Source organism: Streptomyces sp. NPDC026092, assembly GCF_040638605.1.
GTDB lineage: Bacteria > Actinomycetota > Actinomycetes > Streptomycetales > Streptomycetaceae > Streptomyces.
Window position 1 is genome coordinate 226,849 of sequence record NZ_JBEZYN010000004.1, and the last position, 109,559, is coordinate 336,407.

Annotated in this window: 106 protein-coding genes, 1 tRNA gene, 5 pseudogenes and 1 riboswitch (1 of these 113 running past the window's edge); of the genes and pseudogenes, 48 read left to right on the plus strand and 64 right to left on the minus strand. The window is 71.2% G+C overall.

Annotated elements, in window-relative coordinates:
- Window positions 1–63: 63 nt before the first annotated feature.
- Complete coding sequence (locus AB0F56_RS08325; RefSeq protein WP_362005575.1) at window positions 64–576, plus strand: SseB family protein; 513 nt, start codon at window positions 64–66, stop codon at window positions 574–576.
- A gap of 10 nt (window positions 577–586) precedes the next feature.
- Here AB0F56_RS08325 and AB0F56_RS08330 read toward each other — a convergent pair whose 3' ends face one another.
- Window positions 587–1,030, minus strand: a complete 444-nt coding sequence (locus tag AB0F56_RS08330) for a hypothetical protein (protein ID WP_362005576.1) — start codon at window positions 1,028–1,030, stop codon at window positions 587–589.
- 200 nt (window positions 1,031–1,230) lie between these two features.
- On the opposite strand from AB0F56_RS08330, the gene AB0F56_RS08335 reads away from it, so the two are divergent.
- The gene (locus tag AB0F56_RS08335) at window positions 1,231–2,193 is read left to right on the plus strand and encodes a pirin family protein (protein WP_362005579.1); all 963 of its coding nucleotides are present in this window, start codon (window positions 1,231–1,233) and stop codon (window positions 2,191–2,193) included.
- A gap of 226 nt (window positions 2,194–2,419) precedes the next feature.
- On the plus strand, window positions 2,420–3,409 hold the full coding sequence (locus AB0F56_RS08340) for an AI-2E family transporter (protein ID WP_362005582.1): 990 nt from the start codon (window positions 2,420–2,422) through the stop codon (window positions 3,407–3,409).
- Window positions 3,410–3,418: 9 nt separating this feature from the next.
- On the opposite strand, the gene AB0F56_RS08345 is transcribed toward AB0F56_RS08340, so the two are convergent.
- Both AB0F56_RS08345 and AB0F56_RS08350 read right to left on the minus strand, forming a co-directional pair.
- Window positions 3,419–4,237, minus strand: a complete 819-nt coding sequence (locus tag AB0F56_RS08345; protein WP_362005585.1) for an MBL fold metallo-hydrolase — start codon at window positions 4,235–4,237, stop codon at window positions 3,419–3,421.
- An 80-nt stretch (window positions 4,238–4,317) separates the two neighbouring features.
- Window positions 4,318–6,408, minus strand: a complete 2,091-nt coding sequence (locus tag AB0F56_RS08350; RefSeq protein ID WP_362005587.1) for a SpoIIE family protein phosphatase — start codon at window positions 6,406–6,408, stop codon at window positions 4,318–4,320.
- Window positions 6,409–6,581: 173 nt separating this feature from the next.
- Between AB0F56_RS08350 and aspS the strand changes: the two genes are divergently transcribed.
- The 3 genes and pseudogenes from aspS (at window position 6,582) to AB0F56_RS08365 (ending at window position 9,676) form a co-directional block, all read left to right on the plus strand.
- Window positions 6,582–8,411 (plus strand): aspartate--tRNA ligase, encoded by a 1,830-nt coding sequence (aspS, locus tag AB0F56_RS08355; protein ID WP_362005588.1) that lies wholly within the window; start codon window positions 6,582–6,584, stop codon window positions 8,409–8,411.
- 215 nt (window positions 8,412–8,626) lie between these two features.
- A pseudogene (locus tag AB0F56_RS08360) lies at window positions 8,627–9,470 on the plus strand (helix-turn-helix transcriptional regulator).
- Complete coding sequence (locus AB0F56_RS08365; protein ID WP_362005591.1) at window positions 9,467–9,676, plus strand: DUF397 domain-containing protein; 210 nt, start codon at window positions 9,467–9,469, stop codon at window positions 9,674–9,676. Before AB0F56_RS08360 ends, AB0F56_RS08365 begins: the two are co-directional and overlap by 4 nt.
- Before the next feature lie 38 nt (window positions 9,677–9,714).
- On the opposite strand, the gene AB0F56_RS08370 is transcribed toward AB0F56_RS08365, so the two are convergent.
- The 8 genes from AB0F56_RS08370 to metG all read right to left on the minus strand — a co-directional run bounded on the left by AB0F56_RS08370 (window position 9,715) and on the right by metG (window position 19,466).
- Window positions 9,715–10,269 carry a hypothetical protein gene (locus tag AB0F56_RS08370; protein WP_362005592.1) on the minus strand — a complete coding sequence of 185 codons (555 nt, stop codon included), beginning with the start codon at window positions 10,267–10,269 and terminating at the stop codon, window positions 9,715–9,717.
- Window positions 10,270–10,274: 5 nt separating this feature from the next.
- On the minus strand, window positions 10,275–10,685 hold the full coding sequence (locus AB0F56_RS08375; protein WP_362005595.1) for an Imm50 family immunity protein: 411 nt from the start codon (window positions 10,683–10,685) through the stop codon (window positions 10,275–10,277).
- On the minus strand, window positions 10,672–11,175 hold the full coding sequence (locus AB0F56_RS08380) for an Imm50 family immunity protein (RefSeq protein WP_362005598.1): 504 nt from the start codon (window positions 11,173–11,175) through the stop codon (window positions 10,672–10,674). The genes AB0F56_RS08375 and AB0F56_RS08380 overlap by 14 nt, the downstream gene beginning before the upstream one ends.
- A gap of 97 nt (window positions 11,176–11,272) precedes the next feature.
- Window positions 11,273–11,935 (minus strand): hypothetical protein, encoded by a 663-nt coding sequence (locus tag AB0F56_RS08385; protein ID WP_362005600.1) that lies wholly within the window; start codon window positions 11,933–11,935, stop codon window positions 11,273–11,275.
- Window positions 11,936–11,999: 64 nt separating this feature from the next.
- Window positions 12,000–16,634 carry a putative T7SS-secreted protein gene (locus AB0F56_RS08390; RefSeq protein ID WP_362005602.1) on the minus strand — a complete coding sequence of 1,545 codons (4,635 nt, stop codon included), beginning with the start codon at window positions 16,632–16,634 and terminating at the stop codon, window positions 12,000–12,002.
- A complete protein-coding gene (locus AB0F56_RS08395) occupies window positions 16,634–17,281 on the minus strand; it encodes a hypothetical protein (protein WP_362005605.1) in 648 nt (215 codons plus the stop codon). The genes AB0F56_RS08390 and AB0F56_RS08395 overlap by 1 nt, the downstream gene beginning before the upstream one ends.
- On the minus strand, window positions 17,262–17,759 hold the full coding sequence (locus tag AB0F56_RS08400; protein ID WP_362005607.1) for an SseB family protein: 498 nt from the start codon (window positions 17,757–17,759) through the stop codon (window positions 17,262–17,264). The genes AB0F56_RS08395 and AB0F56_RS08400 overlap by 20 nt, the downstream gene beginning before the upstream one ends.
- Window positions 17,760–17,858: 99 nt before the next feature.
- The gene (gene metG / locus AB0F56_RS08405; RefSeq protein ID WP_362005608.1) at window positions 17,859–19,466 is read right to left on the minus strand and encodes a methionine--tRNA ligase; all 1,608 of its coding nucleotides are present in this window, start codon (window positions 19,464–19,466) and stop codon (window positions 17,859–17,861) included.
- A 136-nt stretch (window positions 19,467–19,602) separates the two neighbouring features.
- On the opposite strand from metG, the gene AB0F56_RS08410 reads away from it, so the two are divergent.
- A complete protein-coding gene (locus tag AB0F56_RS08410) occupies window positions 19,603–20,256 on the plus strand; it encodes a response regulator transcription factor (protein ID WP_362005610.1) in 654 nt (217 codons plus the stop codon).
- Window positions 20,253–21,419: an ATP-binding protein gene (locus AB0F56_RS08415; RefSeq protein WP_362005613.1), complete on the plus strand. Its 1,167-nt coding sequence runs from the start codon at window positions 20,253–20,255 to the stop codon at window positions 21,417–21,419. Before AB0F56_RS08410 ends, AB0F56_RS08415 begins: the two co-directional genes overlap by 4 nt.
- On the opposite strand, the gene AB0F56_RS08420 is transcribed toward AB0F56_RS08415, so the two are convergent.
- The gene (locus AB0F56_RS08420) at window positions 21,386–23,719 is read right to left on the minus strand and encodes a VWA domain-containing protein (protein WP_362005615.1); all 2,334 of its coding nucleotides are present in this window, start codon (window positions 23,717–23,719) and stop codon (window positions 21,386–21,388) included. The genes AB0F56_RS08415 and AB0F56_RS08420 overlap by 34 nt on opposite strands.
- A gap of 320 nt (window positions 23,720–24,039) precedes the next feature.
- On the opposite strand from AB0F56_RS08420, the gene AB0F56_RS08425 reads away from it, so the two are divergent.
- Complete coding sequence (locus AB0F56_RS08425; RefSeq protein WP_362005617.1) at window positions 24,040–26,112, plus strand: PhoX family protein; 2,073 nt, start codon at window positions 24,040–24,042, stop codon at window positions 26,110–26,112.
- 97 nt (window positions 26,113–26,209) lie between these two features.
- Here the strand turns inward: AB0F56_RS08425 and AB0F56_RS08430 are convergent, their stop codons facing one another.
- From AB0F56_RS08430 to AB0F56_RS08465, 8 genes are all read right to left on the minus strand, one after another.
- The gene (locus AB0F56_RS08430) at window positions 26,210–27,205 is read right to left on the minus strand and encodes a hypothetical protein (protein ID WP_362005620.1); all 996 of its coding nucleotides are present in this window, start codon (window positions 27,203–27,205) and stop codon (window positions 26,210–26,212) included.
- 131 nt (window positions 27,206–27,336) lie between these two features.
- Complete coding sequence (locus AB0F56_RS08435; RefSeq protein ID WP_362005621.1) at window positions 27,337–28,809, minus strand: APC family permease; 1,473 nt, start codon at window positions 28,807–28,809, stop codon at window positions 27,337–27,339.
- 244 nt (window positions 28,810–29,053) lie between these two features.
- Complete coding sequence (locus AB0F56_RS08440; protein WP_362005624.1) at window positions 29,054–31,015, minus strand: FUSC family protein; 1,962 nt, start codon at window positions 31,013–31,015, stop codon at window positions 29,054–29,056.
- 57 nt (window positions 31,016–31,072) lie between these two features.
- A complete protein-coding gene (locus AB0F56_RS08445) occupies window positions 31,073–31,312 on the minus strand; it encodes a DUF2630 family protein (RefSeq protein ID WP_362006148.1) in 240 nt (79 codons plus the stop codon).
- Between the two features lie 27 nt (window positions 31,313–31,339).
- A complete protein-coding gene (locus AB0F56_RS08450) occupies window positions 31,340–32,359 on the minus strand; it encodes an endonuclease/exonuclease/phosphatase family protein (protein WP_362005626.1) in 1,020 nt (339 codons plus the stop codon).
- Window positions 32,360–32,363: 4 nt separating this feature from the next.
- Complete coding sequence (locus AB0F56_RS08455) at window positions 32,364–32,798, minus strand: hypothetical protein (protein ID WP_362005628.1); 435 nt, start codon at window positions 32,796–32,798, stop codon at window positions 32,364–32,366.
- Window positions 32,795–33,229 (minus strand): hypothetical protein, encoded by a 435-nt coding sequence (locus AB0F56_RS08460; RefSeq protein WP_362005631.1) that lies wholly within the window; start codon window positions 33,227–33,229, stop codon window positions 32,795–32,797. The genes AB0F56_RS08455 and AB0F56_RS08460 overlap by 4 nt, the downstream gene beginning before the upstream one ends.
- 38 nt (window positions 33,230–33,267) lie before the next feature.
- Complete coding sequence (locus AB0F56_RS08465; protein WP_362005634.1) at window positions 33,268–34,059, minus strand: alpha/beta fold hydrolase; 792 nt, start codon at window positions 34,057–34,059, stop codon at window positions 33,268–33,270.
- 87 nt (window positions 34,060–34,146) lie between these two features.
- Between AB0F56_RS08465 and AB0F56_RS08470 the strand changes: the two genes are divergently transcribed.
- The 5 genes from AB0F56_RS08470 to AB0F56_RS08490 all read left to right on the plus strand — a co-directional run bounded on the left by AB0F56_RS08470 (window position 34,147) and on the right by AB0F56_RS08490 (window position 38,261).
- On the plus strand, window positions 34,147–35,568 hold the full coding sequence (locus tag AB0F56_RS08470) for a PLP-dependent aminotransferase family protein (protein ID WP_362006150.1): 1,422 nt from the start codon (window positions 34,147–34,149) through the stop codon (window positions 35,566–35,568).
- Window positions 35,569–35,648: 80 nt separating this feature from the next.
- On the plus strand, window positions 35,649–36,122 hold the full coding sequence (locus AB0F56_RS08475) for an Rrf2 family transcriptional regulator (RefSeq protein ID WP_362006151.1): 474 nt from the start codon (window positions 35,649–35,651) through the stop codon (window positions 36,120–36,122).
- A 49-nt stretch (window positions 36,123–36,171) separates the two neighbouring features.
- Window positions 36,172–37,362 (plus strand): MFS transporter, encoded by a 1,191-nt coding sequence (locus AB0F56_RS08480; protein WP_362005637.1) that lies wholly within the window; start codon window positions 36,172–36,174, stop codon window positions 37,360–37,362.
- Window positions 37,359–37,805, plus strand: a complete 447-nt coding sequence (locus AB0F56_RS08485; protein ID WP_362005639.1) for a Rid family hydrolase — start codon at window positions 37,359–37,361, stop codon at window positions 37,803–37,805. The genes AB0F56_RS08480 and AB0F56_RS08485 overlap by 4 nt, the downstream gene beginning before the upstream one ends.
- A gap of 75 nt (window positions 37,806–37,880) precedes the next feature.
- Window positions 37,881–38,261: a hypothetical protein gene (locus AB0F56_RS08490; protein WP_362005642.1), complete on the plus strand. Its 381-nt coding sequence runs from the start codon at window positions 37,881–37,883 to the stop codon at window positions 38,259–38,261.
- Window positions 38,262–38,421: 160 nt separating this feature from the next.
- Here the strand turns inward: AB0F56_RS08490 and AB0F56_RS08495 are convergent, their stop codons facing one another.
- Together AB0F56_RS08495 and AB0F56_RS08500 are read right to left on the minus strand one after the other, a co-directional pair.
- Entirely contained in the window at window positions 38,422–38,982 is a 561-nt protein-coding gene (locus AB0F56_RS08495) for a hypothetical protein (protein WP_362005645.1), read from the minus strand.
- Window positions 38,979–39,524: a hypothetical protein gene (locus AB0F56_RS08500; RefSeq protein ID WP_362005646.1), complete on the minus strand. Its 546-nt coding sequence runs from the start codon at window positions 39,522–39,524 to the stop codon at window positions 38,979–38,981. Before AB0F56_RS08500 ends, AB0F56_RS08495 begins: the two co-directional genes overlap by 4 nt.
- Window positions 39,525–39,780: 256 nt before the next feature.
- Between AB0F56_RS08500 and AB0F56_RS08505 the strand changes: the two genes are divergently transcribed.
- Window positions 39,781–40,749 carry an ATP-binding cassette domain-containing protein gene (locus AB0F56_RS08505; protein WP_362005649.1) on the plus strand — a complete coding sequence of 323 codons (969 nt, stop codon included), beginning with the start codon at window positions 39,781–39,783 and terminating at the stop codon, window positions 40,747–40,749.
- Entirely contained in the window at window positions 40,746–41,612 is an 867-nt protein-coding gene (locus tag AB0F56_RS08510; protein WP_362005652.1) for an ABC transporter permease, read from the plus strand. The genes AB0F56_RS08505 and AB0F56_RS08510 overlap by 4 nt, the downstream gene beginning before the upstream one ends.
- 1 nt (window position 41,613) lies before the next feature.
- Here the strand turns inward: AB0F56_RS08510 and AB0F56_RS08515 are convergent, their stop codons facing one another.
- Genes AB0F56_RS08515 through AB0F56_RS08530 form a run of 4 tightly spaced genes read right to left on the minus strand, consistent with a single transcriptional unit; the run spans window position 41,614 to window position 44,234 of the window.
- Window positions 41,614–41,985 carry a VOC family protein gene (locus AB0F56_RS08515; RefSeq protein WP_362005655.1) on the minus strand — a complete coding sequence of 124 codons (372 nt, stop codon included), beginning with the start codon at window positions 41,983–41,985 and terminating at the stop codon, window positions 41,614–41,616.
- Between the two features lie 46 nt (window positions 41,986–42,031).
- Window positions 42,032–42,454: a universal stress protein gene (locus tag AB0F56_RS08520; RefSeq protein WP_362005658.1), complete on the minus strand. Its 423-nt coding sequence runs from the start codon at window positions 42,452–42,454 to the stop codon at window positions 42,032–42,034.
- A gap of 49 nt (window positions 42,455–42,503) precedes the next feature.
- Window positions 42,504–43,130 carry an FMN reductase gene (locus AB0F56_RS08525; protein WP_362005660.1) on the minus strand — a complete coding sequence of 209 codons (627 nt, stop codon included), beginning with the start codon at window positions 43,128–43,130 and terminating at the stop codon, window positions 42,504–42,506.
- Between the two features lie 3 nt (window positions 43,131–43,133).
- Window positions 43,134–44,234: an LLM class flavin-dependent oxidoreductase gene (locus AB0F56_RS08530; RefSeq protein ID WP_362005662.1), complete on the minus strand. Its 1,101-nt coding sequence runs from the start codon at window positions 44,232–44,234 to the stop codon at window positions 43,134–43,136.
- A 200-nt stretch (window positions 44,235–44,434) separates the two neighbouring features.
- On the opposite strand from AB0F56_RS08530, the gene cbiE reads away from it, so the two are divergent.
- The gene (cbiE, locus tag AB0F56_RS08535) at window positions 44,435–45,685 is read left to right on the plus strand and encodes a precorrin-6y C5,15-methyltransferase (decarboxylating) subunit CbiE (RefSeq protein ID WP_362005665.1); all 1,251 of its coding nucleotides are present in this window, start codon (window positions 44,435–44,437) and stop codon (window positions 45,683–45,685) included.
- On the plus strand, window positions 45,682–46,431 hold the full coding sequence (gene cobM / locus AB0F56_RS08540) for a precorrin-4 C(11)-methyltransferase (RefSeq protein ID WP_362005667.1): 750 nt from the start codon (window positions 45,682–45,684) through the stop codon (window positions 46,429–46,431). Before cbiE ends, cobM begins: the two co-directional genes overlap by 4 nt.
- A 208-nt stretch (window positions 46,432–46,639) precedes the next feature.
- Here cobM and AB0F56_RS08545 read toward each other — a convergent pair whose 3' ends face one another.
- On the minus strand, window positions 46,640–47,758 hold the full coding sequence (locus AB0F56_RS08545; protein ID WP_362005669.1) for a cobalt-precorrin-5B (C(1))-methyltransferase: 1,119 nt from the start codon (window positions 47,756–47,758) through the stop codon (window positions 46,640–46,642).
- Window positions 47,759–47,779: 21 nt separating this feature from the next.
- On the opposite strand from AB0F56_RS08545, the gene AB0F56_RS08550 reads away from it, so the two are divergent.
- The gene (locus AB0F56_RS08550) at window positions 47,780–48,565 is read left to right on the plus strand and encodes a cobalt-precorrin-6A reductase (RefSeq protein WP_362005670.1); all 786 of its coding nucleotides are present in this window, start codon (window positions 47,780–47,782) and stop codon (window positions 48,563–48,565) included.
- A 95-nt stretch (window positions 48,566–48,660) separates the two neighbouring features.
- On the opposite strand, the gene AB0F56_RS08555 is transcribed toward AB0F56_RS08550, so the two are convergent.
- From AB0F56_RS08555 to AB0F56_RS08565, 3 genes are read right to left on the minus strand one after another with little or no spacing between them, the layout of a single operon-like run.
- Window positions 48,661–50,163: a precorrin-2 C(20)-methyltransferase gene (locus AB0F56_RS08555; protein WP_362005672.1), complete on the minus strand. Its 1,503-nt coding sequence runs from the start codon at window positions 50,161–50,163 to the stop codon at window positions 48,661–48,663.
- Window positions 50,160–50,795: a precorrin-8X methylmutase gene (locus AB0F56_RS08560; protein WP_362006154.1), complete on the minus strand. Its 636-nt coding sequence runs from the start codon at window positions 50,793–50,795 to the stop codon at window positions 50,160–50,162. The genes AB0F56_RS08555 and AB0F56_RS08560 overlap by 4 nt, the downstream gene beginning before the upstream one ends.
- Window positions 50,796–50,809: 14 nt before the next feature.
- Window positions 50,810–52,060 (minus strand): cobalamin biosynthesis protein CobG, encoded by a 1,251-nt coding sequence (locus AB0F56_RS08565; RefSeq protein WP_362005674.1) that lies wholly within the window; start codon window positions 52,058–52,060, stop codon window positions 50,810–50,812.
- Window positions 52,061–52,115: 55 nt separating this feature from the next.
- Window positions 52,116–52,255, plus strand: a riboswitch (cobalamin riboswitch).
- 36 nt (window positions 52,256–52,291) lie between these two features.
- Between AB0F56_RS08565 and cobN the strand changes: the two genes are divergently transcribed.
- The gene (gene cobN / locus AB0F56_RS08570; protein ID WP_362005676.1) at window positions 52,292–55,906 is read left to right on the plus strand and encodes a cobaltochelatase subunit CobN; all 3,615 of its coding nucleotides are present in this window, start codon (window positions 52,292–52,294) and stop codon (window positions 55,904–55,906) included.
- Between the two features lie 170 nt (window positions 55,907–56,076).
- On the opposite strand, the gene abc-f is transcribed toward cobN, so the two are convergent.
- Window positions 56,077–57,654 (minus strand): ribosomal protection-like ABC-F family protein, encoded by a 1,578-nt coding sequence (abc-f, locus tag AB0F56_RS08575; RefSeq protein ID WP_362005678.1) that lies wholly within the window; start codon window positions 57,652–57,654, stop codon window positions 56,077–56,079.
- Between the two features lie 207 nt (window positions 57,655–57,861).
- On the opposite strand from abc-f, the gene AB0F56_RS08580 reads away from it, so the two are divergent.
- The gene (locus tag AB0F56_RS08580) at window positions 57,862–58,728 is read left to right on the plus strand and encodes an alpha/beta hydrolase (RefSeq protein ID WP_362005679.1); all 867 of its coding nucleotides are present in this window, start codon (window positions 57,862–57,864) and stop codon (window positions 58,726–58,728) included.
- Between the two features lie 3 nt (window positions 58,729–58,731).
- On the opposite strand, the gene AB0F56_RS08585 is transcribed toward AB0F56_RS08580, so the two are convergent.
- Window positions 58,732–59,694: a nucleoside hydrolase gene (locus tag AB0F56_RS08585; RefSeq protein WP_362005682.1), complete on the minus strand. Its 963-nt coding sequence runs from the start codon at window positions 59,692–59,694 to the stop codon at window positions 58,732–58,734.
- 115 nt (window positions 59,695–59,809) lie between these two features.
- Here AB0F56_RS08585 and AB0F56_RS08590 point away from each other — a divergent pair, with 115 nt between their 5' ends.
- Complete coding sequence (locus AB0F56_RS08590) at window positions 59,810–60,751, plus strand: hypothetical protein (RefSeq protein WP_362005684.1); 942 nt, start codon at window positions 59,810–59,812, stop codon at window positions 60,749–60,751.
- 2 nt (window positions 60,752–60,753) lie between these two features.
- Window positions 60,754–61,110: a GntR family transcriptional regulator gene (locus AB0F56_RS08595; protein WP_362005686.1), complete on the plus strand. Its 357-nt coding sequence runs from the start codon at window positions 60,754–60,756 to the stop codon at window positions 61,108–61,110.
- A gap of 18 nt (window positions 61,111–61,128) precedes the next feature.
- On the opposite strand, the gene AB0F56_RS08600 is transcribed toward AB0F56_RS08595, so the two are convergent.
- Entirely contained in the window at window positions 61,129–62,088 is a 960-nt protein-coding gene (locus tag AB0F56_RS08600; RefSeq protein WP_362005689.1) for a D-2-hydroxyacid dehydrogenase family protein, read from the minus strand.
- A gap of 150 nt (window positions 62,089–62,238) precedes the next feature.
- Between AB0F56_RS08600 and AB0F56_RS08605 the strand changes: the two genes are divergently transcribed.
- Window positions 62,239–63,600, plus strand: coding sequence for a hypothetical protein (locus AB0F56_RS08605; protein ID WP_362005692.1), 1,362 nt, complete (start codon window positions 62,239–62,241; stop codon window positions 63,598–63,600).
- Between the two features lie 3 nt (window positions 63,601–63,603).
- Here the strand turns inward: AB0F56_RS08605 and AB0F56_RS08610 are convergent, their stop codons facing one another.
- Window positions 63,604–64,386: a PP2C family serine/threonine-protein phosphatase gene (locus AB0F56_RS08610; RefSeq protein WP_362006157.1), complete on the minus strand. Its 783-nt coding sequence runs from the start codon at window positions 64,384–64,386 to the stop codon at window positions 63,604–63,606.
- A 131-nt stretch (window positions 64,387–64,517) separates the two neighbouring features.
- Here AB0F56_RS08610 and AB0F56_RS08615 point away from each other — a divergent pair, with 131 nt between their 5' ends.
- On the plus strand, window positions 64,518–64,835 hold the full coding sequence (locus AB0F56_RS08615; RefSeq protein ID WP_362005694.1) for a hypothetical protein: 318 nt from the start codon (window positions 64,518–64,520) through the stop codon (window positions 64,833–64,835).
- A 60-nt stretch (window positions 64,836–64,895) separates the two neighbouring features.
- On the opposite strand, the gene AB0F56_RS08620 is transcribed toward AB0F56_RS08615, so the two are convergent.
- On the minus strand, window positions 64,896–67,097 hold the full coding sequence (locus AB0F56_RS08620; RefSeq protein ID WP_362005696.1) for a choice-of-anchor A family protein: 2,202 nt from the start codon (window positions 67,095–67,097) through the stop codon (window positions 64,896–64,898).
- 159 nt (window positions 67,098–67,256) lie between these two features.
- Between AB0F56_RS08620 and AB0F56_RS08625 the strand changes: the two are divergent.
- Window positions 67,257–67,343 (plus strand): annotated as a pseudogene (locus tag AB0F56_RS08625) (M48 family metalloprotease); the annotation flags it as partial.
- On the opposite strand, the pseudogene AB0F56_RS08630 reads toward AB0F56_RS08625, so the two are convergent.
- From AB0F56_RS08630 to AB0F56_RS08640, 3 genes and pseudogenes are all read right to left on the minus strand, one after another.
- Window positions 67,341–67,418: pseudogene (locus tag AB0F56_RS08630) on the minus strand (Tellurite resistance TerB); the annotation flags it as partial. The pseudogenes AB0F56_RS08625 and AB0F56_RS08630 sit on opposite strands and share 3 nt — an antisense overlap.
- Window positions 67,419–67,462: 44 nt before the next feature.
- Entirely contained in the window at window positions 67,463–68,041 is a 579-nt protein-coding gene (locus tag AB0F56_RS08635; protein WP_362005699.1) for a hypothetical protein, read from the minus strand.
- Window positions 68,042–68,386: 345 nt separating this feature from the next.
- On the minus strand, window positions 68,387–68,830 hold the full coding sequence (locus AB0F56_RS08640) for a hypothetical protein (protein WP_362005701.1): 444 nt from the start codon (window positions 68,828–68,830) through the stop codon (window positions 68,387–68,389).
- Window positions 68,831–68,998: 168 nt separating this feature from the next.
- On the opposite strand from AB0F56_RS08640, the gene AB0F56_RS08645 reads away from it, so the two are divergent.
- From AB0F56_RS08645 to AB0F56_RS08665, 5 genes are all read left to right on the plus strand, one after another.
- Complete coding sequence (locus tag AB0F56_RS08645) at window positions 68,999–69,781, plus strand: hypothetical protein (protein WP_362005704.1); 783 nt, start codon at window positions 68,999–69,001, stop codon at window positions 69,779–69,781.
- 151 nt (window positions 69,782–69,932) lie between these two features.
- Complete coding sequence (locus tag AB0F56_RS08650; RefSeq protein ID WP_362005706.1) at window positions 69,933–70,289, plus strand: PRC-barrel domain-containing protein; 357 nt, start codon at window positions 69,933–69,935, stop codon at window positions 70,287–70,289.
- A gap of 53 nt (window positions 70,290–70,342) precedes the next feature.
- Window positions 70,343–70,513: a hypothetical protein gene (locus AB0F56_RS08655; protein WP_362005709.1), complete on the plus strand. Its 171-nt coding sequence runs from the start codon at window positions 70,343–70,345 to the stop codon at window positions 70,511–70,513.
- 304 nt (window positions 70,514–70,817) lie between these two features.
- Entirely contained in the window at window positions 70,818–71,915 is a 1,098-nt protein-coding gene (locus AB0F56_RS08660; protein ID WP_362005711.1) for a molybdopterin cofactor-binding domain-containing protein, read from the plus strand.
- Window positions 71,916–72,599: 684 nt separating this feature from the next.
- A complete protein-coding gene (locus AB0F56_RS08665; RefSeq protein ID WP_362005714.1) occupies window positions 72,600–73,874 on the plus strand; it encodes a M23 family metallopeptidase in 1,275 nt (424 codons plus the stop codon).
- A 295-nt stretch (window positions 73,875–74,169) separates the two neighbouring features.
- Here the strand turns inward: AB0F56_RS08665 and AB0F56_RS08670 are convergent, their stop codons facing one another.
- From AB0F56_RS08670 to AB0F56_RS08700, 7 genes are all read right to left on the minus strand, one after another.
- Window positions 74,170–74,841, minus strand: coding sequence for a nucleotidyl transferase AbiEii/AbiGii toxin family protein (locus AB0F56_RS08670; protein WP_362005716.1), 672 nt, complete (start codon window positions 74,839–74,841; stop codon window positions 74,170–74,172).
- A complete protein-coding gene (locus AB0F56_RS08675; protein WP_362005718.1) occupies window positions 74,838–75,185 on the minus strand; it encodes a transcriptional regulator in 348 nt (115 codons plus the stop codon). Before AB0F56_RS08675 ends, AB0F56_RS08670 begins: the two co-directional genes overlap by 4 nt.
- Window positions 75,186–75,693: 508 nt before the next feature.
- Window positions 75,694–76,014, minus strand: coding sequence for a hypothetical protein (locus AB0F56_RS08680; RefSeq protein WP_362005720.1), 321 nt, complete (start codon window positions 76,012–76,014; stop codon window positions 75,694–75,696).
- Window positions 76,011–76,352, minus strand: coding sequence for a hypothetical protein (locus AB0F56_RS08685; RefSeq protein WP_327375401.1), 342 nt, complete (start codon window positions 76,350–76,352; stop codon window positions 76,011–76,013). Before AB0F56_RS08685 ends, AB0F56_RS08680 begins: the two co-directional genes overlap by 4 nt.
- On the minus strand, window positions 76,349–76,618 hold the full coding sequence (locus AB0F56_RS08690; protein ID WP_362005723.1) for a hypothetical protein: 270 nt from the start codon (window positions 76,616–76,618) through the stop codon (window positions 76,349–76,351). Before AB0F56_RS08690 ends, AB0F56_RS08685 begins: the two co-directional genes overlap by 4 nt.
- A 529-nt stretch (window positions 76,619–77,147) precedes the next feature.
- Window positions 77,148–77,486 (minus strand): MerR family transcriptional regulator, encoded by a 339-nt coding sequence (locus tag AB0F56_RS08695; protein WP_362005725.1) that lies wholly within the window; start codon window positions 77,484–77,486, stop codon window positions 77,148–77,150.
- Between the two features lie 865 nt (window positions 77,487–78,351).
- On the minus strand, window positions 78,352–78,993 hold the full coding sequence (locus AB0F56_RS08700) for a type III effector protein (RefSeq protein WP_362005727.1): 642 nt from the start codon (window positions 78,991–78,993) through the stop codon (window positions 78,352–78,354).
- Window positions 78,994–79,125: 132 nt separating this feature from the next.
- On the opposite strand from AB0F56_RS08700, the gene AB0F56_RS08705 reads away from it, so the two are divergent.
- From AB0F56_RS08705 to AB0F56_RS08720, 4 genes are all read left to right on the plus strand, one after another.
- On the plus strand, window positions 79,126–79,560 hold the full coding sequence (locus AB0F56_RS08705) for an Hsp20/alpha crystallin family protein (protein ID WP_362005730.1): 435 nt from the start codon (window positions 79,126–79,128) through the stop codon (window positions 79,558–79,560).
- A 91-nt stretch (window positions 79,561–79,651) separates the two neighbouring features.
- Entirely contained in the window at window positions 79,652–80,050 is a 399-nt protein-coding gene (locus AB0F56_RS08710; RefSeq protein WP_362005733.1) for a DUF2267 domain-containing protein, read from the plus strand.
- 148 nt (window positions 80,051–80,198) lie between these two features.
- On the plus strand, window positions 80,199–80,597 hold the full coding sequence (locus tag AB0F56_RS08715; protein ID WP_362006160.1) for a DUF2267 domain-containing protein: 399 nt from the start codon (window positions 80,199–80,201) through the stop codon (window positions 80,595–80,597).
- Window positions 80,598–80,786: 189 nt separating this feature from the next.
- Window positions 80,787–81,146 (plus strand): hypothetical protein, encoded by a 360-nt coding sequence (locus tag AB0F56_RS08720; protein WP_362005735.1) that lies wholly within the window; start codon window positions 80,787–80,789, stop codon window positions 81,144–81,146.
- Between the two features lie 115 nt (window positions 81,147–81,261).
- Here the strand turns inward: AB0F56_RS08720 and AB0F56_RS08725 are convergent, their stop codons facing one another.
- From AB0F56_RS08725 to AB0F56_RS08755, 7 genes and pseudogenes are all read right to left on the minus strand, one after another.
- Window positions 81,262–81,573 (minus strand): SCO5918 family protein, encoded by a 312-nt coding sequence (locus AB0F56_RS08725; protein WP_362005737.1) that lies wholly within the window; start codon window positions 81,571–81,573, stop codon window positions 81,262–81,264.
- Window positions 81,574–81,622: 49 nt separating this feature from the next.
- On the minus strand, window positions 81,623–82,027 hold the full coding sequence (locus AB0F56_RS08730) for a CBS domain-containing protein (protein WP_362005740.1): 405 nt from the start codon (window positions 82,025–82,027) through the stop codon (window positions 81,623–81,625).
- 46 nt (window positions 82,028–82,073) lie between these two features.
- Window positions 82,074–83,585 (minus strand): DEAD/DEAH box helicase, encoded by a 1,512-nt coding sequence (locus AB0F56_RS08735; protein ID WP_362005743.1) that lies wholly within the window; start codon window positions 83,583–83,585, stop codon window positions 82,074–82,076.
- Between the two features lie 249 nt (window positions 83,586–83,834).
- On the minus strand, window positions 83,835–84,038 hold the full coding sequence (locus tag AB0F56_RS08740; RefSeq protein WP_030939356.1) for a cold-shock protein: 204 nt from the start codon (window positions 84,036–84,038) through the stop codon (window positions 83,835–83,837).
- 288 nt (window positions 84,039–84,326) lie between these two features.
- Window positions 84,327–84,563: pseudogene (locus tag AB0F56_RS08745) on the minus strand (hypothetical protein); the annotation flags it as partial.
- A 670-nt stretch (window positions 84,564–85,233) separates the two neighbouring features.
- Window positions 85,234–85,962 (minus strand): maleylpyruvate isomerase family mycothiol-dependent enzyme, encoded by a 729-nt coding sequence (locus tag AB0F56_RS08750; protein ID WP_362005746.1) that lies wholly within the window; start codon window positions 85,960–85,962, stop codon window positions 85,234–85,236.
- 40 nt (window positions 85,963–86,002) lie between these two features.
- Window positions 86,003–87,409, minus strand: a complete 1,407-nt coding sequence (locus AB0F56_RS08755; RefSeq protein ID WP_362005749.1) for a PLP-dependent aminotransferase family protein — start codon at window positions 87,407–87,409, stop codon at window positions 86,003–86,005.
- Window positions 87,410–87,464: 55 nt separating this feature from the next.
- On the opposite strand from AB0F56_RS08755, the gene AB0F56_RS08760 reads away from it, so the two are divergent.
- Together AB0F56_RS08760 and AB0F56_RS08765 are read left to right on the plus strand one after the other, a co-directional pair.
- A complete protein-coding gene (locus AB0F56_RS08760) occupies window positions 87,465–88,643 on the plus strand; it encodes an MFS transporter (RefSeq protein WP_362006162.1) in 1,179 nt (392 codons plus the stop codon).
- A complete protein-coding gene (locus AB0F56_RS08765; RefSeq protein WP_362005751.1) occupies window positions 88,640–89,527 on the plus strand; it encodes a 2-dehydropantoate 2-reductase in 888 nt (295 codons plus the stop codon). The genes AB0F56_RS08760 and AB0F56_RS08765 overlap by 4 nt, the downstream gene beginning before the upstream one ends.
- Window positions 89,528–89,796: 269 nt before the next feature.
- Here the strand turns inward: AB0F56_RS08765 and AB0F56_RS08770 are convergent, their stop codons facing one another.
- The 5 genes from AB0F56_RS08770 to AB0F56_RS08790 all read right to left on the minus strand — a co-directional run bounded on the left by AB0F56_RS08770 (window position 89,797) and on the right by AB0F56_RS08790 (window position 92,722).
- On the minus strand, window positions 89,797–90,996 hold the full coding sequence (locus tag AB0F56_RS08770) for a PP2C family protein-serine/threonine phosphatase (RefSeq protein ID WP_362005753.1): 1,200 nt from the start codon (window positions 90,994–90,996) through the stop codon (window positions 89,797–89,799).
- 224 nt (window positions 90,997–91,220) lie between these two features.
- Entirely contained in the window at window positions 91,221–91,496 is a 276-nt protein-coding gene (locus AB0F56_RS08775) for a hypothetical protein (protein WP_362005756.1), read from the minus strand.
- A gap of 43 nt (window positions 91,497–91,539) precedes the next feature.
- Complete coding sequence (locus AB0F56_RS08780; RefSeq protein ID WP_362005758.1) at window positions 91,540–91,806, minus strand: hypothetical protein; 267 nt, start codon at window positions 91,804–91,806, stop codon at window positions 91,540–91,542.
- 111 nt (window positions 91,807–91,917) lie between these two features.
- On the minus strand, window positions 91,918–92,127 hold the full coding sequence (locus AB0F56_RS08785) for a hypothetical protein (RefSeq protein WP_362005761.1): 210 nt from the start codon (window positions 92,125–92,127) through the stop codon (window positions 91,918–91,920).
- Window positions 92,128–92,131: 4 nt separating this feature from the next.
- Window positions 92,132–92,722 (minus strand): DUF5994 family protein, encoded by a 591-nt coding sequence (locus tag AB0F56_RS08790; protein WP_362005763.1) that lies wholly within the window; start codon window positions 92,720–92,722, stop codon window positions 92,132–92,134.
- Window positions 92,723–93,029: 307 nt separating this feature from the next.
- Here AB0F56_RS08790 and AB0F56_RS08795 point away from each other — a divergent pair, with 307 nt between their 5' ends.
- The 3 genes from AB0F56_RS08795 to AB0F56_RS08805 are packed head-to-tail and all read left to right on the plus strand — an operon-like array spanning window position 93,030 to window position 94,070.
- The gene (locus AB0F56_RS08795; protein ID WP_362005765.1) at window positions 93,030–93,518 is read left to right on the plus strand and encodes a DUF5994 family protein; all 489 of its coding nucleotides are present in this window, start codon (window positions 93,030–93,032) and stop codon (window positions 93,516–93,518) included.
- Window positions 93,515–93,871: a PRC-barrel domain-containing protein gene (locus AB0F56_RS08800; protein WP_362005767.1), complete on the plus strand. Its 357-nt coding sequence runs from the start codon at window positions 93,515–93,517 to the stop codon at window positions 93,869–93,871. The genes AB0F56_RS08795 and AB0F56_RS08800 overlap by 4 nt, the downstream gene beginning before the upstream one ends.
- Before the next feature lie 28 nt (window positions 93,872–93,899).
- Window positions 93,900–94,070: a hypothetical protein gene (locus AB0F56_RS08805; protein WP_362005770.1), complete on the plus strand. Its 171-nt coding sequence runs from the start codon at window positions 93,900–93,902 to the stop codon at window positions 94,068–94,070.
- Between the two features lie 694 nt (window positions 94,071–94,764).
- On the opposite strand, the gene AB0F56_RS08810 is transcribed toward AB0F56_RS08805, so the two are convergent.
- Complete coding sequence (locus AB0F56_RS08810) at window positions 94,765–95,394, minus strand: DUF1206 domain-containing protein (protein WP_362005773.1); 630 nt, start codon at window positions 95,392–95,394, stop codon at window positions 94,765–94,767.
- Between the two features lie 168 nt (window positions 95,395–95,562).
- On the opposite strand from AB0F56_RS08810, the pseudogene AB0F56_RS08815 reads away from it, so the two are divergent.
- A pseudogene (locus AB0F56_RS08815) lies at window positions 95,563–96,477 on the plus strand (HTTM domain-containing protein); the annotation flags it as partial.
- Between the two features lie 893 nt (window positions 96,478–97,370).
- Here the strand turns inward: AB0F56_RS08815 and AB0F56_RS08820 are convergent.
- Window positions 97,371–97,667 carry a cold shock domain-containing protein gene (locus AB0F56_RS08820; RefSeq protein WP_362005774.1) on the minus strand — a complete coding sequence of 99 codons (297 nt, stop codon included), beginning with the start codon at window positions 97,665–97,667 and terminating at the stop codon, window positions 97,371–97,373.
- Between the two features lie 245 nt (window positions 97,668–97,912).
- A tRNA-Gly gene (locus AB0F56_RS08825) sits at window positions 97,913–97,983 on the minus strand.
- A 392-nt stretch (window positions 97,984–98,375) separates the two neighbouring features.
- On the opposite strand from AB0F56_RS08825, the gene dcd reads away from it, so the two are divergent.
- Together dcd and AB0F56_RS08835 are read left to right on the plus strand one after the other, a co-directional pair.
- Window positions 98,376–98,951, plus strand: coding sequence for a dCTP deaminase (gene dcd, locus AB0F56_RS08830; protein WP_017240230.1), 576 nt, complete (start codon window positions 98,376–98,378; stop codon window positions 98,949–98,951).
- 6 nt (window positions 98,952–98,957) lie between these two features.
- On the plus strand, window positions 98,958–99,455 hold the full coding sequence (locus tag AB0F56_RS08835; RefSeq protein WP_362005777.1) for a phosphoribosyltransferase: 498 nt from the start codon (window positions 98,958–98,960) through the stop codon (window positions 99,453–99,455).
- 100 nt (window positions 99,456–99,555) lie between these two features.
- Here AB0F56_RS08835 and AB0F56_RS08840 read toward each other — a convergent pair whose 3' ends face one another.
- Window positions 99,556–100,416 (minus strand): Yip1 family protein, encoded by an 861-nt coding sequence (locus tag AB0F56_RS08840; protein WP_362005780.1) that lies wholly within the window; start codon window positions 100,414–100,416, stop codon window positions 99,556–99,558.
- Window positions 100,417–100,620: 204 nt separating this feature from the next.
- On the opposite strand from AB0F56_RS08840, the gene AB0F56_RS08845 reads away from it, so the two are divergent.
- Window positions 100,621–101,565 (plus strand): hypothetical protein, encoded by a 945-nt coding sequence (locus AB0F56_RS08845; protein ID WP_362005782.1) that lies wholly within the window; start codon window positions 100,621–100,623, stop codon window positions 101,563–101,565.
- A 63-nt stretch (window positions 101,566–101,628) separates the two neighbouring features.
- Here the strand turns inward: AB0F56_RS08845 and AB0F56_RS08850 are convergent, their stop codons facing one another.
- Together AB0F56_RS08850 and AB0F56_RS08855 are read right to left on the minus strand one after the other, a co-directional pair.
- On the minus strand, window positions 101,629–103,908 hold the full coding sequence (locus AB0F56_RS08850; protein WP_362005784.1) for a (Fe-S)-binding protein: 2,280 nt from the start codon (window positions 103,906–103,908) through the stop codon (window positions 101,629–101,631).
- A 165-nt stretch (window positions 103,909–104,073) separates the two neighbouring features.
- The gene (locus AB0F56_RS08855; protein WP_362005787.1) at window positions 104,074–104,622 is read right to left on the minus strand and encodes a sugar transferase; all 549 of its coding nucleotides are present in this window, start codon (window positions 104,620–104,622) and stop codon (window positions 104,074–104,076) included.
- A 244-nt stretch (window positions 104,623–104,866) separates the two neighbouring features.
- On the opposite strand from AB0F56_RS08855, the gene dnaK reads away from it, so the two are divergent.
- Genes dnaK through AB0F56_RS08875 form a run of 4 tightly spaced genes read left to right on the plus strand, consistent with a single transcriptional unit; the run spans window position 104,867 to window position 109,045 of the window.
- The gene (gene dnaK, locus AB0F56_RS08860) at window positions 104,867–106,720 is read left to right on the plus strand and encodes a molecular chaperone DnaK (RefSeq protein WP_362005789.1); all 1,854 of its coding nucleotides are present in this window, start codon (window positions 104,867–104,869) and stop codon (window positions 106,718–106,720) included.
- Window positions 106,720–107,364: a nucleotide exchange factor GrpE gene (gene grpE, locus AB0F56_RS08865; RefSeq protein ID WP_362005792.1), complete on the plus strand. Its 645-nt coding sequence runs from the start codon at window positions 106,720–106,722 to the stop codon at window positions 107,362–107,364. The genes dnaK and grpE overlap by 1 nt, the downstream gene beginning before the upstream one ends.
- 30 nt (window positions 107,365–107,394) lie before the next feature.
- A complete protein-coding gene (dnaJ, locus tag AB0F56_RS08870; RefSeq protein WP_362005795.1) occupies window positions 107,395–108,588 on the plus strand; it encodes a molecular chaperone DnaJ in 1,194 nt (397 codons plus the stop codon).
- A gap of 4 nt (window positions 108,589–108,592) precedes the next feature.
- Entirely contained in the window at window positions 108,593–109,045 is a 453-nt protein-coding gene (locus AB0F56_RS08875; RefSeq protein ID WP_362005797.1) for a helix-turn-helix domain-containing protein, read from the plus strand.
- Window positions 109,046–109,124: 79 nt separating this feature from the next.
- On the opposite strand, the gene AB0F56_RS08880 is transcribed toward AB0F56_RS08875, so the two are convergent.
- Window positions 109,125–109,559, minus strand: partial view of a helix-turn-helix transcriptional regulator gene (locus tag AB0F56_RS08880; RefSeq protein ID WP_362005800.1) — the end only. It continues 546 nt past the right edge of the window; the window shows 435 of its 981 coding nt (coding positions 547–981); its start codon lies beyond the right edge, outside the window; the stop codon is at window positions 109,125–109,127.

The window sequence follows — 109,559 nt, forward strand, 5'->3', positions numbered from 1 at the left end:
AACCCCTATCCGGTCATCTGTGACGACAATCGCTACGGTTCCTCACTCGCTAGGCTGTGCGCCATGTACGGCTACGAGCAGAATCCGGGTGCCCAGCAGCAGTACGCCCCGCCGCCCCAGCAGCCGATGGCGGGCGGGATGCCGGGCATGCAGGGAGGGATGCCCGGGATGCAGGGGCAGGGGTACGGCCAGCAGCCGCCGCTCTACCCCGAGCCGTCCCCGCCGTCCCTCGCCGACGCCGTACGGGCCTTCACGACCGGCTCCCTGTCCGCCGAGGACTTCCAGCAGATCTTCGCGGGCTCGAAGGTCTACTGCCCGCGCGGTGACAACCCCGGCTTCCTGGCCCTGCACAACACCCAGCAGCCGGTGATCCCCATGTTCACGTCGCTCAAGGAGCTGCGGCGGTACGCGGGCAAGGAGTCGAAGTACTTCGTCATCACGGGCGCCGAGGTGATCGACCTGCTCCCGACCGGCTACGGCTTCGTCCTCGACATGGAGGGCGACCACCGGATGGTCTTCGACGCCAAGGCCGTGGAGCAGATGGTCGACTTCGCGATGCGGCGGATGTACGGCTGATCGCCGGCCCTTACGCCTCCTTCGGCAGGGCGCCCCGGTGCGTGCGCCAGGCGAACGCGCACCAGCCCGCGGCGGCGAGCAGCGCGAGCCCGGCGCCCGCGGCCAGCTCCGCCGGCTCCGGCCGGAAGCCGAGTGCGAGCCGGGTGCCCAGGAAGACCAGGACGAAGCCGATCCGGCCGGGCGCGTAGAGCGGGAACCGCGCGGCGGCACCGCGCAGGAGTCCGGCGGCGGCCAGTCCGGCGGCCCCGCAGGCGGCGAGCAGCGCCCAGGGGGAGCCGGGCGCGGCGGCCGGGATGCCGTATTCGGGCGGACCCCACCGGAAGGTGGCGGCGAACCAGCCCAGGGCCAGTCCGCAGACGGTGACCACGACCGTCGCGAGCACGTGCTTCCACCAGGGGCCGGAGCGCGGAGCGGCCGACTCGTCGTCGTTGCCGTCGACGTTGAAGAGTTCCATCACGCACGGTAGGACGCGCCGTAGGGCTCCTGGGTTGGGGCCACGGCCGTCCGGTTAGACCTTCGTCATGTCATGACCCTGATGTCCCGATCCCGATGCCCTTCGGGCCCCGGGAATGCCCCGGTGGCCCTTCCTGTTCTGCCGGGTGTGGCAGAAAGTTCGAGTTTCAACTAAACTCGACGCAGAAGGAGGTTCCGACCATGCCTGCAGTGACTGTGGAGAACCCGTTGACGCTCCCGCGCGTCGCCGCCCCCGCCGACGCCGTCTCCCGCCCCGTGCTCGCCGTGACCACGGCCCCGTCCGGCTTCGAGGGCGAGGGTTTCCCGGTGCGCCGCGCGTTCGCCGGGATCAACTACCAGTACCTCGACCCGTTCATCATGATGGACCAGATGGGAGAGGTGGAGTACGCCCCCGGTGAGCCCAAGGGCACGCCGTGGCACCCCCACCGCGGCTTCGAGACGGTCACGTACATCATCGACGGGATCTTCGACCACCAGGACTCCAACGGTGGTGGCGGCACCATCACCAACGGCGACACCCAGTGGATGACCGCCGGCTCCGGCCTGCTCCACATCGAGGCCCCGCCGGAGGCGCTCGTCGTGTCCGGCGGCCTCTTCCACGGCCTCCAGCTGTGGGTGAACCTGCCGGCCTCGGACAAGATGATGGCCCCGCGCTACCAGGACATCCGCGGCGGCCAGGTGCAGCTGCTGACCTCCCCCGACGGCGGCGCGCTGCTCCGCGTCATCGCGGGCGAGCTCGACGGCCACGCCGGTCCCGGCATCACCCACACGCCGATCACGATGATCCACGCGACCGTCCGGCCGGGCGCCGAGGTGACCCTGCCGTGGCGCGAGGACTTCAACGGCCTCGTCTACGTCCTCGCCGGACGCGGCTCCGCCGGTACGGAGCGCAGGCCCATCCACATGGGCCAGACCGCGGTCTTCGGCAAGGGCGGCGCGCTCACGGTCCGGGCGGACGAGAAGCAGGACGGGCACACGCCCGACCTGGAGGTCGTCGTCCTCGGCGGACAGCCGATCCGCGAGCCGATGGCGCACTACGGCCCGTTCGTCATGAACACCCAGGCCGAACTCCGCCAGGCCTTCGAGGACTTCCAGGCGGGCCGCCTCGGCACGATCCCGGCGGTGCACGGGATGGGCGAGTAGCGGTAGTACGAGCAGAAGTACGGGTACGGGGTCGGGCGCTTGCCCGGCCCCGTACGCGTACCGCCGTACCCGTACCGCCGTACGCGCGCTGACGGAGCGTCACTCGTCCGGCCCGTAGCGCAGGACGACGCGCCGAGAGGCGTGGTCCGGTGGACGGGTGCAGACGCAGGGCCCCCAGAGGCCGCTCCTTCCCGAAGCCGCTCGGCGGACCGCCGCCTGGTGTGCCGTGCTGCTGCTGGTCGCCGGGGTCGTCGCGGTCGGGATCTGGCTGTGCATCGTGTTCCAGACGGCCGTCACGCCCGTCCTGCTCGCGATCCTCGGTACCGCGCTGCTCGGGCCGCTCTACCGGCGCCTGCTGCGGATGAAGGTGCAGCAGTCGCTCGCCGCCGGGCTCACGGTCCTCGCCGTCCTCGCCTTCGTGGGCGGCGCGACGTACATCGTGGTCGCCGCGCTCATCGAGACCGGCGACCAGATCATCGCCTCGCTGCGCCAGGCGGCCCTCGACATCGCCGACCACCTGGGCGCGGCCGGGACCTCGATCGACGACCTCGCGAAGAACGCGAAGTCGCTGCTGCAGAAGTTCGGCGGGACCGCCGCGTCCGGGGTGATCTCCGGGATCAGCATCGTCGGCCAGGTCGCCGCGATGGCCGTGCTCGCCCTGCTGCTGATCTTCTTCTTCCTCCGTGACTCCCACAAGGCCGCCGGCGCCCTGCGCTCGTTCGCCCCGGGCTCGACCGGCGACATGCTGGAGGCCATGGGGCGCCGCGCCTTCGAGGCCGTCGAGGGCTTCATGCGCGGGACGACCCTGGTCGCCCTCGTCGACGCCGTTCTCATCACCATCGGGCTGCTGATCCTGCGGGTCCCCGGGGCCGTGGGCCTGGGCGCGCTCGTCTTCGTGACCGCGTACATCCCGTACCTAGGCGCCTTCCTCTCCGGGGCCATCGCCGTCCTCGTGGCCCTCGCCGACCGGGGCTTCGTCATCGCGCTCTGGGTCCTGGGCGTGGTCCTCGCCGTCCAGGTCATCGAGGGCAACGTCCTCCAGCCCGCGATCCAGAGCCGTACCGTCCAGATGCACCCGGCCGTCGTCATGCTCGCGATCACCGCGGGGGCCTCCGTCGCCGGGATCCTGGGCATGCTGCTCGCCGTACCCGTCACGGCGGCCGCCTTCGGGGTGATCGGCGAGCTGCGGGGCCGGTACGAGCCGCAGGAGGGGTGACGGGAGCCGTTACGTCGCCGCCGGCATTCCGCCCCGCTCGAAGGACGCGAGCATCTGCTCCAGAGCCGCCTGGTCCGGGCCCACGAACGGGTCGGCGTCCGGCGCCATCGTGATCGTCTCGACCATCAGGTCCGTCATCCGTACGGCCGGCGGCAGGTGCGTGGAGAGCATGATCTCCGGGTTCATGTCGCGCAACGGCTCCATCGTCGCCCGGTACTTCGCCGGGTCCACGGCGTGCACCCACGGGCTGTCCAGGGTCGCCCAGAGCAGCTGCGCCTGGCGGAGCTCCTCCGGCTTGAGGTCGTTCGCGTGGCCGCTCTCGGCGAGCTCGGCGGTCGGCATCGGCCCGCCGAAGCAGTCGGAACTGAAGCAGATGCGGGTCTTCTCGTCGTAGAAGCCGACGGTCGCCGGGTTGTCGAAGAGCGGCGGGCGGAACGCGTCGAGGATGCGGTCGCCGACGTCCATGGACTGGCCGGGGTTGAGGAAGTACACGCGGTCCATCGGCAGCGGACGCTCGGTGGTCATGATCCCGGCGCCGATGAAGGTGGTCACGACCTTCGCGCGCGGCGCGGCCTCCAGCAGGTCGAAGATGCCGCCCGTGTGGTCACGGTCGGGGTGCGTGAGCCAGATCCAGCGGACGTCGGCTGGGTCGACGACCGAGCCGAGGGTCTCGACGAAGTCCCGGTCGGAGAGGGAGAGCCCGGTGTCGACGACAACCGGTTCCGTGGCGGTGAGGACGTACGCGTTGATGGGGAGGTGGCCGATCCCCGGGACTTCGAGGCTGTCGGCCAGGACGGTGGTGTCGCTTCCGACCTTGTGGGTGTCCATGGGGTGCTCCGTGGTCCCCCCGGCGGCGGGCCGTACGACACCAGTCTCGCGCGCACGCCGACCCGCCGCGCGTCGGCCGGCTAGGCCCCCTCTATCGGTGCGGGCGGCTCGTTCAGCTCGAACCAGATCGACTTGCCCTCGCCCCGCGGATCCACCCCCCACGCGTGCGCCAGCATCTCCATGAGCACCAGGCCGCGCCCCGAGGACGCCATCTCCCCCGGGTGCCGCTTGTGCGGCAGCTCGTCGCTGGCGTCGGAGACCTCCACCCGCATCCGCCGCTTGGAGGCGTCGTCGCAGGTCACCTCGGCGACCAGGAGCGCGTCGCCGTCGGTGTGGATGAGGACGTTGGTGACCATCTCGGAGACCATCAGGACCGCCGAGTCGATCTGGTCCTCGTCCGTCCAGTCGTGCAGCAGCTGCCGCATGTGCTGGCGGGCCGCCGCGATCCGCTCCGGCTCGGCCTGGGCGATGGTCATCATCGTGCGGCGCGGGGCCTGGCGGGCGGTCGGGCCTTGGCGGGAGAGGAGCAGGACCGCGATGTCGTCCTCGCGGCGGTCGGCGAGCGGGCCGGTGGTGTGGTGCGAGCCGGGGCCGTGGACGGCCTCCACGAGGCTGTCGGCGAGCTCCTCCAGGGATTCGCCGTCGTGGCCTTCGAGCAGCGTACGGATGCGTTCCCAGCCGCTGTCGAGGTCGTGGCCGCCGGTCTCCAGGAGCCCGTCGGTGCACATCATCAGGGTCTCGCCGGGCTCCAGCGTGAACCGGGTCGTCGGGTAGTCGGTGTCGGAGTCGATGCCGAGGGGCAGCCCGCCGGCCGTGGGCCGCAGGAGAACCGTTCCGTCGGTCATCCGGACCGCCGGGTCGGGGTGCCCGGCGCGGGCGATGTCGACGATGCCCGTGACCGGGTCGATCTCCAGGTAGAGGCAGGTCGCGAAGCGCGGCCCGCTGTCGGGGCTGTCCGGGGTCTCCCCGTTGGTGATCCCGTACAGGAACCGGGAGGCGCGGGAGAGCACGGCGTCGGGCCGGTGGCCCTCGGAGGCGTACGCGCGCAGGGCGATCCGCAGCTGGCCCATCAGCCCGGCGGCGCGCACGTCGTGGCCCTGGACGTCGCCGATGACGAGCGCGATCCGGCCGCCGGGCAGCTGGATCATGTCGTACCAGTCGCCGCCGACCTGGAGCCCGCCGCCGGTCGGCACGTAGCGGGCGGCGACGTGCAGACCGGGGATCCCGGGGCCGAGGACGGGCATCATCGTGCGCTGGAGGCCCAGCGACAGCTCGCGCTCGGACTCGGCGACGCCCGCCCGGGCGAGGGCCTGGGCGAGCATGCGGGCGACGGTGGTGAGGACGGAGCGCTCGTCGGGCGTGAAGGCGACGGGGTGCTTGAAGGCGGCCATCCAGGCGCCCATCGTGCGGCCCGCGACGATGAGGGGGAGGTAGGCCCAGGACTGCCTGCCGAATCGTTGCGCCAGGGGCCAGGTCACCGGGAAGCGCCGCAGGTACTCCTCCGGTGTCGGGAGGTAGATCGCCCGCCCGGTCCGTACGACCTCGGCGGCCGGGTAGTCGGTGTCGACCGACATCGAGGTGAAGGGGCCCTCGTCGCCCACGTTGTGCCCGTGGTGGCCGATGATCGTCAGCCGTTCGCCGGCGACGCCGAAGACGGCGAGTCCGTCGGGCGAGAAGCCCGGCATGGAGAGGGAGGCGGCGACCCGCAGCACCTCGGCGGTGGACCGGGCCTCGGCGAGCGCACGGCCGGCGTCGAGCAGGAAGGCCTCGCGGGAGCGGCGCCAGTCGCCGGTGATGGGGGTGCGGGCGGCGGTGCCGGGCTGCGGTTCGGCGACTTCCTGGAGGGTGCCGACGAGCTGGTAGTCCTCGCCCTCGATGAGCGGCTTGGACCTGCTCCGTACGGTACGGATCACCCGTCCGTGGCCGTCCATGATCCGCAGCCGGGCCTCGGCGAGGGTCCCTTCGGCGACGGCGAGGTTCACGACCCCGTCGATCTCGTTCCAGTCGACGGGATGAAACCGGGAGCGTACGGCCGCTTCGGTGAGCTGGACCGGTTCGGCGGGCAGCCCGAGCAGCCGGGCGGCCTCGGCGTCGAGGGTGACGATCCCGGATGCGTTGTCCCAGCGCCACAGGCCGGTCGCGATCGCGGCCAGGACGTCCTCGGTGCGCATTGCCCCACTTTATGAATATCGGACAGAAGGTCGCCACTGAGCGTATTCGAAATGCGATCTTGGGTCGCCCGGTAGGCTGGGCGGGGTCTGCCGCCCTGCCATGGCATGCGATGTCACGTCACGGCGGCGCACCCCCTTGATTCCCGTAGATCCCGAAGACTGGATGAACGACGATGCATCGGTACAGGTCCCACACCTGCGGCGAGCTCCGCGCCTCTGACGTCGGCACCGACGTCCGGCTGAGCGGCTGGCTGCACAATCGGCGCGACCTGGGCGGCATCCTCTTCATCGATATCCGCGACCACTACGGCATCACGCAGCTCGTCGCCCGGCCGGGCACGGCCGCCGCCGAGGTGCTCGACAAGCTGACGAAGGAGACCGTCGTCCGCGTGGACGGCAAGGTCGTCTCGCGTGGCGCGGAGAACGTCAACCCGGAGCTGCCGACCGGCGAGGTCGAGATCGAGGCCGCCGAGGTCGAGGTCCTGGGCGCGGCGAAGCAGATCCCGTTCACCGTCAACACGGACGACGGCGTGAACGAGGAGCGGCGCCTGGAGTACCGCTTCCTCGACCTGCGCCGCGAGCGCATGCACCGCAACATCATGCTGCGGTCGGCCGTCATCGCCTCCATCCGCTCGAAGATGGTGGCTCTCGGCTTCAACGAGATGGCGACCCCGATCCTCGCCGCGACCTCCCCCGAGGGCGCCCGCGACTTCGTCGTGCCGTCCCGTCTGAACCCGGGCAAGTTCTACGCCCTCCCCCAGGCGCCGCAGCAGTTCAAGCAGCTGCTGATGATCTCCGGCTTCGACCGCTACTTCCAGATCGCGCCGTGCTTCCGCGACGAGGACGCGCGTGCGGACCGTTCGCCGGGCGAGTTCTACCAGCTCGACGTCGAGATGAGCTTCGTCGAGCAGGAGGACGTCTTCCAGCCGATCGAGAAGCTGATGACGGAGATCTTCGAGGAGTTCGGCGGCGGTCGTCACGTCACGTCCCCGTTCCCGCGGATCCCGTTCCGCGAGTCGATGCTCAAGTACGGCAACGACAAGCCGGACCTGCGTACGGCCCTGGAGCTCGTCGACATCTCGGACGTCTTCGAGGCGTCGGAGTTCAAGGCCTTCGCGGGCAAGCACGTCCGTGCGCTGGCGGTCCCGAACACGGGCGACCAGCCGCGCAAGTTCTTCGACTCCCTCGGCGACTTCGCGGTCTCCCTGGGCGCGAAGGGCCTGGCGTGGGTGCGCGTGGGCGAGGGCAACGCTCTCACCGGCCCGATCGCCAAGTTCCTCACCGAGGAGAACATCAAGGTCCTCACCGAGCGCCTCGGCCTGGAGCCGGGCCACGCGATCTTCTTCGGCGCGGGCGAGTTCGACGAGGTCTCCAAGATCATGGGCCCGGTCCGGGTCGAGGCCGCCAAGCGCGCCGGCCAGTTCGAGGAGAACGTCTTCCGCTTCGCATGGATCGTGGACTTCCCGATGTACGAGCGGGACGAGGAGACCGGCAAGATCGACTTCTCGCACAACCCGTTCTCGATGCCGCAGGGCGGCCTTGAGGCCCTGGAGACCCAGGACCCGCTGGACGTCCTCGGCTGGCAGTACGACATCGTCTGCAACGGCATCGAGCTCTCCTCGGGCGCGATCCGGAACCACGAGCCCGAGATCATGTTCAAGGCCTTCGAGATCGCGGGCTACTCCCGCGAGACGGTCGAGCACGAGTTCGCGGGCATGCTCCGCGCCTTCGAGTACGGCGCCCCGCCGCACGGCGGCATCGCCCCGGGTGTGGACCGCATCGTGATGCTCCTGGCCGACGAGCCGAACATCCGCGAGACCATCGCCTTCCCGCTCAACGGCAACGCCCAGGACCTCCTGATGGGCGCCCCGACGGAACTGGACGAGGCCCGCCTGCGCGAGCTGAACATCCAGCTCCGCAAGCCGGTCGAGTCCAAGGTCGTGGAGACCCCGACCGCCGACCGCCCGATCACGGACGCGGTCCACCCGGACGCGGCGCGGTAGTCCGTCTTTGGTCCGTCCTTCGGACGAGGGGAGGCCCGGGATCTTCGGATCCCGGGCCTTCCGTATTCCGCTTCGTTGAACCGGCCCCGAACGCAAGGGAGTTGGTGAGTTCCCGTCGTACCGTTGAAGCAACGTTCGGCAACCGGGGGGTGCGATGAGCGACGTGGTGACGCCCGCAGACGACGAGGACGGCGCCGGGGGCGCGGGGGTGCGGCATGTCGGTGGATCACGGGGTGGGGCGGCTCAAGGGTGAGGCGGACGAGCCGGGCTGGGAGGTGGACCCGGACGACGACTGGGGCGTGGCCGTCGTCGCAACCGTGGGACGGCAGTTGAGGCTGTGGCGGGAAGCGGCGGGGATGCGGGCCGGCGACTTCGGAGTCGCCGTGGGCTACGGCGAAGACATGATCTACACGCTGGAGGGCGGGAAGCGCATCCCGCGCCCCGAGTTCCTCGACCGGGCGGACGAGGTGCTGAGGGCGGACGGCATGATCGCGGCGATAGAAGGTCCGCGACCTGGCGAAGCTGGAGGCGGGCGCGGTCGAGCTCCAGCTCTACGACCCGCTCAACATCCACGGCCTGTTGCAGACGCCCGAATACGCGCGCGGACTGCTGCTGATGCGGCGGCCGGCGTACACGCAGGACGAGGTGGAGCGGATGGTGACCGGCCGCATGGCACGCAAGTCCGTGTTCGAACGGGACCCGGCACCGGATCTCGGCTTCGTCCTGGAGGAGTGGACCCTCCGACGTCCGTTGGGTGGCCGCGCGTTGCTGCGGTCCCAGCTCGAACACCTCTTGGAGGTGGCGCAGTTGCGAAGCGTCGAACTTAAGGTGATGCCGATGGATCGCGAGGAGCACGCAGGGCTGGCCGGTGGCATCGAGGTCCTGAAGTTCGGGGACGGATCGGCGGTCGGCCGTTCCCCCGCCGTGGCCAGCGGCCGACCGGTGACCGAGCGGAAGCAGCTCCGTATCCTTGAGCTGCGGTACGGCATCATCCGGGCCCAGGCTCTCACGCCCCGTGAGTCGACCGCCCTCATCGAGCGACTGCTGGGAGAGACATGATCCGCAACATCTCGGCCGGGGACGCCTCCGAACTGGCGTGGTTCAAGAGCAGCTACAGCAGCAGCAGCGAAGGCGACTCCTGCGTCGAGGTCGCCACGACCCCCGCCACCATCCACGTCCGCGACTCCAAGTGCCTCAACGGCCCCCGACTCACCCTCACCCCGACCGCCTGGACGGGCTTCATCGCGTACGCGTCGGGCAACTGACGCCCCACGGGCTCAGGGTTGTGGGAGAGGCCAGGCGCCTAGGGGAATTGGTGGACGACGATCCACGTCTCTACTTCCTCGGTGGAGACCGCGCACATGACGCGGCCGTCCTCCGACATCGTGAGGAAATCGCTCCTACCGGTGCCGGCGCGAATTCTGGACGGAAGGTTGCTGCCGATGGTGTCCTTTACGTGGATCCAGCCGACTTCGTGCCCGCGTGCGACCGGAGCAAGAACGTAGAACGTGGTGCCGATCCCGGTGAGTTGATAAGTGGCGGTCCGGGCCGACCATTCGCTGTCCAGCTGCGAGGAGGCGTCGGGGAGTGAATCGCTGATGGTGACAGTCGGCGCGACTTCAAAGCCATTTACCGCATAGATCGCGGACATGACGTCGGGAAAGCCCTCGGGGACCTCGCGATCGATCACCAGCAGCCCGCTGGCCTCCAATTTGTGCTGCCACTCCGGCGTTGATCCGTCAGGGTCCTGCTCAGGAAAAATGATGACCACATCCCTTACATGGCGACTGCGTCGCCGGCTCTCCGTTGCGCACTTTCTGCCCTCACGAGTAGATCTGAGGCTGCTGTCAGTCGGCATCTGCGTCACGATGCGTCAGAGCGGAGGAACGGACGTGCCCGGGTCAGGAGGGGGGCGGACGCCGCGAAATCGAGGTGCGATCGCTCGCCGTCCACGGAAACTCTGACGCTTTCGTCATCGCGACGGTCCAGCATGACCACCGAATCGCGAGCACTGGAGTCCCAGCCCGTGATCCGGAGCTCCTTCACCCGCATGAACTTCAGGTAGAACTCAACAGCGTTGTACGTCCGGCCTGTCCAGGCGGGAGGCGGCGAGGACGGGAGAACGGACGTCTCGAAACCCAATGTCACCGAGGCGTCTCTTTCGTCGATCTGTACGTAGAACAGCTCGCATTCGTTCAGCCTCGGCGGCCTCGCGTAGGCGTCAGTGATCGCCTCTGCCGAGTCGGTGATCAAGGTCCAGTCAGAGTCGCCCATAGAAGGTCTTTTCATCGGTTTCCGGGATGGTTTGATGGCGCAGACTGTCGATCTTCCGCGAGAAGAGGTGATGGCTTCCGTCCGTACCGCCGGCCGCAACCTTGAAGGCACTCACATGCCCCACCAGGAAGGACGCGTTGCTGGTGAAGCCAAGGTCCACCTCGGGACCTGTCACCCGCACCCGAATTCTCCGTTCCCCGCCCAGGGGTTGGGCATCGAAGGACGCGGAGCGTACGGGGGGATTCCACTGCGCCAGGGACAGGTCCTCCACCGCCAGGAACTGCAGGTGGCACTGGACGGTGTCGATGTCCGCACCCTCCCACTCCGGAGGGCGTGCGGCTGGGAAGCTCGTGAGGTCCACCCTCAGGGTGACCGTTGGCCCCCGCCAGTCCACGTTGATGGACCGCAGCCTGAAGTCGTCGAGAGGCGGGACCGTTCCATAGAGGGTCGCCAGACTCTCGGAATTCGCCAGGGTCAGACTATCGATCATAGAGTAGTGCGGCTCCTCGCCGTGTTCGGGGCTGGGGCCAGACTCAGAGGGTCTTGGTCAAATACCGGGCCTGGGTGGGGGTGGTGGCTTCCGGCCTTCAGAGATAGGCGAGATCTCCACCTCGCTCGATGAATCCGCTGATCCGGTCTTCAGCTGCGCCGTCTTCGAGAACCTTCGCGCCAGTCGAAATTCTCTGGAGAGTCTCCGCATAGCGTCGAGTGGGGCAGAAGATGGTGAACCCAGAGTCATGGTGCCTGTTGAGGGGGATGATGGGACAGAACCCTGCCTGGATGGACAGGCTCACGTACAGGGAAGCTACGTTTCTGCGCTGCGACTCCAAGTCGATCGAGTTCTTGAAATCCCGGGAGAGTGAGAAATGCTCCTCCATGACTTGTGACGATCGGATCCAGGCGTCACCCGTCTCGTTTCCTTCACCCACAGCACACGCGAACCCCGAACTTCGGATTTTCAGCTCGTCGATGAATCGACCTACTGCAGGTGCGGTGTTCGGAAGCGTCTGAAACATGGACTCGTAGTATGGCAGCGTCGGGAACTCGTGCGTCGCCGTACGCCTTCTCAACTTCCGCAAGAATGAGGGGTCGTCGCGGGGTGGCTCCCAGCCTTCCGGGCGAAGCTTTGCTCTCCAGGTGAAGAACCTCCCTTGGTTCAGGTGAGGTAGCGTCGCCGCCCAGGTGGCGCTTTCCGTGAGCGGATCGCAGAAGACCCACACGGCCGCGACATCATCCAGCGGGCCCTCCAAGGACGAGATCCTCGCCCCGGCCCCCGTTGAATCCCAAACAGGTTGCCCGGCGACAGTGCGAGCCTCACTCTGCATTTCTTGGTCCTCCCCTGAGTCCGTACGCGGATTGCATGTCACCATAGTAGACATGCTCGCCCTTGGGGCCATGGTAATGAGGCAGTGACCACTGTTCTTGTTCCGGATCACTATGCTTGAAGTAGTGTCCATTTGCGTGGTGGTGGAACTCGATCTCGTTGCCCTTGGAGTCGATCGCCCGAATTATCTCCCACGGTTCTCCCCTGGGGCCAAATAGGTTCGGATTCTTGCCCCATTGCTCTTCCCTCATAATGTAAGAAGGATCTTCGATGTCATAGCGGCGCAGAATCTCGGCGAGAGCAGAATCGTGGTCGGCGAAGTGAACATCGCCGCGTTCGGTATCCAGAGTGAGGTGCTTATCGGGTCCTCCGGGCGGGCACGGCCCCAGCCCCAGCGGGTCGCTCCACGTGTGGGGGTTGTGGACGTACGTCGCCGGGTTCGGGGCCGGGGTCAAACCCAAGGGGTCCGGGGACAGGTACCGGGCTGATTCCGGGTCGTAGTAGCGGAAGTGGTTGTAGTGGAGGCCTGATTCGGGGTCGAAGTACTGGCCCGGGAAGCGGAGAGGGGTGTAGGCCGTGGCCGTGCGGTTCCAGGTTGTGGTGCCCCAGAGAGTGGTGCGGGTGTGCCAGGCCAACTCTCCGGATTCGGAGACCAGTTCCGTCGGCGTGCCGATCAGGTCCGTCACGATGGCGAAGAAGCGTTCGTCGGTCGAGTCCGTGCGGCGTTCCGTCTGGGCCAGGGGGCGTAGGCCCGCGTGGTCCCAGGTGAGGGTGACCTCGGCCGTCTGCTGTTCGCAGAGCGTTGTGGCGTCCCAGGTGAAGTGGGTTGTTTCCAGAAGGGATTGCTTCGATATTCGGCGGCCCAGAGGGTCGTACGCGTACCGCCAGACGGTGCCGTCGGGGGTCGTCACCGACGTCAGGCGGTCTTCCGGGTCCCAGGTGTACCGCCAGGTGTCCGGTTTCCTGGAGAGGCGGGTCTTCTGGCGCAGGACCGTGCGGCCTTGCGCGTCGTGCTCGTAGCGGACCGTCCCCGCGGCGGCGATGCGGGTGCCCGTGTAGGTGCGCGCGCCCGTCGCCGCGTGGGAGGCGTGCGTGGACGGCCAGGAGGCCTCCGTCTGGTTGCCCGCCTCGTCGTAGGCGTACCGCTCCGTCCAGCCGGCCGCGTGTACCGCCGTGACCCGGCCCGCCGTGTCCACGTCGAAGTGGCGCGTCCCCGAAAGCGCGTCCGTGACACCGATCAGGTTGCCGTCGGGGCGGTACGCGTACGTGCGGTGCTGGAGGTGGGTTTCCCGCGACCTCACGTCCTGGGTCGTCAGGCGGCCCATCTCGTCGAACGACGACGTCAGCGTCACGAAGTCCGCTATCCGGCGGGTCACTTCGCGGCCCGCCGCGTCCCGGCCGAACGTCAGGCGTCGGCCCGATGTCGTCAGCTCCGTCCGCCGACCCACCGCGTCGTAAGCCCACGTGCTCGTCGAACCGCCCGGGGTCGTCCGGCCCGTCCGCCGGCCCACCGCGTCGTGCGCGAAGGAGAGTGTTCGGCCGTTCACGGTCTCGGCGACGAGGCGGCCGTAGCGGTCCCTCAGGCGGGTCAGCGTCGCGTCCGGACCCGTCGCCTCCGCCAGTTCGTCGAAGACGTCGTACTCGTACGTGGTGACCGCGCCGGCCGCGTCCTTGCGGACGATCTGGCCGAGCGCGTTGCGCTCGAAGCCGATCGTCTGGTCGAGCGCGTTCGTGCGGGAGGTCTGGCGGCCCGCCGCGTCGTAGCCGTAGGTGAGCCTGCGATCGTCGAAGTCCGTCTCCGACACCAGGCGGCCCGCGCCGTCGTACGCGTACTCCCACGTCAAGCCCTGCGGGTTGGTCACGCGCGTCAGGCGCAGGTTCGTGTCGTGGGCGAAGTGGTAGCGGACGCCGTCCGGGGTCGTGCGGGACGTCAGGAGGTCGAAGTCCGTGTACGAGAAGTGGGTTGTTCCGCCCAACGCGTCCGTGTGCGTCAGGCAGTTGCCCTCGCCGTCGTACGTCCACGACTCCACCGTGCCGTCCGCTGCCGTACGGCGGGACGGCAGACCCTCCACCGTCCACTCCAGGCGCGTCTGCGCGCCGAGGGCGTCCGTGATCCTGGTCGTGCGGCCGAACGCGTCGTGCTCGTAGCGGGTCGTCGATCCCAGCGCGTCCGTGATCTCGGTCGGCAGGCCCCGGGAGTCCAGGACCAGGTGGGTCGTGGCGCCCAGGGGGTCCGTCACCGAGGTGAGCCCGCCGCCCGCGTCGTACGTGAACCTCGTCGTCGCGCCCGCGGGGTCCGTGACCGAGGTGCGGTTGCCGCGGTCGTCGAAGGTCTGGCGGGTGACATTGCCGTCCGCGCCGAGGACGCGCGTCGGGAGGCCCAGGGCGTTGTACTCGGCCCGCACCTGACGGCCGTCCGGGCGCTCCAGCTCCGTCATGCGGCCGTGCTCGTCGTACCTGGAGCGGGTGACGTTGCCCAGCGGGTCCGTGCGGGACAGGAGCCGGTTGTGATGGTCGTACGTGAAGCGGGTGACCGAACCCAGTGCGTCGATCTCGGCGACGCGTTGCGCGCGGTCGTTGATCAGATGGCGCTGGGTGTGGCCCTCGCCGTCCGTGAAGGCCGTCAGGCGAAGCCCGGTCGCCGGGTCGATGTCGTCCCAGGTGAAGGTGGTTTCGAGGTGCCCGTTGGCGCCCGACTGGTAGGTGCAGCGGTCCTGGTCGTCGTAGACGTAGTCGAAGTGGCTTCCGTTGGTGTCCGTCCACGAGGTGATGCGGCCGTGTTCGTCGCAGCCGAAGCGCAGGGGGCGGCCCGAGGAGTTCACGACCTCGGTCAGGTGGCCGTCGGTGTAGCCGTAGCGCAGGATCTCCTGGTCGGATCCGTCCGCCGCCGCTCCCGCGAGGTGCAGGGCCGTTACGCGGCCTTCGCTCGTGGTGAGCTTCAGGTGGTAGCCGCCGTGGCGGACGATCGAGGTCGGGGCGCCCGTCTCGTCGTGCTCGAAGGTGATCCACCGGCCGTTGCGGTCGTCCATCTGGGCCAGGAGCGCCAGTTCGTGGGTGTGGTCGGTGAAGTGCCAGACCCGGCCCGTGCCTGGATCCGTGATCGTGTAGCCGTCCTCCACCCGGTCCAGCGGCCACTGGCGGCCGTGGGTCGGGACGACCGGGACCCCCGGGGCCGGGTGGGGGTAGGACAGCAGACTGCCTTCGTCGCAGCTGAAGACCACGCCCTCGGAGTCGATCTCCAACCGCTGATCCACCGTCGACGACCACGTCGGGCCGAACCAGCGGCCCGAGCGGCGCGAGGAGTCGAAGGTACGGCGGAAGAGGAGGGGGAGCGAGCCCGGCAGGGTGATGTCGGTCTGGGGCAGCAGCATGTGGCCCGACGCGATGTCGACCGGGTCCTGCTCGCAGTCCTTCTGGCCGGTCGTCTTGCAGCTGGTGGGCGGGTCCTTCTCCTGGTCCGCCCGGCTGGAGCCCGGCTTCTCGGGGGCTTCCGGCAGGTGCTTGGTGCCGTTCAGGCCGGCCCGGAGGCCGCCCTTGATGACTCCGCCGCCCTTGGTCCCGAGGATCTCGGGCAGCAGCCGGCCGAGGAACTCGCTCGGGTCGCCCTTCGCCGCGTCCCACGCGTTCTTCAGCGCCCGGTCCGGGTTCGCCACCGTGGAGACCAGACCGGCGAGCGTCGTGTTGACGCCCTTGTAGTAGTCCGCCGGGTGGGTCAGGTTGTACACGTCCGTCGGGTTCACGGACCGGACGAAGTTGACCAGGCCCGCCGTGCCCTTGACGACGCCGCCGCCGAAGTGGGCCAGTTCGAAGCCCTGACCCATGGCGTGGTCCATCAGTTCGAGCTTGGCCTTCTCGACGCCCGTCGGCTCCTTGGGCGCGTGGGCCAGTGCCGCGCGCACCGCCGTCTTCGCCGTCTCCCCGGCCTCGTTGCGGGCCTGCCGCGCGTCGTTCAGGATCTCCCGGGCCCGCGCCCGCTTGGCCTTGCCCGGGTCGGAGAACGTGCCCGGGTGCGGCAGCGGACTGTCCCCGGTACGCGCCGTGTTGTAGGCGTCGACCTTCTTGTTGTAGGTCTCGACCGCCGACTTGGAGTCGCTCTCACCTTCCCTGTACAGCGCGATCGCCTCGCCCGCCTTGCCCTGCGCGGTCACGATCGCCTTGGAGTACGTCTCCAGGGCCTTGGCCGCGTCCTCCATCGCGTCCGCCGCGTGCAGCCAGTCGGTGGGCAGGGTCTGGAACTTCTCCCGGAAGGCGTTGGCCGCCTCGCCCTTCCAATGGGCGGCGTCCAGCTTCTTCATCCCGCCCCCGACCAGGTCGAAGGCGCGCTTGAAGTCCCGCAGGTTCGTCACCGTCGCCGCGATCCGCTCGGGCTTGCCGTGGATCAGCTCGTTCGCTTCCTCGGACTGCCCGAGCTGCTGCTCCCCGACCTGGGCGCCGAGCGAGGAAGCCGTCTCGTCGCCCCAGTCCTCGACCGCGTCCGCCCAGTCGTGGGCCCCGACCTTGTCCAGGCCGTCACCGATCTTGTCGGTGGCGTGGTCGATGCCCTTGCCGACAAGCTCCTTGCCCTTGTCGATGCCCCTGTCGAATCCGTCGACGATGCCGTCGCCGATCCCCCGCCAGTCGACCATCAGCGGCTCTCCCCCCACCGCGGCTGCTCGGCCTGCTCGATCGTCGCCCGGTCGGGACGGAGGGTCTCCTTCAGCTCCTCGTCCATCGCGTCACGCAGCTTCGGGTCCACCACCCCCGAGTTCTCCATCGAGTCGAGCAACGAGTCCTCGACGTCGTACGCCGTGTTCCGCCAGGTCTGTTTCACCTCCTGGTGGGCCTCGGTGAACGACTTCTCGCTCCAGTCCGCGTTGTCCCACATGTGCTGGTCGCGGATGGTGTCCCAGCGCATCTGCTTGACCTCGTCCTCCGACAGATGCGGGTTGCCGTTGAGGGAGTTCACCGCGATCTTGAAGGAGTCCTTGACGTACTGCTCCTGCTCCGCGAACGAGCCCGCCGACAGGCCGACCCCCTGTGCGAAACCGTTTCCTCGCAGGGTGAGCGCACGGACGCCCCACTCCCACCGGTTGCAGAACGTTTCGAACTCGGCCGTCAGACCCCCGTGCCCGAGCTCAAGGCCCGACAGCGCCAGGCCCGAGAAGCCCCGGCCCGCCGACGCCTCGCCGATCATGCCGAGCTCCTTCAGCTCCGCATGCGCCAGATCGATGCCCTTCACGATCTCCGCGAGCGCCCCCGCCGGCGCCGCGAGCTCAGGCTCGTTCCCGCTCATCCTGTGCCCCCGTCCCCCCGAGATCCACCGCCACCTCGTCCGGGACGATCCCCGCCACCGGCGGGAACACCATCCCGTCCGCACTCCCCGCGTCCAGCGCCACCCCACCCGGACCCGGCAGCATCGGCACCATCACGTCCAGCAGACGTGCGCCGAGGACCGTCCGGTACGTCCACTCCCGTGCCGCCTCGCCCCGCGCGACCGCGAAGCGCGCCAGCGCCTCCTCGTCCGAGAAGGCGCAGATCCACCGCACCCCGTTGAAGTCCGCCGTCCACAGGCTCCCGTGCTCGTCGAACGGGACCAGGACCGCCGTACGACGGAATTCGCCGAGCAACCGCGCGAATTCGCGGCGGGCCACCGCTGCCGCGTCGGCCGGTTCCGCCCTCGGAGCCGTGCTCGGCGGAGGGGTCTCCACCAATTCCGCCAGTCTTGAGACCCGTTGAGGCCTCGATATGTCCCCGTCCCCGTTCTCCGTCACCCACGCATGCTGCCACGTGATCATTTCCATGAGCAACGAGCAAAACGGCGAGGCCCGGAACCTGTCCGGTTCCGGGCCTCTACGTACTGCCGAAGGACGTCAGTCCTTCTTCGGGTCCTCCAGGCGCGGGAAGAGGATCGCGCCCTTCGTGACCGTCGTGCCTGCCGGGAGCTTGCCCCATTCGCCGGCCGACTGGACCGGCTGGGAGGGCAGGGTGCCCAGGGAGGCCTCGGCGCCGAGGGACTCCCAGAGCTTCTGGGAGGTCTCCGGCATGATCGCGTTCAGGAGGACCGCGACGCCGCGGAGGGACTCGGCCGCCGTGTAGAGGATCGTCGCCAGGCGGGCGCGGCCCGTCTCGGACTCGTCCTTGGCGACCTTCCACGGCTCCTGCTCCGTGATGTAGCCGTTGACCTGCTTCACGAAGTCGAAGATCGCCAGGATGCCGCCCTGGAAGTCCAGCTCCTCGCCGATCTTCTGGTCGGCCGTCGCGACGGCCTTCGCCAGGCCCTCGTGGATCGCCTTCTCCGCGTCACCGTCGGCCGTCGCGGCCGGCAGGGCGCCGTCGAAGTACTTGCCGACCATCGCCGCGACACGGGACGCGAGGTTGCCGTAGTCGTTCGCGAGCTCGCTCGTGTAGCGGGCGGTGAAGTCCTCCCACGAGAACGAGCCGTCGCTGCCGAACGCGATCGCGCGCAGGAAGTACCAGCGGTACGCGTCCACACCGAAGTGCGAGGTCAGGTCCTGCGGCTTGATGCCCGTCAGGTTCGACTTCGACATCTTCTCGCCGCCGACCATCAGCCAGCCGTTCGCGGCCACCTTGCCCGGCACCGGCAGGCCCTGCGCCATCAGCATCGCCGGCCAGATCACCGCGTGGAAGCGCAGGATGTCCTTGCCGACCAGGTGCACATTGGCCGGGAAGGTGTCCGCGAACTTCTCCGGGTTCTCGTTGTAGCCGACCGCCGTCGCGTAGTTCAGGAGCGCGTCGATCCACACGTAGATCACGTGCTTCTCGTCCCACGGCACCGGGACGCCCCAGTCGAAGGTCGAGCGCGAGATCGACAGGTCCTGCAGGCCCTGCTTGACGAAGTTCACGACCTCGTTGCGGGCCGACTCGGGCTGGATGAAGTCCGGGTTCGACTCGTAGAACTCCAGCAGCTTCGGGCCGTACTCGCTCAGCTTGAAGAAGTAGTTCTCCTCCTTGAGGATCTCCACCGGCTTCTTGTGGATCGGGCACAGCTTCGTGCCGTCCTCGGCCTCGATGAGATCGCCCGGGAGCTTGTACTCCTCACAGCCCACGCAGTACGGGCCCTCGTACCCGCCCTTGTAGATCTCGCCCTTGTCGTACAGGTCCTGCACGAACTCCTGGACGCGGTCCGTGTGACGCTTCTCCGTCGTCCGGATGAAGTCGTCGTTCGCGATGTTCAGGTGCTCCCAGAGGGGCTTCCACGCCTCCTCGACGAGCTTGTCGCACCAGGCCTGGGGCGTGACGTTGTTCGCCTCGGCCGTGCGCATGATCTTCTGACCGTGCTCGTCCGTGCCGGTGAGGTACCACACCTTCTCGCCGCGCTGACGGTGCCAGCGCGTGAGCACGTCGCCTGCGACGGTCGTGTAGGCGTGGCCCAGGTGAGGAGCGTCGTTGACGTAGTAGATGGGGGTCGAGACGTAGAACGCCTTCGCCCCCTGCTTCTCGGATCCAGTGGCCGCCATGGTCGAAATCCTAACGGGCGGTTCAAGATCCACTCACATCGATAACGACCGGCAGGGGTGGTGGGAGCGCGGAGACGTTCGCGAAACGTTGGTCGGCGTAGAAAGAGCCGTGGCCGTCAGCAGCGAGGAAGAGATCATGCGCGTACTTGTCGCCGAGGACGAGGAGGTCCTCGCGGAGCTCCTCGCGACCGGTCTGCGACGGGCCGGCTTCGCCGTCGACACCGTCTACAGCGGCGACGCCGCCCTCGCCTACCTGGGCCTGCACGACTACGACGTCGTCGTCCTCGACCGCGACCTGCCCCGCGTCCACGGCGACGACGTCGCCCGCGCGCTCGTCGCCCGCTCCGCCCGCACCCGGATCCTGATGCTCACTGCTTCCGCTTCCACCGAGGACCGGGTCGAAGGGCTCGATCTCGGCGCCGACGACTATCTCGGCAAGCCCTTCGAGTTCCCCGAGCTGGTCTCCCGGGTGCGCGCCCTGCGGCGGCGCAGCGCCCGGCCCGTACCGCCGCGGCTCGAACGGGCGGGCGTGGAGATGGACACCGTGCGGCGTGACGTGACCCGGGAAGGGCGCGTCCTTGATCTGTCCCCGAAGGAGTTCTCCGTACTCCAGATCCTGCTGGAGGCGGACGGGGCGACCGTCTCCGCCGAGGAGCTCCTGGAGCGGGCCTGGGACGCCCACACCGACCCGTTCACGGGCGCGGTCCGGGTCTGCATGAGCAAGCTGCGCGCGAAGCTCGGTGAGCCGGCGCTGATCCGGACGGTGCAGGGAGTGGGGTACGCGCTGTGACGGGTGTCCTGGAAGCCGGCTCCACCATCCGGACGCGGATCGCGCTCGTGTACGGCGCTGTCTTCGTCGTGCTGGGAGGGTGCCTGCTCACCGTCGTGAACCTGCTGTCCCGCGCCGGTACGGAGGGTGAGGCGGACGCGATCGCGGCGCGGGTGCGGGTGGTGGCGCCGTTCGAGACCGTCACCGCGTACCGGCTGAGCGACGACGTCAGCCGGGCGGCCGGCGAGCAGATGCTCATGTGGTCCTGCCTGGCCCTCGTCGTCATGGCGTTCTGCGCCGTCGCGGTCGGGTGGTGGACGGCGGGGCGCGTGCTGCGGCCCGTCCACGAGATGACCGCGCGTGCGCGGCGGCTCTCGGAGCGGAACCTGCACGAGCGGATCGCCGCGAGCGGGCCCGACGACGAGCTGAAGGAGCTCGGCGACACGATCGACGCGCTGCTCGGCAGGCTTGAGGCCGCCTTCGACAGTCAGCGGCGGTTCATCGCGAACGCCTCGCACGAGCTGCGGACGCCGCTCGCCACGCAGCGCGCCGCGATCCAGATCGGCCTGGACGACGCGAACGACGTCAAGCAGGTGCTCCTCGACAGCAACCGGCGCAGCGAGCGCCTCATCGAGGGGTTGCTGGTCCTCGCGAGGAGCGAGCGGGGGCTCGAGGGGCGGGAGCGCGTCGAGCTGGGGGGTGTGGTCGCGGAGGAGTGCGAGACGTACGGGGTGGAGTACGGCGGCGACCTTGGTGGCGGGGGCGATGGCGAGGGCGGGGGTGTCGTGCTCGGGAGTCGCGTGCTGCTCGGGCAGCTCGTACGGAACCTCGTCGCGAACGCCGTCGCCTACAACGTCCCGGGCGGATCCGTGGACGTGCGTGTGGATGGCTGCGTGCTGACCGTCGCCAATACGGGGCCGGTGGTCGCCGCGGGTGATGTGCCCGGGCTCTTCGAGCCGTTCCGGCGGGGCGAGGGGCGCGACCGGATGGGGCCGGGCGCGGGGCTCGGCCTGTCGATCGTCCGCTCCATCGCGGTGGCGCACGGGGGGACCGTGGACGCGGTCGCGCGGGGGGCGGGGGAGGGCGGGGGCCTGGTGGTGACGGTGACGTTGCCCGTCTGCGTCACCACCAGGCCCGCCGTCGGTTCGGGTCAGGCCTCCCAGGTGGAGAGCAGCCCGCGGTAGAAGTCGGCGTGGGCGGTCTCGGAGGGGGTCGTGCCGGCGAGGAAGTGGCCGGTACGGGGGGCGGTGAGCTTACGGAGGTAGTCGAACGCCTTGTTGTCCTCCTCGCCCCACGCGACGAACTGCCAGTGGATCGGGCGCTCGGCGGCCTCGGCGAGCGCCTGGGTGGCGGCCGTCTTGGACTCGGGGGCGCCGTCCGTCTGGAAGACGACGAGGGCGGGGCGGGCGGGGTCGGCCTTCTCGTGGTGGGCGAGGACCTCTTCGACGGCGCGGTGGTAGTTCGTACGGCCGAGGCGGCCGAGGCCCGCGTTGATCTCGTCGATGCGGCCCTCGATGCCGGCCGGGCGGAGTTCGGCGGTGCCGTCGATGTCGGTCGAGAAGAAGACGGCGGTCACGGTCGCGTCCTCGGTGAGGTGCGCGGCGAGCGCCACGGTCTGCTCCGCGAGCCGCTGCACGGACCCGTCCTTGAAGTACCCCCGCATCGACCCGGACCGGTCGACCACGAGATACACGGCCGCCTTGGCCTTGACCAGCCCACGCTCCTGAAGCGCCACCTCGGCAGCGGCGTACGCGTCGACCAGCTGGGGCGCGTCGGCTGCGAGGGGGGAGGCGGGGGTGGAGGTGGTGGGGGCCGGGGTGGGCTCGGGGGCGGCCACGGACTCGGCGGCCGGGACGGCCGCCGCCGGCTCGTCGACGGAGGGCTCCGCCTCCGCGACGACCGCCTCCGGCTGCGCCGGGGCGGGCTCGGGCTGCTCGGCGACGACCGCTTCCGGCTGCGCCGCGACTGCCTCGGGCTCCGTCGCTGAGGCCTTGGGCTTCCTGGTGGCCTTCGGCTTCGCCGTGGCCGCCTCGGGCTGCTCGGCGGCGGCCGCCTTCGCCTCCGCCAGGACGGCCTCGGGCTTTTCGGCGACGGCCGCCTTCGGCTCCGCCTCGGCTGCCTGGGGCTGCTCGGCGTCGGCGGCTTCCGGCTTGGCGTCGGGGGCCGTGAGCTCCTCGGCGACGATCGCCTTCGGCTCCGCCGCAGCTGCCTTGGGCTTCTTGGCGGCGGCCGTCTTCGGCTTCGCCTGGACTGCCTGTGGCTCTTCGGCGGTGGCGGTTTCCGGCTTGGCGTCGGGGGTCTTCAGCTCCTCGGCGACAGCGGCTTCCGGCTTGGCTTCGGCGGCGGCCGTCTTCGGCTCCGCCTCGGCGGCCGGGGGCTCCTCGGCGACGATCGCCTTCGGCTCCGCCTCGGCTGCCTTGGGCTCCTCCGCCACGTCGGTGGCGGGCTCGTCGTTCTGCGGCTCCGCCGGGGCGGCGGCTTCCGCGGTTGCCTCGGGCTCGTCCGCCTTGGCGGCAGCCTCGGTGGCCGCAGCCTGCTCGTCCGCAGCGGGCTGAGCCGCTGCGTCGACCGGCTCAGTCGCCGCCGGGGCGACGGCCGCCTCGGTTTCCGGCTCCGCCGAGACCGGCTCGGTCGACGGGGCTGCCTCCGCCTGGGCGGCGGTCTCCTCGGCCTCGGCCTTGGCCTCAGCCTCCGGCTCAGCCTCGGCCTCGGGCTTGTCCGTCGCCTTGGTCTTCGGCTCCGCCGCGACCCGCTCGGCCGACGGGGTCTCCTCCGCCTGGGCGGTGGCTTCCTCGACCTCGGCCGGAGCCTCCGGCTCCGCCTCGGCCTCCGCCTCGGCGGCGGGCGTCTCCGTCTCCACCGCGGCCGTCTCCGACGGCGCGGTGACGGCCTCGGCCACCTCAACCGCCTCGGCCTGCTCCGCCCGCTCCGCAACGGCCTCGTCCGCAGCCGCGGCCGGCTCCGCCGTCACCGCGACAACGGCCTCGTCCGCGGCCTGCTCCGACGCCACCGCAGCCGCGGCCGGCTCCGCCTCCACCGCGACAACGGCCTCGTCCGCGGACGGCTCCGCCGCCACCGCGGTCTCCGCCTCCGCAACCGCAGCCGGCTCCTCCGCCGCGGCCTCCGTCACCGACCCCGTCGCCCCCCGCGACGACGAGCTCGCCGTCCGCGCCGCCGGGACCTTCGGGTTGTCGAAGGCGGCTGCCACCAGGTCGTCCGCCGCGCGCTGGGCCGCGTCCTTCTTCGGAGCCGCCGCCGAGCCGGTCGTCGCCGACGGAGCCGCTTCCGAAGCGACCTTCGCCCCCGCTGCTCCTGCCGACTCCGCCGCCCCCGCAGACCCCGTCGCCCCCGCCGTCACCGGCTCCGGTGCCGGGCGGGACTGGTCCGCGCCGGCCTGGGGCGGGACGGAGGTTGCCGGGGAATCAGCGTGCTGTTCCGCACGATCGCGTCCGAACACCTTGCGCAGCAAGCTCCGAATGCCCATGGGCGAGGCCTTTCGCATGAGTTGAGTGCGGTGAATGTCCGTACTGGGAGGAATCATCCCTGGCCAGGGCGGACACGTAAGGTTAGCGGCCCCGGGTGTCGCGCCCTCGGTGGCCCATAATCGACCCTCCCCGGCCCCCGCGCGGCCCGCGCCACGCCCGCGAACGACCCCCGAACGGGCCTCCGTTCCTGCCCATTCATGCACCGTTCACTTCCGCGCCGCCCCCGTGCAGATGTGTGCACATAACGTCACCGCCGGACCAATTCCCGACACCATGTCGGGACCAAGGGGCGGCGCAGTGTGCGCCGGAGGAGGACCAAGTGCGCAAACTGCTGCCGCTGCTGAGCACCAACCCGCACGGAGGCGGCCGTTCCGCCCTCACCTGCCGGTTCCGCTGTGGTGACGCCTGCTTCCACGAGGTGCCGAACACCAGCGGCAACGAGTACGTCGGCGACGTCATAGCCGGCGTCTACTCCCGCCGTTCCATGATGCGCGCCGCCGCCGTCGTGACCGTCGCCACCGCCGCCGGCAGCGCCGTCGTCGGCTCGGGCGGCTCGCCCGCCGTCGCCGCCGCCCCCGGCGCCGACGCCGCCTCCGCCGTCGCCAAGGGCGTCCACCGCCCCGACGGTGCCCGCGGTCTGCGCTTCACGCCCGTCGCGCCCAACACCGCCGACAAGGTGACCGTCCCCAACGGCTACGAGCAGAACATCGTCATCCGCTGGGGCGAGCCCATCCTCCGCGGCGCCCCGGCCTTCGACGCCGAGAAGCAGACCGCCGCCGCGCAGGCCGGTCAGTTCGGCTACAACAACGACTTCCTGAGCCTCCTGCCCCTCCACGGGGAGCGGGACCGCCAGGTCCTCGTCGCGAACCACGAGTACACCGACGAGATCCTGATGTTCCGCGGCTACGACGCCGCCAACCCGACCCGCGAGCAGGTCGAGATCGCCTGGGCCGCCCACGGTCTCTCCGTCGTCGTGGTCCAGGAGGAGCGCCGCTCGGGCAAGCTCACGCCCGTCACCCGGCACTCGCTCAACCGCCGCCTCCACACCACCAGCGAGTTCGAGCTGACCGGCCCCGCCGCCGGCTCGGCGCTCCTCAAGACCTCCGCCGACCCGACCGGCCGCAAGGTCCTCGGCACGCTCAACAACTGCGCCGGCGGCACCACCCCGTGGGGCACCACGCTGCACGGCGAGGAGAACTTCAACCAGTACTTCGCCAACGGCTCCAGCGCCACCGACAAGCGCTACGGCGTCGGCACCGGTGCCTCCGAGCGCAAGTGGGAGCGGTTCGACAAGCGCTTCGACCTCAAGCAGGAGCCCAACGAGGTCCACCGCCAGGGCTGGGTCGTCGAGCTCGACCCGTACGACCCCCAGTCGACCCCGCGCAAGCGCACCGCGCTCGGCCGCTTCAAGCACGAGGCCGCGCAGCCCCGCCTCACCGCCGACGGCCGCCCGGTCGTCTACATGGGCGACGACGAGCGCTTCGACTACTTCTACAAGTTCGTCTCCTCGAAGCGGATGATGAAGGGCAACTCGCGGGCCGCCCGCGCGCACAACCTCACCCTTCTCGACGAGGGCACCCTCTACGTCGCCAAGCTGACCGGCGACAGCCCGGCCGCCCAGATCGACGGCACCGGCAAGAACCCGTCCGACGGCGAGTTCGACGGCTCCGGCGTCTGGATCCCGCTGGCCACCGGCAACGTCTCGCACGTCGAGGGCATGACCGCCGAAGAGGTGTACGTCTTCACGCGTCTCGCCGGTGACAAGGTCGGGGCCACCAAGATGGACCGCCCCGAGGACGTCGAGCCGTCGCCCCGCACCGGCCGCGTGTACGTCGCGCTCACCAACAACACCGACCGTGGCAAGGCCGGCAAGGCGCCCGCCGACGAGGCCAACCCGCGCAACCTGAACAAGCACGGCCAGATCCTCGAGCTCGCCGAGAACTGGGACGACCCGACCTCCGACGGCTTCGCCTGGCGGCTCTTCCTCGTCGCCGGCGACCCGAACGACCCGGCCACGTACTTCGCGGGTTACCCGAAGGAGAAGGTCTCCCAGATCTCCTGCCCGGACAACGTCGCGTTCGACCCGCACGGCAACCTGTGGATCTCCACCGACGGTGCCCAGCTCGGCTCGCACGACGGCCTGTTCGGTGTCGCCACGCAGGGCGAGCGGCGCGGTGAGCTCAAGCAGTTCCTGACCGTCCCCAAGGGCGCCGAGACCTGCGGTCCGATCATCCAGGACCGCCGCGTCATCGTCGCCGTCCAGCACCCGGGCGAGCTCGACGGCGCGTCCGTCGAGAACCCGAAGTCGGAGTGGCCCGACGGACCCGGCAAGATCGTCCGCCCGGCCGTCGTCTCCGTCTGGCGCAAGGACGGCCGCGACATCGGCGTCTGAGTCGAGTACGGACGTCAGTGAGTCAGTGAGTCAGTGAGTCAGTGGTGTGAGGGGTGGGGGTACGTCCCCGCCCCTCGCACCGCCCCTCGCACCGCCCTCACACCGCGCCCAGGCCCAAGCCCTCCCTGAACCGCGTGAACTGCTCCTCCGGCTCCCCCGTGTACGCCCACGGCACCCACGCCGCCCGCGTCCCGAGCATCCCGAGCACCTCCCGCGCCACCTCCACCTGGCCGGCATAACAGGCCGCGTGTGCCAGGTAGTTGAGGTCCGGCACCTCCTCCGGTGCCACCTCCGCGCACTGCTCCCGGCCGCCGATCCAGCGCTGGTGCGTGCGGCGCAGCTCGTCCACCGCCAGCTCGTGCTTCCAGTGCTGGTCGAACCCGCGCACCGGGCCCCGCCCCAGTGCGCCGTCCGCGATGTAGCGGTACTCCTCCACCCGCGCCACCTGCACCAGGACCGGCAGCGGCGAACCGGGCGGCGCCACGCCCGCCGCGTCCCGCGCGAAGTCGTACATCGCCCCGTGCGTGCCGTGCCAGCGCGCCGACAGGTACCGCATCACCTGCGCGTGACCCTCGGTGTTGTACGGGTCCCGGTGCCGCAACTCGTCGAACCACTGCCGCAGTTGGCGTCGCGTCACCCCGCCCTCGTACAGCCGCGCCACCGAGAGGAGCGACACCCACGGCATCGGGTCGGCCGGCGCCGCCTCCGCCGCCCGCAGGCACGCGTCGACCGTGGCGTCGACCCGCCCCCGGTCCACGACCGTGCCCCGACCGGCCGCGATCGCCGTGTCGAAGATCCGTACCACCTCGGTCGCCGCCCGCAACACCGCCGCGTCCGGGCTGTCCGGCTCGGCCGCCCGCCACGACTCGACCGCCGAACTGCCCGCCGCCGCGTGCGCGAGGAGCCGTACCCGGTGCGTCCGGCGCGCCCAGTCCTCGCCCGTCTCCCGCAGCAGGTCCCGTACGCCCTGCCAGCGGCCGATGACGATGTCGTGCCGCGCCACGGTCAGCGCCCGGTCGCCGAAGTCGGGGTCGAAGACGGGCGTGAAGCGTGTCGAGCGTGCCGAGCGCGCCGATCGGCGGAGTGCGGCCATCCAGGTCCTCCCTCGGAAGTCGGAAGAAGTCAGAAGCCAGGAATCGGGGGGCGGGAGTCAGGTGCCAGTAGTCAGTAGGCAGGAGGCGGAAGTCGGGGCTCGCGTTGCTTCGCCCCCGGAACTCCGTCGTGTCAGAAGTCCGTCGACAGCGACTCGTCCGCCCTGCGCGCCCTCGGTGTGCTCGGCGCGAAGGGTTCCGCCGCCGCCAGGGCGCGGGCCGCGTCGAGGCGGGCCGGGCGGTAGTACGCGCTGCCCCGGCGCCAGTACACGAGCATCGGCACAAGGCCCACCAGCAGGCCGCCGAGGCCCACCACCCGGGCCGTCGTGGACAGTTCGCCGAGGGACTCGACGAAGGCCCACAGCATGAACGCCGAGCCGAGCATCGGCCAGACGCCGCCGATCACGAAGTTCCGTACGGACGTCAGGAGCATCTTCCGGTACGCGACGACCGCCGCGAGGCCCGCGAGCGCGTAGTAGAACGCGATCAGAAGGCCGATCGCGGAGACCGCGTCCCGCAGGATCCGGCTCATCGAACCGGCGGCCGCCGCCGCGCAGAACATCAGCAGCGCGGCGCCGCCGACGGCGGCGATCGCGACCCACGGGGTGTTCCAGCGGGGGTGCACGGTGCCGAGCGCGGCCGGCATCGTGCGGTCGCGGCCCATCGCGAAGAGCGAGCGGGTCACCTGGATCAAGGTGGTCTCCAGGGTGGCGACCGTTGAGAGAAGAACTGCCACCACCAGCAGTTTTCCGCCTACGCCCGGCCAGATCTCCTGGCCCAGGACGGCGAGCACGTTCGCGCCGCCCTGCTGGATCTGGTCGGAGGTCAGGAGCACGTTGACCGCGATCGTGAACGCCTCGAAGAGCAGGAAGACCACGCCGACGCCGACGAGCGCCGCGAGTCCGGCCGTACGGCGGCTGTCGCGGGTCTCCTCGCTGAGGTTGCTGGTGACGTCCCAGCCCCAGTAGTAGAAGGCGGCGATCAGCGCGCCCGAGGCGAAGCCCGCCGGGCCGTCGAAGTGGCCGAAGCCGAGCCAGGACCAGTCGAACGCGGTCGCGTGCCCCCGGTGCACCAGGGCGGCCAGGATGAACGCGACGAGGATCAGCAGCTCGACGCCCGACATGAGCAGTTGGGCCCGTACGGTGAGCCGGGCGCCGCCCAGGACGACGAGCAGCATCATCACGAACCAGCCCGCGCCGACGGCGGCGGCGAGCGGGGTGTTGTCGGCGAGCGCGGGGTCGATCAGGGAGAGCGTCAGGGCCCCGGCGGGCAGCGAACCGGCCACCATGAAGACGGTCGCGGAGACGACGAGGGCCCAGCCGGAGAGGAAGCCGAGGAAGGGGTGGAGCGTACGGCCCACCCAGGAGTATCCGGCGCCCGCGTTGACGTCGATCCGGCCCAGGCGCGCGTAGGCGAGGACGATGCCGAGCATCGGGATCGCGCAGTACAGCAGCGCCGCGGGGCCCGCCAGGCCGACCGCGCCGAAGAGCACGGCCGTGGTGGCGGCCAGGGAGTAGGCGGGCGCACTGCCGGCGACGGCCATGACGATGGTGTCGAAGGTCCCGAGGACATTGGGCTGGAGCCCTCTGCCGGTGGTGGTGCGCATGGCGGATGTCCTTGGGGGGGCACGGGAGCGGTGCAGGACGAAGTGACCGTGCTCGTCGCGTGAGTTGTTCGCCGGTTCGGGCACGGATCAAGGTGAATCGAGCGCATCGTAGTCGCCCCGAGGGATTCCGGTAACGGCGGCATGGAGGGTTCCGTTCAGTGACCGCCGGTAAGGGCATCCGTGCGCCCCCGCAGGGGCGTTTGGGCCGATCTTGGAAGGGGAGGAGCGGCCGATCCCCTCCGGCTCACTGGCCCGCCGCGCGGGGCGTGGCAATGGCCCGGGCCGCGCTCACCTCCTGGCGCAGGGGCGCCAGCGCCCCCTCCTCGTCGCCGGTGAGTTCGGCCCGTACCTCCACCAGCACGTCCGTGCCGCGCAGTCCGTCCGCGAGCTCCCGCAACTGTTGCTCCACGGCTTCCACTTCCGCCGGTTCGGGCGGCGTCGCGCCGTGGTTCACGCGGACCCGGGCTGCGGTCGTCGCGTCGACGATCCGTTCCACGGCGACGACCAGCGGCCACCAGGCGGAGGCGACCGTGCCGGTCGGCGGCGGTTCGGTGAGGGCGCGCTGGAACTCGGAGCGTACGGCCGACAGATCGCGGTACAGCTTGCGCCGGGCCCGCACCCGGGCGCCCGGGTCCTCCTCCTCGGGCGCGCAGAACGCCTGCGCCACGTACGCGGCGGTGTCGGCGACCGAGTCGGCGAGCCGGTCGCCGATGCGGCTGTGCCAGGACTCGGGCCAGAGGAGGTAGCCGGCGATCAGGGCGATCCCGCAGCCGATGAGGGAGTCGTAGAGCCGGGGCAGGACCAGGTCGAAGCCCTGCTGGTTGAGGAGGTCGGAGAGCAGCAGGATGACCGGGGTGATCGCCGCGGTCTGGAAGGCGTACCCCTTCGCGGAGAAGGCGGGGATCAGCCCGGCGAGCACGAACATCACCGGCACGTCCCACCAGCCGCGCGGCACCTCGGCGAGCACGAGCGCGGCGGTGACGAGGCCGATCGCCGTACCGAACGCGCGCAGCACGGCGCGGGAGAAGACGGAGCCGAAGTCGGGCTTCATGACGAAGGTGACGGTGAGCGCGACCCAGTACGAGCGGGGTACGTCGATCAGCGAGACCAGCGCCTGGGCGAGGCCGATGCAGAGCGCGAGCCGCAGCCCGTACCGCCAGGAGGCCTCGGAGAACAGCACGCCCCGGGCGACCCGGCGGACCCGCACCCGCAGGGCGGCGGGGCGGCCGAGCCGGTCGTCCACGTTGTACGGGTTCGGCTCCGCGCTGTGGACGACGGTCGCCGCGTGGCGCAGGGCGTGGTCGACGGCCTTCTCGGCGGGCCGGGTCGCCTGGGGGAGGTCGAGGACGGGGGTGCCGGTGCGGCCCTCCTCGACGGCGTCGGCGAGGTCGCGCACGGCGGCCGGGATCGCGGGCGGCAGGGGGCGGTGGAAGCGGACGGCGGCGATGTGCGCGGCCGGGGCGGCCTCCACGAGCGGGATGACGGCGTTCAGCTGGGCGAGCAGCCGGACGAGGATCGGCGCGCGGCCGTGCTCGCGGGCGCGGCGGGCGAGGACGAGGTCGTACGCCTGGTTGAGCGCGGTGGTGACGGCCTGGCGCCGCTCCTCGTACGCGGATGTCGTCCCGGTGGCTTCGAGGACGTCGGCCACGGCCCGGTAGGTTCCCGCGACGGCCGTCCGCTCGGGGGCGAGGCCGCGCAGCGGCCAGCCGAGCAGGGTCAGGACGAGGACGACGCCCCCGCCGAGGGCCAGCAGGAGCGGCGGTTTCCACCAGGGCTCGGGCATCGGGAGCCCGGCGCCGACGACCGCGTTGAGGAGCAGGAGAAGGCCGGACACGGAGGCGACCGCGCCGATCGAGGAGATCATCCCGGAGACGAGCGCGATGAGCGTGAGCACGACGACGGCCGGCCAGCCGTAGCCGTACACGAGGCTGCCGAGGGTGACGCCGAGGGCGCCGAAGAGCTGGGGGACGGCGATGTTGTAGAACCGCATCCGGTACGCGTCGGCGGTGTCCCCGATGACCCCGGAGAGGGCGCCCATGGAGACCAGGGCCCCGTAGACGGGCTCGTCGACGGCGAGGCCCACGGCGAGCGGCGCGGACAGGGCGACGGAGGCACGGGCGACGGCGGCCCACGGAATCGGCGCGGGCGCGGGCCGCAGCCCTGCGGTGAGCCAGGTGGGCGGGGTGAGGCGTCCGGGGCGTGCCATGGGGTCACGGTACGCGGGCGGTGCGCGGGTTATGGGGGTTCGCCCCGAGTTGGGCCGTCAGTTGCGGTACCCCTCCACCTCCGCCGCCGGGCGTACGGCGGCCGTGTCCGGGTCCTCGCCGAACTCCGCCTTCGCGCGGCGCTGGCGCAACAGGTCCCACGCCTGGTCCAGTTGCACCTCCAGCTCGGCGAGGCGGGTCAGCTCCTCCGGGAGGAGGCCGCCCATCCGCTGCCGCAGCGCCCGCTCCTCCTCGACGAGGCTGCCGATGTTCGCCAGGATCTGCTGGTCGTCGTGCATGTGGTCCATACAGTCCAGCGTGGCCGATCAGCGGCCCGCATGCAGGTCGAGATCGGTCAGGACGGCCCGGTGGTCCGAGCCCCGCAGGTCCAGGAACCGGGCGCCGCGCACCCGGAAGTCGCCGCTGACCAGCACATGGTCGATCTGGACGTACGGCGGCAGGGCCAGCTCGCGCGGCCAGGTCGGGGTCCGGGCGGCGCCCGCGAGCCGGGCCGCGTCGTGGAGCCGGCCCGTGTCGAGGACGGCGCGGAAGGCGGCGTGGTCCTGGGAGGCGTTGAAGTCGCCGGCGAGGAGCACCGGGCCGCCCGCGCGGTGCGCCGCGCCCGCGAAGTCCGCCACCCGCCCGAGCTCGCGCTGCCACGCCTCGACCTGCCGGGGGATCGGCGGCAGCGGATGCGCGAGCCGCAGTTCGACGCTCCGGCCGCCGATCGTGGCGGTGGCGCCCGGCATGCCCATCGCGGCCGGGATCGGGGACCGGGCGGTCAGCGGGTACGCGCTGAGGATCACCGAGCCCGTCGAGCCCTCGCCCTCCACGACGGCCCGGTGCGGGAGAGCCGTCGAGAGGCTGGAGGTGAGGGTGGCGACGCAGGCGGGGTCGCACTCGGAGACGTAGACGAGCTGCGGCCGCTCCCGCCGGGCCGCCTCGACGAGCGCGTCCGTCGCCTCGCCGAACTCGACGTTCGCCGCGAGCACCCGCAGCCGCTCGACGACCGGGCCGCGCGCGGTCGTGGTGTCCGGGCCGTACGGGAGCGTGAACCAGGCGGTGACCAGGAGGACCAGCACCGACCAGGCGGCCAGGAGGCGGCGCCGGGCCGCCAGGGCGAGCAGGGCCGCGAGGGCGGCCGGGACGGTGAGCCAGGGCAGGAACGACAGCGCCTGCGGTACGGGGGTCAGGGCGTCGGTGTCGAGGAGCCGGCAGCCGGTGACCACCGTCGGCACGGCCACCAGCAGACCGGCGGCCCAGGCGGCGATGCGGCGCCTGGGCCGGGGGGTCGTCGGGGCGGGGTCGGGCACGGAGGACGGGTGAGCTGCCAGGAGTTGCTCCACTCCGTCAGTGTCGCAGCGCCTGGGCCACCTCGGCCGTCGTCGTGCCCGACAGGGTGCGGTTGCTGCGCGCCGTACCGGTCTTGGACTTCCCCGGCTCGACCCCGTCGATGTTCAGGACGACGGCGTCGAGCAGATTCCCGCCGCCGTCACGGAAGTTGACCATGACGGTGTAGTCGGCGTTCTTGTCCTGCGGGTTGGTCGCGGTGATCTCGGCCGTGGTCCGGTCGCCGTCCGTCTTGGTGGGGCCCGCCTTCACCTCTTCGGTGGCCTTCACCCCGTCCTTGACCTCGTTCATCTTCTCCTCGGCGGCCGAGGCCACGGCCGCCGTCGCCGAGGAGACGATGTCGCCCGCCTTCTGCTTGTCCTCCTCGGTGCAGCCGGTGACGGCCAGGGCGAGGAGGACGGCGGCGGTGGCGGCGATCGCCCGCGTACGGGTCACACCCGGTCCTTGCCGAAGGAGGTGTCGTCCGTGGCCAGGGCCCAGATCACGAAGATCGAGATGGCCATGGAGAACAGCGCCCACCACGGGTGGTACGGCAGGAACATGAACTGGGCGATGACGTTCAGGGAGGCCAGGGTGATGCCGCCCACCCGCCCCCACTCGGAGCCCTTGAGGATTCCGGCGCCGGCGGCGGCGACGAGGATGCCGAGGATCAGATGGACCCAGCCCCAGCCGGTCAGGTCCCACTTGAAGACGTAGTCGCCGACGCGCTGGTAGACGTCGTCCTCGGCGATGGCGGCGATGCCCTGGAGGATGTCCAGGACACCGATGACCAGCATGAGGACACCGGCGAACATGGTGCCGCCGGATGCCCAGGACGAGCTGGTACCGGTGTTCTGGCTGCGGGGAGGTGCGGTGTTCTGGCTCATGGGCTCATCGTCCGGGCGCCCTCCCGCGAGCGACCTGTTCAGTTGGGCCGAACGGGTGAAGCGAGGAACGTCGCGAGCGCCGCGTCGAACTCTTCCGGCCGCTCCAGATTCGGCATGTGCGCCGCCCGCTCGACGACCACGAGCGTGGAGTGCGGCAGCGCCGCGTGCATCGCCTCCGCGTCCGCGACCGGCGTGAACGCGTCGTCCCGGCCGACCACGACGAGGGCCGGTACGGCGACGGTGGTGAGCAGCGCGCGGTAGTCGGGGCGCTCGGCGCGGCCGCGCAAGGCCGCCGCCGCGCCCTCCGGGTCGGTGGAGAGCATCATCCGGTGGACATGGGGCGCGGCGTGCGTGTTGTACGGGGCGACCATCCGGTCCAGGACCTCGTCCGCGTACCCCCGCATGCCCTCCCGGACGAGCCGCTCGGCCATGGCGTACCGGCCGGCCCTGCCCTCCTCGGTCTCGGCGGCGGGGAAGGTGTCGGCGAGGACCAGGCTCCGGATCCGGCCGGGGAAGAGGCGGTAGCACTCCATGACGATCTGGCCGCCCATGGAGAGCCCGCCGAGGACGAACTCCTCGACGCCCAGGTGGTCCAGGAGCGCGGCGAGGTCGCCGGCGAAGACGGAGAGCGGGGTGGTGCCGGGGACGACGGTGGTGGCGCCGTAGCCGCGCAGGTCGGGGGCGACGACCCGGTGCGTGGCCGCGAAGCGGTCGATCTGGTGCCGCCACATCGAGCGGTCGAAGGGATGGCCGTGGACCAGGACGAGCGCGGGGCCCGTGCCTCGGTCCTCGTAGCCGATCGTGAGTCCGTTGATCTCTGCGGAAGGCATGGTCGGAGGCTAGGCAGCGGCTTCCGCTCGGTGCAATGAGATCCTTTGCTCTCGGTGCAATGAGCCAACTGCGTGGGAGGCATACCGGTGGAGGAGTACCGGCGGATCGCCGATCTGTTCGCGCGGCGGATCGCGGACGGGCGGTTGCGCCCCGGCGACCGGCTGCCCCCGCAGCGGGTGCTCGCGCGCCGCCACCGGATCGCCAACTCCACGGCGATCCGGGTGTACGGAGAGCTCGCGCGGCGCGGTCTGGTCGTCGGCGAGGTGGGGCGCGGGACGTTCGTACGGGCGGCTCCGCCGCCGCCGGGCGCCGCGCTCGCGCTCGCCGAGGCGACCGGGGACGCGCCGGTCGACCTCCAGCTCAACTACCCGGTGGCGGAAGGCCAGTCGGAGCTGATGGCGCGGGCGCTCACGGCGCTCGCCCGCGCCGACGTCCTGGGCGAGCAGACGAGCCGTCCCGCGGCGGCCACCGGCACGGCGGAGGCCCGGGCCGCCGCCGCGCGGGTCCTCGCCCGGCCGGGCTGGGCGCCGGACCCCGAACGGGTGCTCTTCGCGGGCAACGGCCGCCAGGCCATCGCGGCGGCGCTCTCCGCGCTCGTGCCGCCGGGCGGCGCGCTCGGCATCGAGGCGTTGACATATCCGCTGGTCATGACGGTGGCGGAGCGGCTCGGGGTACGGCTCGTGCCGATCGGGCTCGACGGGGAGGGGATGCGCCCGGACGCCCTCGCGGCGGCCCACCGCGCGGGCCCGCTCTCCGCCGTGTACGTCCAGCCGACCCTGCACAACCCGCTCTCCCTGACGGCGAGTCCGGGGCGACGGGCCGAACTGGCGGACGTCCTGCGGGAGTCGGGGCTCACGGCGATCGAGGACACCACCTGGGCCTTCCTCGTCCCGGACGCCCCCGCGCCGCTCGCCGCACACGCCCCGGAGCGGGTGGTGCTCGTGGACAGCCTCTCCAAGCGCCTCGCGCCCGGGCTCACCGTCGGCCACCTGGTCGCGCCGGAGGGCCCGGGCTCCTCGGTATCGGTCGAGGAGCTCGCGCGGGCGCTGCGCTCGGGCGCGTGGACGGCGGGCGGGCTCGCGCTCGCGGCGGCGACCCGGTGGGCGGCGGACGGCACGGTCGACGCGCTCGTGGCGGCGAAGCGCGGGGACGCGGCGGCCCGGCACGCGCTGGTCCGGCGGCACTTGGGCGCGTACCGGATCCGTACCTCGCCGCACGCCTACTACTGCTGGTGGGAGCTGCCGCCGCCCTGGCGCGCGGAGACCTTCACGGCCGCGGCGGCGGAGCGGGGCATCGCCCTGACCCCGGGCCCGTCGTTCGCGGTGGACGGGCGCGGCGGTGGAGGCGGAGGCAGACCGACCTCGCGGCGCGGGCTGGCGCGAGGCGCGGCGGACGCGGTCCGCGTGGGCCTCGCGTCGCCGCCGCTTCCGATCCTGGCGGGGGCGCTCGCGCGCCTTGCCGAGCTGGTGGAGCGGGGTCCGGACGGGAGCGGGCCGCGGCGCGCGTGAGCGGGGATCGATCCGGCTTGCGGCACGACCCATTCGGGTTGCGGGAAGGATCCTGGACATCTAGTATCCAGGATATGAGGATGAACGAGGGCGTCGAGTGGGCGCTGCACAGCTGTCTCAACCTCGCCTGGATCGGGCCGGACCGGGCGGTGACGGCGGCGCGTCTCGCCGCGTACCACGAGCTGCCCGCGGCCTATCTCAACAAGCAGCTCCAGGCGCTCACCCGGGCCGGCATCCTCAGCTCCACCTCCGGGCCCAAGGGCGGCTTCCGGCTGGCGCGACCGCTGGACCGGATCACCCTGATGGACGTCGTCACGGCGATCGAGGGCCCGGACGAGGCGTTCCGCTGCGGCGAGATCCGGCAACAGGGCCCGGGCGCGGGCCCGGCGGACACGTACGCCGCCGAGTGCGCGATCGCGGGCGCGATGGGCGCGGCGGAGCTTGCCTGGCGCCGCGAACTGGCGGCCCGCACGCTGGACGACGTACGGCAACAGGCGGAACGCCAGGCGCCGTCGGCCCAGGACCGCATCCGCCGCTGGTTCGCGAACGTCTGAGATTCGAGCCGACGCCTGGGCGCCGGCCTCTTCGAGGGGGTTATTCTGGATGTTGGATATCCAGGTTAAGGGGGATGGCCGCCGGGCCCGGTCCGGGCGGCTCCGGGTCGGGGCGGTCACGCTCGGCATCTTCACCGTCATGACGGCGGAGCTGCTGCCCGTCGGCCTGCTCACACCGGTCGCGGCCGACCTCGGGGTCTCCGCCGGTACGGCGGGCCTCATGGTGACCGTCCCGGGACTCGTGGCGGCCGCATCCGCCCCGTTGATCGCCCAGCGCGCCGCCGGGGCCGACCGGCGGACCGTCCTGGTCCTGCTGATGGCCCTGGTGGCCGTCGCGAGCCTGGGGACCGCCCTCGCCGGGCACATCGCGCCCGTGCTCGTCGCGCGCGCCCTGCTCGGGGTCGCCATCGGCGGCTTCTGGGCCCTCGCGGGCGCCCTCGCGCCCCGGCTCGTGCCGGCCGCCGGGGTGGGCCGGGCCACGGCCGTGATCTTCGGCGGGGTCTCGGCCGCCTCCGTGCTCGGCGTACCGGCTGCCACGGCGGTGGCGGAAGGGACCGGCTGGCGAGGGGCGTTCGCCGGGGTGGGGGTGGTGGCCTTGGCGGCGACGGGAGCACTGGCGACGCTGCTGCCCGCCCTGCCGGGGAGCCGAAGGGCACGCGCCCCGAGGCTGTGGGACCTGCCGCGCCGTCACGCGCGGGTCCGCCTCGGCCTGCTGCTCACCCTCCTCCTCGTCACCGGGCACTTCCTCGCGTACTCCTTCGTACGGCCCGTCCTCGTCGAACACGCCCACGTGCCCGAGCGGTTCGTCGGGCCGCTCCTCCTCGGCTACGGGGCCGCGGGAGTCGCCGGGAACTTCCTCACCGGCCCCCGGGCCGCCCGCTCCCCGCTCCGTACCCTCGCCGCCCTCGGCGCGGGGCTGACCCTCGCGCTCCTCACCCTCGCCCTCGTGGGCGGTACGCCCCCGGCCGGCGCGGCCCTGCTGATCCTGTGGGGGCTCGCGTACGGCGGGGTCTCCGTCGGGCTGCAGTCCTGGTTCATGGCCGTCGCCGCGCCCGAGGACGTGGAGAACGCGACCGGTCTCTACGTCAGCGTCTTCTGCCTCTCCCTCGCGCTCGGCGCCCTCCTCGGCGGGCTGATCACCGACGCGACCACGTACACCGCGGTCCTCTCCACGGGCGCCGCGCTCACCCTGGCCGCCTGCCTGACGGCCGTACTCTCCGGAAGGAAGCACACCCCATGAGCACCGAGACCCACGCCGCCACGACCACCACCCCGGCCACCGACCGGCGCACCATCACCAACCCCGGGACCCTCCACGACCCGTCCCCCTTCGGCTACAGCCACGCCGTCTCCGCGCCCGGCGAACTCGTCTTCATCGGCGGCCAGTACGCCTCCGACGCGACCGGCTCCCCCGTCCCCGGGGACTTCGCCGCCCAGGTCGAGCTGGCGTTCACCAACCTCCGGCTCGCCCTCGAAGGCGCCGGGCTCGGCTTCGAGCACGTCGTGCGCCTCGGCTCGTACATCGTCGATCACGACCTCGCGAAGCTGGAGGTGCTCGGCAAGGCGCTGCACGGCGCGTTCGGCGAGCGGCTGCCCGCGCAGACGCTCAGCGGAGTCGCCGTGCTCGCGCTGCCCGGGATGCTCTTCGAGATCGACGCGGTCGCGGTGCGGCCGGTGAGCTGAGCCGTCCGGTTGCGGGGGCGGGCGCTCCGGGTGTGCCCTTGAGGGTGAGGGGGCGAGAACGAAGGAGCGCCTGCCATGGCCGCACACGCAGCGGTACCGACGCGACGGCAGTTCAGCACCCACGGCCTGGTCCTGCCCACGACGCTGGGCCTCGCCTACGGCATCTACGCCGCCGCGATCCAGCGCTCCGGAGGCGTCATCACCTGGGGCCAGGTCCTGCTCGGGGTGGTCTCGGGACTCGTCCTCGCCGGCGGGGTGTACGCGGTGCGGCAGTGGGGCCACGTCCTGCCCCGCGAACTGCACGCGGCGGCCTGGGCCGTGCTCGCGGGCTGCGCGGTCGGCTTCCTGTTCAGCCTCTCCGACGCGAGCATCCTGTCCGGGGTGATCCTCGGCCTGATCGTGGCGGCGGGCACCCTCGTCACCGCGTTCTACCTCCTCTACACGCACGAGCCCTAGGCTGGCCCCGCTGCCGGCGAGCAGTGGGGCCGTGCCGCGGTAGCCCCTGACGGGGCGCTTGCAGGGGCGGCCTCAGCTGGTCGCCAGGTTCCAGGTGGGCCCGTTCGGGCTGTCGAGCCAGACACGCTGCGCTTCCTCGTTGATGGTCACGCCGTAGCGGTCAGGAGTGGGCCTCCCGGATTCGGTGAAGACCTCGTATGCCTTCTCCAGGTGTGACCACAGGGCTCGGGGGCCTGCCTCTGCGACGGTGCCGTCGGCGGCGAGGCTGGCGATCGAGCCGTCGACGGCCCATACGCGGGCGCCGATCGGGTGTCGATCGTCGTCCAGGTCGTACTGCCAGACGAGGCCGGGCTCGATGATGCTCGCCGGGGAACAGTTGCCCGTCGACGACGGCTACGCGGATCTCGTCGGCCTTGTCGGTGATCTCGCGCTGGAAGAGATGGGCGGTGAGGGCGATGCGCGGGTCGGTCAGCTGCTCGGTGGGCACGCGGCGGGTGTAGAGCTGGCCGCGTTTGCCGTCCTCGGTGTGGACGATGCCGCCGAGGACCTTGGTGATGATGTGGCCTCCGACGTACTCGGCGAACGGGGCGACGTCGGCGGGATCGTTGGTGATCAGGGTCTCGGGGACGTGGAGCCCGGATTCCACCGCGGCTGCTCGTGTGATCGAGAACGCACGAAGCGCCCCCTCCGTCGAGCGACGAGCAGGGGCTTCGCCGTTCATGGAAGCGGGCGTTGACGGCGTCGTTGGGAGTACGCCACCGCCACCGCGGCGAGCAGCGGGGCCCAGGCCATCAGCGGCAGGTAGCAGACGAGGAACAGGCCCTGCTGGAACGCCCCCACCGTGTGGACGCCCTCCGCGTCCGCACCGAGCCCCGCGACCGCCACGTACGTGAACCAGCCCGTCAGTGCGAAGAGCCCGGCCGCCCCGCCCAGTGCGGCGGCGGTCGCGCCGCGCCGGGAGACCGGCCGCCCGCCGAGGAACGGCAGGCGGCGCGGGTACACCTCGCCCCAGGAGCGGACCAGGCCGAGCGTCAGGAAGGCGAGCAGCTCGGCGACGACGGTCAGCACGATCTGGAAGACGTTCTGCCCGAGCGTCGGGTCGTCGACGGTGGCGACCGGCAGGCCCAGGGTCAGGGCGATCCGCCAGAGCCCCGAGGGCAGGACGAGCAGCGGTACGGCGTGGGCGGCGAGCGCGGCCCAGCGGGGTACGTCGGGCAGCGCGTCGATCTTCGGCAGCGGGAGGGTCGTCGGCGAGAGCGTCATGGGCGTCAGCGTGGCGTGAGGGCGCCACCCCGGGCGTCGCCCCGACGGCCGGGGTGCCTCCGCCGCGCGGCGGAGACACCCTCCTTCACCCGCCTCTCGCCAGGGCCGAAGCGCTCGCCCCGGTCATCCCCGTACTCCCCCTCGCCGCGACGCACACGCGTTCCCCCTGGCATCCCGGCGGCAACCGTCGGAGACTGGTCGGAGCGGGCCCGCACCCGGCAAGCGGCCCCGCACCCGGCAGCGGGAGGGACAGCGCATGACCGACCTCGCCATCGAGACCGAGGGCCTGGTCAAGGTCTTCGGCACGAACCGTGCCGTCGACGGGATCGACCTGCGCGTACCGGCCGGCACGGTCTACGGCGTCCTCGGCCCCAACGGCGCCGGCAAGACCACGGCCGTCAAGATGCTCGCGACCCTGCTGCGCCCCGACGACGGCCGGGCCCGCGTCTTCGGCCACGACGTCGTCCAAGACGCCGACACCGTCCGCGGGCGCGTCAGCCTCACCGGCCAGTACGCCTCCGTCGACGAGGACCTCACCGGCACCGAGAACCTCGTCCTGCTCGGCAGGCTCCTCGGCCACACCCGCCCCGTCGCCCGCGAACGCTCCGCGCAGCTGCTGGAGGCGTTCGGGCTCGCGGAGGCGGCCGACAAGCAGATCAAGAACTACTCGGGCGGCATGCGGCGCCGTATCGACATCGCCGCGTCCATCCTCAACACCCCCGACCTGCTCTTCCTCGACGAACCGACCACCGGCCTCGACCCGCGCTCCCGCAACCAGGTCTGGGACATCGTCCGCGCCGTGGTCGCCCAGGGCACCACGGTCCTGCTCACCACCCAGTACCTGGACGAGGCGGACCAGCTGGCCTCCCGCATCGCCGTCATCGACCACGGCAAGGTCATCGCGGAGGGCACGAAGGGCGAGCTGAAGGCGTCCGTCGGCTCCGGCTCGGTGCACGTGCGGCTCCGGGACCCCGAGCAGCGCCCGGAGGCCGAGCGGGTCCTCCGGGAGGCCCTCAAGGCCACCGTGCAACTCGACGCCGACCCGGTCGCGCTCACCGCCACCGTGAACGGCCACGGCACGGACCTGGGCGCCGCCGAGCAGGCCGCCCGGGCCCTGTCGGAGCTGGCGCGGGCGGGCATCACGGTCGACAACTTCGGGCTCGGCCAGCCCAGCCTCGACGAGGTGTTCCTGGCGCTGACGGACACGAAAGGAACGGCGGCATGACCACCGTCACCACCGGCAAGGACACGCAAGGCCCCGACACCCTCGACTTCGTCGCCCCGAAGGCGGACGAACTCGCGGCGCTGCTCGTCGGGCAGACCCGCCCGCCGCGCCCGAGCGCGCTCTCCGCGTCGCTGACCTTCGGCTGGCGGGCCATGCTGAAGATCAAGCACGTGCCGGAGCAGCTGTTCGACGTGACGGCGTTCCCGATCATGATGGTGCTGATGTACACGTACCTCTTCGGGGGCGCGCTGGCCGGCTCGGTCTCGGCGTACATCCAGTTCCTGCTGCCGGGCATCCTCGTGATGAGCGTCGTGATGATCACGATGTACACCGGTGTCTCGGTCAACACGGACATCGAGAAGGGCGTCTTCGACCGCTTCCGTACGCTGCCGATCTGGCGGCCCGCGCCGATGGTCGGCTATCTCCTCGGCGACGTGGTGCGCTATCTGATCGCCTCGGTGGTGATGCTCTCCGTCGGCATGATCATCGGCTACCGCGCGGAGGGCGGCGTGGTCGGCGTGCTGCTCGGGGTCGCGCTGCTCGTGATCTTCTCGTTCGCGTTCTCGTGGATCTGGACCATGTTCGGGCTGCTGCTGCGCAGCGAGAAGTCGGTCATGGGCGTCAGCATGATGGTGATCTTCCCGCTGACGTTCCTGTCCAACGTCTTCGTCGACCCGAAGACGATGCCCGGCTGGCTGCAGGCCTTCGTGAACAACAGCCCGGTGTCGCATCTGGCTTCGGCGGTACGGGAGTTGATGGCCGGGAACTGGCCGGCGGCGGACATCGCCTGGTCGCTGGGGTGGTCGGCGCTGCTCGTGGTGGTCTTCGGCGCGATCACGATGCGGCTCTACAACCGCAAGTGAGCTACTTCTGGCGCGGGGTGGTCTGCTGGACCGCCCAGCGGTTGCCGTCCGGGTCGGCGAAGTAGACGAAGGAGCCCCACGGCTGGTCGTCGATCGGGCTGACCTCGATGCCCCGCTCGGTGAGGTCGGCGTGGGCCTCTTCGATGTCGGTGACGACGACCTGCATGTTGTCGAGGGAGCCCGGCGCCATCTCCGTGATGCCCTTGCCGAAGGCGATCGAGCAGGCCGATCCCGGCGGGGTCATCTGGACGAAGCGGATGTCGTCGCTGACCGGGATGTCGTGGTCGGCGTTGAACCCCACCTGCTCGTAGAAGGCCTTGGCCCGGTCGATGTCGGTGACGGGTACGCCGATCAGTTCCAGCTTGATGTCCATGACGGCATCATGCGCCAGCCGGGTGCGTGGCGCGCGGCAAACCGGGTCAGTCGCCGCGGACCACGACCACCGGACACGGCGCGTGCTGGGTCACCCGGGTGGAGACCGAGCCCAGGACCGCCGCCTTGAACCCCGCGTGACCGCGGTCGCCGACGACCAGCAGCGACGCGCCCTCGGCCTGGTCGACCAGGGCCTGGGCCGGGTTGCCGCCGACGACCGTGCGGGTGACGGCGGCGGCGGCCTCCGGGGTCAGCGCCCCGGACAGGGCCTCGTCCAGGATCTGATGCGCGAGCTGTTCCGGGTCGAAGTCCGGCGGCACCCCGGGCGCCGCCGACCAGGACGCCGGGTACTCCCAGCCGATGACCGCCTGGAGGGAGTCCCCGGTGAGGGCGGCCTGCCCGGCCGCCCACTTCAGCGCCTTCAGCGAGGGCTCCGAACCGTCCACACCCACCACGATCCTGCCGGCCATGTCGCTCTCCGTTCGTTGCACGGCGCATCCGCCCCAACGTAAGAGAGGATCAATCCAGGCGCAGGTCGGCGAGCTGCCGTTCGAAGGGGACGACCTCGTCGTCGTCCGCGTCCCCGGCCGGGCCCCGGGCCGCGACCAGGTCGGCGAGTTCGTGCCCGGCGCGGGCGATCCGGGACGGCAGGCCGTCCGTCCACTCGTCGCCGCCGGAACCCCAGTCCTCCGAGGCCGCGTAGACGGCCGTCGGGACGACGAGGGCCCGCAGATAGGCGAAGAGCGGGCGCAGCGCGTGGTCGAGGACGAGGGAGTGCCGGGCGGTGCCGCCGGTCGCGCCGACGAGGACGGGCTTGCCGGTGAGCGCGGCCGGGTCGATCAGGTCGAAGAAGGACTTGAACAGACCGCTGTACGAGGCGGTGAAGACGGGGGTCACCGCGATCACCCCGTCGGCGCCGGTCACCGCGTCGAGCGCCTCCTGGAGCTGCCCCGAGGGGAAGCCGGTCACGAAGTTCTTCGCGATGTCGACGGCGAGGTCGCGCAGTTCGACCACCTGGACCTCGACGACGTACTCCTGCTCGATCAGCCGCTGCTCAGCCGCCTTGGCGAGGCGGTCGGCGAGCAGCCGGGTGGAGGAGGGCGCGCTGAGTCCGGCGGACACGGCGACCAGCTTCAGGGTCTGCATGGGTCAGGCCTCCTGCTGCTTCTGCTGCTGCGACTGCTTCTGCTGTACGGCGGGGTGGAGCGGGGCGGTCTCCGGGACACCGGCGGGCCGCAGGTTGGCGAACTCCTTGCGGAGCACCGGGACGACTTCCTCGCCGAGGAGGTCGAGCTGCTCCAGGACGGTCTTCAGGGGCAGGCCGGCGTGGTCGACCAGGAAGAGCTGGCGCTGGTAGTCGCCCACGTACTCCCGGAAGGACAGGGTGCGTTCGATGACCTCCTGCGGGGAGCCGACGGTCAGCGGCGTCTCGCGGGTGAACTCCTCCAGGGAGGGGCCGTGGCCGTAGACCGGCGCGTTGTCGAAGTACGGGCGGAACTCCCGTACGGCGTCCTGGGAGTTCTTGCGCATGAAGATCTGGCCGCCGAGGCCGACGATGGCCTGCTCGGGGGTGCCGTGGCCGTAGTGCGCGTACCGCTGGCGGTAGAGGCGGACCATCTTCTCGGTGTGCTGCTTGGGCCAGAAGATGTGGTTCGCGAAGAAGCCGTCGCCGTAGTACGCGGCCTGCTCGGCGATCTCGGGGGAGCGGATGGAGCCGTGCCAGACGAACGGCGGGACGCCGTCGAGCGGGCGGGGCGTGGCGGTGAAGCCCTGGAGGGCGGTACGGAACTTGCCCTCCCAGTCGACCACGTCCTCCCTCCACAGCCTGTGGAGGAGCGCGTAGTTCTCGATGGCGAGCGGGATGCCCTGGCGGATGTCCTGCCCGAACCACGGGTAGACGGGGCCGGTGTTGCCGCGGCCCATCATCAGGTCCACGCGGCCGTCGGCGAGGTGCTGGAGGGTGGCGTAGTCCTCGGCGATCTTCACCGGGTCGTTGGTGGTGATCAGCGTGGTGGACGTGGAGAGGGTCAGGTTCTCGGTCCGCGCGGCGATGTGCCCGAGGAGAGTGGTCGGGGAGGACGGCACGAAGGGCGGGTTGTGGTGCTCTCCGGTCGCGAAGACGTCGAGCCCGACCTCTTCGGCCTTGAGCGCGATGGCGACGGTGTTCTTGATCCGCTCGTGCTCGGTCTGGGTGCGGCCGGTGGTGGGGTCGGTCGTCACGTCGCCGACGGTGAAGATCCCGAACTGCATCGTGCTCACCTCTCGCTGGGGCGCTTCTGTGGGCTGTTGGTTGAATCTTAAACCATCATGTCGAACCATGCACCCGGGTCGCGTATTCCGCGGGGTTCCTGGCCGCCTCCACCGTACCGGATAGCTATCCGCATACCTGGGCCGTCGGGGCCCGCGGGGGCCCGCAGGGGCTCGCCGGGGCTCCCGTAGAGTTCGCCGACGTGAGCACCGTTCCCCCAGCCCCACCGGCCGCGATATCGGTCGTCGGGATCGGCGCGGACGGCTGGGACGGCCTTCCCGCACGGTCCCGCCGCGCCCTCGGCGCCGCCGAGGTCCTGATCGGCGGCCCCCGCCAGCTCGATCTGCTGCCCGCCGCCGAGTGCCCAGGTGAGCGGGTCGCCTGGCCCTCGCCGCTGCGGCCCGCCGTGCCGGGCCTCCTCGCCGCCCACGAGGGCCGCTCCGTGGCCGTTCTGGCGAGCGGGGACCCGACGTTCTACGGGATCGGGCGCACGCTCGCCGAGACGGTGGGCGCCGAGCGCCTGCACGTCCTGCCGCACCCCTCCTCCGTCTCGTACGCCTGCGCCCGCCTGGGCTGGGCCGGGGAGGCCGTGGAGACCGTCTCGCTGGTGGGCCGGCCCCTCGCCGGGCTCTCCGCCGCCCTGCACGACGGCCGCCGGCTCCTCGTGCTCAGCGCGGACGGCTCGACTCCGGCGCAGGTCGCGGGGTTGCTGCGGGAGAAGGGCTTCGGGGGGACCCGGATGCGGGTCCTGGAGCAGCTGGGCGCGGACCGCGAGCGGACGGTCGAGGCCACGGCCGAGACCTGGCCGCAGGCGGGCCCGGTGGACCCCCTGAACGTGATCGCCCTCGACCTCGTCCGTTCCCCCGGGGCGCTGCGGCTCGGCGCCGTACCCGGTCTGCCGGACGAGGCGTACGAGCACGACGGCCAGCTCACCAAGCGGTACGTCCGCGCGGCGACGCTCGCCGCGCTCGCGCCCGCGCCCGGGGAGCTGCTCTGGGACATCGGCGGCGGCTCGGGCTCGATCGGCATCGAGTGGATGCGTACGGACCGTTCCTGCCGGGCGGTGGCGGTGGAGAAGGACCCGGTGAGGGCGGAGCGCATCGCGCGCAACGCCGCCGCGCTCGGCGTTCCGGCGCTCGGTGTCGTCACGGCGGCGGCCCCGGAGGGTCTCGCCGACCTCCCGACCCCGGACGCGATCTTCATCGGCGGCGGCCTGACGGCCCCCGGCCTGCTCGACGCCTGCTGGGCGGCGCTGCCGGCGGGCGGGAGGCTGGTCGCGAACACCGTGACGCTGGAGTCCGAGGCGCTGCTCGCGCGGTGGTACGGCGAACACGGCGGGGAGCTGGTCAGGCTGGCCGTCGCGCAGGCCGTCCCGGTGGGCGGTTTCACCGGCTGGCGGCAGGCGATGCCGGTCACGCAGTGGTCCGTAACGAAAGCAGGAGCTGGAGCATGACCGTCTACTTCATCGGTGCGGGCCCGGGTGCGGCCGACCTGATCACGCTGCGGGGCGCCCGCACGCTGGCGTCCTGCGGGGTGTGCCTGTACGCGGGCTCCCTGGTGCCGCGCGAGCTGCTCGCCGAGTGCCCGCCGGACGCGCGCCTGGTGGACACGGCGGACCTGGACCTGGACCGGATCGAGGCGGAGTTCGTCCGCGCCCACGAGGCGGGCCAGGACGTGGCGCGGCTGCACTCGGGCGACCCGTCCGTCTTCAGCGCGGTGGCGGAGCAGATGCGACGCCTGGACGCGCTGGACATCCCGTACGAGGTCGTGCCGGGCGTCCCGGCCTTCGCGGCGGCCGCGGCCGCGCTCAAGCGCGAGCTGACGGTCCCGACGGTCGGCCAGACGGTGATCCTCACCCGGATCGCCCAGCAGGCGACCCCGATGCCGGAGGGCGAGGACCTGGCGACCCTCGGCCGCAGCGGCGCCCTGCTCGTCCTCCACCTGGCGGCCCGCTACGTCGACCGGGTCGTCGCCGAACTGGAGCCGCACTACGGCACGGACTGCCCGGCCGCGGTCGTGGCGATGGCCAGCCGCCCGGACGAGGTCGTGCTGCGGGGCACCCTGGCGGACATCGCGGAGCAGACGAAGGCGGCGGGGATCACGAAGACGGCGGTGATCCTGGTCGGCCGCACCCTCGCGGCCTCCCAGTTCCGCGACAGCCACCTCTACGACCCGTCCCGCGACCGCCACACCTGCTGACGGGCCGGAGGCCGGGCCCCTCTCGGGGACCCGGCCTCCGTCACACCTCCACGGGGCGGCTCAGGCGTTGGGCCGCTTGCCGTGGTTCGCCTTCTTCTTCTTGCGCGCCCGCTTCTTGTTGCCACGCTTGGCCATGGGACTCCCTCTCGATAGGGGTTCTCTGCCCTGGCAAGCCTAGGGTCGGGACGATGGGGGCGCATGCCGGATGCTACGGCCCCGCCTGGCCGGAGCGGCCCACGACCGTGCCCGCGCGGTCGATGCAGACGATGTCGACCGTGACCGGGGCGCCGCGGAGGACCGCGAGGGCCTCGTCGCGGGAGCGCGTGGCCACCAGGTCGCCCAGGGGGACGCCGGCGGCTTCGCAGAGGCGGAGGGCCGCGAGGCCGGTGTTGGCGGCGGCGATCTCCTCGGCCAGGGCGTCGGACGCGCCGCCCGTGCGGGCCAGGTCGGCGAGGAAGGACTTGTCGACCTGGGAGCGGGCGGAGTGGAGGTCCAGGTGGCCCGCGGCCAGCTTGGAGAGCTTGGCGAAGCCGCCGCAGATCGTGAGGCGGTCGACCGGGTGGCGGCGGATGTACTTCAGGACCGCGCCCGCGAAGTCGCCCATGTCGAGCAGGGCGATCTCCGGGAGGTCGTAGAGCGTCGCCACCGTCTTCTCCGAGGTGGAGCCGGTGCAGCCCGCCACGTGGGTCAAGCCCGCCGCGCGCGCCACGTCCACGCCCCGGCGGATCGAGTCGATCCACGCCGAGCACGAGTACGGGACGACCACGCCCGTCGTGCCCAGGATGGACAGGCCGCCCAGGATCCCGATCCGCGGGTTCCACGTGGAGCGTGCGATCTCCTCGCCGTGGTCGACGGAGACCGTGATCTCCACGTCGCCGCCGCCCCCGTGCGCGGCCGCCACCTCCGCCACGTGCTCGCGCATCATCTGGCGCGGGACCGGGTTGATCGCAGGCTCGCCGACCTCCAGGGGCAGGCCCGGCAGGGTGACCGTACCGACGCCGGGACCGGCCTTGAAGACGACGCCGGAGCCGGCCGGGAGGAGCCGTACCGTCGAGCGGATCAGCGCGCCGTGCGTGACGTCCGGGTCGTCGCCCGCGTCCTTCACGACCGCCGCCATCGCCGCGCCGCCGGACAACTCCTCCGCCGCGAGCGCGAACGCGGGCCGCTGGCCCTTCGGCAGCGTGATCGTCACCGGGTCGGGGAAGTCGCCGGTCAGCAGCGCCGTGTACGCGGCCGTCGTCGCCGCCGTCGCGCAGGCACCGGTCGTCCAGCCCGGCCGCAGACCGGTGTGCTTGAGTTGGGCGTCACGCCCGCCGCCCGCACTCACGAAGGGACTCCCGTGGTTCCCGTGCACGTACTCATTCTCGGCGGGACCAGCGAGGCCCGCGCCCTCGCCGAGCGCCTGCACGGCACGGACGGCGGCACGGTACGGGTCACCAGCTCGCTCGCCGGACGCGTCGCCGCGCCCCGGCTGCCCGCCGGGGAGGTCCGGATCGGCGGCTTCGGCGGCGTCGAGGGGCTCGTGGAGTGGGTGCGCGCGCACGCCGTGGACGCGGTCATCGACGCCACCCATCCTTTCGCCGAGCGGATCAGCTTCAACGCGGCCCGGGCGGCCGCCACCGCCCATGTTCCCCTGCTGGCCCTCCGCCGCCCCGGCTGGGTCCCGGAGTCCGGCGACGACTGGCACCCGGTCGGCTCCCTGCCGGAGGCGGCCCGCGCCCTGGACGGCCTCGGGGAAAGGGTCTTCCTGACGACCGGGCGCATGGGCCTCGCCTCCTTCGCGGACTGCCCGCAGTGGTTCCTCGTCCGCTCGGTCGACGCCCCCGAACCCCCGATGCCCGCCCGCACCGAAGTCCTCCTGGACCGGGGCCCGTTCACCCTCGAAGGCGAGCGCGACCTGTTGGCCCGGCACCGTATCGACGTCCTCGTCACCAAGGACAGCGGCGCCACCGCCACCGCCCCCAAACTCCAGGCCGCCCGCGAGGCCGGCATCCCGGTGATCGTCGTCCGCCGCCCACCCGCCCCGGAGGGCGTGGAAACGGCCGCCTCCGTGGCGGAGGCGGCCGCCTGGGCGCGGGGGCTCGGCCCGCGCGGCGCTGCTCACACGAACGGGCTCGGCACGTTCACGCCTTGAGCGGCGCGCACCGGTCGACGTGCAGCCCCAGGCCGCTCGCTCCCGGTTCGGCGAGGAAGCCGCCGCCCTCGCCCGCCCGGCCTCGGCGGTCCCCGTCACGCCTCCGGGTAGCGCCGGGGCGTCCACGTGATCGTGCGGCCGTCGCCGCGCTCGACCGCGCGCGTCTGCGAGGAGCCGATCAGCAGCAGCGTGCGCATGTCGACCTCGCTCGGCTCCAGGTCCTTCAGGGTCATCACCCGCACCGACTGCTCCGGCCCGCCGACGTCCCGCGCCACGACCACCGGCGTCTCCGGCGCACGCAGTTCGAGCAGCAGCTCGCGGGCCGCCGCCACCTGGTGCGTACGGGACTTGGAGCCCGGGTTGTAGAGCGCCAGGACCAGGTCCGCCTCGGCCGCCGCGCGCAGCCGGGCCGCGATGACCTCCCAGGGCTTGAGCCGGTCGGAGAGCGAGATGGTCGCGTAGTCGTGGCCGAGCGGGGCACCCGCCGCGGCGGCCGCCGCGTTCGCGGCCGTCACACCCGGCAGGACCCGTACCGGCACATCCGCGTAGGCGGGGTCGGACGCCACCTCCAGGACCGCCGTCGCCATGGCGAAGACACCGGGGTCGCCGCCCGAGACGACCGCGACCCGCCGCCCGCGCCGCGCCAGGTCGAGGGCGAACTCGGCCCGCTCGGACTCGACCTTGTTGTCGGAGCCGTGCCGGCGCTGCCCGGGGCGCAGCGCCGGGACCCGGTCGAGGTACGTGGTGTAGCCGACGAGGTCGTCGGCGTTGACGAGAGCGCCGCGCGACTCCGGCGTCAGCCAGGGCGCGCCCGCGGGGCCGGTGCCGACGACGACGACCTCGCCCCGCTCGCGTACCGGCGAGGCCTGGTCGATACGGGAGGGCAGCACGGCCACCGAGAAGTACGGGACCGTCTCCGGGTCCACGTCCGCCAGGATCTCCGTCCGCTCGCCCGCCATGAACGCCCGCTCCACGTACCGCGCGTCCTCCAGGCGGCCCGCCCGCTCCAGGGCGCGCCGCACGGTCGGGAACGTCCGGCCGAGCTTCATCACGACCGCCGAGTCGGTGCCCGCGAGCCGGGCCGTCAGCTCGTCCTCGGGCAGCGTGCCGGGGATGATCGTCAGGACCTCCTCCGCCTCGCACAGCGGCTCCCCGAGCCGGGCGGCAGCCGCGCTGACCGAGGTGACACCGGGGATGACGGTCGTGTCGTAGCGGTCCGCGAGCCGCTTGTGCATGTGCTGGTACGAGCCGTAGAAGAGCGGGTCGCCCTCCGCGAGCACGGCGACCGTGCGACCGGCGTCCAGGTGGGCGGCGAGCCGGGCGGCGGCCTCCGCGTAGAAGTCGTCGAGGGCGCCCCGGTAGCCGCCGGGGTGGTCCGTGGTCTCGACCGTGAGCGGGTACATCAGCCGCTCCTCGATCTGGTCGGCACGGATGTGCTCGGCCGCTATCGAGCGCGCGATGGACCGGCCGTGCCGGGCCGAGTGGTACGCGATCACGTCGGCGCCCGCGATGGCCCTGACGGCCGCGAGCGTGAGCAGCTCCGGGTCGCCGGGCCCGAGGCCGACCCCGTACAGCTTGCCGGTCGTGGACCCGCTCATGCCTGGATCTCCGCTTCGTGGGCGAGGGCGTTGATCGCGGCGGCGGTCATGGCGCTGCCGCCGCGCCGGCCGCGTACGACGAGGTAGTCGAGGCCGAGAGTCTGGGCCGCCAGGGCCTCCTTGGACTCGGCGGCGCCGATGAACCCGACCGGGATGCCGAGGACGGCGGCGGGCTTGCCCGCGCCCTTGGCGACCATCTCCAGGAGGTGGAAGAGGGCGGTGGGCGCGTTGCCGATGGCGACGACGGAGCCTTCGAGGCGGTCGCGCCAGAGTTCGAGGGCGGCGGCGCTGCGGGTGGTGCCGAGTTCGGCGGCGAGCGCGGGCACGGACGGGTCGGAGAGCGTGCAGACGACCTCGTTGTCGGCGGGCAGCCGCTTGCGGGTGACGCCGCTGGCGACCATCTGCGCGTCGCACAGGATCGGCGCGCCGGCGCGCAGCGCGTCCCGGGCGCGGGTGACGACCTGCGGGGAGTGCGCGATGTCGCGGACGAGGTCGGTCATGCCGCAGGCGTGGATCATGCGGACGGCGACCTGGGCGACGTCGGCGGGCAGCCCCCCGAGGTCCGCCTCGGCGCGGATCGTGGCAAAGGACTGGCGGTAGATCTCCGCGCCGTCCTTCTCGTAGTCGAACATCCTGGTGCTCTCGCTCATCTCGTGGTTGCTGAGGGGACGCGGGCCGCCGCGACGGCTTCGGGGAGGTCGGTACGGAGGGTGGGGCGCCCGGCCACGAGGTACGCGCCCTCGCCGGTGGCGACGACGTCGACCCACGCGGGGGCCTGCGGGTGACCGCAGCGCCGCTCGCACCCGGAGAAGTGGACGGGGAGCCCCCGGTGGCCGGGAACGTCGCCCGGGACGGCGTCCGCGCGCACGTCGGCGAGGGACTTGGCGCAGCCGGGAAGCCCGGTGCAGGCGCCGACGCCGGCCCAGGGGGAGCGGGGGTCGGTGATGAGCCCGTACGCGTCGAGCTCGCCCAGCCGGCGCGCGACGGCGCCTTGGTCGGCGAGGCCGGTGACGACGGCCCCGCGCCAGGGGGTGAGCCGCACCTCGCCCCCGCTCGCGGCGAGCGCCCGCAGCTGGGCGGCGGTCAGCCGGCCGAGGGGCGCGAGGACGTGCAGGGCGTGCGGGCCGAGGGGGCCGGGGGTGACGGGTTCGCACTGTGGAAGCTCGACCGAGGACGCTTGGACCTCGATCCCGGCCCCCGCGAGGGCGGCCGCCGGCTCCGGCTCGTGCCCCTCCGGCAGCTCCCGCACCCGCCAGGCCCCGTTCCCGGCGGTCCGGGCGGCGTCCAGGAAGGCGCCGGCTGCGGCGAGCGCGGCCCGGGGCGCGTCGGCGGCGGGGACGCGGACGACCTGGTCGCCGACCCGCACCCGTACCGAACCCTCTCCTGCGATCAACGTCACATCTCCGCCGAGCCCGGCCACATCGCCGCGCCCGTCGTCCAGGACGAAGAGGAACCGGCCGGACAGGGCCGCCGTCCAGGGCCGTGCGCACAGCAGCGCGTCCAGCTCGCGGGCCCACAACTGCACGTCACCGTGGCCGAGTCCGTCGAGCCCGGCCGCCGGCGAGGCCACGATGTTCCGGACCCGCTCATGGGTCGGGGAGGGCAGCAGCCCGGCCTCCGAGAGCCGCTCGGCCAGCTCGCCCCCGCACCCTTCACCGAGCCCGCGCAGCTCCACGTTCCCTCGGGAGGTGACACTGACCCGTCCGTCGCCGAGATCTTCCGTGACCGACGCGAGCACGCCGACCTGACGTACCGTCAAAACCCCTGCGGGCAGCCGGAGTCGAGCGAGTCGCCCGTCGTCGGCGGCGTGCAGCCGAAGCGCCCCGGGGCAGGCGTCACCACGGTCCCGTACGGGCGGTTCGCCCGGGTTGGGTGTTGTGGGTGGGGTGGGCGGCATGGCGGCGAGCATACCCACGTCGTCAGCGGCCCAGACCCGGCCCCGAAGAGGCACGATCTACTATGCAGATCGGCATGGGGTCCCAGGACCCCGGGGAGGAAGCCCGGTGAGAATCCGGCGCGGTCCCGCCACTGTGAGCCAGGTTCCGGAAGGAGCCGGGTGAGTCAGGAACTCCTGCCGTCCACACGACCACCCGGGGCGCGGACAACCCCGAGGAAGGCCTGCGCACGCATGCGAATTCTGTTGCTGTCGCACTCCGACACCGACCTGCTCAGCGCCCGCGCGGCCGGCGGTCCGGTCGCGTACCGGTTCGCCAACCCCTCCCGGCTCTCCCTGGACGACCTGCCCGGTCTCCTCGAAGGCGCCGACCTCGTGCTCGTCCGGCTCCTCGGCGGGCTGCGGGCCTGGGAGGACGGCCTCGACGCGCTGCGCGCCGCCGGGAAGCCGCTGGTCGTGCTCTCCGGCGAACAGGCCCCGGACGCCCAGCTCATGGAGGCCTCCACCGTTCCCGTCGGCGTCGCCACCGAGGCCCACGCCTACCTGGCGCACGGCGGACCGGCCAACCTGGAGCAGCTCGCCCGGTTCCTCTCCGACACCGTGCTGCTGACCGGCCACGGCTTCGAGGCCCCGGCCGCCGCGCCGACCTGGGGGCCGCTGGAGCGCACGGCCCGGACGACCGACGGCCCGACCGTCGCCGTGCTGTACTACCGCGCCCACCACATGAGCGGGAACACCGCCTTCGTCGACTCCCTCTGCGAGGCGATCGAGGACGCCGGCGCCCGCGCCCTGCCGCTGTACGTCGCCTCCCTGCGCGCGCCCGAGCCCGAGCTGATCGAGACGCTCAAGCGCGCGGACGCGATCGTCACCACGGTGCTCGCCGCCGGTGGCACCAAGCCCGCCGAGGCGCAGGCCGGCGGCGACGAGGACGCCTGGGACGCGGGCGCGCTCGCCGCCCTCGACGTACCGATCCTGCAGGCGCTCTGCCTGACCGGTTCGCGCGCGGCCTGGGAGGAGAACGACGAGGGCCTGTCGCCGCTGGACGCGGCCAGTCAGGTCGCCGTGCCCGAGTTCGACGGCCGCCTGATCACCGTCCCGTTCTCCTTCAAGGAGATCGACGAGGACGGGCTCCCGGCGTACGTCGCCGACACCGAGCGCGCCGCCCGCGTCGCCGGGATCGCCGTGCGCCATGCCCGGCTGCGGCACATCCCGAACGCCGAGAAGAAGCTCGCGCTCGTCCTCTCCGCGTACCCGACGAAGCACTCCCGGATCGGCAACGCGGTCGGCCTGGACACCCCCGCCTCCGCCGTCGCGCTGCTGCGGCGCCTGATCGCCGAGGGGTACGACTTCGGGGCCGAGGACGACATCCCGGGCCTGGTCTCCGGCGACGGCGACGAGCTGATCTACGCCCTGATCGAGGCCGGCGGCCACGACCAGGACTGGCTCACCGAGGAGCAGCTCGCCCGCAACCCCGTCCGTATCCCGGCCGCCGACTACAAGCGCTGGTACGCGACCCTGCCGCAGGAGCTGCGCGCGGGCGTCGAGGAGCACTGGGGCCCGGCGCCCGGCGAGATGTTCCTCGACCGGTCCCGTACCGCCGAAGGCGACCCAGAAGGCGACATCGTCCTCGCCGCGCTGCGGCGCGGGAACCTGCTGATCCTCATCCAGCCGCCGCGCGGCTTCGGCGAGAACCCGATCGCGATCTACCACGACCCCGATCTCCCGCCGTCCCACCACTACTTGGCCGCCTACCGCTGGATCGCGGCGCGCGCCGAGGACGGTGGCTTCGGGGCGGACGCGATGGTCCACCTCGGCAAGCACGGCAACCTGGAGTGGCTGCCGGGCAAGAACGCGGGCCTGTCGGCCGCGTGCGGTCCGGACGCGGCGCTCGGCGACATCCCCCTCGTCTACCCCTTCCTGGTCAACGACCCGGGCGAGGGCACGCAGGCCAAGCGGCGCGTGCACGCCACGCTCGTGGACCACCTGGTGCCGCCGATGGCCCGCGCCGACTCGTACGGCGACATCGCGCGCCTGGAGCAGCTGCTCGACGAGTACGCGCAGATCTCCTCGATGGACCCGTCGAAGCTGCCGGCGATCCGGGCGCAGATCTGGACGCTGATCCAGGCGGCGAAGCTCGACCACGACCTGGGGATGGAGGACCGCCCGGAGGACGACGGCTTCGACGACTTCCTGCTGCACGTCGACGGCTGGCTCTGCGAGGTCAAGGACGCGCAGATCAGGGACGGTCTGCACGTCCTCGGCGGGGCGCCGGTGGGCGAGGCGCGGGTCAACCTGGTCCTGTCGATCCTGCGCGCCCGGCAGATCTGGGGCGGTACGCAGGCCCTGCCGGGTCTCCGTGAGGCCCTCGGGCTGGACGAGTCGGCCGCGACCCGGACCACCGCCGACGAGGCGGAGGCGACGGCGCGCGAGCTGGTCGAGGCGATGGAGGCGGCGGACTGGTCGGTGGACGCGGTCGCGTCGGTGGCCGAGGGGTACGGCCCCGATGTAGCCGCGGTCCTCCGCTTCGCGTGCGAGCAGGTCGTCCCGCGCCTGGCCGCCACGACCGACGAACTCACCCACGCCGTCCACGCGTTGAACGGCGGCTTCGTGCCCGCCGGCCCGTCCGGCTCGCCCCTCCGGGGCCTGGTCAACGTGCTTCCGACCGGCCGGAACTTCTACTCGGTCGACCCCAAGGCCGTCCCCTCCCGCCTCGCGTGGGAGACCGGCCAGGCGCTCGCCGACTCGCTCCTGGAGCGCTACCGCTCCGACAACGGCGAGTGGCCGACCTCCGTCGGCCTCTCCCTGTGGGGTACGAGCGCGATGCGCACGGCGGGCGACGACGTGGCCGAGGCCCTGGCCCTGCTGGGCATCCGTCCCACGTGGGACGACGCCTCGCGCCGGGTGAACGGCCTGGAGCCGATCCCGCTCGCCGAGCTGGGCCGCCCGCGCGTCGACGTCACGCTGCGCATCTCGGGCTTCTTCCGGGACGCGTTCCCGCACGTCATCGGCCTCCTCGACGACGCCGTACGCCTTGCGGCGGGGCTCGACGAGCCGGCCGAGGACAACTACGTACGGGCGCACGCGCAGGCGGACCTCGCCGAGCACGGCGACGAGCGGCGCGCGACGACCCGGATCTTCGGCTCGCGGCCGGGCACGTACGGCGCGGGCATCCTCCAGCTGATCGACTCGCGCGACTGGCGGACGGACGCGGACCTCGCCGAGGTGTACACGGTGTGGGGCGGCTACGCGTACGGCCGCGGCCTCGAAGGCCGCCCGGCGCGCGCGGAGATGGAGACGGCGTACAAGCGGATCGCGGTCGCTGCGAAGAACACGGACACGCGCGAGCACGACATCGCCGACTCCGACGACTACTTCCAGTACCACGGCGGCATGGTGGCGACCGTCCGCGCGCTGACGGGCACGGCCCCGGAGGCGTACATCGGCGACTCCACCCGCCCGGAGACGGTCCGCACGCGCACCCTGGTCGAGGAGACCTCGCGGGTCTTCCGCGCCCGCGTGGTCAACCCGAAGTGGATCGAGGCGATGCGCCGCCACGGCTACAAGGGCGCGTTCGAGCTGGCGGCGACGGTCGACTACCTCTTCGGCTACGACGCGACGACGGGCGTGGTCGCCGACTGGATGTACGACAAGCTGACGGAGACGTACGTCCTCGACCCGGAGAACCAGGCCTTCCTCAAGGAGGCCAACCCCTGGGCCCTCCACGGCATCGCCGAACGCCTCCTGGAAGCCGAGTCCCGAGGCATGTGGGAAAAGCCGGACCCCCAGACCCTGGCCGCCCTCCGCCAGGTCTTCCTGGAGACTGAGGGCGACCTGGAGGGTGACGACTAGGGCCTGTCCGGCGGATCAGGGCCGGATAGGACGCGGCGTCTGGTGCGGTGCATCGCAAGGCGCCGGAGCGCCTTAATAGCGGAGCTATTCAGGCGTTTCGGCAACGCGGCGAGGTGCCGTGCCAGGCGTCGCGGCCCCGGCCATGATCCGCCGGACAGGCCCTAGTCCCCTCAGCCGACGGGCGCCGGGGCCAGTTCGAGCCGGTGGCCTCGGAAGCCCGCGCGGATGCGGCGGTCGTGGGTGACGATCACCAGCGTGCCGGGGTAGTGGGCGAGGGCGGCCTCCAGTTCTTCTACGAGGGCGGGGGCCAGGTGGTTGGTCGGTTCGTCGAGGAGGAGCAGGTCCGCAGGGCGGGTGACCAGGTGGGCCAGTTCCAGTTTGCGGCGCTGGCCCGTCGACAACTCCCGTACGGGCGTGGTCAGATCGGCCGCCTTGAACAGGCCGAGGCGGAGCAGCTCCTCCTCCCGGCCCGCCCCGAACGCCGTCGCGACCGTGCGGGGGTCGTCCGGGAGTGCGGTGTCCTGGCGGAGCATTCCGACGCGGGGCGGGGTCGTCACCGTGCCGCCGTCCGGGGCCAGTTCGCCCGCGAGGATCTTGAGAAGGGTGGTCTTGCCGGCGCCGTTCGGGCCGGTGACCAGGAGGCGTTCGCCGGGAGGCAGGTGCAGGGCGTCCAGGTGGAGGCGTCCCTCCACGTGTACGTCCGTCAGGGCGACCGGGCCCGCCGCCTCGCCCTCGATGGCGGCCGTGAAGCGGAGAGGTTCCGGGGGCGCGGCCACCGGGTTCTCGGTGAGCCGGTGGTGCTTCTCGCGGGCCGCCCGGATCCTGCTCATCGCGCCGTGCGCCCGTGACCGGGCCCGGAAGGCGCCCGCCCCGCTGAAGGCTGCCGGGGCCTTGCGCGGGATCGCGGAGAAGCGGTCGATGTTCGTGTCGGCGAGGGCCGAGTACCGTGCGAGCTCCGCCCGCCACTCCTCGTACTCCCGCTCCCAGCGCGCCCGTTCGGCCGCGCGGCCGGTCAGGTAGCCGGCGTAACCGTTGCCATAGCGCCGTACCGTCCGCAGCTCGTGGTCGACCTCCAGGACCGCGGTCGTGACCCGGTCGAGGAAGGCCCGGTCGTGGGTGACGGCGACGACGGTGCCCCGGTGGGCGCGCAGCCGCTCCTCCAGCCAGGTCACGGCCTCGTCGTCGAGGTCGTTGGTCGGCTCGTCGAGGAGGAGCAGTTCGGGGTCGGCGGCCAGGGTGGCGGCGAGCGCGAGGCGCGAGCGCTGCCCGCCGGAGAGCGTGCCGAGCGGGCGGTCCCGGTCGAGCGGCGCGCTCTCGCCGAGCTGCCGCAGCGTCGTCTCGACCCGCCGGTCGGCGTCCCGGCCGCCGCGCGCCTCGTACGCGGCGAGCAGCGCGGCGTACCCGTCGAGGTCCCCGGTGCGGTCCAGGGCCGCCTCCGCCGCCCGGATCGCCCGCTCCAGCTCCCGTACGTCGGCGAGCGCGAGGTCGACGGCGTCGCCGACGCTCGCCGTGCCGGGGAGGTCCAGGGTCTGGGCGAGATGGCCGAGACCACCGGGGGCCTCGACTGCGACGGTGCCGTTGTCGGGCCGCTCCAGACCGGCGAGGAGCCGGAGGAGCGTGGACTTGCCGGAGCCGTTGTCGCCGACGACGCCGACGCGTTCGCCGGGCCGGACGGTGAGGGAGACCCGGTCGAGGACGAGCCGGTCGTCGTAGCGCTTGGTGACGTCGGTGAGATGGACACGGAACAAGAGCGACTCCCTGGAGTGGACGACAGGCCATTCAGCACGACGAGACGTCTCGTCTCGTTGTGCTCGACTGTAGGGCCCGGTGAGGGATTGCGCAAGACGCTGCGTCTCGTCACCGCTCGCCACTTCTCGTCGGCTCCGCCGCGATGAGTTTTACGGCCGCCCGCCGTCTACCCCTTCGAACCGTGCGACACCTGAGGAGAAGCAACCATGGCCGAGATCGACACCCGCACGCTCGACGCGACCGGTGCCACCCTGAGCTACGACATCCGCCCCGGCGGGTCCCCGATGGCACCGCCGCTCTTCCTGGTCGGTTCGCCCATGGACGCGAGCGGCTTCGGGACGCTGGCGTCCCACTTCGCCGACCGGACCGTCATCACCTACGACCCCCGGGGCGTGGCCCGCAGCGTCCGTACCGACGGCGCCGCGGAGACGACGCCCGAGGAGCACGCCGACGACCTGCGGCGGGTCATCGAGGCGGTCGGAGCGGGCCCGGTGGACGTCTTCGCCAGCAGCGGCGGCGCCGTCAACGCGCTCGCGCTCGTGGCCCGCCACGGCGACCTCGTGCGCACCCTCGTCGCCCACGAGCCGCCGACCGTACCCGTACTCCCGGACCGCGAGGCGGCCCTCGCGGCCTGCGCGGACGTCCGCGCCACGTACCTGCGCGAGGGGATGGGCCCCGCGATGGCCAAGTTCATCGCCATCAGCAGCCGGAAGGGCCCGTTCCCGGCCGACTGGGCCGACGAGCCCGCTCCCTCGCCCGCCGCCTTCGGCCTGCCGACCGAGGACGACGGCTCGCGCGACGACGCGCTGCTCGGCCAGAACATGCGCACCTGCACCGGCTACGTACCCGACTTCGAGGCGCTCCGTTCCGCGCAGACCCGCGTCGTCGTCGCCGTCGGCGCGGAGTCCGAGGGCGAACTCGCCCACCGCGCGGGCGTGGAGGTCGCCGCCGGTCTGGGCACCGAGCCCGCCGTCTTCCCCAGCCACCACGGCGGCTTCCTGGGCGGCGAGTACGGCCAGCAGGGCGCCCCGGCGGAGTTCGCGAAGGCGCTGCGGGAGGTACTGGAGGGCTGACCCTCAGGCGCTGCGCTCCCCCAGGACCCGTACCGCGTCGATGACCAGCTCCCAGAAGCCCGGGACGTCGACCTCCATCCCCACCTCCGCATTCGCCGGCCGGCCCGTCACCCCGTCCAGGTCCACGACCGTGGCGCCCCGGGTGTGCGTGCCGGTCAGCTCGACCGAGACCGCCGCCCGCACCAGGCTGATCAGCGACGGGTCGATCAGGTGCGCCACGGTGAGCGGATCGTGCAGCGGAGGGGTGTCGAACCCGTACACCTCGCGGTAGGTCCCGGCGAAGTACGTGAGCAGCTCGACGCAGAGCCGGGCCAGCGGCGTGCCGAGCGCCGCGAGCCGGGCGACGACCTCGGGCGTCGCGCGGGCCTGGTGGGTGGCGTTGAGTCCGAACATCGTGACCGGCAGCCCGCTGGAGAAGACGATGTCCGCCGCCTCCGGGTCGCAGAGGATGTTGAACTCCGCGGCCGGGGTGGTGTTCCCGCGCCCGGTCGACCCGCCCATCAGCACGATCCGCTCGATCCGGGGCGTCAACTCCGGGTGGGCGAGCAGGAACGTGGCGATGTTGGTGAGCGGCCCGGTCGGGACGAGCGTCACGGGCGCCGGATGCGCGAGGAGGGTGTCCCGGATCAGGGTCAGCGCGTCGCGCGGGTCCTGCGGGACGTCGGGTTCGCCCTCGCCGAAGCCGGGGCCGTCGAGCCCCGTACCGCCGTGGATGTCCTCGGCGACGCGCGGCTCCCGGTCCGGCACCCCGATCAGCGGCCGGTTGCGGCCCGCCGCGATCGGCACCCCGCGGATCCCGGCGACGGCGCAGACACGGCGCGCGTTGAGGGTGGTCTTCTCGACCGTCTGATTGCCCGCGACGGTGGTGATGCCGAGGAGCTCGACGGCCGGATGGGCGGCGGCGAGCAGGATGTTGAACGCGTCGTCATGACCGGGATCGCAGTCGAGGATCACGGGTACGGGCATGGGTCCACCGTCCCACAGCCACGCCCGCCCGTCACGGTCACCGCCGTCACGAGCCCTGGCCGGAGAACTACTTGTTCTAGTAGAGTACGAACAATCAATCCTCCGGGAGGTTCCCGTGCACCACGTCCCGACCACCCGTCTGCGTGCGTTCGCGGCGCTGCCGTTCCTGCTCGCGCTCGCCGCCCACCTGACCGTCCTCGGCCTCACCGCCGACCGCCTGCCCGATCCGCTCGCCACGCACTTCGCGTCGGACGGCCGCGCCGACGGCTGGACGGCCCTGGCCGCCTTCGCGCTCCTCAGCTCGGGCCTGCTCCTCGGCCTCGGCGCCGGCTGGACCGCGCTCGTCCGGCGCGCCGCGCTCTGGGGCGCCTGGCTGACCGCCGGCGCCGTGGGGGCGCTGATGGTCCTTCTCGTACGGGACAACCTCGACGCCACCGACCCGGCCCAGGTCGTCTCGCCGCTCGCCAACCTCACCGTCGCGGCGGGCGCGGGCGGGATCGCCGCACTCGTGGGCTGGGCGCTGACCCGCCTCGTACCGCAGCAGGAGACGCCCTCCGCGGTCGACGCGGAGAACGTGGACACGCTGCCGCTCGGCCCGAGCGAGGTCGCCGGCTGGTCGCGCGCCACCGGCTCGCGCCCGATGACCCTCGCCGGAGCGGTCCTGGTCGCGGCGGCACCGGTCGTCGCGCTCCTGGGGCCGTGGCCGGTCGGGCTCGTCGTCGGCGCGGCCGGGGCGCTCGTCCTCGTCCTGTCCCGGCTCCGGGTGACCGTCGACCGGCGCGGCCTCACCGTCCGCCCCGCGCTCGCGCCCTGGCCCCGCGTCTCCGTACCGCTCGACGAGGTCGCGAGCGCGAGCGCGCGGGAGATCGACGCCCTCGGGGAGTTCGGCGGCTGGGGCTACCGGGTGCGCGCCCACCGCACGGGCATGGTCCTGCGCTCGGGGGAGGCGCTCGTCGTACGGCGGGAGGGCGGCCGGGAGTTCGCGGTCACCGTCTCCGACGCGCGGACGGCCGCCGCCCTGTTGAACACCCTGGCCGAACGGCGTGGGAGGGTCTGACCATGCTCTTCCGGGTCGACCCCGCCTCCGCCGTACCGCTCGGCGACCAGATCGCCGCCTGCGTGCGCGGGGCCCTCGCCGACGGTTCGGCGAGCCCCGGCGAGCGCCTCCCGGCCGCCCGCGAGCTCGCCGACTCCCTCGGCGTGAACGTCCACACCGTCCTCCGCGGCTACCAACGCCTGCGCGAGGAGGGCCTGATCGAGCTCCGCAGGGGCCGGGGCGCGGCCATCGTCCCCGGCGCCCCGGTGGGCGCCCGCGCCCGCCTCGCCGAACGGGCCCGAGACCTCGTGACGGAGGCCAGGGCCCTCGGCCTGACGGACGACGAACTGCTGACCCTCGTCCGCGCCGAACTGCTCTGACCGCCCGGGGGCCCGCGCCTACCCCAGCGTCCGCACCGGCGCCCCCGCCAGGAACGCCTCGATGTCCTCGACCGCCTGGCCGAAGTAGCGGCCGTAGTTGGCGCGCGTCACGTACCCCAGGTGCGGCAGGGCCAGGACGTTGGGGAGGGTACGGAGCGGGTCGTCCGCGGGCAGGGGTTCGGTGGCGAAGACGTCGAGGCCGGCGCCCGCGATCCAGCCCTCCCGCAGCGCGCGCAGCAGCGCGGGGCCGTCGACCAGGCCCGCCCGCGAGGTGTTGATCAGGTACGAGGACGGGCGCATCGCCCGCAGTTCGGGCTCCCCGATCAAGTTCCGGGTGCACTCCGAGAGCACCATGTGGAGGGAGACGAAGTCCGCGCGCTCCAGCAGCTCCCGCTGGTCCGCCGCCCGTACGACCCCGTGCTCCGCCGCCCGCCCGTCCGTCAGGTTCGGGCTCCAGGCGACGACGTCCATGCCGAAGGCGAGCCCCACCCGCGCCACCCGGCCGCCGATCTTGCCGAGCCCGACGAGGCCGAGAGTGCGCCCGGACAGGTCGGTGCCGACCGTCGACTGCCAGGGCCCGCCCTCGCGTACCGCCCCCGCCTCGGCCGGTACGTGCCGGGCGAGGCCCAGGATCAGCGCCCAGGTCAGCTCGGCGGGCGGCTCGGACGCGCTGGCCGTACCGCAGACGGTGATCCCGAGCGCGGCGGCGGCCGCCAGGTCGATGGAGGCGTTGCGCATCCCCGAGGTCACGACGAGCCGCAGCCGGGGCAGCCGGTGCAGCAGCGCGGCGTCCAGCGGAGTCCGCTCCCGCATGACGACGAGGATCTCGCAGTCCTCGACCTCGGCCACGAGCGCGTCCCGGTCGGAGACGTGCTCGCGCAGGACGCGTACGTCGACGCGGTCGGCGAGCGGGTCCCAGTCGGCGGAGGCGAGGGCGACGCCCTGGTAGTCGTCGAGTACGGCGCAGCGCAGCTTCATGCCCCCATGATCGCGCGGCGGAGAGGTTCCACGTAGACCCGATCGGACCCGCCCAGAGCGACAGACCCACCTCCCGCCCGGAGACTTGGCCTGATTTGTACTGCTGTCGAGGACCGATGTTCAGGACCGAAGTTCAGGAGGGGTGCGCAGATGAGTACGCAGCCGGATTCTCCACCCCCAGGCTCGGGCTCCAACGGTGAGCTGGAAGCCCTCCGGGCCCGGATCGCCGCCCTGGAGACGGAGGCCGAGGCCGCGAAGGCCCGGCCGCCGCGCCACCGGCTCCGCTCCTTCTTCGCCGCGCTCCTGATTGTCCTCGGCTGCATCCTCGCCCCGCTGGGCATCGTCGCCGCCTGGACGGCCGACGAGGTGGGCGACACCGACCGGTACGTCGCCACGGTCGCCCCGCTCGCCTCCGACCCGGATGTCCAGGCCGCCGTGGCGAACCGGGTCACCGGCGCCGTCATGGAACACATCGACCTGAACGCCCTCCTGGAGGGCGTGGCCCCCGAGCAACGCCCCCTCCTGGCCAAGGCCCTGGGCCGGCTCGGGAACTCCCTGGAGAGCGCGGTCCAGAGCTTCGTCCACGAGAAGGCGGAGGAGATCGTCGCCTCGGACGCCTTCGAGACCGTCTGGACCGACGCCAACCGGGCCATCCACACCTCGGTCGTCCGCGCCCTGACCGGCAGCGGCGAAGGTGCGGTGGAGATCAAGAACGACACGGTGACGCTCGACCTCGCCCCCGTGATCGAACGGGTCAAGCAGCGCCTGATCGAGTCCGGCCTCACCGTCGCCGAGAAGATCCCCGAGGTCCACACCGACTTCACGGTCCTCAAGGCCGACGACATCGGGAAGGTCAAGACCGGCTTCCGGCTGCTCCAGATCATGGGCGTGTGGCTGCCGGTGATCGCCGTGCTGCTGGCGGCGGCCGGGGTCCTGCTCTCGGCCCACCGCCGGCGCTCCCTGATCGCGGCGGCCCTCGGTTTCGTCGCGGCGGCGCTGGTCCTCGCGATCGGCTTGACCGTGTTCCGTACGGTCTATCTGAACGCCCTGCCCGACACCGTCTCGCAGGCCGCGGCCGGCTCCGTCTACGACGCCATGATCCGGCTGCTGCGGACGACGATCCGGATGGTGGTGATCCTGGGGATCGTGCTCGCCCTGGCGGCCTGGCTGTCGGGTCCGGGGCGGTGGGCCACCGCGGCCCGCCAGATGTGGCACTCGGGCATCGCGGCGACCCGCGGGGCGGCCGACGGCGTGGGCCTGCGCACGGGCCCGGTCGGCCCGTTCGTGCACCGGCACCAGGGGTGGATCACCTGGATCCTGGTGGCGGCGGCGGTCCTGGCGTACGTCTTCTGGGACCACCCGACGGGCTGGGTGGTCGTGGGCCTGGCGCTGGCCCTCCTGTTCGCGCTGGCGGTGACGGAGTTCCTGGCGGAGGGGGAGGGCGAGGGCAAGGGCAACGGGAAGAAGCTCGAACCGGAACCCGAGCCGGAGCCCGAGCAGAGCCCCAAATAGAGCTCACTCCCCGACGTCCCCGACCTGTCCCGCCTCTCCCATCTCCCCGATCCGGACCAGGGCCAGGGTGATGTTGTCGGGTCCGCCCGCTTCCATAGCGGCCTTCCACAGCTCGAAGGCCGCCTTGCCGTCGTCGTGCACGCGGAGCAGCGCCTCGATGTCCTCCTCGGGCACGGGGTCGGTCAGCCCGTCGCTGCACACGAGGTAGCGGTCGCCCGCGGCGAGCGGGAACTCGGCGACGTGCGGGTCGACGGCCTCGTACAGGTGGCTCCCGCCGAGGGTCTGCGTGACGGCCGAGGTCGTGCGGTGCCCGGGCAGCGGTGGCGGGCTGTCGTCCACGCTGACCTGGCGCAGGACGCCCTCCCGGGACACGTGGAAGACCTTGCTGTCGCCCACGTTGAACGACAGCAGCGACTCCGGCGGAAGCACGAGGGCGCCGGCGACCGTCGTGCCCATGGTCGTGAGTTCGGGGCGGCCCTCGGCGGCGTCGTACACGGCCCGGTTGCACATCTCCAGGGCCTCGCCGACCGTCTCCGTACCGTCGAGCACGGGCCCGACCGCCGCGAGCCGCCGGACCACCAGGGAGCTGGCCACCTCGCCGCCCGGCTGCCCGCCGAGCCCGTCCGCGACGGCCACGAGGAGCGGCCTGTCCAGCGGGAACAGCAGGGTCTGCGGGCTGTCGGTGACGGTCCCGCACAGGGTCCAGGGCCCGACGACGAGGCTGTCCTCGTTGTGCTCGCGCAGCAGCCCGGCGTGGCTCAGGGCGGTCACGGCGATGTACGGCACCACAGGCGCCGCCTCCTCACGGTCCGTACGTCTCCGACCCCCGCCCTCACCCCCATTGTCGCTCCGGCATGCGGGGTGCGGCCCGCCGTCGCACGCTGGTCCTGACACCGCCGAGGAAGGGACGTCCGTCGATGTTCGCGAGGCTGAGCACCTACCAGGGGTCACCGGTTCCGCCGGAGGGCGACCTGACCGCCAGGTCGGAGGCGATCGTCAAGCTGGTCGAGAACCTCCCGGGCTTCCGGGGCGCGTACTACCTGGTCGAGCGGGAGACGGGCGAGGCGCGGTCGCTGACCCTGTGGGAGGACGAGGCCGCGATGAGGGAGAGCGAGGAGGAGGCTGCCCGTGTCAGGGCCGAGTCGTCCCAGCGGGAGGGGCAGCGGGTGGTCTCGGTGGAGCACTTCGAGGTGGCGTTCGTCCGCCTGGCCGCGGATACGCCGACGGGTCTGTGACGAAGCCCGGCCCCGGACAACGGTCCGGGGCCGGGCTCACCACGTCAGGACGTCAGGTGCTCAGACCCTCGTGCCCTGGCCCGGGTCTCCGTACCCCGTGTCCTCGCACGGGTTCTCGTCGCCGTAGCCCATGTCCTTGCAGGGCTCCTCGCGGCTGTTCGTCACCTCGGCGGTCACGTTCTCGTGGCCGGCGTCGACGACGTACGGGCCGAAGACCGGGTCGGCGGGCAGGACGTACCCGTCCGGTACGGCCGTCTCACGCGCGTAGTACGTGCCCTGCTCCAGGTCCTCGAAGGCGCAGACGCCCGTGGTGCTCGTGGTGCAGGTGGCCCCGATCCGGGTGTCGGGGTTGATGCCGATGGTCTGGAGGCCGGTGGTGTTGTTGGTCTCCTTCCACAGCTCGAACTCCGCGCCGCGCAGCGGCAGTCCGGTCTTGGCGTCCACCTTGGTGAGGGTGAGCGAGCCGTCGACGGGCGGGACGGGGGTCGCGGTGTTGGCGGCCTGGACGGTCACGCCCTGGGAGGCGTTCTCCCTGGTCAGGACGAGGGGCCCGAAGACGTTCGGGTCGGGCACGTCGTAGCCGTCGGGGGCGCGGGTCTCCTGCCAGTAGTACGTACCGATCTCCACGGTCCGCGAGCAGACGCCGTCGGCGTCGGTGGTGCACAGCAGGCCCACCTGGGTGTCGGGGTCGTTGCCGCTGGGCTGGAGGCCGGTGATGCCGTTGGTCTCCCGCCACAGCTGGAACCAGGCTCCCGGGAGCGGCGCGCCCGTCGCGGAGTCCGTCTTCACCACCCGTACCCGACCGGTGGTGTTCGGGTTCACGGTGGGGGTGTTCTCGGCGGTGACGGTCACGCCCTCGGCGATGTTCTCCTCGGTCAGGACCAGGGGCCCGAAGACCGGGTTGAGGGGCAGGTCGTAGCCGGGCGGGGCTTGGGTCTCCTGCCAGTAGTACGTCCCGGTCGGCAGGGTCCGTGAGCAGGTGCCGTCGGCGCTGGTCGTGCAGGTGTCGCCGATGGTCTGGTCGGGGTCGGAGCCGCCGGCCTGGAGGCCGGTGATGCCGTTGGTCTCCTCCCACAGCTGGAACACGGCCCCGGCCAGCGGATCGCCCGTCTGCGCGTCCTCCTTGACCACCGTCACCTCACCGAGGGCGGGCCCGGTGTTGTCGCACGCGGGCAGGTCGCCGGTGAAGGGGTACGCGTGGAACTCCTGGCCGCCGCCGCCCGTGGCGGCGCTGGTGTGGGTGAGCGAACCGGTCGTGAAGAAACGCCCGTTGATGCCCGGCAGGGTGACCGTGGTGGCCGAGGACTGCTCGCCGATGAGGAAGCTCCCCTGGAACTGACCGGTTCCGGTGAGGTTCACCGTGGTGGCGTCCGGGATGTTCCAGAGCAGCTTCTCGCGGTAGGCGTTGAGCGGGTCGGTCGCGTCGGCGATGCCGCCGCTGTAGGTGCTGAGGGTGCGGTTGGTGCCCAGGATGTTGACGAGAATCGTGGCGTTCGCCGGGATGCGGGCGAAGACGACGCCCTGCTGCGCGCCGCCCGCCCCGGTCATGTCGAAGTCGACGTTGAAGACCTGGAGCGGTGAGGTTCCGTCACCGGTGAAGAGCGTCCGGTAGCCCTGGTTGACGGCGGTGCCGGTGGGCGTACGGGGGGCGCCGTCGACGCGGGCGTAGCAGCGGCTCGCGGTGGTCAGCCGGTCCCGCAGGGCGGTGTACGGGGCGGTGGCGTTCGCGTCCTCGTCGAGGGTGGCCTTGACGGTGCCGGTGACCGTACCGGCATGGCGTACGACTCCGGCCTCGGCGAGCACCTGCTGGCCGGCCGCGACCCTGATGTCGCCGCCGGTCGTCAGCCAGTCCGTGCCGGCCTCCGGGGGGACGCGGGAGCCGACGCCCGCCTCGCCGATGTTGTAGTTGCCGCCGGCCTGGGCGGCGTTCTTGTTCATGTCGAAGTCGTCCAGGACGACGACCCGGCCCTCGGCCTCGGCGGCGGCGCCTCGGACGCGGAAGTCGTCGCCGACGAGGAGGTTGACCGCGTTGTCCCGGAATTCGATCCCGCCGTTGTTGATCTGCGGGTAGCGGCCCGGCGGGCACTTGCCGGGCACGCAGGGCCCGAGCCCGCCCGGGAGCGGCGCGGCCTGCGCGGGCGCCGCGCCGGGGCCGAGGACGAGGACGGGTACGGCCGCGAGGGCGGCGACGCAGGCGAGTCCGGCGGCTTTGGCGCGCGTTCTGGCGCGCGCCCGGGGCCGGACACTCGTGGGGTGTCTCATGATCCGGAGTCTGTGATTCCGATCCTGGGCCCACCACGGGGAGGCCGTCGGCGTTGGGCCTTCCGGCAGCCCGGCTCACCGGTTGGCGTGACGGGACCCGGCCAGACAGCCCACAGGCCGGTGTCTGGTCCGACCCCGAGGTGCGCGCTGCCGTCCCCCGAGCGCCGGGCGCTGTTCGCCCACGAGCGGGCCCACCTGGCGGCCCGCCACCACAGGTTCCTGCTGACGGTGCAGCTCGCGGCCCAGGTCGAGGGCGTAACAGGTCTCCCGTACGCCGGCCTGCTCGTCCTTGTCGAAGTCGCCGTCCGCGCCACCGATGATCCAGTCCGCGCCTGCCCGCCGGCAGGTACGAGGACGCGGAGCGGTCAGCCGAGGTCGAGTCCGAGTCCGAGGCCGAGGTCGACACAGACCAAGGGCAGACACACGTCCGACGGCGAAGCGGGAGCGGCCGGCGGCGGGCTGGGCGGCGCCGGGGCCGCTTCGGTGGGTGCGGCCGTGGGCGGAAGCGCGGGCGCGACCGGTGGCGTGGTCGTACGAGGCTGAGTGGTGACCGCGGGCGGGGCGACGGTCGGCGGGGCGGGCGGCGGTGTGGCTGCGCCTTCCTGGCGCGGGAGTTCGGACCGACCCGAGGTCGCGGAAACGGGCGCGGGCGGCGGGGGAGAGATCGAGGTGGGCAGGGTGTCCGGTACGACCTGCTCCTCGACGTGCTTGTCGTGGGGCTCCTTGAGGGGCTCCTCGGCGGTCTCCTCAAGGGGGTCGAGACCGGGATTCTCCGGCGCGGTGGCCGCCTGAGCCCGGTCGCCGGACTGCCGGTCCATCGTGCTGACGGCCAGTCCGCCGCCCACGAGCGCGAAGGCGGTCGCGACGACGGCCCGGCGCTGGTTCTTCCGCCACCGCTCCCGCTGCCGCCGCCGAGCGGCGCGCCCTTCGGGTACGAGGGCCACATCGGGCTCCGCAACCTCAACCGCGGAAGCGGTGGGATTCGCGGGCACGCCGGCGACCGCGGGAACGGTGGCGACCGCAATCGAGGTTGCCGAGCTCGGGGAGAGGTTGGGCGGCGCTATGTCCGGGGCGTACGCACCACACCCGGGGCACACCAACGCGCCGTTGAGGTGCCGCCGACACGAGGAGCAGTAGTCCATTTCCCGGTCTTCCTGAGTTGACGTGCCGTCGACCCGCCGGGACGGCGGTCCGGTCACGTTCGCAGAGGCAATCGAGCGGCCAGTCACGCTAACGAAGGCCTCGTAAGACTGTGCGCAGCCTGTGTGAGGCTCCTGTGCGGATTCGGATCAGAGCCGGAACAGCACGCCGCGCCAGGACCAGCCGGCGTCGAGGACCGCCTGGCGCAGGGGGTCCTTCATCTCCCGGGTCTCGAAACGGAACGTCTCGACCCTCCGCTCGCGCCCGTCGGGCCCCGTCTCCTTCCCCCACACCCGGTACACCGCGTTCGCCGGCCCGCGGGAGCGCTCCCCCGAGGACTCCCACTGCTCGTCGACGGCCCGCACCTCGTGCTTCGCCGCGTCCAGGCGCATCCGGGTCCAGAGCCGCACGCGCAGCTGGGGTATCCGACATTCGGCGACCAGGTCGCCCTCCTTCGCGGTCCCGTTGCGTACGACGAAGGGCACGCCCGGCCCGTTGAGGGCAAGGAGCGTCGACCGGAGCTCCAGGGACGTACGCGGTACGACCCCCTCGTCGGGCCGCCGGGTGCCGAAGTAGGTGTCGAGGAGTCCCATCGCTACGCACCCGCCCCGGTGTCCGGGCGCGACTCGATCGGTACCGGCAGTGTCATGGGCATCGCGGGCCCTCCTTTTCCACGGGAAGTACATCAGGAGTACGCCGACCGCCGAGCGCCTGGCCGGGCCTCCCGGGTGCCCGGGGTTCCCCGCACTAGCCTCCGCATCATGCTGCGTATCGTCGACACCCGTACCGGCCACCTCGTGGAGATTCCCTCCGTAAGCCGCCATCTGCTGAGCATCTGCGTCCACCTGCCGGTCGGTGACGCCGGGATCGGCATGGCGGACCTGCGGGCGCTCCTGGTCGGTGACGTACTGGCGCGTGCGGCGGAGTTGCACGGCCTGCAGGCCCGCACGTTCCTCGCGACGCCGGACCTGCCGCAGGAGCAGGCCCAGGAGCTTGATCGCGCGATGTCCGCGCTGGGCGTCCACCCGCCCACCAACGCCGTTGGAACGCTCTGTGCCACTGCGGACGTACACGTACAGGCCTACGGCACCACGGCACAGGACGCGTCAGGCGGGGTCCGCGTAGAAGTGGGCCAGGTAACCCCGGCACCAGGGAGGAGCGGGACCCCAGACGGCACCCACCCCCTGCCTGCTCCGGAGGGAACCGACCCCCTGTCCATGAGGATGCTGATGCTCATGCACGCCTACCGCGCTCCGGTCGTGCTGGCCGATGCGGCCCTCGAAGACGCCCGGCGGACGCTGGAGAACTGGCGGCAGCTCGTGGCCGACTGGGCCCAGGAGCCGTCCAGGCCGGTCCCTGCCGACGTGCTGCGCCACGCCCACGCCGTGCTGGCCGACGATCTCGACGCTCCCGCCGTCCTGGACACACTGGTCGACGTGGCGACGCGCGCCGACGTACCGCCCGGCGCCAAGTTCGAGACCTTCGCCTTCCTCGACCGGGTCCTGGGCCTGGACCTCGCACGCGAGGTGGGTCACCAGGGGTGACGTCCGGCCGGGGAAGACCCCCGCCCACCGCTCGCGCGCGTGACTACGGCCACGCGGAGTACCGTGAGAGCGGCGGTATCTCGCCGACCAGGAGGCCCCGGCGCCCCCGCGCAGGCAGCCGGACCACACCGACTGGGCGTGAGGAGTCGGGATGATCGAGATGGCGGACATCCGTGAGTGGCGGACCTACGACGTGGTGGACGCCCAGGGCCGCAGGATCGGCGAGCTGGAGGCGATCTACGTCGACACCAGCACGGACGAGCCGGCCATGGCCCCGATCCGGGTCGGCCTGCCCACCCGCCACCGTCTGGTCTTCGTCCCCCTGGACGGCGCGACGGCCGGGCCGGGCCATGTAAGGGTCGCCCATGACAGGGCGCTGGTGAAGCAGGGCCCTTCGATCGGCACCGACGACGTACTTCCCGCCGAGGACGAGGAAGCGGTCTTCAGCTACTACCAACTCCCCTACGAAACCGGTGCGAACGGCGAACGCCAACTGGCCCGCCGCTGACCCACAGCCCCGCCCGCCCACCCGCCCGCCCCACCGACCGAGGAGGCGGCGCCATGACGCTCTTCCTGGCCCTGGTCATCATCGCGATCGTGCTGGGCATCATCGGCGCCACAGCCGACGGCCTGCTCTTCCTCCTGATCATCGGCATAGCCCTACTCGTCGCAGACCTCATCTACCTCACCCTGCGCATCCGCCACTCGACCCACCGCCGCCCGATCCGATGACCCGAAACCCGAAGACCCGAAGACCCGAAGACCCGAAGACCCGAAGACCCGACGGCCCGACGGCCCGACGGCCCGACGCGCCGACCGAGCCGCTCTGGACGGCGCGAGGCCCAGCCGAACAGGGCCGCTGCCGCGGCGGCCCAAGCTGAGCGGATGACGGGATCCGCACGGACTCAACACAGGCCCTGGCAGCCGGTGTACGCCGGGCCGGGTCTGGCCAAGCGGGGCCGGCCGGTTCTGGGTACGCTGGAGAGGAATCGCCGCGCCGGGTCGGCCCTCCCTCAAGCAGCGCCGCCGCAACATCGTGCGCCCCGGCGATCCTCTCGTCGCGCTGCACGACGGCCCCGACGACGTGATGTTCAACGAGGACGGGCTCGCCAAGTGCATCGACCTCGTGGCCGGAGCCCTGGCCCGTACGGCCGACCAGCCCTCCCCCGGCCCAGGGTGGCTCGTCGGGGTCGGCGTCGCCGCCTCCCTGCACGAGACCGCGCCCCCGACCGACCACATCTCCGAGGCATGGATCACGCTCGGTGACGACCTTGTGTACGAACTGGCCGTCGGCACCGTCGAATTCGGGGAGGGTACATCGACCGCGCATGTTCAGATCGCGGCCAGCCAACTGGGTACGACCTCGTCACGGATCCGTCTGGTCCAGTCCGACACCGACCGTACGGGATTCGACACCGGCGCCTTCGCGAGCGCGGGCCTCTTCGTGGCGGGCAACGCGGTCCTCAAGGCGGCCAACGCGGTCCGCGACCGCATCTTGGAGTTCGCCGCGGCGCACACGGGTGTCCACGTCGTGATGTGCTCGATGGACGACGAGTACGTCGTCTGCGGGGACGAGCGCGTCCCGCTGGCCACGCTCGTCGCCCTGGCCCGGGCACGCGGGATCCGGTTCACCGCCGCGCGCAAGGCGTACGGCTCGCCCCGCAGCGTGACCTCCAACACCCAGGGCTTCCGCATCGCCGTCCACCGGGTGACGGGCGAAATCCGCATCCTGCACAGCATCCACGCGGCCGACGCCGGTGTGATCATCAACCCCGAGCAGGTCCGGGGGCAGGTGGACGGCGGCGTCGCCCAGGGCATCGGATTCGCGCTCACCGAGAACTTCCAGGTCGACGCGGACGGTGCCATGGTCAACCCGAACCTCCGCAACTACCGGATCCCCACCCTCGCCGATGTCCCCCGCACCGAGCTGCTCCTGGTGGCTTCGTCGGACTCGGTCGGGCCCATGCGGGCGAAGGGGATGGCGGAATGCTGCATCAACCCGGTGGCCCCCGCGCTGGCGAACGCGCTCCGCGACGCCACCGGCGTCCGCTACCGCGAGCTGCCCCTGACCCCGGAACGGATCTACAGCCGGCTGGGTGAGAGCCGGTCGGCGCGGACGGGCCCGAGACGATGACCGGCGAGCGGAACGCGGACGCCGCCGCGACGGTCATCCTCAGCCGGAAGGTACGGCCCGGCATGGAGCGGGAGTACGAGAAGTGGCAGTAGGGCGTCAACGCCGCTGCCGCCGAATACGCCGGACACCTCGGCGCCGAGGTGTCCCCGCCGACCGACCTGCAACCCGAGTGGGTCGTCGTCTACCGCTTCGACTCGGTGGCCCATCTGCAGGCGTGGATGAACGGCGCGACCCGGCAGAGACTGCTCGACGTCGGCGCGAAGTACTTCGACGGTCCCGCGACCCAGCAGGTGATCAGCGGCGGCACGCAGCCGGCGGACCCGCTCGTGACCGTCGTGGTGACCCACCGCGTCCACCCGGGCCAGGTCGACGACTTCCTCGAATGGCAGCGCCGCATGACCCAGGAGGAGAGCAGGTTCGAGGGGTTCCGCGGTACCGAGATCTTCCGCCCGATCGAGGGGCTCCAGGACGAGTGGACCGCTGTTCACCGTCCTGGAGGGCACGGATGGGGCACGTACCTGCACCCACCCGGCGGTCGGGCGCGGCTGGACGGGTGTACTTCGGCACCCGACTCCGGCGTCGTCCGCCGGGAGCGCCGCTCGGCCGGATTACATGAGCCTGCGCCTCGGCGCGGGGCGTGCCGGTGCCCTTCACGGCCCCGGACCCGACGACTGGAAGAGCACCATGGCAGAGCGCCACCCTCGCAACCGCATCGGCCGCAGCCCGCTACGTCGCGGGCTCGCCGCCGCCGTGCTCGCGGTCGGCCTGCTGACGGCTTCGACGGCACCGGGATACGGCACCGGCGCCGCCACTCCTGCGCCCGGCCCACAGTTCACGCCGTTGACGGCGGCGGTGATGACCGAACCGACGCCGTTCCATGCCACGGACGGCAGGACGCACCTCTCGTACGAGCTGCTCACCACGAACGCGCTGTCCAGCAGCACGCAGGTGCGGCTCGACCGTGTCGAGGTCCGGGACGCCCGCACACACCGGGTGGTGGGCTCGCTGAGTGGCCAGGCGCTGGCAGACGCCGCCAATCCCGTGGGTGACCCCCTGCCGGGTGCGGACGGGTACACCCCGGCGCCCCCGGGGCCGACGCCGACCGTCATCCCGGGCTCCCAGCAGTGGGTCATCTGGCTCGACCTGGCCCTCGACCGAGGTCAGCGGGTGCCCAAGGTCCTCGAGCACCACCTCTCGGGTGCCGTCGTCACGGCCTCCGGTTCCTCCCCGTTCGAGGAGACGGTGCAGGTCACCCCGACCGGCCGCACCGCGCCGCTGAACTTGAACGCGCCGGTCCGCCCCGGCACCTGGTACTCCAGCGAGTCGTGCTGCGGCAACACCCACCACCGCCGCGGCCTCGGCCCGATCAACGGCCGCTTCTACGTACCGCAGCGCTTCGCGATCGACTGGTACAAGGTCGGCGAGCAGGGACAGACCTGGGAAGGCGACCCCGCGCGGCTCACCAGCTACCTGAGCTACCGGCAGCCGGTCGTGGCGGCGGCCGGCGGCAGGGTGGTGGAGGTGCAGGACGGGATCCCGGACAACGCGCCGCCCGTCACGCCGCCGGTCCCGCCGATCGAGGAGACCGTCGGCAACCACGTCACCCTGGAGGTCGCGCCGGGCCGCTATCTGCTCTACGCCCACCTGAAGCCCGGCTCGCTCAAGGTCCGGGAAGGCGACCGCGTCGAACCCGGCCGGGTCCTCGGGCTGATCGGCAACAGCGGCAACTCGACCACGCCGCACCTGCACTTCCAGGTGATGACCACAGCCGAGTTCTTCCCGACCGACAGCCCGCCGTTCACCTTCCGGCAGTTCCGCGTCGTCGGACACGTCGAACCCCGGATCTGGGACGACAACATCGGCCTGCAGCCGACCGGCGTCCTGCCGATCACACCCTCGCCGTACGACGGACCCCACCGCGCGCGGTATCCGCTCGACCGCGAGGTGCTGCAGTTCTGACCGGATTCCGGTCGTGCCGACGGTCGAGACAACGACGAAGGCCCAGGTCGCTGACCTGGGCCTTCGTATCTGAGCGGATGACGGGAATCGAACCCGCGCCACAAGCTTGGGAATCACCGCCGCCCCGCTTGGTCACTCGCTGTCTGACCTGCGCAAACAGGTCCTTTCGTGGCGCTTCTCGCTGGCTCGGCGATACCCGTGGTGGCCGCTGTTCGCCGCGCCGAAGGGCACGGACAGGGCACGACCTGCTTCCTCGGGGATGCGGCGTTGCCTCCGCGTGCCCGATGCCCGGTGATCAGTCGTCGAGTGGGCTTTCCGCTTCCTGAAGTCTCTCTGCGATGTCATCGGCCCACTCCTGAGCCCACCGGCGCAGCTCGACGGTCTGCTGGTCGTCGAGTCCATAAGCCGCGAATTCGGTGTCATCGATCCAGTCCGCGCCGGCGAGCCGGGACTGAAGGTCGGAGAGGTCGAAGCCGTCACGCGCGTGGCGGCGGCCGAGCTCTTCGAGCTCGATGTGACTCCAGCGATCTGTTGCCGCTCGGACGTCGATCAGGTCACGCGCCAGGCCCCGGTCTGCCAGCGCGCGAACCTTCGTGCCGACCACGTCCTCCAGGGAAAGCACCAGGCCGTGCTGAGTCTTCACAGGCGGACGCCAGAGAGCTTCCTTGAGGACATCGACCTCGCACTCCTCGCCGGTGGAGGTGTCGGTGACGATCAGCCGCGCGGACAGCGGGTCGGTTTCCAACGCTCGTACCTGCCATCCGCGTTGTTCCAGCCCGGCGTGCACGGCGGCGGCGATCTTCTCCATCGGCTCCGGGTTCTCGGTGGCAACATCGAGGTCCTTGCTGAGCCGGTCGACCAGTCCGTGTGCCTGGACGGCGTAGCCACCCGTGAGCACAAGCGGGTAGACATCGCCCACGGCGAGGACATCCGCGAGGAGCCGTCGGTGCAGTTCCGTGAGATTCACGCGGCAGCCTGGGCGTCGGGTGTCAGTTCATTGAAGGCGTCCTCCCAGACATCGCGGAGGTCCCGGCTGATCAACGTGCGCAGGACGGGCCACATGGCGACGAGCAGTTCCCGGTTCAGGTAGCGGACCAGGTCATCGTGCTGCCCCTCGGCCAGCACGATCCGATAGCAGCCCATCCGCAATCGGGGCTGGTCGAGGTCGAACCGAGACAGGCCGGACCACGCGAGGTGCAGCGGAAGGTCGACATGGCCGTGGGCGGGGCCGCCGAGCTCCGAGAGCTTGGCGGGAAGCCGCCTGGCGAATTTTGCGCGGCGGAGCTCGGGAACGCTGGGCGTGGCTGCCATACCTTGATTATTCCGCAGGAGGGCGGAGCGACCCCGTGTTTCCGGGACAGGTAACACACGGCTCGGAGCTGCCACCTGGCCGCAGTGGCGGTAACGCCGCCGTAAAGGCAGGTCAGAGCGCTCATGCGACACCTTCGACGAGACAATGCAATGTTCATGCCCTCCGCGTGCCCCAACCCGCGTGGCTGAAGGGTGCACGAACGGCGAGACTGGCCTGCCAACAAACAAGCCCCAGGTCGCTGACCTGGGGCTTCGTCATGGAGCGGATGACGGGAATCGAACCCGCGCTACAAGCTTGGGAATCACCCGGCACTTGGGCCTGTGCATGGCGCCTGACCTGCGGGAACGTGCCCTGGCGGCGGCGTCGTGGCTGCTTCCGCGGCCCCCTTGTCGACTGCTGTTTACCGCACATACTGGCACGTTGTGGCACGGCTTTCGCGCGGGCTGGATTCCCGAGGGTGCTGTTGTCTGGTCCACCGACCGGACAGGTGTACGGGAAAGCGGCAGGTCACTGCCAGAACACCTCCTCGACGATGATCTGAGGGTCGGCGGTGCGTCGGGTGAACGTGTAGTGGATCCAGCCCCGGCCGTGATCGAAGCAGCAGACGTACAGCCCGTTCGGCACCGTCGACCGAAGCGGCGCGATACGGCAGCCGGGCGGGAGATCCGGGATGTTGTCGATGCCACGGAAACAGGGGTCCTCGGCGGTGACCAGTTCGGCTCGGATGCTGTCGATCAGGTCGCGGACCGGCTTGGGCAGGGAGTCGCGGGTGGTTCGGGCCGTATCGACCCAGTCCATCTGCCAGGGCGGCCCCATGAAGTCGCTCACTGGCCGGGCTCCGCCTTCCCCGCCTCGCGCCGGAGGTGCGCGGCCTGCGTGAGCAACTGCGTGGCTTCGGCGTTCGTCGTCGCGTCGGCTGCCCGGTTTTCCAGATCGTGGATGTGCCGGTCGAGCGCGGGATCGCGGGCGATGGCGAACTCGGCCCACCACTGGGCGAGGAACGCCGGTACCGGGGCGATGTCGTGAGCGTCGCCGATGGCCCACTTCCAGTGGGTGTCGAAGTCGGCGAGGAGCTGCGGTGTGTGCTCGGCGATCGCGGCGCGCAACGCCTTCGTGTTCCGCTCGGGCATGGGCGGGATGCCTGATGGCCTGGGGGCGGTCGTCATGCCGCCACCTCCTCGCTCCCGCTGCCCTGGGCAGCCTGCTTGGCCTTGTAGGCGGCGGCGAGGGCGGACGCGTACTGGGGTGTCCACTCCATGTGCCTGGCGACGGCCGGAGCTCCGCCGCGGCCGAGGTCTACGGCGATACGCCCCGCGGTCTCACGGAAGTGCGCGACGGCGTCGTCGGCGGCCTTCTTCGCCCGGTCCAGTTCGAGCTTCTGCCTGTCGGTCAGGGCGGCCTGCGGAGCTCGGGTGCGGGCTTTGTCGGTCATGGGAAGAGTGTGGACCCCACGCCGATAAATCGCAAGGATTACTTGTCGTTAAGAGCTCTGCTTGAAAGCGAAGATCTCCCATCGAGGGCGACTCCGAGTCCAGCGGCTGGTGTGTGCGCGGGCGACCTGCCGTCCCTCCTCTCTGTCGAGGTCAAGCGCCACCTTGGGCGGCTCGCGGAGTGAGGGTGCCGGTGGCACGCGACGTTCACGAGTGTCCTCGACGCCACTCCGCGGGGCGGCGGCGACGTGGCCGCCTTCGCTCTCCTGCGCGGACCGAGTGGGAGCAGAATCGACAGGCGTCGACGGCCTGACGCGCGACTCCGGACATGAGTTCTCGACCCGGCGCGGACAGTGCTGACCGATGCGCAACGTGCTCCGCGCAGGCCGGGCATACGGCATCTACATCTACCAGGCCACGCGCAGTGCTGACATGGGGGCGGACCTCGCGCGGGCTTCTGCTCGTGAGTAATCCGCCGCCAAGCCTTCGGGTTGCACCCGTCGGTTGATGCCGACGAGGAGCTGACTCACCTCAAGCCGAGTCCGGCGGCGCGTCGGATGCGGCGTCGCGGCGGTATTCGGCGTTGATGCGCTGGGCCTCTTCGAGCTGGTCCTCGAGGACGATGATGCGGCAGGCGGCCTCGATGGGGGTGCCCTGGTCGACCAGTTCGCGGGCCCGGGCGGCGATCCGCAGCTGGTAGCGGGAGTAGCGGCGGTGGCCGCCTTCCGAGCGCAGCGGCGTGATGAGGCGGGCTTCGCCGATGGCGCGGAGGAATCCTTGTGTGGTGCCGAGCATTTCGGCGGCCCTGCCCATGGTGTAGGCGGGGTAGTCGTCGTCGTCGAGACGGCCGTACGAGTCATCTGCTGTCATTTGCACCTCTCTGGGAAACGCATGGAGGGGCCCTGGTGCCGTACTGGCACCAGGGCCCCGAAGGAACTACTACACCACCTGCCGGCCCTGATACTGCGCCGGCGTTCTGTGTCCGCGGACCCGACTTGACTGCTGTCGGGGGCGCGGGGATCGCGGTTGCTTGACCGGAGACCACCTCACTATCGATGTCCTGCGGTACCCGGGTTCAGTACTTCCGCCCGGGCGATCCTGATGGCGCGGGTTCCTCCGTTCTTCCTCGGTGATCAACTGCTTGTTACGGGGTACTGCTTACTGCGGGTACTGCTGGTGATGCGAACCGCTCAGCGGCCTGTGACAGCGCCACTCTTCGGCAGCCAGCCCCGTTGCCCGTCCTGCGTCTTCTCTGGCTTGGAACCCCACTGCCGAACTTCCCGGTGCGCGCGCCCGCAGCCGACGCCTTCACCAGGGGTACTGCTCACTCTTCACTGCTGGGTTACTGCGCACTGCACTCACGGGTACCGCATCTGCCATGACCGCGGTCCCGCTGCGGCGGCCCCTGATCACTGCGGGCCACCCGGTCCGGCCGCCAGTCCCGTCGCCGTCCTGCAACATCCCTGGCTTCGGAACTCCACCGCCGCACCGTCCTGCGAACTGCAACCACCTGTACTGCTGGTACCGCTTGCCCGGCAGTTCATGTCTGCCGGGCCCTACTGTCTCTCTGGGCTACGAGAGAAACCATAGCCACGCCACCGCCCAATGTCTACTCCGGCCGACATAGATTTTCGGGTGTCCGGTGTGAAGGTAATCGACCCCGAACAGTGACGTGAAGGATCGGGCGGTGGCGGGGCTCGCGATGGGCGAGGAGGACCGCTGTGAGGTTCCCGGGTCAGGGCTGTGGGGTGTGGGAGCGGCGCTGGTCGCTTTCGTCGCGGAGGTCTTCGGTGCGGCGGGTCAGGTCGTCGACGCGCTTGGCCAGCTCGGGTTGGAGAGGGGTCAGGTGGGCGTGGGTGCGTGCGAGTGGTTCGAGGAGCAGGGTGGGGTCGCTGTGCGCGAGGGCTGCGGAGAGGTCGGCCTGTGTGTCTGTGGGCAGGGTGTCGAGGGCGGTGATCTGTCCGGCGAGTTGGCGTAGGTCGGCGGCGTTCGATCGGGCCCAGGCCGTGATGGTGCGGTCGGCGGCGCGGCGGTCGCGGATGGTCTGGACGCGCTGTTCTCCGGTGGTGCCGGGGTTGCCGGGGCGTACGCGGAGGTAGCGCCGTTCGGCTGCCTGTCGGCTGGTGACGCCGAGGGGGTGGGCGAGATCGGCCCAGCTGGCGCCGGCGTCGCGGGCGGCCTCGATGAAGCCGGGCTCCCATGCGGCGAGCTGTTCGCGCAGCTCACGCAGGAGGAGGAGGGCGGCGAGTGCTTCCTCCGAGGAGCCGTGAGGTGTCGTGTCGGGGGTCGCGGACCGGGCTGCCCGTACCGCTTCGTCGATCGCGGCCAGGGCGGCGAGCGCCGCGGGAAAGGTGACCGGTTGGTCGGCTCCTGTCACAGGATCACGCCCTCTTCGTCATGTCGTCCATCCGTTGACATTCAGCTTGTCGTCGTTCGGATGACATGCTACAACGGAGGCAGATGCAGCGCATTGGCAGTCACTGCCTGATCCCGATGGAGGTGTTTCGCGATGTTGATGCGCACCGACCCGTTCCGCGAACTCGACCGTCTCACCCAGCAGATGCTGGGTACGACCGGCACCTGGTCACGGCCTTCCGCGGTGCCGATGGACGCCTACCGTGAGGGTGATGTCTACGTCATCGCCCTCGACCTGCCCGGCGTCGCTCTGGACGCGATCGACATCGACGTCGAGCGGAACATGCTGACGGTCAAGGCCGAGCGCCGCCCCGTCGCGAAGGCCGACGACGTGCAGATGGAGCTGTCCGAGCGGCCCCTCGGCGTCTTCTCCCGGCAGCTGATGCTGGCCGACACCCTCGACACCGAGAAGATCACGGCCGACTACGAGGCGGGCGTGCTCACGCTGCGCATCCCGATCGCCGAGCGCGCCAAGCCCCGCAAGATCACCATCGGCCGGGGCGACGACCGCAAGCAGATCAGCGGCTGAACCGTAGGAAAGACCGGGAGCGGAGGGCGGAAGCCTTTCCCCCTCCTCCGTCCTCCGCTCCCCGCATCCACGTATGCGACAGGGGGTCGTGATGAGACTGCACTGGCAGGCATTCCTCGACAAGGTCCAAGAGCGCGGCGACTACAGCTCGCCACAGGAGGCCGAACGCGCCGCCCGCACCGTGCTGGCGCTGCTCGGCGCCCATCTGGTCGGTGATGTGCGGGCCGCACTCGCCGCCCGCCTGCCGGAGACCTTCGCCCTGGTGCTCCTCAACCCGCTCCAGGCCACCGAGCCTCTCTCACCGGAACGCTTCGTACGCGCGACGGCCGCCTGGATCGAAGGAGCCACCGAACGGACCGCGGCCTGGGACGTCAGCGCCGTCCTCAGCGTCGCCGCCGACGCGGCCGGCGAGGAACTGACCGCCCGCATCCTCCTGCAGCTCCCGCCCGGCTACGACCTCCTCTTCGGCCGGCCACACCACCCCCGGTGAGCCGGCGACCCCTGAAACGTGTTCGCTCCCCCGGTCCCAGGGGCCGGGCCCGAAGAGAACGGCGATCTCCACCGGCATGACTCTTCAGACCGAGACCACGACAACAGCCGCTCACGGCAGCATCACCAGCGCGGCGCCCTACTCCCAGATGCTCGAGCGTGTGCGCTACGAGGGCGCCTACCCCACCCTCGAACGCGCCGACGAAGCCGTGCGGTCAGTGCTCGCCGCTCTGGGGCGACAGCTCGTCGGCGACGAACGCGTCGACCTCGCCGCACGCCTCCCCGTCGAGGCCACCCTCGTCCTCACCGCCCAGGTCCCCGCCGTCACACCCCTCACCGGGTGGGAGTTCGTCAAGGACCTCGCCCAGCGCACGGGCAGCACACCCGCCGGCGCCCGCTGGAACATCGGCGCCGTCCTCGCCGCCGTATCCCAACTCGCCGGACCTGAACTCCTCGACCGCATCATCAACCAACTCCCCTCCGGCTACGCCCTCCTCTTCGGCAAAGCCGAACTCCACCAACCCCGGCACAGAACCACCTCCTTCTGACCCGTCCCCCGCATGTGCACCCCGAACTCAACCGCGCCACCGGAGCTTCGGCCGGCACATGGTCAACCGGTCGCCATAGCGACCTCGGCCACGCGGCGTGCCTCTGGTGGGAAGACGGTGACGGCGCTTCTCGCCCAGTGGCACGACCGGTTGAGCGGAGGGGGCGACCCGTGAATAGGATCGGCTCTCATGTCGAAGCTTGACGAGCTGCTCGTTGACATTGCCACGCTGGTGGAGTCCGGGCAGAGCAATCAGATGTCCCTGACGGTGGTCACCGGTGGAGCTGTCATCACCGGCCGACTGGCGCCCGAAGCGGTATGGAGGCAGCGGGTCTCGGAGGTCCTGGCGGACTCCGCCCACCTGGGAGAGTTCTCCGCCGCCTTCACCGCTACGACACGGAGGGACGGACCGCCCGCGTATCTGCACTTCCACATGGCGCGGATTCTTCAGGGCACGGTGGGGATCCCGGAGACGGGCGGGATGTACCGCATCTCGATCGCGAATGTCAGCGCCTGGACCATGGGCGACTTCAGCTACTCCGATCACTGACTTCCCGCCCTTGGAGAAGCCGATACACCGATACGCGAGAGGGCCCGACCGGCACCCGCCGGTCGGGCCCTCTCGGCTGCCCGAGTGTCAGCTCACGTTCGCCCGTGGGTCACGGTCAGGCCGCCGCCGGGGCGCCGAGCATCGCGGAGGCGTGCTGGAGGGGGTTGAGGGCGCGGGCGGGCGCGGCGTTCTGGGGGAGGCCGCGGCAGGTGAAGCCGAGCCGGGTCATGGCGCGGAGGACTTCACCGGCACTGAAGTCGCGGCGGTCCTGGCGGGTGATGACCTGGCCGACCTGCTTGACGGGGTAGGTACGGCGGCCGATGGTCACGGACTCGCCGACGACCTCCTCGGGCTTGACGCCCCGCATGGTCTCCAGGACGCCGCTCTTGGTGAGGTCGAACGGGAAGCGGGCGATGACACAGCGCACGATGCCTCACAGGGAGAGGAAGGGGATGGTTCCGCCGTGGTGAGGCGGTTCACGCGAGGACGAGGGTGGGCGCGGGGGCGCCCGGAGTGTCGTCCTGCTCGCCCACGACGGACGGGGTGACGACCCGGGGACGTACCGCCCGCCCGATCGTCAAGGCGGTGGCCGAGGTGAGCGGCCCGCCGTCGCCGGAGAGGTCGCGCAGCTGGAGCCGGTCCGTGTAGACGGCGCTGTCGCGGACGGCGGTGAGCTGGGCCCGGGTGACCAGACCGGTGCACTGACCGTCGTTGTCGCAGACGAGCAAGTGTCCGGTGCGGGCCCCGACCATGACGGAAAGGGCCACCTCGACGGTCATGTCGTCGCAGACGTGTGGTCCGGCCGGGTCCACGGCGTCGACCACCGTCCTGGGTGCGAGGGTGGCATGCGTCGAGCTGTGCTGCGTCTGGACCGGCGTCACAACGTGCCTCCTGCGGAGATGGGTCAGCTTCCGGATCACGTGGCGCTCAGGCTGCCGCGCCGACAGCGGAACGCCGTCCGCCGGCGCGCCGGGCGGCCGAGGCGGGGCCGCGCCGGCCGCGGGAGGTGGTGCCGCGCTTGCGCTGTTCGGCGGGCGGCGCGGTGATCGTCACGGGGATCCCGGAGGGGGTCCGCGCGCCGGTGATCCGGGTGAGTGCCTCCTCGCCGGAGCGGACCTGGGTGGTCTCGGGCACGATGCCGGCGGCGGCCATGAGGCGGTTCATGTCGCGGCGCTGGTTGGCGGTGACCAGGGTGACGACGCTGCCGGACTCGCCGGCCCGCGCGGTACGGCCGCCGCGGTGGAGGTAGTCCTTGTGGTCGGTCGGCGGGTCGACGTTGACGACGAGGTCGAGGTTGTCGACGTGGATGCCGCGCGCCGCGACGTTCGTGGCGACGAGGACGGTGACGTGCCCGGTCTTGAACCGGGCGAGGGTGCGGGTGCGCTGCGGCTGGGTCTTCCCGCCGTGCAGGGCGGCGGCCCGGACACCGCAGCCGAGGAGGTCCTCGGTGAGTCGGTCCACGGCGTGCTTGGTGTCCAGGAACATGATCACCCGGCCGTCGCGCGCCGCGATCTCCGTCGTCAGCCGCTGCTTGTCGGCGCCGTGCACGTGCAGGACGTGGTGCTCCATCGTGGTGACCGCGCCTTGGGAGGGGTCCACGGAGTGGACGACGGGGTCGGTGAGGTAGCGGCGGACCAGGAGGTCGACGTTGCGGTCCAGGGTCGCGGAGAACAGCATGCGCTGGCCCTCGGGGCGGACCTGGTTCAGGAGCGCGGTGACCTGCGGCATGAAGCCCATGTCGGCCATCTGGTCGGCCTCGTCCAGGACGGTGATCGACACCTGGTTCAGCCGGCAGTCGCCGCGGTCGATGAGGTCCTTGAGACGGCCGGGGGTGGCCACGACGACCTCGACGCCGCTCCGCAGCGCGTTCGCCTGTCGGCCGATCGGCATGCCGCCGACGACGGTGGCCAGGCGCAGCTTCACGGCGCGGGCGTAGGGGGTGAGGGCGTCCGTGACCTGCTGCGCGAGTTCCCGGGTGGGGACCAGGACGAGCGCGAGCGGCTGACGGGACTCGGCGAGCTGTCCGGCGGTGCGGGCCAGCAGGGCCAGGCCGAAGGCGAGGGTCTTGCCGGAGCCGGTCCGGCCGCGGCCGAGGACGTCACGGCCCGCCAGGGAGTTCGGCAGTGTCGCCCCCTGGATCGGGAACGGCACGGACACGCCCTGAGCCGTGAGCGCGGCCAGCAGGGTCCTCGGCATGTCGAGATCGGCGAACGCCTCGACGGCGGGCAGCGCCGGAGTGATCGTCTTCGGCAGGGCGAACTCCCCTTGCACCGGGGCGGGCCGCCGACCGGAACCGCCCGACCGGCTCGGACCTCCCGAACGGCTCGGCGCGGACGAACCGAAGCGACCCCCCTGGCCCGTTCCGGCGGAGGAGTCGTACGTGTGGCCGCCGTTGCGGCGGGTGCGGGAGGAACGGCTGTTCGTGCGTGTGGGGTTCATTCAGAACCTTCCTTTGATACGGCGCGTATCGAGGAATTCCCGCGCGGAGAAGCGGCGTGGGTAATCACAGGCACGGGCCGAATGAAATGCGAAAGCAGGCGGCTTGGCTCAGGACGAGAAATTGTCGGCACAAGCGGGCGCGAAAGAAGTGTGAGAGACGCAGGTGCGTGTGAGGACCCTGCGAAATGCATGTAGCTGGGGCCCGCACCCCGAGGGATGCGGGCCCCAGCTACGTATTACGCGTCAGCGTCAGGCGGGAACGATGTTCTCGGCCGTCGGGCCCTTCTGGCCCTGCGCGATGTCGAAGGAGACCTTCTGGCCCTCCTGGAGCTCGCGGAAGCCCTGGGCGGCGATGTTCGAGTAGTGGGCGAACACGTCAGGACCGCCGCCGTCCTGCTCGATGAAGCCGAAACCCTTTTCCGCGTTGAACCACTTCACGGTGCCAGTAGCCATGTCATATCTCCTTAGGGCAGTACGCCGGTGTCCGTACCGTACGGACGCCGTGTCGCCGCGATGATGCCCTGCCCGGAAAATGACCGGAAAAAGCGCTTCCGTGCGGCGCGTGACCGGCCGGAGGCGCTTGAAGCTTTTGGGTACCAAAACTGCAACTGAGTTCGACAGTAGCACGGTCACCGTGGTCCGTGCGCGTCGAATATTTCGCCCTGTGTGTCGCTGGCAAAAACCCTCTCCGCGATGGTCGTTAAAATCTCAGGCCGCGAACACAGGTATTCATTCAGAGCGTCAGGCGGTGACCGACGCGGCGACCCTGTGCGCCGGTGCTGCCAGGTGGCGTTCGGAGGCCGGTGCTGCTTGGCAGCCGCTGGCGGCGGCGGTGATGGCTTGGCGGTAGGTGTGGTCGACGACATCGTCGGCGGCGAAGGCGCCGGGGAGGTTCGTGCGGGTGGAGGGAGCCTCGATCTCGTTGTCGAAGGCGAAGGAGATCTTGTCGTCGGCGAACGCGCGGCTCTGCATGACCTCCTGCGGCTCGTGACCGACCTCAACACCCGCACGGACGGGGCCGCGACCGGAACGGGGACCGGTCGCGGCCCCGCGCCGTGCTTCCCGCCAGGGCCTCGCGTGCGTGGCGGGCGAGATCGGCGGTGATGCGGGAGCGGGTGGCGCGCTCGAAGGCGCGGTCCGTTCGAGGTCGGTCCTCACGGAGTTGGGTGCGGTGAGCGGCAGCAGGTCCAGTACTCCACCGAGCGCGGCCAGTTGGCCCTTTGGCCACGTGGTCGTTTCCGCGGGTGAGGTGATCGGGGACGCGCTCGGTTGCAGTGGTGGCCTGGTGCCACGGGTTCGGCTGGGCGGTCTCCGGCTCGGTTCCCGAGTCGTCGAGGCGCTGGCGGATCTTGGGCAGGGAGAGCGTCGGTCAGGATCGGGGCCGCGGGCGCGGCCATGAGGGGCGTTATGGCACGCGAATGGCGCGCGAGTCCAGAAAGGTCTGGACAACACAAAAGCCCCGGGTCTCTGACCTGGGGCTTTGTCGTGGAGCGGATGACGGGAATCGAACCCGCGCTATAAGCTTGGGAGTCACCCGGCACTTCGGCCTGTGTATGGCCTCTGACCTGCGCGAACGTCGGGGCCGGGCCCCGTTCTGGCTGCTCCGTCCGCCCCTTGTTGACCGCTGTTCACCGCCTCTACTGGCACGTTATGGCACGGCTGGCCAGGTGCCTGGGGCAGGTGGCAGAGGCCAGTCGGGCGGGACCGGCAGGGGGCGGTCGGACGTGAGCGGGGAGGCGGGCGCGCGGCCGCTGAGCCAGCCGAGGAGGGCGTGGCCGGAGCCGGCGATGTCGGGGCCGCTCGGGGACAGGGTCCAGGACCGGCCGATGTCTAGGGCGTCGACCCGGGCGACCGGGAAGCCGCGTGCGGCGAGCGCCGTGAGGGTGTCGTCGAGGGCCCAGGTCACGTACGTGCCGGGCCAGTCGGCCGTGCGGTATCCGACGTTCAGGTCGACGTGGTGCGTTTCGAGCTCGCGCCAGCAGCGGTGGAGGGTGTACCAGGCCGGGTGCTGCCAGCCCGCGAGTGCCGTGACCAGGGAGCCCCAGCATTCCAGGGGCATCGATGTGGCGTCTTCGGCCAGGCGGGCAAGGCGGCTGCGCAGGTCCGTGGCGAGCTCGGCTGCGGGACGGTCGGCGCCTGCCTGGACGGCCCGGGCGAACGTCTTGGCATCCGTCCTCGGTGTGGGTTCGATGCCGGTGCGGGCCATGGCGAGCAGCCGCCGGTAGGCGCCGACGCCGTGAGCGACGTGGCTGATGACGTGGCCGCGGGTCCAGCCTGCCAAGGCCGAGGGCGCACGCGTCCCCTCGTCGGTCAGTGTGTCGAGGGCGGCGGTGAGCCGGGCAGCGGAGCGGGTGACTTCCTCGAGTACGTCGAGCATCCACGTACCGTAAGGCGGGGGAACCGACACGTGACGCGGGCTATCGGCCCCTGAGCAGGCTGCTTACCGCCGTGATGCCTGCCGTGACGGCACGTTCGCCGACGTTGCCGAACCCGAGGATCAGCTGCACCGGTTCCGTCGCACGAGAGGAGCGGCAGGTGCTCATTCCGTAGAGGCCGACGGAGCGGGCGCGGGCGGCGGAGACGAGTTCCTTCTCGCCGGCCGGTCCCTCGAGGTGTGCCACCGCGTGGAAGCCCGCCGCAAGACCGGTCACCGCGACGGCAGGGGCGTGCTCGGCGAGCGCTGCCACCAGGGCGGTACGACGTGCCACGTAAGTCGTCCGCATCCGGCGCAGGTGCCGGTCGAAGCGTCCTGACTCGATCAGTCTCGCGAGGGCGAGCTGATCGAGCGTGGGGGACCCGCGGTCGTTCAACTGCTTGTGCTCGACGATCAGTTCAGTGAGCGCGGGCGGGCAGAGCATCCACCCGATGCGTAGCCCGGGCGCGAGGGACTTGCTGACGGTGCCGATGGATATCACGCGGTCTGCGGCGAGTCCCTGCAGCGCGCCCACCGGCTCCCGGTCGTACCGGAATTCGGCGTCGTAGTCGTCCTCGATGACGACGGCGTCCCGCCTCCTGGCCCACTCGATCAGTGCGAGTCGTCTCTCGGGCGCCAGGGCGACGCCGGTGGGCCACTGGTGCGCGGGGGTCAGGACGACGGCGCGGGCGTCGGTCCTGGCGAGTGCCCGTACGTCGATCCCGCGCTCGTCGACCGGTACGGGGGTGGCCGACATGCCCGCCGAGGCCGCGGCGGAGGAGATCGTGGCCGGTGAGCCGGGGTCCTCGTACGCCACCGTACGGATACCTGTCCTGGCCAGGGCGGACAGGGCCAGACCGAGGCCCTGCGCGTAGCCGGAGCAGATCACGATCCGTTCCGGATCTGCCGCGGCGGCGCGCACCCGCCGGAGATATCCGGCCATGACCTCGCGCAGTGCCGCACTTCCGCGCGGGTCGCCGTAGTCGAGCGCCGCCGTCGGCATGGTGCGTGCCGCCTCGCGCGTGGCCCACAGCCAGTCGGCGAGCGGGAAGCTGCTCAGGTCGGGGACGCCGTACCTGAAGTCGGCGACCAGGGGTGACGGCGCCGGGGGCGGTGACGTGGGCGCCGACGGTACGCCCACTCCGGCGGCGACCCGCGTGGCCGAGCCGACGCGTGTCACGAGGTAGCCCTCGGCCTGGAGCTGGGTGTAGCACTCCTGCACGAGGCCGCGCGAAACCCCGAGCATCCGGGCGAGTTCACGGGAGGACGGCAGCCGCTCGCCGATCTGCAGCCGCCCGGTCCGGATCGCGTCCCGCAGCCGCAGTTCCAGCTGGGATCGCAGCGGCTCGCCGCTGTCCCGGTCGATGACCAGCAACAGTTCGGGTGACAGACCGGACCACTCCAGAGGCATGGAATTGGATCTTACTGACGGTCCGCCCGGCCCCTAGCTTCGTCGTGTGACCAGGATGATCAACTCTCAAGCCGAGGGCGCCGGTGTGCGGCCGGCGCTGATGACGCGGCCCCTGCTGCTGCGCTTCGTCTCGGTTATCGGTGCCTCGACGAGCTTCTACCTCCTGCTCTCCGTCGTTCCCCTCTACGCCGAGGCGTACGGAGGCCGTCACGCCGCGGGACTGGTCTCGGGTGCGCTGCTGCTCGCGACGGTCGGAGGCGGGCTGGCCGCTCCCCGGTTCGTGGCCCGCTTCGGGTACCGCCCGCCGCTGGTGGTGGGGTTGGTCCTGCTCGGTGCGCCCGCGCTGGTACTGACCGGGTCCGGGAGCACGGTGTGGATCACGGCGGTCTGTGTCGTGCGCGGTCTGGGCTTCGGGGTCACGGTCGTCGCGGGTGGTGCTCTGACGGCGTCGTTGATCCCGCCCGAGCGCCGTGGTGAAGGGCTGGCGCTGGTCGGCATCGTGTCCGGGGTTCCGTCGCTGGCCGCCCTGCCGCTGGGGGTGTGGTGGGCAGCGCACGTCGGGTACGGACCGGTGTGCTCCGCCGGCGCGGTGGCCGCGCTGGCCGCCATCGTCTCGGTGCTGGGAGTGCCGGACCGTGAGTCGGCCTCCGAGCAGTCGATCGGGGTGCTGGCCGGGTTCCGGACGGCCGCTCTGCTGCGGCCCGTCGTCGTCTTCTCGGCCACCGCGCTCGCTGCCGGAATCATCGTCACCTTCCTGCCCCTCGCCGTCCCGTCGGCTTCCACCGGAGTCGTCGCCGTGGCCCTGTTCGCCCAGTCCGCGGCAGCGACCGTGGCCCGCTGGGTCGCGGGCCGGCACGGTGACCGGCACGGACCGGCCTCACTCGTCGTGCCCGGCCTCGTCGTCTCGGCCGCAGGGACGCTGCTGACCGCTCTGACCCATAGCCCGGTCGCCGTCGTTGTGGGCGTCGCCCTGTTCGGGGTCGGATTCGGAGCCACCCAGAACGCGACGCTGTCGCTGATGTACGCGCGTGTCCCCCAGTCCGGCTACGGCACCGTCAGCGCTCTGTGGAACGTCGCCTACGACGCGGGCATGGCCGTCGGGGCCGTCGGCTTCGGCATCCTCGCCGCCCGGACCGGCTACCCCTGGGCCTTCACCCTCACCGCCGCGCTGATGCTCACCGCCCTAGTCCCGGCCTGGCGCGACCGCCTGGCCACGAACAGGAGCTTCACATGACCAGCACCTCCATGACGGTGGCCATCCTCGGACCCGGCGGAGTCGGCGGCCTGATCGGCGCGCTGTTGGCCCGCGACGGACACCGCGTCATCTGCCTCGCCGGAGAGGAGACCGCCGCTGTGCTGCGCCGTGACGGTCTGTGCGTCCGGAGCGCGCGGTACGGCGACTTCACCACTCCGGTCGAGGCCGACACTTTGCTGCGCGAACCGGTCGACGTCACGCTCGTGACCGTCAAACAGACCGCTCTGCCCGCCGCCTTCGACCGTGTTCCGCCGCAGCTCCTCGGCGACGGCGTCGTCGTACCGCTGCTCAACGGACTCGACCACGTCGCAGCGATGCGCCGACGATATCCGGCCTGCCAGGTCGTGGCCGGAACCATCAGGGTCGAGGCCACCCGCACGGCGCCCGGACGCATCGCGCACACCAGCCCCTTCGCCGCCCTCGAACTGGCCGCCCCGCTCGACGCCCTCGCATCCCGCCTACGTAACGCCGGCCTCGACGTGACCCTGCGCACCGACGAGAGCGCGATGCTCTGGGACAAGCTCTCCTTCCTCGCCCCGCTCGCCCTGCTGACCACGCGCCACCAGGCCGCTGTGGGCGTCATCCGCGACGAGCGGCGGTCGGAACTGCTCGCCGTCCTCGACGAAATCACCGCCGTGGCTCGCGCAGCGGGCGCACCGGTGACCGCCGAGGACGTGCTCTCCTTCTTCGACCGGGCCCCCGAGACGATGAAGTCATCAATGCAGCGCGACGCGGAGAACGGCCACCCGATCGAACTCGACGCCATCGGCGGCGCTGTCCTGCGGGCCGCGGCCACTCACAGGATCGAGACACCGATGACCGCACGCCTCGTCGCAGAGCTGGCTCCCACAGCGAGCGAGTAGGTGCAGCCGCGGAAGATCCACGCGGCCTCATCGTTTGAGAGGTCTGGACAACGGCGAAGGCCCAGGTCGTTGACCTGGGCCTTCGTTCAAGAGCGGATGACGGGAATCGAACCCGCGCCATAAGCTTGGGAATCACCCGGTACTTGGACGTGTAAAGGGCACCTGACCTGCGGGGACGCCGGTTCACGATCGCCATCTCGTCGTTCCCTTGAACCCCTTGTTGTCCGCTGCTGACCGCCCCTACTGGCACGTTGTGGCACGGCGGCAGATCAGCCGCGCCACTCGACCAGGACGAGAGTGGCGTCGTCCGAGGTGGCTTCGCCGCGTGCTCGCTTGAGCGTGTGGGACAGGTCCCGTGCCACCGCCCGGACGTCCCGGTCCGACTTCTCCAGCTGGTTCACCCAGTCGATCAGCTGGTCCTCGCCGAACTGCTCCTGCCCGCCCTCGTGCTCCTCGATCAGGCCGTCGGTGAAGCACAGGACGCGGTCCCCCGGTTCGAGCGTCACACTGCTGACCTGTGGCTGTGCTCCTCCGAAGCCGACGGGGAGGGTGGTGGGGCTGTCCAGGCGGCCCATGACACGGTGCTCGCGGATCAGGACGGGGGCGGGGTGTCCGGCGTTGACCCACTGGAGACGGCCGGTGGTCGTGTCCAGCCGCATCATCTGCGCGGTGACGAAGTGGTCGGGGGCGAACTGTTCCGCGACGGCCCGGTCCATGAAGAGGTAGATCTCGGAGAGTTCGACGCTGGTGCGGCGGGCGTGCCGGTACGCGCCGATGGCGACGGTCGCCATGGTCGCCGCGTCCAGGCCGTGGCCCATGGCGTCGATCATGGCGAGGTGGAGTACGTCCCCGTTCAGGGCGTAGTCGAAGCTGTCGCCGCCCACGTCGTAGGCGGGTTCCAGGACTCCGGCGACCGCGACGCGGGGCATCGACATGGCCAGCGGCGGCAGGAGCGACCACTGGATCTCCGCCGCGACGCTCATCGGCTTGCCGCGGCGAGTGCGGAAGAAGAGGTCGGTGTGGCCGTTCTTGGTCTGCAGCAGGTCGCCGACCAGGCCCGCGACTCTGCGCAGGAGTCGGCGGTCGTCGTCGTCGACCGCGTCCAGGGTGACGGCCAGGACGCCGGCCTGGTCGCCGCCGTCGAGCAGCGGTACGTGGACGCGTACTCCGTCGGCCATCGCCAGCTCGACCGGGAGCGACGTGAGGAAACACCTGCCGGCGTCGGAGCTGTCGATGGACAGCGGCTCGCCTCCCGTCAGCCCTTCGGCGAGCAGGGGTACGAGTCTCTGCTGCCCGTAGTCCTGGAGCAGGATCTGCGGATTCCTGCCGCCCAACCGGCTCACCGTCTCGGCGACGACCAGCCCGACCCGGTCGGGCGGCAGCTCATGCGCCCGGTCCAGGATCGTCCCGAGGAGCCCCTCCCCGAAGCTCTCCGAGCGATCGGGTTCCCCGAGCCGTCCGACGGTCATCCCGTTGCCTCCCACCGAGCGGCGATGACCTCGCCCGGTCCTGCCGTACGGGTCGGGTGCCGCGACGGCGCGGCGACCAGGTACCGGAGCGGCCCGCACCAGAGATGTGGCCTCCAGGATGCTTCTCGGCGGCAGGTCACGCCACCCGGCCACCGTGAGGGGGCACCGGCTGGCGACGCCCTCCCTGGGCCTTCCGAGCCCGCCGGGTCCGGAGGCGAACCGGCTCAGTCGCCCTCTTCCTCCTCCTCCGCTTCCATGAGGCGGATGCCCTGGTGGGTGAGCGAGACCATCGCGGGTGTGTTTCCCGGTTCCCAGTCGACGGTGACCAGTCCCTCACCCGCGAGGTAGGAGCAGGCGGCGGCGAGGTCCTGCTCCGGGATGCGCAGGTCGTGGTTGAGCGCGGCTCCGGTGATGCCGAGCAGGCGGTTGCCTTCGGCGGCCGCGTAGAGCGCCTGGAGGATCTGTCGGCGGTACCGCTGTCGCTCGTGGAGTGTCGCCATGGCCGCGTGGTCCTGTCGTCGTGCGGTGGTCGTTCGTGGCCGGTCAGGGTTCCTCGGTGTGGGGTCCGGGGCCGGTGGGCTGTCTGCTGGTGGCGAGCCAGGTGCGGGCGGGTCCGGCGGCGGTCTCTGTGTCGACGGTGAGGTGGAGCCGTGTGCCGCCATGTGGCACGGGGTAGCTGCGCTGTTCCGCCCCGGCGAAGCACCGGCGGATCACTTCGGCGACCGCGCGGGCGGCCTCGGGCGTGGCGGAGACGATACGAATCTCGGCGTAACCCCCCTGCGGCAGTGGTTCGTTCTCGGTGAGGTCCAAGACGGTGTGCTCCGTTCGGGACAAAGCGAGAGGCCGGCGGGTGGGTTGTCCCTGGTGTCGGGTGCCCCACCCGCGGCCTTCGGTCGGAGGAGTGGTCTGAGGTCAGGCAGGTCAGGGCCAGGTGCCCGTAGGCCGGCGGTCGGCGATCCGTTCGGGCGGCCTGGGGTTGTTGTGGCCGGGGGGACGGCTGAGGGAGGGATAGGGGTCGCCGAAGTGGTGGGCCGCTATGCGTGCGTCGTGCTGGGCGTTGAGCCGGTGGATCAGGCGTGTGCCGAGCGCGATCAGAAGTGCGGCTGCCAGGAGCGTGATCACGGTCTCCATGTCCTCACCTCCCGGTGTGTCCCGGCAAGGGGATCATCCGCGCGCCGAGGACGGCGGGCGCCGCTGGGTGTGGCTGGGGCGCCGAGGCGGCCCCGCCGTCGGTCTCCCAGGTGTCCTCGCTGCTCCGTGCCTCCCGCATACGGCGGCCGGTCGCGGCCTCGCCGGACATCAGCGAGCCCGCGGTGAGGACGCTGCCAGGGAGTGCGGCGGCGGTCATCAGCCGGGCCGCGGAGGCGGGTTCCGTCTCGGGCGGAATCACGAGCAGGTCGCAGCGGCCGGTCGTGTAGGACAACAGGATGACCTTGTCCGGGTCCTGCTCGGTGAACCAGCCCACGTGCAGGACATGGCCGGTGACGGCGACCTTGTGCGGGACGACGGGCCAGTGGCCCGGGTTCACCAGGACACGGGTGATGCGGCCCCAGCGTCCTTCGAGGGCGTCGGCCAGCGCCGGCAGCTCGGCTGCCAGGTCGCGTGAACGGGGCCACCAGGCGCCGTCAAGCCGACCGGCAAGAGGGGTCTTCGGGGTGAGCGACAAGCGGGCCGAAAGTCCTGGGGAGAGGGCGCGGTTCGCTGTCCTGTCGAAAGTGGTGGTCATGGCGGACCTGCCCCCGGGCTGCCCGTCGGCAGCCCGGTTTTTCGTGTTCCCCGGAAATGACACCTGCGTGGAAGCTGGTGCTCGAAGTAATTCCGGTACTTCCAGGGTACGTCTGATCAGTCCCTTTTCGGCCTGATACGGGGAGGCACTTCCGGTTCGTACGGACGAGTGTGCGGCGACGGGCGGACACGCGGGAGCCCGGTTACCGTGAAATGACGGCACAGTCGCCCCGTCGGCGGCCTGTCGCCCCTCCCGGGCGCGGCCGTGGCGAGCCGCGGCACCTCACTCGTAGACGAGCGGATCCATTATGGCCGACTCCGACATCCCACCGTTGCTCCTGCCGGACGAGATCCACCAGGCGGTGCGCCCCGGTACGGCTCTGCTCCGGCTGGAGACGACGCACTCCCGGCAGGGCGCCCTCGACGGGGCGTGGTGGCCGCGCACTCGCGACGTAGAGCAAGAGGTTCCCGCGCTGGTGGCAGCCCTGACGGAACACCTCGGACCCATCACCCGGGTCGGCCTGGACGCCACCGCGTGGGACGCGATCCCGCCCCGGCTTGTCATCGACGACCGGGTCGTCCACCTCGACTCGTTCCCCGTCGGCGACGACACCGTCCTGATCACCCGTGGCGACAAGGACCACTTCGCGCTGATGGTGGTTCCGCCGGACACGGAACCCGACGCCGCCCGCACGGCCATGGCCCGCGCGGTCCACGCCGACAACATCACGCAGGCCACCGAGCTCCTCGTCGCCGCACTTCCCCCACCGGCGGCCGAACAGGGAGGAGAGGCATGATCCAGACGGCGGACATCCGCGAGTGGCGCAACCAGGCCGTGGTGGACCCCGGCGGCCACAAGATCGGCGAACTGGAATCCGTCTACGTCGACACCAGCACCGACGAACCGGCCATGGCTACGGTCCGCGTCGGCCTACCCACCCGGCACCGCCTGGTGTTCGTCCCCCTGGAAGGGGCGACGGTGGGGCCGGGATACGTGCGGGTCGCCCACGACAGGAAACTGGTGAAACGGAGCCCCTCCATCGGCACGGACGACGTCCTGCCCGTCGAGGAGGAGGAAGCCGTCTTCCGCCACTACGGCCTCACCTACGAACCCGGTGCGAACGGCGAACGACAACTCGCCCGACGCTGAGCACCCGACCGCCGGGGAGGCGGCCCCCATGACACTCTTCCTCGCCCTGATCATCGTCGCGATCATCCTGGGCCTCATCGGCGTCGTCGCCGACGGACTCCTCTTCCTGCTCTTCATCGGCATCGCGGTACTCGTGGCAGACCTCCTCTACACGGCCCTGCGCACTCGCCGCTCCGCCCGCCACCGCCCGCTCCGGTGACCTCGCGGGGAAGGTCTGGAAGGTCTGGACGACGACGAAGGCCCAGGTCGCTGACCTGGGGCCGTGCCCACCTCCTGGCCTCGGGGCCCTGGACGCCGTCGTCCCGGAGGGGACCGATCCGCCGGCTGTGAGGATGCTGATGCTCGGCAACGCCTACCGCACACCGGTCACGATCACCGGTGCCGCGCTCGAAGAGGCCCTGCGGACGCTGGGGTGCCAGGCGGCGGCTGGCGGCCGACTGGGCACAGGCGCCGTCCAGGCCGATCCCTTCCGATGTGCTGCGGCACGCCCATGACGTGCTGGCCGATGATCTCGGCGTCCCCGCCGTCCTGGACACGCTTGGCACCGTGGTGACGCGTGCCGACGTCCCGTCCGGTGCCAAGTTCGAGAGGTGCGCCTTCCGTGACCGCGTCCTCGGACTGGACCTCGCGCGCGAGGTGGGTCACCAGCACCGGGCGGCGACATCGCAGGGCGACGCGGGCCTCATGGCGGCGGTCGTCACAACGGCCTCAGCGCATTCACTCCGCCGAGGCCGCCCTTCCGGATCGTCACACGTGAGAGTGCTCGATCCATGTCCCATTGTACGACTGCGGGACCGGACAGGTCGGGAGGTAGAGAGCCCGATCCTGAACCCTCAGCGGGCCGATCGTCTGCGTTCCGCCTGCCCGTACGGCAGATCAGGGAGGGCAGGACTTCATCTTCGGCGTTTCAGGGCGTGCGCCAGGCGGGTGAGCTGCTCGTGGAGGAGACGGCCGGCCAGTGCGCCGCCGAAGAAGACGACGCCGACCAGCCAGGACTGGATGACCAGGACGGTTCCGATCGGGCCGTAGATGACGGCGCTGGATGCGATCAGTGGTGAGAAGACGAGCCGAGAGAAGACGCGCAGACCGAGCAGCCCGGCCATGGTGGTCACCGCACCGGGCAGCAGGGCGGGCCAGGGCACCCGGCCGCCGACGTCTCGTCTCCGGGGGCGGCCCCCGGCGGATCCGCCGAGCAGAGCCGTCTGCGCCACGCCGATGCAGATCACCGTGTAGAACACCGCCATGCCCAAGGAGCCCAGACGCCGGCCCCACTTGTCGCCGCCCTCCACCGTCTGTCCGAACGCCGCCTCGGCCGGCCGCCACAGCGTCATCGCCGCCAGCCCCACCACCAGTGCCCACAGCAGAGCCCGGCCGAACGGCTGCTCGCCGATGGTCCCCACCGCGCCGGACCGGTCGGCCTCCTGGCCGCTGTCGCTGCCGAGGCCGATCCGCACGGCCGGAATCCCCACCAGCACGTAGATCACTCCCCGGGCACAGAGCCCGACCCTGGACGCGACATCCACCGCATGACTGTCGGCCACACGCCGCCCCGCGACTTGGTGGCGACACGTTCGACTTCGTTCAGCTTCGGGCCGTCACGACGCCCATCGCCCCTCCCGGCACCGCCGCCGGTGACCGCCCGCCGGTGCCCATCGAGAACCGGCTCCTGCCCTGGTGGAAGGTGACCGCCCATGGGAATTGAGCAGCCCTCCCGGCCCTCCTCTGCGGCAGCCGCACCACAACGCCCCCAGAGTCCGGGGACTTCGCTGGTCGGTGTCGCCCTTCAGTGGCTCCTCGGCCAGGTCAGCGCTCTGTGGTCCCTGCTCACCGACCGCCCGGTATCCTTGTATGCCGCCTCGGTGCTGCGCATCGGCTACGGGCTGCTCTACTTGGTCTTCCTGGTCCGCGAGTTCCCGCACCGTGGCGAGATCTGGGGACCCGACTCCCCTTGGACGCCTGCGCTGGCGGAAGAGCTCTTCGAGCAGACGGGCTGGAACAGCGTCCTGACCCTGTCCGACAGCCCTGCCTACTTCGAGTTCTGCTACGCGATGGCCGTCGTCACGTCCGTGCTGCTCATCCTGGGGTGGCGGACTCGCGTCATGTCCGTCCTCTTCGCCGTCGTGGTGATCTCGTTCCACGCGAGGTCGATCTTCATGACGGACGGGGGCGACAACCTGGTCCTGCTGATGGCCGTGTACCTCGTCCTGACCGCGTGCGGTCGGCGCTGGTCTCTGGACGCACGCCGTGACCGGCTCAAGTCGGCTCGTGCGGGCGACGTGCCGGAGCCGGTGCGGGGCGTGTACGCGCAGGAACTCCGCCATGCCCGCGTCACCTTGACCACGGTGGTGCACAACTGCGGCGTCTTCGTCATCGCCGCACAGGTCTGCTTCCTCTACGGATCGGCAGGGCTGTACAAGGTGCAGGGTTCCACCTGGGGCGGCGGCACCGCTCTGCACTACGCGCTGAACCTCGAACTGTTCCAGCCCTGGCCTGCGCTCTCCCACCTCGTGGACGAGTTCCCGATGGTGATCGCGATCGCCGGCTATGTCACGGTGCTCGTCCAGGTCGCCTTCCCGTTCGTGCTCTTCGGTCGGCTCAAGTATCCCGCGGATCGGGATCCGTCCCGGCACAGGGAAGACCGGAGCTACCCGCCCCGCAGGACCAGGTCGTCCCGCGTGGAGGGTAGAAGCGGTTCAGTCCACGCGATGGGCCCTGTGACGGACTTCCCGGCGGCTGACCTCGGACGGGACGGTCCAGGCATGCCGAGCCCCGTGCGCGTGAGAGCGTCTCCGGCCCGAGCCGCTCCAGGGTCTGCCGCGGTTGCACGTCAGGCTCCGGCCGGAGGTGCCCTCGCGCGACCTGGGCAGTACGCCGGCCCGTCAGGCGCACGCGGCCCGCGAGACTCAGGGCAGGGCTTGGGCTTCTGCCTCGATCACGTCCTCGAGCGCGCGGCCGTCGAGCCGGGCCGCTGCACCGTCCTCGCTGTCGACGGGGCCATGGTGCAGCCGGTCTCTGCGCAGGAGCGTCCAAAGCCACCACACCAGCAGGGCCGGCACCACGGAGAGCACCGCGATGACGGTCGGCCACCACCAGCCCTCCGCCCGCCACCGGTCCTGGAGAGTCCGGTACTTCGTCGGCCGATCGGGGACGGGGTGGTACGTGGCCGGCGCGATGAGGTCGGCTCGGTGGCTGGCTTCGGCCCGTGATGACCCAGCCGGGTGCCTGCGTGAGTGGCGAGTCGGCCCAAGGGGCGTCGTGCTCTTGCCCGCGGGGCGGATGTGGGACGCGCTCGCGGTCCCGGAGATACGGGGACGCAGCCTGCCGGCCGCCACCGCCCGCTCAGGACAGTCGGGCAGCGGCCCGGTGCTCGGTGACAGCAGGTGTCAGGAACTCGAGCTCCTGATGACTCCCGGCACTCCTCCTCCCACGGGGCTGGACCGGGCCGCCCGGTATCTGACGAGCGGGGCGCGGTCGGCTGTTCCGGACCGCGGCCGCCTGATCACTCACGGTGGATGTTGTCCGCTCGTCGACCCGTGGCATCGAGAGTGATGTCGAAGACCACCTTCTCACCCCGGCACAACCCCCGATCCGGCCCGTGGACCGCGGAAATCTCGGCCCCGACGTCCGCCTTGTCGCCATCCTGACTGATCACCCCGACGCCCTGGTCGGCGTCAAACCACTTCACCACACCCGTGGGCAATGGACCTCGCCCCCAATCAGGCCAGACTCTGAGCCCGTACCCTCCTCCCGACCCCAGCCAGTACCAAGGCGTGTGCAGGGGCGCGAAACAGTGCATGAGGGCGTGCGGTGAAACCAACTCACCCGAACCCGGTTCGCCCTCGGCCAGGTCACCCCGGCCCGGTCGTCCAGACCGTCACCGTCGTTGGCTACGCGGCGGTGCCACGCGCCCTCCCCCCCCGAGAGTGTCGAACGAGCGGTCCATCCGGGGTTGTTGGTCGGGGCATGCAGAGGGCACGGCAGCCCCCGACAGGTCTGGACAACGACAAAGCCCCAGGTCGCTGACCTGGGGCTTCGTGGAAGAGCGGATGACGGGAATCGAACCCGCGCTATAAGCTTGGGAAGCTCATGTTCTACCATTAAACTACATCCGCCTGGTGGTCCGTTGATCGGTACCGCAGACTCGGACACTGTACCCCATCGCGAAGTCGCCCCGTACGCCCCGTGACGGAGTGCCGCCTGGAGTGGTGTCCCGTTCATCCCCTAATGTGGCTGTCTCGTCCACCACTTGTCGGGGAAGGGACTTGATGGGTTCGATGGAGCGCACCGTCGTCCGCTGTGCCGAAGGGCATGTGTTCAGTACCGCTTCGTTCCCGTTGCAGCAGCTCGGGGCCGGGCGGATCGGGCCAGGGCGGCTCGTACGGTGTCCACGGTGTGCGCGGCTGAGGCACGCGGTGCCTGTGGAGCTTGAGCAGCGCTGATGAACGGACGGGCGCGGAGTCTTCCCGATTGGGGCAGGTCCGCGCCCTCTGCGTATCGTGGGGGCGTGCTTCTCTCAGACAAGGACATCCGGGCCGAGATCGATGCCGGACGGGTGCGCATCGACCCGTACGACGAATCCATGGTGCAGCCCTCGAGCATCGACGTGAGGCTTGACCGCTTCTTCCGGGTGTTCGAGAACCACCGCTACCCCCACATCGACCCCGCCGTCGAGCAGCTCGACCTGACCCGTGAGGTCGAGCCCGAGGGCGACGAGGCGTTCATCCTGCACCCCGGTGAGTTCGTGCTCGCCTCGACCTACGAGGTCATCACGCTGCCGGACGACATCGCCTCCCGGCTGGAGGGCAAGAGCTCCCTCGGGCGGCTCGGGCTCGTCACCCACTCCACCGCCGGGTTCATCGACCCCGGTTTCTCCGGGCACGTGACCCTGGAGCTGTCGAACCTCGCCACCCTGCCGATCAAGCTCTGGCCCGGCATGAAGATCGGCCAGCTGTGCATGTTCCGGCTGAGCTCGCCCGCCGAGTTCCCGTACGGCAGCGAACGCTACGGCTCGCGCTACCAGGGGCAGCGGGGGCCGACCGCCTCCCGCTCCTTCATGAACTTCCATCGGACCCAGGTGTGAACAGCTATGAGTGACGTACGGGAGAACCTCACCTACGAGGGATTCGGGCACGCCGTCCGCGAGCTCGCGCAGACCATCGCCGACGACGGCTACGAGCCCGACATCGTGCTCTCCATCGCCCGCGGCGGCGTCTTCGTCGCCGGCGGTCTGGCCTACGCCCTCGACTGCAAGAACATCCACCTCGTCAATGTGGAGTTCTATACCGGGGTCGGGACGACGCTGGAGATGCCGGTCATGCTCGCGCCTGTTCCCAACGCGATCGACTTCTCCGACAAGAAGGTCCTGATCGCCGACGACGTCGCCGACACCGGCAAGACCCTCAAGCTCGTCCATGACTTCTGCGTCGACCACGTCGCGGAGGTCCGCTCCGCCGTCATCTACGAGAAGTCCCACTCCCTCGTGAAGTGCGAGTACGTGTGGAAGAAGACCGATGAGTGGATCAACTTCCCGTGGTCCGTCGAACCGCCCGTCGTGCGTCGTGAGGGGCAGGTTCTCGACGCCTGAGGCTTGAGTACGGACGTACGGACGTACGGACGTACGGACGTACGGAGAAGGCCCCCGTCCTTGTCGGCGGGGGCCTTCCGTTTTTCCGTGTGCGTACGGCTTACAGCATGCCCAGCTTGATCAGGGACAGCAGTGCCACCAGCTGGATCGCCGACGCTCCCAGTGCCTTCGGCCACGGCAGGTCGTGCGAGCGGCTCACCATCATCGTGAACAGCGCGCCCGCCGCCAGCCACGTCAGCCAGCCCAGGACCTGTACCAGGCCGTTCTCGCCGCCCAGGAAGAGCGCGAAGACCAGGCGGGGCGCGTCCGTGATCGACATGATCAGCATCGACAGGCCCACCGTCGGCTGCCACGCGCCGTCGCCGCCCAGCTGGCGCGCCAGCGTGTTCGTCACCGCGCCCATGATCAAGCCGGCCACGACGAAGCCCACGCCCGTCATCAGGACGTACGGGATCGCCTTCGACAGCGTCGTGTTGATCGCCTCGTCGCGCGCCTGGTCGAAGCCGAAGAGCGCCAGCAGGCCGTAGAGGAACGTGACCGTCAGCGCCGGGCCCCAGACCGCGTGGTCGCGCATCTGCAGGAACGTCGGGCCCGGGCGCAGCACGATGCCGCTGAGCAGCGCCTTCCAGGGCAGTCTCGGGCCCGTGGGGGCGGGGGCCGTGCCCGCGTCGTACCGCGCCGCGTTGCCGTACGGGTCCTCGTTCACGCTGAACATCTGCGTGTGCCCCGGCGTGTTCGCCGCGTAGCTCTGCTGCTGATGGTGCTGCTGCTGCGCTCCGTACGGGTCCCCGAAGTACTCCGGCTCCCCGTACCCGCCGCCGCCCTGCTGCGGGGCCTGCTGGGGCCACTGCTGCTGCGGGTGGGGCGGCGGGGCCGCGTTGTACCCGTACGGCGCCTGCTGCGGTTGTTGTTGCGGGGGGCGGTTGTTGTCCCGGCCGCGTCCGTTCCTGAATCCAGCCACGTCATTGAACGTACCCGTTCCCCGCGGGGCTCCGCGCCTTCGCCCCCTAGCTGCCACTGAGCTGTGACATCCCCTAGGGGTTACAAGGTTGGCGGGTAGGGCTCGGGTGGCTGTTACACGGGCTATGGGTGGTCTATACATCGGCGGCTTAGCGTTCTGGGTGTTGTTGGACGAAACGCACCAAACAGGCATCAAGGGGTCCTCATGCGCTTCACCCGTCGCACCATCCGTACCGCAGCGATCGCCACCGGCACCCTCGCCGCCCTGGCCCTCCCCACCGCCGGCGCTTTCGCCGTCGACAACCCTGCGGACCAGAGCGACCAGCAGCAGCCGCAGGTGGATCCGCCCGTCGAGCGCGCCTTCGTCAAGTCCTTCAAGCTCGCCGACGGCTCCGTCGCCAAGGTCTACCAGACCGGCACCGACCAGTACGCCGCCGAGATCTGGGCCGGCGGCGCCCTCGTCGACACCCTCACCACCACCGGCAGCCCCGCCTACGGGCAGAACAACGGCCTCCACGTCGTCCTTCAGCCCGACGGCTCCGTCACCTCCTGGGTCGAGGGCGACACCAAGCCCCAGCCCCAGCCCAAGCCCCACCCCAAGCCCGACGGCGAGAAGAAGGAGACCAAGAAGGACGTCTCCAAGACCTCCGTACGCGTCACCCTGCCCGACGGGCGCATCGCCTCGCTCGCCAAGGGGCCCCACGGGCCCCGCGCCGTGATCTCCATGCCGAACGGCAACCACCTCGGCACCCTCGACCTGAAAAACCCCACTGCCACCAACGACGGCTGGACCTACAAGATCGTCGTCGTCGGCAAGGGCGCGTACCGGTTCGTCGTCATCGACACCCCCAAGCAGGGCGGCAACAGCTGGGTGTACGACTTCCAGGGCCGGCTCGTCGAGAAGTACCGCGTCCAGAGGGACACCAACGACACCAAGGACACCAAGAAGGCCGCCCCCACCGTCACCTCCACCCACCTCGTCCCCAAGGGCACCGTCCCCAAGGGCGCCGTGAAGGCCGGGGTCGAGAACGTCTCCGGGTTCTCCAGTGAAGCGGCCCTCATCGGCGCCGGCGGCGGGCTCGCCGCGCTCGGGGCCGCCGGGCTCGGGTTCGCCCTCTACCACCGGCGTGGGCAGCAGCAGGAGCGATAGGAGAACGAAAAGGGCCGCCCCGCGCTTCTCGCGCCGGGCGGCCCTTCTCCGTCTCCGTGCCTGCTACTCCGCCGACACCGGCTCCGGCTCCGGCTCGTCCGCCCCCTCCGGGGCTTCCGGCTTCTTCTTCACCGAGTCGAGCAGCAGCTGCGCCACGTCCACCACCTGGACGGACTCCTTCGCCTGGCCCTCGTTCTTCTTGCCGTTGACCGAGTCGGTCAGCATGACCAGGCAGAACGGGCAGGCCGTCGAGACGATGTCCGGGTTCAGGGACAGGGCCTCGTCGACGCGCTCGTTGTTGATGCGCTTGCCGATCCGCTCCTCCATCCACATCCGCGCGCCACCGGCGCCGCAGCAGAAGCCGCGCTCCTTGTGGCGGTGCATCTCCTGCTGGCGCAGGCCCGGGACGGCCGACATGATCTCGCGCGGGGGCGTGTAGACCTTGTTGTGGCGGCCCAGGTAGCACGGGTCGTGGTAGGTGATCAGACCGTCGACCGGGGTCACCGGGATCAGCTTGCCCTCGTCGATGAGGTGCTGGAGCAGCTGCGTGTGGTGGATGACCTCGAACTCGCCGCCCAGCTGCGGGTACTCGTTCGCGATCGTGTTGAAGCAGTGCGGGCAGGTCGCGACGATCTTCTTGGCCGACTTCGGCTTCTTCGTCGACTCGTCCACCCCCCCGTCCTCGTCGAGGGACTCGCCGAACGCCATGTTCAGCATCGCGACGTTCTCCTGGCCGAGCTGCTGGAACAGCGGCTCGTTGCCCAGGCGGCGCGGCGAGTCACCGGTGCACTTCTCCTCGCCGCCCATGATCGCGAACTTGACGCCCGCCATGTGCAGCAGCTCCGCGAAGGCCTTGGTGGTCTTCTTGGCCCGGTCCTCCAGGGCGCCGGCGCAGCCGACCCAGTAGAGGTAGTCGACCTCGGTGAGGTCCTCGACGTCCTTGCCGACGATCGGGACCTCGAAGTCGACCTCCTTGGTCCACTCGACGCGCTGCTTCTTCGCCAGGCCCCAGGGGTTGCCCTTCTTCTCCAGGTTCTTGAGCATCGTGCCGGCCTCCGACGGGAAGGCGGACTCGATCATCACCTGGTAGCGGCGCATGTCGACGATGTGGTCGATGTGCTCGATGTCGACCGGGCACTGCTCCACGCACGCACCGCAGGTGGTGCAGGACCACAGCACGTCCGGGTCGATGACGCCGTTCTCCTCGGCGGTGCCGATCAGCGGGCGCTCGGCCTCCGCGAGGGCGGCGGCGGGCACACCGGCCAGCTGCTCCTCGGACGCCTGCTCGTTGCCCTCCATGTCCTTGCCGCCGCCCGCGAGCAGGTACGGCGCCTTGGCGTGCGCGTGGTCGCGCAGCGACATGATCAGGAGCTTGGGGGAGAGCGGCTTGCCCGTGTTCCAGGCCGGGCACTGCGACTGGCAGCGGCCGCACTCGGTGCAGGTGGAGAAGTCGAGGATGCCCTTCCAGGAGAACTGCTCGACCTGGGAGACACCGAAGACGGCGTCCTCGGCCGGGTCCTCCCAGTCGATCTCCTTGCCGGCCGTCGTCATCGGCTGGAGCGCGCCGAGGGCGGTGGAGCCGTCGGCGTTCCGCTTGAACCAGATGTTCGGGAAGCCGAGGAAGCGGTGCCAGGCGACACCCATGTTGGTGTTCAGCGAGACCGTGATCATCCACGTGAAGGACGTGACGATCTTCAGCGCCGCGAAGAAGTACGTGAGGTGCTGGATCGTGGAGAGGTCCAGGCCGTCGAGGAGCGCGATCAGCGGGTACGAGGCGAAGAAGCCCGGCTCCCAGCTCGTCACGTGGTGCTGGACGCCCTCGAGGGCGCGCAGCGTCATGATGCAGAGGCCGACGATGAGGATGACGGCCTCGACGAAGTACGCCTGGCCGGTCTTGGAGCCCGCGAAGCGCGACTTGCGGCCCGCCCTGGTCGGCTTGGAGAGCTGCCGGATCACGATGAGGGTCACGATGCCGAGGACCGTCATCAGACCGAGGAACTCGGTGAAGATCTCGTACGGCAGCCAGTCGCCGATGATCGGGATCAGCCAGTCGGCCTGGAACAGCTGGCCGAAGGCGTTGACGATCGTCAGCAGCAGCGAGAAGAAGCCCACCGCCACGAACCAGTGCGCCACGCCGACGACGCCCCAGCGGTTCATGCGCGTGTGGCCGAGGAACTCCTTGACCAGCGTGATGGTGCGCTGCTTCGGGTCGCCGGTGCGCGTGCCCGCGGGTACGGGCTGGCCGAGCATCACGAAGCGGTAGATCTGCGCGGTGGCGCGGCCGAACAGCGCGACGGCCACCACCGTGATGGCGATCGACACGATGATCGCGGCGAGTTGCATGAGGGGCTCCTCGGGCGGGCCTGCGAGGCGGGAGTGCCGGCCTCTTCAGTGACGTACCCGGCACTGTCGAGTGTGGCACTACTAAGCGGTAACTTATTCAGTCCGTGCTGAGATTACCGCCTCACGGCGCCGCCCTGTAGCGGCGCCCGCGGTGATCTGTGTCGCTCAGGCAAGCCTTGCCGGCCGGGTCCGTCCGGCCGTGGAACCGCTCGCCGCGCGACGCCTGCGGACTGCTGGAAGCGTACGCGCCAGGATGGCCAGGTCCATTCCGAGCCAGTGATGGTCCACATAGTGGAGATCGAGCAGCTCGCGCTCCTCCCAGGGCAGCTCCGAGCGTCCGCTGATCTGCCACAGGCCGGTGAGGCCGGGGCGTACCGACAGCCGGCGGCGGGATTCGCCCACGCACTCGCGGTGTCCTGGCGTGAGCGGGCACGGGCCGACCAGGGACATCTCGCCGCGTACGACGTGCAGCAGCAGGGGCAGTCCGGCCAGGGGGCTCCTGGTGCGGAAGGTCAGCATGGTGAAGGGGTGTCCGTGCCGGCCCGCGACGGTACGGCGGCGCATCACCCCGCCCGGTCCCGCGGTCGCGAGGGCGACGGAGAGGGCGACGGCGGCGAACAGAGGGGAGAGGACGGTCAGCAGGGTCAGTCCGCCGAAGAGGTCCAGTGCGCGCTTGGCCGTCATGAAGCGGTCCCACACCCTTTCGAGTGACATTCATGGGATATTCGGGGTGTATGCCTGCTACGGCCTGCTACGCCCCCTTTGCCCCGGCAGGGGTAACCCGGACTCTCTCATGTCACGGTGGCCCCGGACCGGGATCGACGCGCCCTCCGCGGCTCTTTGAGTGACTCTCAGGGTGAAGAGTTGAGTCGGATCCACTCAGGTCTGTTGACGCACTCGACCTCGTCGTGCATCCTTGAGTGAGATCCACTCAAGTCAGTCAGCTGGAGGAATTGAAATGGCACGTGCGGTCGGCATCGACCTGGGCACGACTAACTCCGTCGTCAGCGTTCTGGAAGGCGGCGAGCCCACCGTCATCACCAACGCCGAGGGCGCCAGGACCACGCCGTCCGTCGTCGCCTTCGCGAAGAACGGTGAGGTGCTCGTCGGCGAGGTCGCCAAGCGCCAGGCGGTCACCAACGTCGACAGGACCATCCGGTCGGTCAAGCGCCACATGGGCACCGACTGGAAGATCGAGATCGACGGCAAGAACTTCAACCCGCAGCAGATGAGCGCCTTCATCCTGCAGAAGCTGAAGCGCGACGCCGAGGCGTACCTGGGCGAGAAGGTCGTCGACGCGGTCATCACCGTCCCGGCGTACTTCAACGACTCCGAGCGTCAGGCCACCAAGGAGGCCGGTGAGATCGCGGGCCTCAACGTCCTGCGCATCGTCAACGAGCCGACCGCGGCCGCCCTGGCCTACGGCCTGGACAAGGACGACCAGACGATCCTCGTCTTCGACCTCGGTGGCGGCACCTTCGACGTGTCCCTCCTGGAGATCGGCGACGGCGTCGTCGAGGTGAAGGCCACCAACGGTGACAACCACCTCGGTGGTGACGACTGGGACCAGCGCGTCGTCGACTACCTGGTGAAGCAGTTCGCCAACGGTCACGGTGTCGACCTGGCCAAGGACAAGATGGCTCTCCAGCGTCTCCGCGAGGCCGCGGAGAAGGCGAAGATCGAGCTGTCGTCCTCCACCGAGACCTCGATCAACCTGCCGTACATCACGGCCTCCGCCGAGGGCCCGCTGCACCTGGAGGAGAAGCTCACCCGGGCGCAGTTCCAGCAGCTCACGGCCGACCTTCTGGAGCGCTGCAAGACGCCGTTCCACAACGTCATCAAGGACGCGGGCATCAACCTGTCCGAGATCGACCACGTCGTTCTCGTCGGTGGCTCGACCCGTATGCCGGCCGTCGCCGAGCTCGTCAAGGAGCTGACCGGTGGCCAGGAGGCCAACAAGGGTGTGAACCCGGACGAGGTCGTCGCCATCGGCGCCGCCCTGCAGGCCGGTGTCCTCAAGGGTGAGGTCAAGGACGTCCTGCTCCTCGACGTGACCCCGCTGTCGCTTGGTATCGAGACCAAGGGCGGCATCATGACCAAGCTCATCGAGCGCAACACCACGATCCCGACCAAGCGGTCCGAGATCTTCACGACGGCCGAGGACAACCAGCCGTCGGTGCAGATCCAGGTCTACCAGGGCGAGCGCGAGATCGCGGCGTACAACAAGAAGCTCGGCATGTTCGAGCTGACCGGTCTGCCGCCGGCGCCGCGTGGCGTCCCGCAGATCGAGGTCGCGTTCGACATCGACGCCAACGGCATCATGCACGTCACCGCGAAGGACCTGGGGACGGGCAAGGAGCAGAAGATGACCGTCACCGGCGGCTCCTCGCTGCCGAAGGACGAGGTCGACCGGATGCGCCAGGAGGCCGAGCAGTACGCGGACGAGGACCACCGTCGCCGCGAGGCCGCCGAGTCCCGCAACCAGGGCGAGCAGCTCGTCTACCAGACGGAGAAGTTCCTCAAGGACAACGAGGACAAGGTCCCCGGTGAGGTCAAGACCGAGGTCGAGACCGCCGTCGCCGAGCTGAAGGAGAAGCTCAAGGGCGAGGACACCGCGGAGATCCGTACGGCCACCGAGAAGGTCGCGGCCGTCTCCCAGAAGCTCGGCCAGGCCATGTACGCCGACGCCCAGGCCGCGCAGGCCGCCGGCGGCGAGGCCCCGCAGGGTGAGGCCAAGGCCGACGACGACGTCGTGGACGCCGAGATCGTCGACGACGAGAAGCCCGGTGACGCGAAGGGCGGCGCTGCCTGATGACGGAGGAGACCCCGGGCTTCGAGGAGAAGCCCGACGTCCCCTCCGGCGCCGACGACGCCGCCGAAGCCGCCGAGACCCCCTCCGCGGAGGAGGGCTCGGCGGCCCCGGCCGGGGACGCCGCACAGACGGCCGGCCTGACGGCGCAGCTGGACCAGGTACGCAGCGCGCTCGGTGAGCGCACCGCGGACCTCCAGCGGCTCCAGGCCGAGTACCAGAACTACCGCCGGCGGGTGGAGCGTGACCGGGTCACCGTCAAGGAGATCGCGGTCGCGGGCCTCCTGACGGAGCTGCTGCCCGTGCTCGACGACATCGGCCGGGCCCGGGACCACGGTGAACTCGTGGGCGGCTTCAAGTCGGTGGCCGAGTCGCTGGAGACGGTGGCCGCCAAGATGGGGCTGCAGCAGTTCGGCAAGGAGGGCGAGCCCTTCGACCCGACGATCCACGAGGCCCTGATGCACAGCTACGCACCGGACGTCACGGAGACGACCTGCGTGGCGATCCTGCAGCCGGGGTACCGGATCGGCGAGCGGACCATCCGGCCCGCCCGCGTCGCGGTGGCCGAGCCCCAGCCCGGGGCGACGCCGGCCGCGAAGGAAGAGAAGTCGGCAGACGAGGAGAGCGGTGGCCCCGAAGAGGGCTAGCGCGAAGATCGTCCGGGAGGAGGGACGTCGATGAGCACGAAGGACTTCGTCGAGAAGGACTACTACAAGGTTCTCGGCGTCCCCAAGGACGCCACCGACGCCGAGATCAAGAAGGCGTACCGGAAGCTCGCCCGCGAGAACCACCCGGACGCCAACAAGGGCGACACGAGCGCCGAGGCGCGCTTCAAGGAGATCTCCGAGGCGAACGACATCCTCGGTGACCCCAAGAAGCGCAAGGAGTACGACGACGCCCGCGCCCTCTTCGGCAACGGCGGCTTCCGCGCCGGGCCCGGCGGGCAGGGCGGCTCGTTCAACTTCGACCTGGGCGACCTCTTCGGCGGCGCCCAGGGCCCCGGCGGAGCCGGCGGCGGGGCGGGCGGCTTCGGCGGCGGCCTCGGCGACGTCTTCGGCGGACTGTTCAACCGGGGCGCGGGCGGCGGCGCGGGCACGCGCACGCAGCCGCGCCGCGGCCAGGACATCGAGTCCGAGGTGACGCTCAGCTTCACCGAGGCCGTGGACGGCGCCACGGTGCCGCTGCGGATGTCCTCCCAGGCGCCCTGCAAGGCCTGTTCGGGCACCGGCGACAAGAACGGCACGCCCCGCGTCTGCCCGACCTGCGTCGGCACCGGCCAGGTCTCGCGCGGCAGCGGCGGCGGCTTCTCGCTCACCGACCCGTGCGTGGACTGCAAGGGCCGCGGCCTGATCGCCGAGACCCCCTGTGAGGTCTGCAAGGGCAGCGGCCGCGCCAAGTCCTCCCGCACGATGCAGGTCCGCATCCCCGCCGGGGTCTCCGACGGGCAGCGGATCCGGCTGCGCGGCAAGGGCGCCCCGGGCGAGCGCGGCGGGCCGAACGGCGACCTGTACGTCGTCGTCCACGTCGACGCCCACCCGGTCTTCGGCCGCAAGGACGACAACCTGACCGTCACCGTGCCCGTCACCTTCGACGAGGCGGCGCTCGGCGGCGAGATCAAGGTGCCGACGCTCGGCGGCCCGGCGGTGACGCTGAAGCTGCCGGCCGGCACCCCCAACGGCCGGACGATGCGCGCCCGCGGCAAGGGCGCGGTCCGCAAGGACGGGACGCGCGGCGATCTGCTGGTGACGGTGGAGGTCGCGGTGCCCAAGGAGCTCGACGACAAGGCCCGCGAGGCTCTTGAGACCTACCGTCAGGCGACGGCGGGCGAGGACCCCAGGGCAGAGTTGTTCCAGGCCGCGAAGGGAGCTTGACCCGATGGACAGCCGACCGGGACGCAGCCGTAATCCGTACGAACTGACCGACGAGTCGCCGGTGTACGTCATCTCGGTGGCGGCCCAGCTCTCGGGCCTGCATCCGCAGACCCTGCGTCAGTACGACCGCCTCGGCCTGGTCTCGCCCGACCGCACGGCGGGCCGGGGCCGGCGCTACTCGGCCCGTGACATCGAACTGCTCCGCACGGTGCAGGCGTTGTCGCAGGACGAGGGCATCAACCTGGCGGGCATCAAGCGCATCATCGAGCTCGAGAACCAGGTGGCCGCGCTCCAGCAGCGCGTCGCCGAGCTGTCGGCGGCCGTCGAGGGCGCGGCGATGGCGATGCAGCAGCGCGAGGCGCAGGTCCACGCCTCGTACCGCCGCGACCTGGTCCCGTACCAGGACGTCCAGCAGGCGAGCGCGCTCGTCGTCTGGCGCCCGAAGCGCGGCGAATAGCCGAAAGCCGTTCACGCACGAAGCCCCCGTCACGGTCCGTGGCGGGGGCTTCGTCGTCGTAGGAGCACGGCCACGAGAGTCAGTGATCCTGCTCCAGAAGCCCGGACTGGGCGATGAGATAGCCGAGTTGGGCGCGGCTGCCGCTGCCGAGGGCGGAGGCGAGCTTGGCGATGTGGGCCCGGCAGGTCCGCACGTTCATGCCGAGCCGGCGCGCGATGGCCTCGTCGACGTGGCCTTCGACCAGGAGTTTGGCGATGGAGCGCTGGATGCCGCTGATGCCGTCCGTCTTGATGTCGTACGGGATCTCCTCGCGGATGGGAACCGCCAGCTGCCAGAACTGGTCGAAGACCCCGACGAGGTACGCGACGATGCCCGGGTGCCGCAGCTCCAGGGCGACCTGCCGGTCGCTGCGCGCGGGGATGAAGGCGACCTCGCGGTCCACGATGATCAGCCGGTCGATGATCTCCTCGAGCGTGCGTACCTGCACCTCGGGGCCGACGTGTTCGAGGTAGGT

What these genes read in the sequence shown, in the direction of transcription:
- AB0F56_RS08325 (WP_362005575.1), top strand. Translation starts at nt 64, where the DNA reads ATGTACGGCTACGAGCAGAATCCGGGTGCCCAGCAGCAGTACGCCCCG.
- AB0F56_RS08330 (WP_362005576.1), bottom strand. Translation starts at nt 1,030, where the DNA reads ATGGAACTCTTCAACGTCGACGGCAACGACGACGAGTCGGCCGCTCCG.
- AB0F56_RS08335 (WP_362005579.1), top strand. Translation starts at nt 1,231, where the DNA reads ATGCCTGCAGTGACTGTGGAGAACCCGTTGACGCTCCCGCGCGTCGCC.
- AB0F56_RS08345 (WP_362005585.1), bottom strand. Translation starts at nt 4,237, where the DNA reads ATGGACACCCACAAGGTCGGAAGCGACACCACCGTCCTGGCCGACAGC.
- AB0F56_RS08350 (WP_362005587.1), bottom strand. Translation starts at nt 6,408, where the DNA reads ATGCGCACCGAGGACGTCCTGGCCGCGATCGCGACCGGCCTGTGGCGC.
- aspS (WP_362005588.1), top strand. Translation starts at nt 6,582, where the DNA reads ATGCATCGGTACAGGTCCCACACCTGCGGCGAGCTCCGCGCCTCTGAC.
- AB0F56_RS08365 (WP_362005591.1), top strand. Translation starts at nt 9,467, where the DNA reads ATGATCCGCAACATCTCGGCCGGGGACGCCTCCGAACTGGCGTGGTTC.
- AB0F56_RS08370 (WP_362005592.1), bottom strand. Translation starts at nt 10,269, where the DNA reads ATGCCGACTGACAGCAGCCTCAGATCTACTCGTGAGGGCAGAAAGTGC.
- AB0F56_RS08375 (WP_362005595.1), bottom strand. Translation starts at nt 10,685, where the DNA reads ATGGGCGACTCTGACTGGACCTTGATCACCGACTCGGCAGAGGCGATC.
- AB0F56_RS08380 (WP_362005598.1), bottom strand. Translation starts at nt 11,175, where the DNA reads ATGATCGATAGTCTGACCCTGGCGAATTCCGAGAGTCTGGCGACCCTC.
- AB0F56_RS08390 (WP_362005602.1), bottom strand. Translation starts at nt 16,634, where the DNA reads ATGGTCGACTGGCGGGGGATCGGCGACGGCATCGTCGACGGATTCGAC.
- AB0F56_RS08395 (WP_362005605.1), bottom strand. Translation starts at nt 17,281, where the DNA reads ATGAGCGGGAACGAGCCTGAGCTCGCGGCGCCGGCGGGGGCGCTCGCG.
- metG (WP_362005608.1), bottom strand. Translation starts at nt 19,466, where the DNA reads ATGGCGGCCACTGGATCCGAGAAGCAGGGGGCGAAGGCGTTCTACGTC.
- AB0F56_RS08410 (WP_362005610.1), top strand. Translation starts at nt 19,603, where the DNA reads ATGCGCGTACTTGTCGCCGAGGACGAGGAGGTCCTCGCGGAGCTCCTC.
- AB0F56_RS08420 (WP_362005615.1), bottom strand. Translation starts at nt 23,719, where the DNA reads ATGGGCATTCGGAGCTTGCTGCGCAAGGTGTTCGGACGCGATCGTGCG.
- AB0F56_RS08430 (WP_362005620.1), bottom strand. Translation starts at nt 27,205, where the DNA reads ATGGCCGCACTCCGCCGATCGGCGCGCTCGGCACGCTCGACACGCTTC.
- AB0F56_RS08435 (WP_362005621.1), bottom strand. Translation starts at nt 28,809, where the DNA reads ATGCGCACCACCACCGGCAGAGGGCTCCAGCCCAATGTCCTCGGGACC.
- AB0F56_RS08440 (WP_362005624.1), bottom strand. Translation starts at nt 31,015, where the DNA reads ATGGCACGCCCCGGACGCCTCACCCCGCCCACCTGGCTCACCGCAGGG.
- AB0F56_RS08445 (WP_362006148.1), bottom strand. Translation starts at nt 31,312, where the DNA reads ATGCACGACGACCAGCAGATCCTGGCGAACATCGGCAGCCTCGTCGAG.
- AB0F56_RS08460 (WP_362005631.1), bottom strand. Translation starts at nt 33,229, where the DNA reads ATGAGCCAGAACACCGCACCTCCCCGCAGCCAGAACACCGGTACCAGC.
- AB0F56_RS08465 (WP_362005634.1), bottom strand. Translation starts at nt 34,059, where the DNA reads ATGCCTTCCGCAGAGATCAACGGACTCACGATCGGCTACGAGGACCGA.
- AB0F56_RS08475 (WP_362006151.1), top strand. Translation starts at nt 35,649, where the DNA reads ATGAACGAGGGCGTCGAGTGGGCGCTGCACAGCTGTCTCAACCTCGCC.
- AB0F56_RS08480 (WP_362005637.1), top strand. Translation starts at nt 36,172, where the DNA reads ATGTTGGATATCCAGGTTAAGGGGGATGGCCGCCGGGCCCGGTCCGGG.
- AB0F56_RS08485 (WP_362005639.1), top strand. Translation starts at nt 37,359, where the DNA reads ATGAGCACCGAGACCCACGCCGCCACGACCACCACCCCGGCCACCGAC.
- AB0F56_RS08490 (WP_362005642.1), top strand. Translation starts at nt 37,881, where the DNA reads ATGGCCGCACACGCAGCGGTACCGACGCGACGGCAGTTCAGCACCCAC.
- AB0F56_RS08495 (WP_362005645.1), bottom strand. Translation starts at nt 38,982, where the DNA reads ATGAACGGCGAAGCCCCTGCTCGTCGCTCGACGGAGGGGGCGCTTCGT.
- AB0F56_RS08500 (WP_362005646.1), bottom strand. Translation starts at nt 39,524, where the DNA reads ATGACGCTCTCGCCGACGACCCTCCCGCTGCCGAAGATCGACGCGCTG.
- AB0F56_RS08505 (WP_362005649.1), top strand. Translation starts at nt 39,781, where the DNA reads ATGACCGACCTCGCCATCGAGACCGAGGGCCTGGTCAAGGTCTTCGGC.
- AB0F56_RS08510 (WP_362005652.1), top strand. Translation starts at nt 40,746, where the DNA reads ATGACCACCGTCACCACCGGCAAGGACACGCAAGGCCCCGACACCCTC.
- AB0F56_RS08515 (WP_362005655.1), bottom strand. Translation starts at nt 41,985, where the DNA reads ATGGACATCAAGCTGGAACTGATCGGCGTACCCGTCACCGACATCGAC.
- AB0F56_RS08520 (WP_362005658.1), bottom strand. Translation starts at nt 42,454, where the DNA reads ATGGCCGGCAGGATCGTGGTGGGTGTGGACGGTTCGGAGCCCTCGCTG.
- AB0F56_RS08525 (WP_362005660.1), bottom strand. Translation starts at nt 43,130, where the DNA reads ATGCAGACCCTGAAGCTGGTCGCCGTGTCCGCCGGACTCAGCGCGCCC.
- AB0F56_RS08530 (WP_362005662.1), bottom strand. Translation starts at nt 44,234, where the DNA reads ATGCAGTTCGGGATCTTCACCGTCGGCGACGTGACGACCGACCCCACC.
- cobM (WP_362005667.1), top strand. Translation starts at nt 45,682, where the DNA reads ATGACCGTCTACTTCATCGGTGCGGGCCCGGGTGCGGCCGACCTGATC.
- AB0F56_RS08555 (WP_362005672.1), bottom strand. Translation starts at nt 50,163, where the DNA reads ATGAGCGGGTCCACGACCGGCAAGCTGTACGGGGTCGGCCTCGGGCCC.
- AB0F56_RS08560 (WP_362006154.1), bottom strand. Translation starts at nt 50,795, where the DNA reads ATGTTCGACTACGAGAAGGACGGCGCGGAGATCTACCGCCAGTCCTTT.
- AB0F56_RS08565 (WP_362005674.1), bottom strand. Translation starts at nt 52,060, where the DNA reads ATGCCGCCCACCCCACCCACAACACCCAACCCGGGCGAACCGCCCGTA.
- cobN (WP_362005676.1), top strand. Translation starts at nt 52,292, where the DNA reads ATGCGAATTCTGTTGCTGTCGCACTCCGACACCGACCTGCTCAGCGCC.
- AB0F56_RS08580 (WP_362005679.1), top strand. Translation starts at nt 57,862, where the DNA reads ATGGCCGAGATCGACACCCGCACGCTCGACGCGACCGGTGCCACCCTG.
- AB0F56_RS08585 (WP_362005682.1), bottom strand. Translation starts at nt 59,694, where the DNA reads ATGCCCGTACCCGTGATCCTCGACTGCGATCCCGGTCATGACGACGCG.
- AB0F56_RS08595 (WP_362005686.1), top strand. Translation starts at nt 60,754, where the DNA reads ATGCTCTTCCGGGTCGACCCCGCCTCCGCCGTACCGCTCGGCGACCAG.
- AB0F56_RS08600 (WP_362005689.1), bottom strand. Translation starts at nt 62,088, where the DNA reads ATGAAGCTGCGCTGCGCCGTACTCGACGACTACCAGGGCGTCGCCCTC.
- AB0F56_RS08605 (WP_362005692.1), top strand. Translation starts at nt 62,239, where the DNA reads ATGAGTACGCAGCCGGATTCTCCACCCCCAGGCTCGGGCTCCAACGGT.
- AB0F56_RS08615 (WP_362005694.1), top strand. Translation starts at nt 64,518, where the DNA reads ATGTTCGCGAGGCTGAGCACCTACCAGGGGTCACCGGTTCCGCCGGAG.
- AB0F56_RS08620 (WP_362005696.1), bottom strand. Translation starts at nt 67,097, where the DNA reads ATGAGACACCCCACGAGTGTCCGGCCCCGGGCGCGCGCCAGAACGCGC.
- AB0F56_RS08640 (WP_362005701.1), bottom strand. Translation starts at nt 68,830, where the DNA reads ATGGGACTCCTCGACACCTACTTCGGCACCCGGCGGCCCGACGAGGGG.
- AB0F56_RS08645 (WP_362005704.1), top strand. Translation starts at nt 68,999, where the DNA reads ATGCTGCGTATCGTCGACACCCGTACCGGCCACCTCGTGGAGATTCCC.
- AB0F56_RS08650 (WP_362005706.1), top strand. Translation starts at nt 69,933, where the DNA reads ATGATCGAGATGGCGGACATCCGTGAGTGGCGGACCTACGACGTGGTG.
- AB0F56_RS08655 (WP_362005709.1), top strand. Translation starts at nt 70,343, where the DNA reads ATGACGCTCTTCCTGGCCCTGGTCATCATCGCGATCGTGCTGGGCATC.
- AB0F56_RS08665 (WP_362005714.1), top strand. Translation starts at nt 72,600, where the DNA reads ATGGCAGAGCGCCACCCTCGCAACCGCATCGGCCGCAGCCCGCTACGT.
- AB0F56_RS08675 (WP_362005718.1), bottom strand. Translation starts at nt 75,185, where the DNA reads ATGGCAGCCACGCCCAGCGTTCCCGAGCTCCGCCGCGCAAAATTCGCC.
- AB0F56_RS08685 (WP_327375401.1), bottom strand. Translation starts at nt 76,352, where the DNA reads ATGACGACCGCCCCCAGGCCATCAGGCATCCCGCCCATGCCCGAGCGG.
- AB0F56_RS08690 (WP_362005723.1), bottom strand. Translation starts at nt 76,618, where the DNA reads ATGACCGACAAAGCCCGCACCCGAGCTCCGCAGGCCGCCCTGACCGAC.
- AB0F56_RS08695 (WP_362005725.1), bottom strand. Translation starts at nt 77,486, where the DNA reads ATGACAGCAGATGACTCGTACGGCCGTCTCGACGACGACGACTACCCC.
- AB0F56_RS08705 (WP_362005730.1), top strand. Translation starts at nt 79,126, where the DNA reads ATGTTGATGCGCACCGACCCGTTCCGCGAACTCGACCGTCTCACCCAG.
- AB0F56_RS08710 (WP_362005733.1), top strand. Translation starts at nt 79,652, where the DNA reads ATGAGACTGCACTGGCAGGCATTCCTCGACAAGGTCCAAGAGCGCGGC.
- AB0F56_RS08715 (WP_362006160.1), top strand. Translation starts at nt 80,199, where the DNA reads ATGCTCGAGCGTGTGCGCTACGAGGGCGCCTACCCCACCCTCGAACGC.
- AB0F56_RS08720 (WP_362005735.1), top strand. Translation starts at nt 80,787, where the DNA reads ATGTCGAAGCTTGACGAGCTGCTCGTTGACATTGCCACGCTGGTGGAG.
- AB0F56_RS08735 (WP_362005743.1), bottom strand. Translation starts at nt 83,585, where the DNA reads ATGAACCCCACACGCACGAACAGCCGTTCCTCCCGCACCCGCCGCAAC.
- AB0F56_RS08740 (WP_030939356.1), bottom strand. Translation starts at nt 84,038, where the DNA reads ATGGCTACTGGCACCGTGAAGTGGTTCAACGCGGAAAAGGGTTTCGGC.
- AB0F56_RS08750 (WP_362005746.1), bottom strand. Translation starts at nt 85,962, where the DNA reads ATGCTCGACGTACTCGAGGAAGTCACCCGCTCCGCTGCCCGGCTCACC.
- AB0F56_RS08755 (WP_362005749.1), bottom strand. Translation starts at nt 87,409, where the DNA reads ATGCCTCTGGAGTGGTCCGGTCTGTCACCCGAACTGTTGCTGGTCATC.
- AB0F56_RS08760 (WP_362006162.1), top strand. Translation starts at nt 87,465, where the DNA reads ATGATCAACTCTCAAGCCGAGGGCGCCGGTGTGCGGCCGGCGCTGATG.
- AB0F56_RS08765 (WP_362005751.1), top strand. Translation starts at nt 88,640, where the DNA reads ATGACCAGCACCTCCATGACGGTGGCCATCCTCGGACCCGGCGGAGTC.
- AB0F56_RS08770 (WP_362005753.1), bottom strand. Translation starts at nt 90,996, where the DNA reads ATGACCGTCGGACGGCTCGGGGAACCCGATCGCTCGGAGAGCTTCGGG.
- AB0F56_RS08775 (WP_362005756.1), bottom strand. Translation starts at nt 91,496, where the DNA reads ATGGCGACACTCCACGAGCGACAGCGGTACCGCCGACAGATCCTCCAG.
- AB0F56_RS08785 (WP_362005761.1), bottom strand. Translation starts at nt 92,127, where the DNA reads ATGGAGACCGTGATCACGCTCCTGGCAGCCGCACTTCTGATCGCGCTC.
- AB0F56_RS08790 (WP_362005763.1), bottom strand. Translation starts at nt 92,722, where the DNA reads ATGACCACCACTTTCGACAGGACAGCGAACCGCGCCCTCTCCCCAGGA.
- AB0F56_RS08795 (WP_362005765.1), top strand. Translation starts at nt 93,030, where the DNA reads ATGGCCGACTCCGACATCCCACCGTTGCTCCTGCCGGACGAGATCCAC.
- AB0F56_RS08800 (WP_362005767.1), top strand. Translation starts at nt 93,515, where the DNA reads ATGATCCAGACGGCGGACATCCGCGAGTGGCGCAACCAGGCCGTGGTG.
- AB0F56_RS08805 (WP_362005770.1), top strand. Translation starts at nt 93,900, where the DNA reads ATGACACTCTTCCTCGCCCTGATCATCGTCGCGATCATCCTGGGCCTC.
- AB0F56_RS08820 (WP_362005774.1), bottom strand. Translation starts at nt 97,667, where the DNA reads ATGCACTGTTTCGCGCCCCTGCACACGCCTTGGTACTGGCTGGGGTCG.
- AB0F56_RS08835 (WP_362005777.1), top strand. Translation starts at nt 98,958, where the DNA reads ATGAGTGACGTACGGGAGAACCTCACCTACGAGGGATTCGGGCACGCC.
- AB0F56_RS08845 (WP_362005782.1), top strand. Translation starts at nt 100,621, where the DNA reads ATGCGCTTCACCCGTCGCACCATCCGTACCGCAGCGATCGCCACCGGC.
- AB0F56_RS08850 (WP_362005784.1), bottom strand. Translation starts at nt 103,908, where the DNA reads ATGCAACTCGCCGCGATCATCGTGTCGATCGCCATCACGGTGGTGGCC.
- AB0F56_RS08855 (WP_362005787.1), bottom strand. Translation starts at nt 104,622, where the DNA reads ATGTCACTCGAAAGGGTGTGGGACCGCTTCATGACGGCCAAGCGCGCA.
- dnaK (WP_362005789.1), top strand. Translation starts at nt 104,867, where the DNA reads ATGGCACGTGCGGTCGGCATCGACCTGGGCACGACTAACTCCGTCGTC.
- grpE (WP_362005792.1), top strand. Translation starts at nt 106,720, where the DNA reads ATGACGGAGGAGACCCCGGGCTTCGAGGAGAAGCCCGACGTCCCCTCC.
- dnaJ (WP_362005795.1), top strand. Translation starts at nt 107,395, where the DNA reads ATGAGCACGAAGGACTTCGTCGAGAAGGACTACTACAAGGTTCTCGGC.
- AB0F56_RS08875 (WP_362005797.1), top strand. Translation starts at nt 108,593, where the DNA reads ATGGACAGCCGACCGGGACGCAGCCGTAATCCGTACGAACTGACCGAC.